The sequence below is a fragment of the Roseospirillum parvum genome, from assembly GCF_900100455.1.
GTDB lineage: Bacteria > Pseudomonadota > Alphaproteobacteria > Rhodospirillales > Rhodospirillaceae > Roseospirillum > Roseospirillum parvum.
This window is the reverse complement of record NZ_FNCV01000004.1, coordinates 1-113107: the sequence shown is the minus strand read 5'-3', so window position 1 is coordinate 113107 and position 113107 is coordinate 1. Positions and strand designations below refer to the sequence as shown.

101 protein-coding genes, 2 tRNA genes and 1 other RNA gene are annotated in these 113107 nt (G+C 70.7%); 45 read left to right on the top strand and 59 right to left on the bottom strand.

All coding sequences use genetic code 11. The features are described from left to right. Positions 1-137: 137 nt before the first annotated feature. The 3 genes from BLR95_RS07465 to tsaE are packed head-to-tail and all read right to left on the bottom strand — an operon-like array spanning position 138 to position 2521. Entirely contained in the window at positions 138-932 is a 795-nt protein-coding gene (locus tag BLR95_RS07465; protein WP_092617763.1) for a nucleotidyltransferase family protein, read from the bottom strand. Next, positions 919-1971 carry an aminoglycoside phosphotransferase family protein gene (locus BLR95_RS07460; RefSeq protein ID WP_092617760.1) on the bottom strand — a complete coding sequence of 351 codons (1053 nt, stop codon included), beginning with the start codon at positions 1969-1971 and terminating at the stop codon, positions 919-921. The genes BLR95_RS07465 and BLR95_RS07460 overlap by 14 nt, the downstream gene beginning before the upstream one ends. After that, complete coding sequence (gene tsaE / locus BLR95_RS07455) at positions 1958-2521, bottom strand: tRNA (adenosine(37)-N6)-threonylcarbamoyltransferase complex ATPase subunit type 1 TsaE (RefSeq protein ID WP_092617757.1); 564 nt, start codon at positions 2519-2521, stop codon at positions 1958-1960. The genes BLR95_RS07460 and tsaE overlap by 14 nt, the downstream gene beginning before the upstream one ends. Positions 2522-2637: 116 nt before the next feature. Between tsaE and BLR95_RS07450 the strand changes: the two genes are divergently transcribed. The 4 genes from BLR95_RS07450 to folE all read left to right on the top strand — a co-directional run bounded on the left by BLR95_RS07450 (position 2638) and on the right by folE (position 5897). Beyond that, entirely contained in the window at positions 2638-3681 is a 1044-nt protein-coding gene (locus BLR95_RS07450) for an NAD(P)/FAD-dependent oxidoreductase (RefSeq protein WP_092617754.1), read from the top strand. A gap of 489 nt (positions 3682-4170) precedes the next feature. Further along, positions 4171-4590, top strand: a complete 420-nt coding sequence (locus tag BLR95_RS07445) for a hypothetical protein (RefSeq protein WP_092617751.1) — start codon at positions 4171-4173, stop codon at positions 4588-4590. 65 nt (positions 4591-4655) lie between these two features. Continuing rightward, positions 4656-5048, top strand: coding sequence for a Co2+/Mg2+ efflux protein ApaG (gene apaG / locus BLR95_RS07440; protein ID WP_092617748.1), 393 nt, complete (start codon positions 4656-4658; stop codon positions 5046-5048). Between the two features lie 267 nt (positions 5049-5315). Then, the gene (gene folE / locus BLR95_RS07435) at positions 5316-5897 is read left to right on the top strand and encodes a GTP cyclohydrolase I FolE (RefSeq protein WP_092618321.1); all 582 of its coding nucleotides are present in this window, start codon (positions 5316-5318) and stop codon (positions 5895-5897) included. Positions 5898-5962: 65 nt separating this feature from the next. Here the strand turns inward: folE and ychF are convergent, their stop codons facing one another. The 5 genes from ychF to BLR95_RS07410 form a co-directional block, all read right to left on the bottom strand. Beyond that, positions 5963-7066, bottom strand: a complete 1104-nt coding sequence (ychF, locus tag BLR95_RS07430) for a redox-regulated ATPase YchF (RefSeq protein WP_092617745.1) — start codon at positions 7064-7066, stop codon at positions 5963-5965. Positions 7067-7109: 43 nt separating this feature from the next. Then, the gene (pth, locus tag BLR95_RS07425) at positions 7110-7835 is read right to left on the bottom strand and encodes an aminoacyl-tRNA hydrolase (protein WP_092617742.1); all 726 of its coding nucleotides are present in this window, start codon (positions 7833-7835) and stop codon (positions 7110-7112) included. Positions 7836-7888: 53 nt separating this feature from the next. Next, positions 7889-8506 carry a 50S ribosomal protein L25/general stress protein Ctc gene (locus BLR95_RS07420; protein ID WP_092617739.1) on the bottom strand — a complete coding sequence of 206 codons (618 nt, stop codon included), beginning with the start codon at positions 8504-8506 and terminating at the stop codon, positions 7889-7891. A 389-nt stretch (positions 8507-8895) separates the two neighbouring features. Further along, on the bottom strand, positions 8896-10068 hold the full coding sequence (locus BLR95_RS07415; RefSeq protein WP_425438436.1) for a nicotinate phosphoribosyltransferase: 1173 nt from the start codon (positions 10066-10068) through the stop codon (positions 8896-8898). A gap of 29 nt (positions 10069-10097) precedes the next feature. Further along, positions 10098-11495, bottom strand: coding sequence for a class II 3-deoxy-7-phosphoheptulonate synthase (locus tag BLR95_RS07410; protein WP_092617736.1), 1398 nt, complete (start codon positions 11493-11495; stop codon positions 10098-10100). A 233-nt stretch (positions 11496-11728) separates the two neighbouring features. Here BLR95_RS07410 and BLR95_RS07405 point away from each other — a divergent pair, with 233 nt between their 5' ends. The 3 genes from BLR95_RS07405 to BLR95_RS07395 all read left to right on the top strand — a co-directional run bounded on the left by BLR95_RS07405 (position 11729) and on the right by BLR95_RS07395 (position 13736). Then, positions 11729-12589, top strand: coding sequence for a metal-dependent phosphohydrolase (locus tag BLR95_RS07405; RefSeq protein ID WP_092617733.1), 861 nt, complete (start codon positions 11729-11731; stop codon positions 12587-12589). Between the two features lie 72 nt (positions 12590-12661). Further along, positions 12662-13123 (top strand): FecR family protein, encoded by a 462-nt coding sequence (locus BLR95_RS07400; RefSeq protein WP_092617730.1) that lies wholly within the window; start codon positions 12662-12664, stop codon positions 13121-13123. Positions 13124-13127: 4 nt separating this feature from the next. Next, positions 13128-13736, top strand: a complete 609-nt coding sequence (locus BLR95_RS07395; protein ID WP_092617727.1) for an OmpA family protein — start codon at positions 13128-13130, stop codon at positions 13734-13736. Between the two features lie 109 nt (positions 13737-13845). On the opposite strand, the gene BLR95_RS07390 is transcribed toward BLR95_RS07395, so the two are convergent. Both BLR95_RS07390 and truA read right to left on the bottom strand, forming a co-directional pair. Further along, positions 13846-16158, bottom strand: coding sequence for a methyl-accepting chemotaxis protein (locus BLR95_RS07390; protein WP_092617724.1), 2313 nt, complete (start codon positions 16156-16158; stop codon positions 13846-13848). A 55-nt stretch (positions 16159-16213) separates the two neighbouring features. Further along, positions 16214-17047, bottom strand: coding sequence for a tRNA pseudouridine(38-40) synthase TruA (gene truA, locus BLR95_RS07385; RefSeq protein ID WP_092617721.1), 834 nt, complete (start codon positions 17045-17047; stop codon positions 16214-16216). 115 nt (positions 17048-17162) lie between these two features. Here truA and BLR95_RS07380 point away from each other — a divergent pair, with 115 nt between their 5' ends. Further along, entirely contained in the window at positions 17163-18257 is a 1095-nt protein-coding gene (locus tag BLR95_RS07380; RefSeq protein ID WP_245689345.1) for a hypothetical protein, read from the top strand. Positions 18258-18578: 321 nt separating this feature from the next. On the opposite strand, the gene thyX is transcribed toward BLR95_RS07380, so the two are convergent. Beyond that, positions 18579-19523 carry an FAD-dependent thymidylate synthase gene (gene thyX, locus BLR95_RS07375; protein WP_092617719.1) on the bottom strand — a complete coding sequence of 315 codons (945 nt, stop codon included), beginning with the start codon at positions 19521-19523 and terminating at the stop codon, positions 18579-18581. Positions 19524-19572: 49 nt separating this feature from the next. Between thyX and ssrA the strand changes: the two genes are divergently transcribed. From ssrA to BLR95_RS07330, 9 genes are all read left to right on the top strand, one after another. Further along, positions 19573-19903, top strand: a transfer-messenger RNA (tmRNA) gene (gene ssrA / locus BLR95_RS07370). Positions 19904-20108: 205 nt separating this feature from the next. Then, positions 20109-20747: an SspB family protein gene (locus tag BLR95_RS07365; protein ID WP_245689343.1), complete on the top strand. Its 639-nt coding sequence runs from the start codon at positions 20109-20111 to the stop codon at positions 20745-20747. Between the two features lie 151 nt (positions 20748-20898). Continuing rightward, the gene (locus BLR95_RS07360; protein ID WP_092617716.1) at positions 20899-21795 is read left to right on the top strand and encodes an ABC transporter ATP-binding protein; all 897 of its coding nucleotides are present in this window, start codon (positions 20899-20901) and stop codon (positions 21793-21795) included. Continuing rightward, on the top strand, positions 21796-22455 hold the full coding sequence (locus BLR95_RS07355) for a hypothetical protein (protein WP_092617711.1): 660 nt from the start codon (positions 21796-21798) through the stop codon (positions 22453-22455). Position 22456: 1 nt separating this feature from the next. Then, positions 22457-23746, top strand: a complete 1290-nt coding sequence (locus BLR95_RS07350; protein WP_092617708.1) for a DUF4857 domain-containing protein — start codon at positions 22457-22459, stop codon at positions 23744-23746. 343 nt (positions 23747-24089) lie between these two features. Further along, positions 24090-24347 (top strand): YjhX family toxin, encoded by a 258-nt coding sequence (locus BLR95_RS07345; RefSeq protein ID WP_092617706.1) that lies wholly within the window; start codon positions 24090-24092, stop codon positions 24345-24347. Positions 24348-24361: 14 nt separating this feature from the next. Further along, the gene (locus BLR95_RS07340; RefSeq protein WP_218119511.1) at positions 24362-24898 is read left to right on the top strand and encodes a GNAT family N-acetyltransferase; all 537 of its coding nucleotides are present in this window, start codon (positions 24362-24364) and stop codon (positions 24896-24898) included. 277 nt (positions 24899-25175) lie between these two features. Continuing rightward, positions 25176-25370, top strand: a complete 195-nt coding sequence (locus BLR95_RS07335; RefSeq protein WP_092618306.1) for a type II toxin-antitoxin system HicA family toxin — start codon at positions 25176-25178, stop codon at positions 25368-25370. Between the two features lie 89 nt (positions 25371-25459). Next, a complete protein-coding gene (locus BLR95_RS07330) occupies positions 25460-25939 on the top strand; it encodes a type II toxin-antitoxin system HicB family antitoxin (RefSeq protein WP_092617704.1) in 480 nt (159 codons plus the stop codon). A 192-nt stretch (positions 25940-26131) separates the two neighbouring features. On the opposite strand, the gene BLR95_RS07325 is transcribed toward BLR95_RS07330, so the two are convergent. Both BLR95_RS07325 and BLR95_RS07320 read right to left on the bottom strand, forming a co-directional pair. Further along, positions 26132-26206, bottom strand: a tRNA-Val gene (locus BLR95_RS07325). 118 nt (positions 26207-26324) lie between these two features. Further along, positions 26325-26933: a biotin transporter BioY gene (locus BLR95_RS07320; protein WP_092617701.1), complete on the bottom strand. Its 609-nt coding sequence runs from the start codon at positions 26931-26933 to the stop codon at positions 26325-26327. A gap of 228 nt (positions 26934-27161) precedes the next feature. Here BLR95_RS07320 and BLR95_RS07315 point away from each other — a divergent pair, with 228 nt between their 5' ends. The 4 genes from BLR95_RS07315 (at position 27162) to BLR95_RS07300 (ending at position 32116) form a co-directional block, all read left to right on the top strand. Next, positions 27162-27959: a FecR family protein gene (locus tag BLR95_RS07315; protein WP_092617698.1), complete on the top strand. Its 798-nt coding sequence runs from the start codon at positions 27162-27164 to the stop codon at positions 27957-27959. 17 nt (positions 27960-27976) lie between these two features. Further along, on the top strand, positions 27977-28732 hold the full coding sequence (locus tag BLR95_RS07310; protein WP_092617695.1) for a hypothetical protein: 756 nt from the start codon (positions 27977-27979) through the stop codon (positions 28730-28732). Positions 28733-29134: 402 nt separating this feature from the next. Further along, on the top strand, positions 29135-29770 hold the full coding sequence (locus BLR95_RS07305; protein WP_218119510.1) for a hypothetical protein: 636 nt from the start codon (positions 29135-29137) through the stop codon (positions 29768-29770). A gap of 237 nt (positions 29771-30007) precedes the next feature. Further along, complete coding sequence (locus tag BLR95_RS07300) at positions 30008-32116, top strand: bacteriohemerythrin (RefSeq protein WP_092617692.1); 2109 nt, start codon at positions 30008-30010, stop codon at positions 32114-32116. Between the two features lie 106 nt (positions 32117-32222). On the opposite strand, the gene gabD is transcribed toward BLR95_RS07300, so the two are convergent. Then, on the bottom strand, positions 32223-33686 hold the full coding sequence (gene gabD, locus BLR95_RS07295) for an NADP-dependent succinate-semialdehyde dehydrogenase (RefSeq protein ID WP_092617690.1): 1464 nt from the start codon (positions 33684-33686) through the stop codon (positions 32223-32225). A gap of 114 nt (positions 33687-33800) precedes the next feature. Here gabD and BLR95_RS07290 point away from each other — a divergent pair, with 114 nt between their 5' ends. The 3 genes from BLR95_RS07290 (at position 33801) to BLR95_RS07280 (ending at position 36227) form a co-directional block, all read left to right on the top strand. Further along, positions 33801-34130 carry a DUF1491 family protein gene (locus BLR95_RS07290; RefSeq protein WP_176787703.1) on the top strand — a complete coding sequence of 110 codons (330 nt, stop codon included), beginning with the start codon at positions 33801-33803 and terminating at the stop codon, positions 34128-34130. 115 nt (positions 34131-34245) lie between these two features. After that, positions 34246-35694 carry an HD domain-containing protein gene (locus BLR95_RS07285; protein WP_092617684.1) on the top strand — a complete coding sequence of 483 codons (1449 nt, stop codon included), beginning with the start codon at positions 34246-34248 and terminating at the stop codon, positions 35692-35694. Beyond that, positions 35691-36227 carry a hypothetical protein gene (locus BLR95_RS07280; RefSeq protein ID WP_092617681.1) on the top strand — a complete coding sequence of 179 codons (537 nt, stop codon included), beginning with the start codon at positions 35691-35693 and terminating at the stop codon, positions 36225-36227. The genes BLR95_RS07285 and BLR95_RS07280 overlap by 4 nt, the downstream gene beginning before the upstream one ends. Positions 36228-36361: 134 nt before the next feature. Here the strand turns inward: BLR95_RS07280 and BLR95_RS07275 are convergent, their stop codons facing one another. Continuing rightward, positions 36362-36754, bottom strand: a complete 393-nt coding sequence (locus BLR95_RS07275) for a DUF6858 family protein (RefSeq protein WP_092617679.1) — start codon at positions 36752-36754, stop codon at positions 36362-36364. Positions 36755-36885: 131 nt separating this feature from the next. Continuing rightward, a complete protein-coding gene (locus BLR95_RS07270; protein WP_092617676.1) occupies positions 36886-37575 on the bottom strand; it encodes a cytochrome b/b6 domain-containing protein in 690 nt (229 codons plus the stop codon). Positions 37576-37923: 348 nt separating this feature from the next. On the opposite strand from BLR95_RS07270, the gene BLR95_RS07265 reads away from it, so the two are divergent. Continuing rightward, on the top strand, positions 37924-38802 hold the full coding sequence (locus BLR95_RS07265; RefSeq protein WP_092617673.1) for a hypothetical protein: 879 nt from the start codon (positions 37924-37926) through the stop codon (positions 38800-38802). Between the two features lie 258 nt (positions 38803-39060). Here the strand turns inward: BLR95_RS07265 and BLR95_RS07260 are convergent, their stop codons facing one another. The 7 genes from BLR95_RS07260 to BLR95_RS15910 all read right to left on the bottom strand — a co-directional run bounded on the left by BLR95_RS07260 (position 39061) and on the right by BLR95_RS15910 (position 46197). Then, on the bottom strand, positions 39061-39870 hold the full coding sequence (locus BLR95_RS07260) for an ABC transporter permease (protein WP_092617670.1): 810 nt from the start codon (positions 39868-39870) through the stop codon (positions 39061-39063). Then, positions 39867-40733, bottom strand: a complete 867-nt coding sequence (locus BLR95_RS07255) for an ABC transporter ATP-binding protein (protein ID WP_092617667.1) — start codon at positions 40731-40733, stop codon at positions 39867-39869. Before BLR95_RS07255 ends, BLR95_RS07260 begins: the two co-directional genes overlap by 4 nt. 61 nt (positions 40734-40794) lie before the next feature. After that, a complete protein-coding gene (locus tag BLR95_RS07250) occupies positions 40795-42084 on the bottom strand; it encodes a TRAP transporter large permease (protein ID WP_092617664.1) in 1290 nt (429 codons plus the stop codon). Next, a complete protein-coding gene (locus BLR95_RS07245) occupies positions 42081-42623 on the bottom strand; it encodes a TRAP transporter small permease subunit (RefSeq protein ID WP_092617661.1) in 543 nt (180 codons plus the stop codon). Before BLR95_RS07245 ends, BLR95_RS07250 begins: the two co-directional genes overlap by 4 nt. Next, positions 42620-43663, bottom strand: coding sequence for a TRAP transporter substrate-binding protein (locus BLR95_RS07240; RefSeq protein WP_092617658.1), 1044 nt, complete (start codon positions 43661-43663; stop codon positions 42620-42622). Before BLR95_RS07240 ends, BLR95_RS07245 begins: the two co-directional genes overlap by 4 nt. Before the next feature lie 464 nt (positions 43664-44127). Beyond that, the gene (rimO, locus tag BLR95_RS07235; protein WP_092617655.1) at positions 44128-45459 is read right to left on the bottom strand and encodes a 30S ribosomal protein S12 methylthiotransferase RimO; all 1332 of its coding nucleotides are present in this window, start codon (positions 45457-45459) and stop codon (positions 44128-44130) included. A 258-nt stretch (positions 45460-45717) separates the two neighbouring features. Next, the gene (locus BLR95_RS15910) at positions 45718-46197 is read right to left on the bottom strand and encodes a hypothetical protein (protein ID WP_143130954.1); all 480 of its coding nucleotides are present in this window, start codon (positions 46195-46197) and stop codon (positions 45718-45720) included. 1190 nt (positions 46198-47387) lie between these two features. Between BLR95_RS15910 and crcB the strand changes: the two genes are divergently transcribed. The 5 genes from crcB to BLR95_RS07205 all read left to right on the top strand — a co-directional run bounded on the left by crcB (position 47388) and on the right by BLR95_RS07205 (position 51009). Further along, positions 47388-47795, top strand: coding sequence for a fluoride efflux transporter CrcB (crcB, locus tag BLR95_RS07225; protein ID WP_092617650.1), 408 nt, complete (start codon positions 47388-47390; stop codon positions 47793-47795). Between the two features lie 12 nt (positions 47796-47807). Then, positions 47808-48815, top strand: a complete 1008-nt coding sequence (locus BLR95_RS07220) for an RluA family pseudouridine synthase (RefSeq protein ID WP_092617647.1) — start codon at positions 47808-47810, stop codon at positions 48813-48815. A 142-nt stretch (positions 48816-48957) separates the two neighbouring features. After that, positions 48958-49533: a BON domain-containing protein gene (locus BLR95_RS07215; protein WP_245689341.1), complete on the top strand. Its 576-nt coding sequence runs from the start codon at positions 48958-48960 to the stop codon at positions 49531-49533. Between the two features lie 35 nt (positions 49534-49568). Beyond that, positions 49569-50531: a glutathione synthase gene (gshB, locus tag BLR95_RS07210; protein WP_092617641.1), complete on the top strand. Its 963-nt coding sequence runs from the start codon at positions 49569-49571 to the stop codon at positions 50529-50531. Positions 50532-50661: 130 nt separating this feature from the next. Beyond that, a complete protein-coding gene (locus tag BLR95_RS07205; protein ID WP_092617638.1) occupies positions 50662-51009 on the top strand; it encodes a MarR family transcriptional regulator in 348 nt (115 codons plus the stop codon). Here the strand turns inward: BLR95_RS07205 and BLR95_RS07200 are convergent, their stop codons facing one another. From BLR95_RS07200 to rsmI, 9 genes are all read right to left on the bottom strand, one after another. Next, the gene (locus BLR95_RS07200; protein WP_092617635.1) at positions 51010-51387 is read right to left on the bottom strand and encodes a FliM/FliN family flagellar motor switch protein; all 378 of its coding nucleotides are present in this window, start codon (positions 51385-51387) and stop codon (positions 51010-51012) included. A gap of 62 nt (positions 51388-51449) precedes the next feature. Continuing rightward, positions 51450-53579, bottom strand: a complete 2130-nt coding sequence (locus tag BLR95_RS07195; RefSeq protein WP_143130953.1) for a diguanylate cyclase — start codon at positions 53577-53579, stop codon at positions 51450-51452. 22 nt (positions 53580-53601) lie between these two features. Then, positions 53602-54684 carry an ABC transporter substrate-binding protein gene (locus BLR95_RS07190; RefSeq protein ID WP_176787701.1) on the bottom strand — a complete coding sequence of 361 codons (1083 nt, stop codon included), beginning with the start codon at positions 54682-54684 and terminating at the stop codon, positions 53602-53604. 133 nt (positions 54685-54817) lie between these two features. Beyond that, positions 54818-55105 carry an acylphosphatase gene (locus BLR95_RS07185; protein WP_092617627.1) on the bottom strand — a complete coding sequence of 96 codons (288 nt, stop codon included), beginning with the start codon at positions 55103-55105 and terminating at the stop codon, positions 54818-54820. Next, entirely contained in the window at positions 55102-55875 is a 774-nt protein-coding gene (locus tag BLR95_RS07180; protein WP_092617624.1) for an ATP12 family protein, read from the bottom strand. The genes BLR95_RS07185 and BLR95_RS07180 overlap by 4 nt, the downstream gene beginning before the upstream one ends. Continuing rightward, on the bottom strand, positions 55875-58220 hold the full coding sequence (locus BLR95_RS07175) for an AsmA family protein (protein ID WP_092617621.1): 2346 nt from the start codon (positions 58218-58220) through the stop codon (positions 55875-55877). Before BLR95_RS07175 ends, BLR95_RS07180 begins: the two co-directional genes overlap by 1 nt. A 135-nt stretch (positions 58221-58355) precedes the next feature. Further along, positions 58356-59060, bottom strand: coding sequence for an HAD-IA family hydrolase (locus tag BLR95_RS07170; protein ID WP_092617618.1), 705 nt, complete (start codon positions 59058-59060; stop codon positions 58356-58358). 69 nt (positions 59061-59129) lie between these two features. After that, entirely contained in the window at positions 59130-59516 is a 387-nt protein-coding gene (locus tag BLR95_RS07165; protein ID WP_425438435.1) for a YraN family protein, read from the bottom strand. Continuing rightward, on the bottom strand, positions 59513-60343 hold the full coding sequence (gene rsmI, locus BLR95_RS07160; RefSeq protein WP_342719732.1) for a 16S rRNA (cytidine(1402)-2'-O)-methyltransferase: 831 nt from the start codon (positions 60341-60343) through the stop codon (positions 59513-59515). The genes BLR95_RS07165 and rsmI overlap by 4 nt, the downstream gene beginning before the upstream one ends. Positions 60344-60438: 95 nt before the next feature. On the opposite strand from rsmI, the gene BLR95_RS07155 reads away from it, so the two are divergent. The 4 genes from BLR95_RS07155 to dnaQ all read left to right on the top strand — a co-directional run bounded on the left by BLR95_RS07155 (position 60439) and on the right by dnaQ (position 64275). Further along, entirely contained in the window at positions 60439-61860 is a 1422-nt protein-coding gene (locus tag BLR95_RS07155) for a penicillin-binding protein activator (protein WP_092617610.1), read from the top strand. A 6-nt stretch (positions 61861-61866) separates the two neighbouring features. Then, positions 61867-62781 (top strand): shikimate dehydrogenase, encoded by a 915-nt coding sequence (locus BLR95_RS07150; RefSeq protein ID WP_092617607.1) that lies wholly within the window; start codon positions 61867-61869, stop codon positions 62779-62781. Beyond that, the gene (gene coaE, locus BLR95_RS07145; RefSeq protein ID WP_092617604.1) at positions 62778-63368 is read left to right on the top strand and encodes a dephospho-CoA kinase; all 591 of its coding nucleotides are present in this window, start codon (positions 62778-62780) and stop codon (positions 63366-63368) included. The genes BLR95_RS07150 and coaE overlap by 4 nt, the downstream gene beginning before the upstream one ends. Positions 63369-63585: 217 nt before the next feature. Continuing rightward, positions 63586-64275 (top strand): DNA polymerase III subunit epsilon, encoded by a 690-nt coding sequence (gene dnaQ / locus BLR95_RS07140; RefSeq protein WP_092617601.1) that lies wholly within the window; start codon positions 63586-63588, stop codon positions 64273-64275. A gap of 413 nt (positions 64276-64688) precedes the next feature. Here dnaQ and asnB read toward each other — a convergent pair whose 3' ends face one another. The 3 genes from asnB to BLR95_RS07125 are packed head-to-tail and all read right to left on the bottom strand — an operon-like array spanning position 64689 to position 70269. Further along, positions 64689-66581 carry an asparagine synthase (glutamine-hydrolyzing) gene (gene asnB, locus BLR95_RS07135; protein ID WP_092617598.1) on the bottom strand — a complete coding sequence of 631 codons (1893 nt, stop codon included), beginning with the start codon at positions 66579-66581 and terminating at the stop codon, positions 64689-64691. Between the two features lie 5 nt (positions 66582-66586). Continuing rightward, the gene (locus tag BLR95_RS07130) at positions 66587-69052 is read right to left on the bottom strand and encodes an FtsK/SpoIIIE family DNA translocase (RefSeq protein WP_092617595.1); all 2466 of its coding nucleotides are present in this window, start codon (positions 69050-69052) and stop codon (positions 66587-66589) included. Next, the gene (locus tag BLR95_RS07125; RefSeq protein WP_092617592.1) at positions 69049-70269 is read right to left on the bottom strand and encodes an aminotransferase class I/II-fold pyridoxal phosphate-dependent enzyme; all 1221 of its coding nucleotides are present in this window, start codon (positions 70267-70269) and stop codon (positions 69049-69051) included. Before BLR95_RS07125 ends, BLR95_RS07130 begins: the two co-directional genes overlap by 4 nt. 161 nt (positions 70270-70430) lie before the next feature. On the opposite strand from BLR95_RS07125, the gene BLR95_RS07120 reads away from it, so the two are divergent. Further along, the gene (locus BLR95_RS07120) at positions 70431-71096 is read left to right on the top strand and encodes a pyridoxamine 5'-phosphate oxidase family protein (RefSeq protein WP_092617589.1); all 666 of its coding nucleotides are present in this window, start codon (positions 70431-70433) and stop codon (positions 71094-71096) included. Between the two features lie 331 nt (positions 71097-71427). On the opposite strand, the gene BLR95_RS07115 is transcribed toward BLR95_RS07120, so the two are convergent. The 3 genes from BLR95_RS07115 to BLR95_RS07105 form a co-directional block, all read right to left on the bottom strand. Beyond that, a complete protein-coding gene (locus BLR95_RS07115; protein ID WP_245689338.1) occupies positions 71428-72219 on the bottom strand; it encodes a J domain-containing protein in 792 nt (263 codons plus the stop codon). Between the two features lie 8 nt (positions 72220-72227). Further along, on the bottom strand, positions 72228-75170 hold the full coding sequence (locus tag BLR95_RS07110; protein WP_092617586.1) for an EAL domain-containing protein: 2943 nt from the start codon (positions 75168-75170) through the stop codon (positions 72228-72230). A 294-nt stretch (positions 75171-75464) separates the two neighbouring features. Further along, positions 75465-75794 (bottom strand): hypothetical protein, encoded by a 330-nt coding sequence (locus tag BLR95_RS07105; protein ID WP_092617583.1) that lies wholly within the window; start codon positions 75792-75794, stop codon positions 75465-75467. A gap of 124 nt (positions 75795-75918) precedes the next feature. Here BLR95_RS07105 and BLR95_RS07100 point away from each other — a divergent pair, with 124 nt between their 5' ends. Next, complete coding sequence (locus BLR95_RS07100) at positions 75919-77196, top strand: argininosuccinate synthase (RefSeq protein ID WP_092617580.1); 1278 nt, start codon at positions 75919-75921, stop codon at positions 77194-77196. 378 nt (positions 77197-77574) lie between these two features. On the opposite strand, the gene BLR95_RS07095 is transcribed toward BLR95_RS07100, so the two are convergent. The 12 genes from BLR95_RS07095 to BLR95_RS07040 form a co-directional block, all read right to left on the bottom strand. Continuing rightward, positions 77575-79050: a cobyric acid synthase gene (locus BLR95_RS07095; protein ID WP_092617578.1), complete on the bottom strand. Its 1476-nt coding sequence runs from the start codon at positions 79048-79050 to the stop codon at positions 77575-77577. A 437-nt stretch (positions 79051-79487) separates the two neighbouring features. Further along, positions 79488-80306 (bottom strand): lipid-binding SYLF domain-containing protein, encoded by an 819-nt coding sequence (locus BLR95_RS07090; RefSeq protein ID WP_092617575.1) that lies wholly within the window; start codon positions 80304-80306, stop codon positions 79488-79490. Positions 80307-80406: 100 nt separating this feature from the next. Further along, the gene (gene cobO, locus BLR95_RS07085; protein ID WP_092617572.1) at positions 80407-81030 is read right to left on the bottom strand and encodes a cob(I)yrinic acid a,c-diamide adenosyltransferase; all 624 of its coding nucleotides are present in this window, start codon (positions 81028-81030) and stop codon (positions 80407-80409) included. Between the two features lie 26 nt (positions 81031-81056). Continuing rightward, positions 81057-81833, bottom strand: a complete 777-nt coding sequence (gene panB, locus BLR95_RS07080; RefSeq protein ID WP_092617569.1) for a 3-methyl-2-oxobutanoate hydroxymethyltransferase — start codon at positions 81831-81833, stop codon at positions 81057-81059. A 38-nt stretch (positions 81834-81871) separates the two neighbouring features. Further along, a complete protein-coding gene (gene cobN / locus BLR95_RS07075) occupies positions 81872-85573 on the bottom strand; it encodes a cobaltochelatase subunit CobN (protein WP_092617566.1) in 3702 nt (1233 codons plus the stop codon). Between the two features lie 16 nt (positions 85574-85589). Beyond that, positions 85590-86600, bottom strand: coding sequence for a tryptophan--tRNA ligase (gene trpS / locus BLR95_RS07070; RefSeq protein ID WP_092617563.1), 1011 nt, complete (start codon positions 86598-86600; stop codon positions 85590-85592). 64 nt (positions 86601-86664) lie between these two features. Further along, the gene (murJ, locus tag BLR95_RS07065) at positions 86665-88257 is read right to left on the bottom strand and encodes a murein biosynthesis integral membrane protein MurJ (RefSeq protein WP_092617560.1); all 1593 of its coding nucleotides are present in this window, start codon (positions 88255-88257) and stop codon (positions 86665-86667) included. Between the two features lie 112 nt (positions 88258-88369). After that, positions 88370-89086: a gamma-glutamyl-gamma-aminobutyrate hydrolase family protein gene (locus tag BLR95_RS07060; protein WP_218119507.1), complete on the bottom strand. Its 717-nt coding sequence runs from the start codon at positions 89084-89086 to the stop codon at positions 88370-88372. Further along, positions 89068-90081, bottom strand: coding sequence for an amidoligase family protein (locus BLR95_RS07055; protein ID WP_092617557.1), 1014 nt, complete (start codon positions 90079-90081; stop codon positions 89068-89070). Before BLR95_RS07055 ends, BLR95_RS07060 begins: the two co-directional genes overlap by 19 nt. A 9-nt stretch (positions 90082-90090) precedes the next feature. Next, positions 90091-93255 carry an efflux RND transporter permease subunit gene (locus tag BLR95_RS07050; RefSeq protein ID WP_092617554.1) on the bottom strand — a complete coding sequence of 1055 codons (3165 nt, stop codon included), beginning with the start codon at positions 93253-93255 and terminating at the stop codon, positions 90091-90093. Further along, positions 93252-94493 carry an efflux RND transporter periplasmic adaptor subunit gene (locus BLR95_RS07045; protein WP_092617551.1) on the bottom strand — a complete coding sequence of 414 codons (1242 nt, stop codon included), beginning with the start codon at positions 94491-94493 and terminating at the stop codon, positions 93252-93254. Before BLR95_RS07045 ends, BLR95_RS07050 begins: the two co-directional genes overlap by 4 nt. Next, positions 94493-95080 carry a PadR family transcriptional regulator gene (locus BLR95_RS07040; RefSeq protein WP_092617548.1) on the bottom strand — a complete coding sequence of 196 codons (588 nt, stop codon included), beginning with the start codon at positions 95078-95080 and terminating at the stop codon, positions 94493-94495. Before BLR95_RS07040 ends, BLR95_RS07045 begins: the two co-directional genes overlap by 1 nt. 258 nt (positions 95081-95338) lie before the next feature. On the opposite strand from BLR95_RS07040, the gene BLR95_RS07035 reads away from it, so the two are divergent. The 3 genes from BLR95_RS07035 to htpX all read left to right on the top strand — a co-directional run bounded on the left by BLR95_RS07035 (position 95339) and on the right by htpX (position 100247). Continuing rightward, the gene (locus BLR95_RS07035) at positions 95339-96187 is read left to right on the top strand and encodes an alpha/beta hydrolase (RefSeq protein WP_176787697.1); all 849 of its coding nucleotides are present in this window, start codon (positions 95339-95341) and stop codon (positions 96185-96187) included. A 252-nt stretch (positions 96188-96439) separates the two neighbouring features. Beyond that, a complete protein-coding gene (locus BLR95_RS07030; RefSeq protein WP_176787695.1) occupies positions 96440-99298 on the top strand; it encodes a PAS domain S-box protein in 2859 nt (952 codons plus the stop codon). 79 nt (positions 99299-99377) lie between these two features. Next, a complete protein-coding gene (gene htpX / locus BLR95_RS07025) occupies positions 99378-100247 on the top strand; it encodes a zinc metalloprotease HtpX (RefSeq protein ID WP_092617539.1) in 870 nt (289 codons plus the stop codon). Between the two features lie 66 nt (positions 100248-100313). Here htpX and BLR95_RS07020 read toward each other — a convergent pair whose 3' ends face one another. After that, the gene (locus BLR95_RS07020) at positions 100314-100889 is read right to left on the bottom strand and encodes an SH3 domain-containing protein (protein ID WP_092617536.1); all 576 of its coding nucleotides are present in this window, start codon (positions 100887-100889) and stop codon (positions 100314-100316) included. A 210-nt stretch (positions 100890-101099) separates the two neighbouring features. Here BLR95_RS07020 and BLR95_RS07015 point away from each other — a divergent pair, with 210 nt between their 5' ends. Next, positions 101100-102086 carry a 2-hydroxyacid dehydrogenase gene (locus BLR95_RS07015; protein WP_092617533.1) on the top strand — a complete coding sequence of 329 codons (987 nt, stop codon included), beginning with the start codon at positions 101100-101102 and terminating at the stop codon, positions 102084-102086. 102 nt (positions 102087-102188) lie between these two features. On the opposite strand, the gene BLR95_RS07010 is transcribed toward BLR95_RS07015, so the two are convergent. Continuing rightward, a tRNA-Leu gene (locus BLR95_RS07010) sits at positions 102189-102273 on the bottom strand. A 226-nt stretch (positions 102274-102499) separates the two neighbouring features. Between BLR95_RS07010 and BLR95_RS07005 the strand changes: the two genes are divergently transcribed. The 4 genes from BLR95_RS07005 to BLR95_RS06990 are packed head-to-tail and all read left to right on the top strand — an operon-like array spanning position 102500 to position 104461. Beyond that, on the top strand, positions 102500-103093 hold the full coding sequence (locus BLR95_RS07005) for a YqaA family protein (protein ID WP_092617530.1): 594 nt from the start codon (positions 102500-102502) through the stop codon (positions 103091-103093). Next, positions 103090-103599 (top strand): disulfide bond formation protein B, encoded by a 510-nt coding sequence (locus BLR95_RS07000; protein WP_092617527.1) that lies wholly within the window; start codon positions 103090-103092, stop codon positions 103597-103599. The genes BLR95_RS07005 and BLR95_RS07000 overlap by 4 nt, the downstream gene beginning before the upstream one ends. A 28-nt stretch (positions 103600-103627) precedes the next feature. Beyond that, positions 103628-104206 (top strand): demethoxyubiquinone hydroxylase family protein, encoded by a 579-nt coding sequence (locus BLR95_RS06995; protein ID WP_092617524.1) that lies wholly within the window; start codon positions 103628-103630, stop codon positions 104204-104206. Then, a complete protein-coding gene (locus BLR95_RS06990; protein WP_092617521.1) occupies positions 104207-104461 on the top strand; it encodes a hypothetical protein in 255 nt (84 codons plus the stop codon). A 377-nt stretch (positions 104462-104838) separates the two neighbouring features. Here the strand turns inward: BLR95_RS06990 and BLR95_RS06985 are convergent, their stop codons facing one another. From BLR95_RS06985 to BLR95_RS06970, 4 genes are all read right to left on the bottom strand, one after another. Beyond that, the gene (locus tag BLR95_RS06985) at positions 104839-105558 is read right to left on the bottom strand and encodes a ZIP family metal transporter (RefSeq protein ID WP_092617518.1); all 720 of its coding nucleotides are present in this window, start codon (positions 105556-105558) and stop codon (positions 104839-104841) included. Between the two features lie 57 nt (positions 105559-105615). Then, a complete protein-coding gene (locus tag BLR95_RS06980; RefSeq protein ID WP_092617515.1) occupies positions 105616-106470 on the bottom strand; it encodes a universal stress protein in 855 nt (284 codons plus the stop codon). A 16-nt stretch (positions 106471-106486) separates the two neighbouring features. Then, positions 106487-107971, bottom strand: coding sequence for a SulP family inorganic anion transporter (locus BLR95_RS06975; RefSeq protein ID WP_092617512.1), 1485 nt, complete (start codon positions 107969-107971; stop codon positions 106487-106489). Between the two features lie 209 nt (positions 107972-108180). After that, a complete protein-coding gene (locus BLR95_RS06970) occupies positions 108181-109782 on the bottom strand; it encodes a CYTH and CHAD domain-containing protein (RefSeq protein ID WP_176787694.1) in 1602 nt (533 codons plus the stop codon). A gap of 257 nt (positions 109783-110039) precedes the next feature. On the opposite strand from BLR95_RS06970, the gene BLR95_RS06965 reads away from it, so the two are divergent. Further along, positions 110040-111437 (top strand): SPOR domain-containing protein, encoded by a 1398-nt coding sequence (locus tag BLR95_RS06965; protein ID WP_143130952.1) that lies wholly within the window; start codon positions 110040-110042, stop codon positions 111435-111437. Between the two features lie 79 nt (positions 111438-111516). Here the strand turns inward: BLR95_RS06965 and BLR95_RS06960 are convergent, their stop codons facing one another. The 3 genes from BLR95_RS06960 to BLR95_RS15905 all read right to left on the bottom strand — a co-directional run. Then, a complete protein-coding gene (locus BLR95_RS06960; RefSeq protein WP_092617504.1) occupies positions 111517-112311 on the bottom strand; it encodes a ParA family protein in 795 nt (264 codons plus the stop codon). Position 112312: 1 nt separating this feature from the next. Beyond that, positions 112313-112588 (bottom strand): Lrp/AsnC ligand binding domain-containing protein, encoded by a 276-nt coding sequence (locus BLR95_RS06955; RefSeq protein ID WP_092617501.1) that lies wholly within the window; start codon positions 112586-112588, stop codon positions 112313-112315. 146 nt (positions 112589-112734) lie between these two features. After that, on the bottom strand, positions 112735-113107 hold a 373-nt coding region (locus tag BLR95_RS15905; RefSeq protein WP_218119506.1), incomplete at its 5' end, for a hypothetical protein.

The window sequence follows — 113107 nt, the reverse complement described above, 5'->3', positions numbered from 1 at the left end:
CGAGATGGCGGGGGTCCGGGGGACACCCGGTGTCCCCCGGTGGGGGTTCGGGGGCAACGCCCCCGTTTTTTCTGGCGTGGGGTTCGGGGGCAAAGCCTCCGAGTACGCGTATCCGAGGCGCCCGCTGCCCTCGCCCCCTACCGGTGCGCCACGTCGGGGAAGGGGCTGTCGTCGCGGATCAGGCGTTCGACCCGGTCGATGTCGGCGGGGGTGCCGACGTGGTACCACTCGCCGTCGTGCGACAGGCCGCGCAGGCGGCCCGCTTCCAGCGCCCGGTTCCACAGCCGGTTGACGGAGAACGGCTCCTCCGGCGCGTCATCGAGCAGCCGGGGATGGATGATCTGCACCCCGGCGAAGACGTAGGGCGCCACTTCTTTCTCGCGCCGTCGCCGGGGGGTTCCCCAGGGGTCGAGGAAGAAGTCGCCCAGGCCGTCGTAGCCGTGGGCCCGGGGGGTGGAGTGCAGCATCAACAGGGCGTCGATCTCGGCGCCGCGCCGGGTGGTTTGCTCCCAGGCGTGGGCGAGGCGGGCCAGGGCCGGGCTGCCGCCGTCGAACCACAGCACGTCGCCGTTGATGACGTACAGCGGATCGTCGCCGAGCAGCGGGCGGGCCTGGACCAGTCCGCCGCCGGTTTCCATCAGTCGGGCGCGCTCGTCGGAGAACACCACGCGGGGCGCCACCTTGCCCTCGGCGTATTCGGACAGGTGGTCTTCCAGGCGCCCGGCCAGATGGTGCAGGTTGACCACCGCCTGTTCGACCTGGGCCGCCTTCAGGTGGTCGAGGATGCGCTGGATCAGGCTGATGCCCTCGATCTCGACCATCGGCTTGGGGGTATGCTCGGTGATCGGCCGCATGCGGGTGCCAAGGCCGGCGGCCAGCACCATGGCCCGCCGGGGGGCGGTGTCGGGGAAGCGGGATTCATTGACCGGCATGGGGCAGGGTTCTCCGCGCGGCGGGCAGGTGGCGGTCGAGCCAGGCGGCGAGCCCGGCGAGCGCCGGATCGGCCTCGGCGCCCCGGGCCAGGGCGGCCGAGAGCAGGCGCCAGACCCGGGGGATGTGGGCGAGGTAGCCCGGCTTGCCGTCGCGCCGGGCGAGCCGGGTGAAAATGCCGATCACCTTGGCGTGGCGCTGGGCGGCGAGCACGGTGAAGGCGCGGCGGAAGGCGGCGGCGTCGGCCTCCGGGCGGGCCTTGAGGTAGCGCTCCAGCAGCGCCCCGGGCAGGCCGGGGGCCAGGTCGCGGCGGGCGTCCTCGAGCAGCGACATCACGTCGTAGGCCGGGTGGCCGGCCAGGGCGTCCTGGAAGTCGAGCAGGCCGCAGGCGGCGATGCCCTGGCGTCCCGCCACCACCATCAGGTTGTCCACATGGAAGTCGCGCAGGACCAGGGTCGGCGGGTGGTCGGCCAGCACCGGGGCCAGCGCCTCGGCCCACAGGGCGTGCCACGCGGCGCGGGCCGCCGGGGTGGGCCGCGCCCCCATCACCGCCGGCAGGTACCAGTCGATGAGCAGGTCGGCCTCGGCCTGATGGCGGGCCAGATCGTAGGCCGGCAGGCCGTCGGCCGGCACGGCGTCCAGGCGGTGCAGGTGGGCCAGCAGGTCGATGGCGCTTTCATAGAGCGCCGCCTCGTCGGCGCCGGCGGCCAGTTGGCGAGTGAAGGTGGCGTCGCCCAGGTCGTCGAGCAGCAGCAGGCCGGCCGTTTCGTCGGCGGCGCGGACCCGGGGCACGGTGAAGCCCAGGCTGTCGAGATGGGCCGCCAGACGGGCGAAGGGGCGCACGTCCTCCATCGGCGGCGGGGCGTCCATCAACACGGCGCGGGCGCCATCGGCCCCGACCAGCCGGAAGTAGCGGCGGAACGAGGCATCGTCGGCCAGCAGGCGGGGCGCCACCCCGGCCCAGCCGGCGCTTTCCAGAAAGCGGGCGATCAGCGTCTGCCTGGGCGGCGTCTCAGTGGCCGAGATTTCAATGGCAGACATGGCGGGCGATCTCGTCCAGCCGGTCGCCCCACTCGCCGAAGGCGCCGATCTCGGCCCGGCGGCTGTCATCGGGGTTGACCGACAGGCTGACCTCCAGGCGCTGCCAGGGCAGGTAGGGGCCCAGGCGCTCCGCCCACTCGACCACCGAGACACCGGCCGCGAAGGCGTCCTCGATGTCCAGCTCCAGCACCTCCTCCGGGTTTTCCAGGCGGTAGAGGTCGAAGTGCCAGAGGGTCGGCGGCGGCTCGCCGGGATCAGCGTGGGTGCCGTCGTCGTCGTAGGTCTGGACCAGGGTGAAGGTGGGGCTGGGCACCTCCTCCTCGTCGTCGCCGGTGCGCTCGCGGATGAAGGCGCGGGCCAGCACGCTCTTGCCGGCGCCCAGCGGACCGCTCAGGCAGACCGCCTCGCCGGGGCGCATCAGGCGGGCCAGGGCGCGGCCCAGACGCTCGGTGGCCGCCTCGTCGGGCAGCTCCAGCGCCAGGTCGACATAGGCGTCGTCGGCATAGTGGTTGGGGTCGCTGGGGAACAGCGGATCGTCCTCGTCGGTCATGGGCCGAGTTGTAGCCCGAGCCGGGCGGGTTGAAAAGACCAGCCCGGCTTGATCGGGCCCGCGGGCGGCGCTACACCTTGCCCACCCCGCAGACGAGCCCCAGGAAAGGACCCGCCATGAGCCAGCCCCAGACAACCGACGTGGTGGTGGTGGGGGCCGGCCCGGTCGGCCTGTTCACCGTTTTCCAGTGCGGCATGGTCGGCCTGTCCTGCCATGTGGTCGACGCCCTGGACACGGTGGGCGGCCAGTGCGCCGCCCTCTATCCCGAAAAGCCGATCTTCGACGTGCCCGGCCATCCGCGCATCCTGGCCGGCGAACTGGTCGACAAACTGGTCGAGCAGGCCGCCCCCTTCACGCCCACCCTCCACCTGGGCCAGACCGCCAGCGGCCTGACCCGGCTCGACGACGCCTTCGACGGGGCCGGCGGCTGGCGCCTGGAAACCTCGGCCGGCACGGTGATCGAGGCGCCGGTGGTCGTCCTCGCCGCCGGGGCCGGCGCCTTCGGCCCCAACCGCCCGCCGCTGGACGGCATCGAGAGCTTCGAGCGCCAGGGCCCCGGAGTCGGCGTGCACTACTACGTGACCCGCCAGGAAGACTTCCGAGGCCGCAAGGTGGTCATCGCCGGGGGCGGCGATTCGGCGGTCGACTGGGCCCTGGCCCTGGCCGAGGTGGCCGCCTCGGTGGCCGTGGTCCACCGCCGCGACCGCTTCCGCGCCGCCCCGGACAGCGCCCGGCGCCTGAAGGAAAAGGCCGCCGAAGGGGCCATCGACCTGGTCATCCCCTACCAACTGGCCGGCCTGGAAGGCACCAACGGCCACCTGGACGCGGTGGTGGTGGCCGACCTCGACGGCAACCAACGCACCCTGCCCGCCGATACCCTGCTGCCCTTCTTCGGACTGGCGGGCGATCTGGGCCCGATCACCCAGTGGGGGGTCGACTTGCATCTGCACCACATTCCGGTCACTCCCGGCACCTCGGCGACCAACCTGCCCGGCGTGTTCGCCGTCGGCGACGTCTGCACCTACCCCGGCAAGCTGAAACTGATCCTCACCGGCTTCGCCGAAGCCGCCCACGCCGCCCACGCCGCCTTCCCCCTGGCCCGCCCGGGTCAGGCACTGCACATGGAACACTCCACAACCTCCGGCGTGCCCGGGCGGTAACCGAGGGGCGCTGCCCTCAAGGTCCACGCCACACCGGATCGGGGGCGTTGCCCCCGAACCCCCACCGGGGGATCGAAGGCGATCCCCCGGACCCCCTCCATTTCGTTGGTGCGCAACGCGCAGACCAAGCCACGCGCAATCGGTGTTTGGGTGCAGGCCAGCTTTGCTGGCCTGCGAAACAACCGAAAACGGGGGGTGCCGCCGGCGCAACGCGCACCGGCGCCCCTTTTTAGTTTCGCGGGCCAGCGAAGCTGGCCCGCAACCAACCTCACCCGCTTCCAGCTCAGTTGCCAGCCTTCGGCTCCAACGACATGGCGGGGTCCGGGGAGGCCCAGCCTCCCCGGCGGGGTTCAAAGGGGCAGCGCCCCTTTGCGGTCGCCGAGGCACCACCCCGGCTGCCATGGAATAGGCATGGTTTCGGCCGTTTTTGGTCGTTTCGGCCGGTCATTCTGTCGCTGTCTGGCAATCGGCGGAATGGAGGACCCGATCATGATGACCCGTCCCTTGATGTTGGCCTGTGGCCTGGCGGTGCTGATGCTGCTGGCCTGGGGCTGGGCCCTGGTGCCGACCGATCCGTTGCCGTCTCGGGTGGCGGCTCGGGTGGCACTGGCGCCGCTGCCGGGGCCCGAGGTGGTGCTGGTTGGCGGCCCCGGCCGGCAGGCGCCGTTGTACGAGGAGACGTTGGGCGAGGTGGCCGATCTGCGCCATCGCCTGGACGCCCTGCTCGACAGCCCGCTGGCCGAGACGCACCCTGGCCTGCTGCTCTATGCGCGGGACCGTTTCCAGTGCTGGGCGGCGGGTGACGCGGGGCGCTTCGCCACCTGCCGGGCGCAGACCCTGGCCGCGCTGGCCCGCCTGGAACGTCTGGAGGACGCGGCAACGCCCCTGGTGCTGGCCGGCGGCCTTTGACGGCGCCGGCGGGCGGCCTATGTTGGGGGACGTTGTTGCACCTCCCCTGACGAGCCCCGGCGAGCATGTACCAGGCGACCACCCGCGAGATCACCGTCACCGTCCAGCCGTTCTATCTGGAGGATCAGAGCGCCCCGGACGAGTCCCACTTCGTCTGGGCCTACCGGGTGACCATCGCCAACGACGGCCAGGACACGGTGCAACTGATGGCCCGCCACTGGCGCATCACCGATGCCCTGGGCCGCCTGCAGGAGGTGGACGGCCCGGGCGTGGTCGGCGAGCAGCCGGTGCTCGGGCCGGGCGATACCTTCGAGTACACCAGCGGCTGTCCGCTCTCCACGCCCTCGGGAATCATGGTCGGCAGCTACACCATGAGCCTTGCGGGCGGAGACGACTTCGAGGTGGACATTCCCGCCTTTTCGCTCGACAGCCCGCACGACGCCTCGGCGGTCAACTGACCCGGCGGTGGAGAAACGCCCCCCGGTGATCCAGCCCGGGCCGGCCGGCGTAGGAACTCCCGTGCCCCTGGACGCGCCACCGGCGCGACCCCAAGTGAGCCGTCAGGCCCGACCCATCGGGCTCAACCATAAGTTCGGGGCCCGCCGCCCCGCCGCCGCGAAGGAGACGCCGCCGTGTTCGACCCCGCCCGCCCCGCCCGGCTCGACCCCGCCCACATCGCCCCGGCCCGCGATTACCGCGACCCCGCCGCGGCCCAGCCGGCCACCATCACCGGCGAGCCGCGCCCCAGCCGGGCCGAGGCCGAGGCGGCGGTGCGCACCCTGCTGCGCTGGGCCGGCGACGACCCGGACCGCGAGGGGCTGGTCGGCACACCGGACCGCGTGGTGCGGGCCTACGAGGAGTTCTTCGCCGGCTACCAGGAAGACCCGGCCGACATCCTGCGCCGCACCTTCGAGGAGACCGACGGCTACGACGAGATGGTCCTGCTGAAGGACATCCGCCTGGAAAGCCACTGCGAGCACCACATGGTGCCGATCATCGGGGTGGCCCACATCGCCTATCTGCCGGACCATCGGGTGGTCGGCATCTCGAAGCTGGCGCGGATTGTCGAGGTGTTCGCCAAGCGCCTGCAGATCCAGGAAAAGATGACCGCCCAGATCGCCAACACCATCAACGAGGTGCTGGAGCCCAAGGGGGTGGCCGTGGTCATCGAGGCGGCCCACCAGTGCATGACCACGCGCGGCGTCAAGAAGCCCGGGGTCAACATGGTGACCAGCCGCATGCTGGGCGCCTTCCGCGACGACCCGACGACGCGCAAGGAGTTCCTGCACATGATCGGCCCGCGCTGACCCCCTTCGGGGCGGCCGGACGACAGCAAGTCCCGGGCGATCCGTTGCGGGTCGCCCGGGTTTTTTTACACGTTGAACAGGAAGTGGAAGACGTCGCCGTCGACCACCACGTACTCCTTGCCCTCGGCGCGCAGCTTGCCGGCGTCGCGGGCCCCGGTCTCGCCGCCAAGGGACACGTAGTCGTCATAGGCCACCGTCTCGGCGCGGATGAAGCCGCGCTCGAAATCGGTGTGGATGACCCCCGCCGCCTCCGGGGCGCGGGCGCCGTGGCGCACCGTCCAGGCGCGGGCCTCCTTGGGGCCCACGGTGAAGAAGGTGATCAGGTCGAGCAGCGCGTAGCCCTCGCGGATGACCCGGGCCAGACCGGTCTCGGCCAGCCCCAGGCTGTCCAGGAACTCGGCCTTCTCCTCGGCCTCTTCAAGCTGCGCCACCTCGGCCTCGATGGCCGCCGAGATGACCACCGCCCGCGCCCCTTCCTCGGCCGCCCGGGCGAACACCTTCTCGGACAGTGCGTTGCCCTCGGCCGCCGCGCCTTCCTCCACGTTGGCCACGTAGAGCACCGGCTTGGCGGTGAGCAGTTGCAGGGCGTTGAAGCGGCGCCGATCGTCCGGGTCGGCGGGCCTCAGGGCACGGGCCGGGCGGCCCTCGCGCAGGGCCTCGACGATGGGCTCCATCAGGGCGGCCTGCTCCTTGGCCTCCTTCTCGCCGCTGCGCGCCTTCTTGAGGATGGGAGCCAGGCGCCGCTCCAGGCTCTCCAGGTCGGCCAGCATCAGCTCGGTGTCCACCGTCTCGGCGTCGCGGATGGGGTCGACCCCGCCCTCGACGTGGGTCACGTTGTCGTCCTCGAAACAGCGCAGCACGTGGACCACCGCGTCGACCTCGCGGATGTTGGCCAGGAACTGGTTGCCCAACCCCTCGCCCTTCGACGCCCCGCGGACCAGCCCGGCGATGTCGGTGAAGCCGAGCTGGGTCGGGATCACCGCCTTCGAGCCGGCGATCCGGGCCAGCTTCTCCAGCCGATCATCGGGCACCGCCACCCGGCCGCTGTTGGGCTCGATGGTGCAGAAGGGAAAGTTGGCCGCCTGGGCCGCGATGGTCGCGGTCAGCGCGTTGAACAGGGTCGACTTGCCGACGTTGGGCAGGCCGACGATGCCGCAGGTGAAACCCATCGGGGACGCTCTCCTCGGGGGATGATCGGGACGAAAACAGGGGCTACTTGAACAGTCGCTTCAGGGCTTCGGCCATGGGGCCTTCGGAGGACTTTTCCGCCGGCCCGGAAGCAGCCGGAGGGGGCGTTGGCGCGCCAGGGGTCAGAGCGCCGGCGGTGGGAGCAGCGGTGGGTTTGTCGGGCCGGGGCGGCTTTTCGGGCCTGGCCGGGCCGAGGCCGGCCAGGGCATTGAGAAACTGGGCCTCGTCGCCATCCAGCAGGCGCCCCATGTGATCGGCCACCGCGTCGAGCAGGGGGTCGAGCCAGTCCCGCTCGGCCTTGGCGAAATCCGACAACACCCAGTTGGTCACCTGGCTTTTGTCGGCCGGGCGGCCGACCCCCAGGCGCAGCCGCCGATAGTCGCGGCCCAGGTGGCCGTCGATGTCCTTCAGGCCGTTGTGGCCGGCGTTGCCGCCGCCCACCTTCACCCGCACCTTGCCCGGGGCCAGTTCGATCTCGTCGTGGCAGACCAGGACCTGCGCCGGCTCCAGCTTGAAGAAGCGCACCGCGGCGCCGACCGAGCGCCCCGAGAGGTTCATGAAGGTCTTGGGCTTCAGGGCCAGCACCTTGTGCGACCCGATGCGCCCCTCGGCGCACTCGCCCTCGAAACGGGCCCGCCAGGGGCCAAAGCCATGGCGCTGGGCCAGACGGTCCAGCGCCATGAAGCCGATGTTGTGGCGGTTGCCGGCGTAGCGGCCCCCGGGATTGCCCAGGCCGACCAACAGATGCATGGCGCATGCCTCCATGGATCGCCCGGGCTCCCGGGCAAGCAGGCCTTGACGGCCTACTCCTCGTCCTCCGCCTCCACGTCGTCGGCGGCTTCCGACTTCATGCCGCTGGGCGCGGCGATGGTGGCGATGGTGAAGTCGCGGTCGGTGATTTCCGGACGCACCCCGTCGGGCACCGTGATGGCGCTGAAGTGGATGGTCTCGTTCACGTCCAGGCCAGTCAGGTCGACCTCGAGCTGTTCCGGCAGGTTGGCCGGCTTGCCGATCATCACCACCTCGTGGCGGACCACGTTCAGCACGCCCCCGCGCTTGATGCCCGGCGACTGGTCCTCGTTGAGGAAGTGGACCGGCACGTGCACGGTCACCTCGGTGTCGGCCCCGATGCGCAGGAAGTCGATGTGGATGGGCTGATCGGTCACCGGGTGCATCTGCACGTCCTGGGCCATCACGCGGTGCTTCTTGCCGGCCAGATCGAGCTCGAAGACCTGGGTGTTGAAGCCCGGCCGGTGCATGGCGGCGATCAGGTACTTGGGCTCCATGCTGATCAACTGAGGCGGCTTCTTGTCACCATAGATGACACCGGGCACCAGGCCTTCACGGCGCGTCGCCCGGGCTGCCCCCTTACCGGCCCGGTCCCGTTCCTGAACGGGAAGCTTGGATACGTCCTTCGACATGTTCGGTCATTCTCTCGTTTGGAGATATGGGAATAGCCACCCGACCCGCCGCCGGAGCGAAGCCAAGAGCCTCCAGGGGTGCCCTTCGCAACCACGCCCCAACGCCAGCCAACCACGCCTCACATGGAATTCGCGGAAGACCTCGCCGAGTAGACCGCGCGTGCTACCACACCCACCCGGCGTTGACAAGCCAAGCGGCCGGGCACCAAGGGGGCGCCGCCCCCTTGGAACCCCCGCCGGGGAAGCCAGGGGCTCCCCCGGACCCCCGCCGTGACTTAAAACCCCACAAGGGGGGGCACCCCCCCTTGTGGGGTTTTGACTCAATGGTGGGGTCTGGGGAGGCCCCCGGCCTCCCCAGCGGGGTCCCAAGGGGCGGCGCCCCTTGGCGGTCAGCCGGTTGGCGTGTCGTCGCGGGTGAACAGGAACTCGCGGCCCACCTTGACGCGGCGTTCGCCGTTGTAGGCGATGACGTCGGCGGTGGCGTAGGTTTCGCTCCAGCTGTCGGGCAGGTAGGAGCCGGTGCCGATGACGTCGATCGGCGTCCGGGCATAGGCCATCACCTTGCACTTGGCCGGCGAGAAGCCGGAGGAGGCGATGATCCTGGCCTTCGGATAGCCGGCCCGGTCCAGCGCCTCGCGCAGGTGCCAGATGGCGGCGGCCGAGACGCCGGTGCCGATCAGGTAGCGCAGTTCCGTTTCGGTGCGGTAGCCGCGCAGTGCCCTGGGGGCGTGGCGCTCCAGTTTCTCGTAGGACTTGGGGGTGTCCAGTCCCTCGATGAAGCGACCGCCGTGGGTGTCCAGGCGCAGACCCAGGCGCCCCTCGGCGGCCAGTTCGGGGAAGCGGGCGCAGACGGCCAGACTGTCGGTGATCTCCTGCCCGAAGTAGTCGACCAGCACGATCAGGTCGGTGTCGGGGAAGGTCTCGTGGAACATCTCGGCGGCGCGCACGGTCGAGCCGGCGTAGCCGATCAGGGCATGGGGCATGGTGCCCCGGCCCTCGGTCTGGCCGAAGAAGTGGGCGGTGGCGTCGGTGGCGTTGCCGATGAAGCCCTTGGCGTTGTTCGACTTCTGCGCGGCGTGCGAGCCCACGGCGGCGGCGTAGGCCATCAGCTCGGCCATTTCGGTGCCGGCGCAGTGGCGGGCATCCATGGCCAGGAAGGCGACCCGGGGCAGGTCCTCGCACATGGTGAAGGCGTTGTAGGCGGCGACGCAGGTGGCGCCCAGCTTCTGCAGGAAGACGGTTTCCAGGTCGACCAGCCGGGCGAACCGGCCGGTGATGTACATCAAGGGTTCGCCGGCCCCAACCCAGTCGCCTTCCTGGTAGCGCTGGCGGATGTCGAAGCGGTCGCCGCGTTCCCGGCTGACCGTGTCGAGCCAGTCCAGCGCCAGACGGGCGGCGTAGAGCACCGGGCGGCGCATGAACACGGCGTAGGTGACCTGACAGTCGCCGAACTTCTCGACCACCTGGCGGGTGCGGGCGAAGTACTTGTCGGCCCAGGCGTCCACCGCCCCGGCGTCGGGCCACACGGCGGCCCGGGTTGGCATGTCGGCAGACTGGCTCATCGCAAGCGGCTTCGCGGGTTGGAGGACGATCAGGCGCCGCCGGCGACCCGACGCTGCTCGGCCCGTTCGGCTTTCAGCGCCTCGGCGATCAGGAAGGCCATTTCCAGCGACTGGTCGGCGTTCAGGCGCGGATCGCACAGGGTGTCGTAGTGGTCGCCCAGGCGGGCCTCGGAAATCGCCTGGGCGCCGCCCAGGCATTCGGTGACCTGCTGGCCGGTCAGCTCCAGGTGAACGCCGCCGGCGTGGGTGCCCTCGGCCCGGTGCACGGCAAAGAAGCCCTTCAGCTCATCGAGGATGGCGTCGAAGCTGCGCGTCTTGTAGCCGTTGGCCGTCTTGTGGGTGTTGGCGTGCATGGGATCGCAGGCCCAGACCACCGAAAGGCCCTCGCGCTCGATGGCGCGGATCAGGCGGGGCAGTTTGCTTTCGATCTTCTCCGCCCCGATGCGGGTGATCAGGGTCATCCGCCCCGGCTCGTTGGCCGGGTTGAGGGTGGCGCACAGGCGGAGCAGGTCGTCGGTATCCATCTCCGGGCCGCACTTGACGCCGATCGGATTCTCGACGCCGCGCAGGAACTCCACATGGGCGTGATCGGGCTGGCGGGTGCGCTCGCCGATCCACAGCATGTGGGCCGAGCAGCAGTACCACTTGCCGGTTGTCGAATCGATCCGGGTCAGGGCTTCCTCGTAGTTCAGCAACAACGCCTCGTGCGAGGTGTAGAAGTCGGTTTCGCGCAGCTGCGGCACGTTGGCCGGGGTCAGCCCGCAGGCCGCCATGAAGGACAGCGACTCGCTCATCCGCTCGGCCAGATCGCGGTACTTCTCGGCCTGCTTCGAGCCCTGCACGAAGCCCAGGTTCCAGCGGTGCATCTTGTGCAGGTCGGCGTAGCCACCCTGGGACAGGGCACGCAGCAGGTTGTGGGTGGCGGCGGCCTGGTTGTAGGCGCGGATCATGCGCTCGGGATCGGGGGTCCGGGCGGCCTCGGTGAACTCCGGGGCGTTGATGATGTCGCCCCGGTAGCTGGGCAGGCTGACCCCGTCGATGGTTTCCATGTCGGCGCTGCGCGGCTTGGCGAACTGGCCGGCCATGCGGGCCACCTTGAGCACCGGCAGGGCGGCGCCGAAGGTCAGCACCACGGCCATCTGGAGCAGCACCCGGAAGGTGTCGCGGATGTAGTCGGCGTGGAAGTCGGCGAAGCTTTCGGCGCAGTCGCCGCCCTGGAGCAGGAAACCCTCGCCCTGGGCGACCCGGCCCAGCGACGCCTTCAGGCTGCGCGCCTCGCCGGCGAAGACCAGCGGTGGCAACCGGGCCAGCTCGGCCTCGACCCGGCCCAGGGCCTGGGGATCGGGATAGGCCGGGATCTGACACACCGGCTTGTGGCGCCAGCCGGCGGGGTTCCAGTCGGTCAGGGTCGGTTTGTTGGTGGCCATGGCGATCTTCGGCACGCTGCTTGGGCTGCTGGTTAGGTCAGGCACGGAGCCCGTCCAGGTGTCAAGCCAGGAGATATACGGTCTTGGCGGCGTCGAAACCAGCCCCGATTGCCGCCGTCTTGCGCCCCGGCGGGAAAAAGACGGCGCGGCGGCGGGCTTGCCGGTCGGCCTGTCGATGCTATCATGCCTGCCAGCACAGGGGCTGGGGGGCTCCGGCAGGGAGAGCGACAATCGTGTCTTTCCATCCCAACAACGTCGTGATCGACACCTACGTCGAGCGCCTGCGCGACTCCTACACCGCCGTCTACGGCCGGCTCGAACCGGACTATCCCGGGATTCTCTCCTTTTGCGGGCGCATCGCGTTGGAGAACATCGCGACCAGCGACGCCGCCTATCACGACGTCAACCACACCATCATGGTGACCGAGGTCGGCCAGGTGATCCTGAAGGGCCGCCAGTTGAAGGAGGGCGGCGTCGGCCCGCGCGACTGGGTGCACTTCGTGATCGCCCTGTTGTGCCACGACATCGGCTATGTGCGCGGCGTCTGCCGGGGCGACACGGTGGGCCACTACGTGATCGATTCGGACGGCACCACCACCCGGTTGCCGGTCGGCAGCACCGATGCCGCGCTGACCCCGCACCACGTCACCCGCTCGAAGATCTTCGTGCGCGAGCGCTTCGGCAGCGTGCCGGCGCTCGACCCCGACCGCATCGAGGCCAACATCGAGCACACCCGCTTTCCGGTCCCCGCCGGCGACGACCACGCCCGCACCGACGACTACCCGGGCCTGCTCCGGGCGGCCGACCTGATCGGCCAGATGGCCGACATCGACTATCTGCGCAAGACCGCCTTCCTGTTCCACGAGTTCCAGGAGACCGGCGCCGCCCAGGCCATGGGCTACGCCTCGCCGGCCGACCTTCGGGCCGGCTACCCGCGCTTCTTCTGGAACATGGTGCGCCCCTACCTGGGGCCGGCGCTGGAGTACCTGGGGGTGACCCAGGAAGGCAAACAGTGGATCAACAACCTGTACGCCAACGTGTTCATCCAGGAGCACCAGGACCAGATGGTCGGCGCCCGCCCCGGCGGCCGCTGACGCCAACCGACCGCCCCGGCTGACACCAACCGGCCGCCCCGGCGCCCCGTGACCCCGCCAAGGAGACCCGCCATGCGCCCGCGTTCCCTGCCCTTCCCGTTGGCCGTGCTGGCCGCCCTGCTGCTCGCCGCCGGGCCGGCCCCGGCCGCCGAGCCGGCGGCCCCGGTGGGCTACGTCAAGACCGTCGAGGGCGCGGCCAGCGTGCTGTCGGCCGGCACCGAGACGGCCGCCCAGCCGGGTCAGCCGGTGTTCACCGGCGACACCCTGAAGACCGCCCCCGAGGGCAGCCTGGGGGTGACCTTCAAGGACGACAGCGTGATCACCCTGGGCGGCGACACCGAGCTGGTCGTCGACCGCTTCCTGTACGACCCGCGGGCCGGCGAGCTGGGCTTCAAGGCCTCGATGAGCAAGGGGCGGGCGCAGTTCCTGTCCGGCGTCATCGCCAAGCTGGCGCCCGAGCAGGTGGCGGTGGCCACCCCGGACGCGCTGATCGGGGTGCGCGGCACCCGCTTCCTGGTCAAGGTGGGGAACTGACGCCATGACTCGCGTGATGCACGGTATGATGACCCGTTTCGCCGCCCTCGCCGTGGCCGCCCTGCTGGCCGGCTGCGCCAGCGAGAGTTACGTCGTGCTGCTCGACAATCCCGACGGCAGCACCGGGCAGGTCACGGTCAGCGGCCGCGAGGGCGGCACCGCCACCCTGACCAAGACCGGCCAGGGGGCCGACCTGACCCCCACCGCCGGCGAACCCTATCTGGTCGATGACGACCGGATCGAGCAGGATTTCGGCACCGCCCTGGCCGCCACGCCCGAGTTGCCGACCCGCTTCCTGCTCTATTTCGAGACCGGCACCACCACCCTCCAGCCCCCCTCGGAGGCCCAGTTCCCCGAGGTGCTGGCCGCCATCCGGGCGCGCCCGGCGGTGGACATCGGGATCATCGGCCACTCCGACACCCAGGGCGACGCCGAGCTCAACGCGCGGCTGGCCCTGGAGCGGGCCGAGGTGATCGCCGAGCGCATCCGGGCCGCCAACCTGGACGTGGTGGAGATCACCGTCACCTCGCACGGCGAGCGCAACCTGCTGGTCCCCACCCCGGACGACACCGCCGAGCCGCGCAACCGCCGGGTCGAGGTGTCGATCCGCTGAGCGGATCGGCCGCCGGGAGAGCCTGTCGCGTGGTCCCTGGATCTCGCGACAGGCTTCAGATCATTGATCGTATCGCCAATCGCCGTCACGAGCCGCCTTGCGGATCGGCTCAGTCCAGCCCCCGGGCCAGTTCGGTCAGGCGGGCGACCACCTTGAGCGAGGCGGTGTGCATGGCCTCGGCCGCCGCCATGGCCCCGTCGAGGTCGCCCTGGGCGGCCAGACGCACCGCCTCCTTGCCCTTGTCATGCACGGCGCGGTGCGGCTCGACCAGTTGGGTGAAGGCCGGGTTGCCCTTGATGCGCGGGTCGTCGACGGCGGCGTACCACTTGCCGAAGCGGCAGGTCAGGTGGCTTGGCATGTCGGCCTCGCGCCAGCTCTGACGGCCGATCACCGTCTCCACCACATGGCGGGCGAAGACCATGTGGTCGTTCTTGGCCACCTCGACGATGGCCCGCGCCGTGCCCACCTTGGCGAACTCGGCGACCCGCGCCTCGAGCACCGCGTTGGCCTTGTCCATGGCGGCCAGCACCTCGTCCACCTCGTCGCTGTTGCGGCGCACCATCTGGGCGATGCTGCCGGTGCCGGCCGAGACCTCGTTGGCCGCCGCCGTCTGCTGGCCGAGGATGGCGGCGATTTCCTGCATCCGCCCGGTGACGTCGTTGATCGCCCCGGAGATGCCGGTCAACTGGTCGCCCAGGCCGTTGACCACCTCGCGCCCCTGATCGACCGCCGTGGCGCCCTGGTTCATGGCCCCGACGATGGTTTCCATCTCGCGGCGCAGGTGGTCGATGCGGCCGCGGATGTCGTCGGTCGCCTTGGCGGTCTGCCCGGCGAGCGCCTTGACCTCGCCGGCGACCACCGCGAAGCCCTTGCCGGCATCGCCGGCGCGCGCCGCCTCGATGGTGGCGTTCAAGGCCAGAAGGTTGGTCTGGCTGGCGATGTCCTCGATCTCCTGGATGATCACCCCGATCTCGGCGCTGGCCCGCGACAGGGCATCCACGGTGGCGGCGGCCTGGCTGACCGCCCGGTGGATGGCGGCCATGCTGTCGACCGCCCGGCGCGCCCCGGCCAGCCCCTCGCCGGCCTGACCACCGGCCTCCTGGGCGGCCCCGGCGGCGGTGTCCGAATTGCCGGCGATCTCCTTGACGCTGGCCACCAGTTCCTCGACCGCCGAGGCCATCGACTGGCTGCGGGCGTTGGTGGCGCGCAACTCGCGGGTCATGCGGGCCAGCACGGTGATCGCCTGGTTGGCTTCCACGGCGGCCGCCACCACGCCTTCCAGGTGGGCCTGGGTTTCCGCCTTGACCTGGGCCTCGCGGGTTTCCAGTTCGGCCACCCGCTGGCCCATCCGGCGCTCGCTGGCGTCCATCTCGATGGCGGCGTCCTTGAACACGGACAGGGCGCGGGCCATCAGGCCGATCTCGTCGCGCCGCTGCTGGCCGGCGATGTCGACCGCGAAGTCGCGCCGGGTCAGGCGTTCCATGCCCTGGGTCATGGCCCGGATGGGACGGCTGATGCCGCGCGCGATGAGCAGCCCGAGCAGCGAGGCGACCAGCACCGCCACCGCCCCGAACAGCAGGGCGTTGCGGTTGCCGGCGGCGGCCTGGGCGGCGTAGGCGGAACTGTCGAGCACCAGCTCGACGACCCCGATGGGCTGGCCGGCGAAATCGCGGATCGACCGGGCCAACACCGCCTGCCGCCCGTGCTCGACGAGGCTCGGCGTGCCGGCCAGGGCGGCGGCCAGGGCCTCGCCACTCAGTTGGCTGGGGCCATCAAGGGTCGAGGCGAAGACCGAGAAGCCCTCCTCGCCGGCCAGATGCAGCGCCACGTCGACCCCGAAATCGGCCTTGAAGCTGTCGAGGAAGGGCTGCCCGAAAGACATCCCGAACTCGACCGTGCCGACATGCGCCCCGTCGTGGGCCACCGGGACCATGCCGCGCACGCCCAGCCCGGCCACCCCCTTCTCGATGCCCGAGCGCGGGGCCTGCTCACGGTTGGCCTCGAGCACGGTGAGCCGGAAGCCGGACAGGTCGTCGCCGAACTTCTCCGGCTTGTGGACGCGCAGGAACGAGGTCGCCGGGGGCACGTGGAACTGGAACTGGACCACCGCGTGATCGGCCTTGAGCGCGGCGAAACCGGGGACGAACAACGCGCCCAGCCGGTCGCGGTCGCCGGCGGCGAAGGCGGCCCGCACCTCGGGGATGCCGGCGACCAGGGCCGACAGCGTGCGCGCCTTGTCGGCCTCGGCCCGGATGGCGGCGATCAGGTTCTCGTAGTGGCCGTTCAGCTCGCGGCTGAGGGCGCCGCGAATGATCTCGCCGCGCACCCAGGCCCCGGGAACCGCCTGCACCACGGCGGTCAACGCCGACAGGACCACCATGGCCAGACCGATGCGCCACAGGATGGGAAGGTTGCGCAGCATGTCGATTCTCCCGCCATCCTCTATATGGCGAACAGAATACCACGCCCCGGCAATCTTAACGAGATGAATCGGCGCGACTTTTCCCGTCCGCCCACCCCGGCGGCGGGGCCCCGAAGTCGGCCCCGACCAGGGCCGCGTCGGGGTACAGGGCGCCGGCGAAGTAGAGCCCCTCGGGCGGCGCCGTGGGGCCGGCGCGGGCCCGGTCGCGGGCCGCCAGGATGATCGCCACCTCGCCCGGGGCCAGCTTGCCCTGACCGACCAGCTTCAGGGTGCCGACCATGTTGCGCACCTGATGGTGCAGGAACGAGCGCGCCCAGGCGCGGATTTCCAGCCCACCTTCCACGGCCCTCACGCTCAGCCCGTCGAGGGTCCTCAGCGGGCTGTCGGCCTGGCACTGGCTGGCCCGGAAGCTGGTGAAGTCGTGCCGGCCGAGCAGATGGGTGGCGGCCTCGGCCATGGCCTCGGCATCCAGCCGGCCGCCCCGCCCCGGCGGCACCCACCAGGCCCGGCCGCGCGCCAGCACCAGCGGCGCCGGGCGTTCCAGGATGCGGTACAGGTAGCACCGCCCGAGGCAGGAGAAGCGGGCGTGGAAGTCGTCGGCCACCGGCTGGCAGTCGAGCACCGCCACCGGGGCCGGCTTCAAGTGCGCGTTGAGGGCGTTGCGGACGGTTTGCGGCGGATCGTCGCGGGGCAGGTCCAGGTGGGCCACCTGGGCCAGGGCATGAACCCCGGAATCGGTGCGCCCCGAGGCCAGCACCTGGACCGCGCCGCCGCTGTAGGCCAGGGCCGCCGCCTCCAGCGCCGCCTGCACGCTGTCGCCATTGTCCTGGCGCTGCCAGCCCACGAAGGCGGCGCCATCGTATTCCAGAATCAGACGAAAACGCGGCATTCGGGTATCACTTCCGCTCGGGTGTCTCTGCTCAGGGGTCTGTGATAGGCTGCGCCCGTCGGCGCCAAACGGCGCCACCATACACCACCAAAGGATCAGGGAAACGCCGCCGACCATGGCTTCCTCCCCGTCGCCCGACATCGTCGCCCCGCCGGCTGATGGCCCCACCGGTGGCCCCACCGCCGGCCCCAAGGTCGCGGTGCGCGATTCCGACATGGACGCGCTGCACATCCTGCCGCTGGCCATCATGCCGATCCAAACCCCGGCCCTGCGCCCGGCCCGGCTGATCAAGAACGTGCGCCTGGAATCGGTGATCGAGCTGTTCTCGGAAGAGCGCACCGGCTCGGGCCAGTTGGCGGTGGAGGACCTGCCCAAGGCGTTCGACTGGCCGGAGGGCAAGCCCCACCCGGACCTGATCATGCTGCGCCGGCTGGCCCTGCTGCCGACCTACGACGTCTACTCGCTGCGCATCTTCCTGCGCGAGCTGGAGCTGCCGACGAGCGCCGAGTTGAAGCTCTCCCAGGCCAAGAACCGCGAGCTGACCGAGTACATGAAGGCCTTCACCGGGCCGCTGATCATGCAGATCTACGGCGACGACGACATCAGCGTGCAGAACTTCGACGACATCGTCGGCCTGTTCCGCGACCCCGATGTGAAAAAGGCCCGTGAGAAGCTGCAACGCATGGCCGACCGCCTGGAAATCAACCTGAGCGACGTGCCCAAGTTCCTCGAGGACTACGGCGACATCTTCCTGTCGCTGAGCTACTTCCGCCAGTGCCTGGACAAGGTGGAGCCGCTGATCGACGAGTTCCTGGACGGCCTGAGCATCCTGCGCACCAACTACCAGATGAAGAACGACGCCGGCCTGATGGCCACCTGCGACCGCATCCAGAGCACCATCAACGAGGTGGCGGCCGACATCACCGGCCGCTTCGAGAACTTCGACCGCTCGACCACCGCCATGTGGGACAGCATCTCGGCCGAGCGCTTCCGCAAGGTGCAGGACCTGATCGCCAGCTATCACACCCACATCGGCAGCGTGCTGTGCAGCCTGACCGTGAAGATGGACACCTACCGCCGCATGTTCCCGACCAAGGACGCCGGCGGCCCGGTGCGCCGGGCCGAGTTCCTGATGAGCGAAATGCGCCAGGGCATCGAGAAGATCAAGGCCATGGAGGACCGGGGCCCCATGCTGGCCGCCCTGCAATAGGCGCGCGACAGGGACGCGCGGAAAAAACCACGCCCACATAAATAAAGAGACGGCCGGCGCGGGGAAGCGGATCGCGCCGACCGTCTCGGTCACCAAACTAGGCGGCAGCCGCCTGGGGTACACGGATGGGGGAGCGGCTGCCTGGCCGGCACCTCGGGGACGTGGACCGCGCCAGGAGAGGGGATGGGCGGCCCGGTGCCGGACCCTCTCCTTGTCGCCGCCAATTGTGGCGCCCAGCGGCGCCACATTGTGGCAATCTCGTGGTGGCGCCGGTTCTCGGCGACCCAGTTTGCGGCGAACTGGTTCTCAGCGACCCAGTTCTCAGCGATCCAGCGCGGCCATCAGTTCGCGCCATTCGCGGGCCGACAGGCCGCTGTCGGGCTGCTCGACCGCCTCGCCGGCCAGCAGGCGGCGGACCACCTGCATGTCCTTGGCCGACAGGCTGGTGCCGCCCAGGCGATAGTCGCGGAAGGCCTCCACGGTCAGCGGCACCCACTTTTCCACCAGATCGAGGATCGTCTCGGCGTAGAGGCGGATTTCCAACTGGGCGTGGTGGTCGGCGCGCAGGGCCAGGAAGTGCAGCAGGTTGTGCAGGTCCACCTTCCAGTACCACTGGGTATAGGTGTTGAGGGTCAGGTTCATGCGGGCCAGCTCGCGCGCCAGCCCCTGGCGGTCGGGATCAAGGGGGGCGCCGTCCGAATCGACGTTCAGCATGTCCTCGTAGTTGGCGTAGGTGCGCGCCGCGTCGTCCTTCAGGATGGCCAGCACGCGCTCGGCCTCGGCGCCGGCCAGGGCCTCGCCGCGCCCCTGGTGGTTGGCGCTCGACTGGGCCGCCAGGTGATCCGGGTGGGGGATGTAGACCTCGCGGTCGAGCACCGAATAGCGGGCCGAGATTTCGTTCAGGCTGGCCGTGCGGTGGCGCACCCACTGGCGGGCGATGAAAATGGGCAGCTTCACGTGCAGCTTGATCTCGCACATCTCGAACGGCGAGGTGTGGCGGTGGCGCATCAGGTAGCGGATCAGCCCGCGGTCCTGGCTGACCTGCCGCGTGCCCTTGCCGTAGGAGACCCGGGCCGCCTGCACGATGGCGGCGTCGTCGCCCATGTAGTCGATGACCCGCACGAAGCCGTGGTCGAGCACCGGATGGGCCTCGTAGAGCACCTCTTCAAGGGCCGGCACGGTGGCCCGGCGGGTCGGCGTGCTGGCGGCTTTCAGGCGGGCGATCTCGTCCTGCTGCTCGGGCGTCAGGGAAGGGTGCGGGGGCATCGGCGGGCGGGTCCGGCTGGCTCTGGGAAACGGGGCCCGACACCATAAGCCCTTTGCGCCGGACCGGGAAGGCTCCTATATTGTTGGGGTCGGCTTGCCGACTATGGCGCTAAACCCCTTGCGGAATAAGCGTAGTGGACCCGGGGGCAGTGCCCGGCGCCTCCACCAATTCCCGCCCCGGCCCGGCAGTGCCGGCGGGGCGGGCTCATGGGGGCGAAACAGGATCGACACGCGTGGTAAAGGCTTGGGCTGTTCCCGGCATGGTTCCGCCGTTATCGGGCCGTTACTACAAGTGCCAACGACAATGACATGGCGCTCGCTGCCGCCTAAACATCGGTAAGCGCGGTTCGGAGGGCACCGGGCAACAGAAGCCCTCCACTTATCCCATCCGCGTTCGGGGCCGGTTGATCGCAGATAAGGCGGTTGCCCAGAGCAAGGCGGTCGCCCATAGCAAGACGGTTGCCCATTGCCGCCGCTTGCGCCATCATCGGGACGGCCGCGACGGGGCGACCGGCATAAGATTGCGGGCACCCGCGACACCCCTGTTTCGCCCTCTGATCCATCCCACGGCGGGGACTTTTCAGCGTGTTGAGCGACCACATCGACGGTTTCTCCTACGAACGCATGGTCGAGGACGCCTTGCGTGGTGTGCTGCGCGAGGCCCTGATGGTCACCGCGCGCCAGGGGCTGCCCGGCCAGCATCACTTCTACATCACCTTCCTGACCGGCCATTCGGACGTGGACATCCCGCCCGAGCTCAAGGCCGGCCATCCGGAAGAGATGACCATCGTGCTCCAGAACAAGTTCTGGGACCTTGATGTGAACGAGCTGGGCTTCGCCGTCACCTTGAGCTTCAACCAGCTCAACAAGCGTCTGGTGGTGCCCTTCGCGGCGGTCACCGCGTTCGCCGACCCGCACGCCAAGTTCGGCCTGCAGTTCCACGCCGAGGGCGCCGAGGGCTGGGACGACGAGGACGACGACGCCACCGCCGACGCCACCGCCGGCGCCACCGCCGACCTGGGCGACGACGAGGCGATGCGCGCCATCTCGCAGGAAGACATCAACCAGCTTTTGGCCTTCGACCGCCCGGCCGCCCCGCGCCGCGAGCGCGCCGCCGCCACCCCGGGCGCGGGAGAGGCGGACGCCGACTCCGCCGACTCCGAGGGCAGCAACGTGGTCACCCTGGACGCCTTCCGCCACCACGGCAACTCCGGCAAGAAGTAGCGCCAGAGCGGGCGCCGACCCCGCCCGAGGGCAGACCAATCCTTGAACCCGGGACGCGGTTGCGCAGGGAACGGCTTGACGGCCGGCCGGGCGGCGGCGATGCTTGTATCGCTTCTGATACTCACTCGCAAGATCGCGCCGCCCCCTCCCCATGACCGATGACATCGCCATCCGCGTCGATGGCCTGACCCACCGCTACGGCCGCCGGGTCATCCACCACAACCTCAGCTTCGACGTCCACCGGGGCGGCATTTTCGGGCTGCTCGGCAAGAACGGCGTCGGCAAGACCACGCTGATCAAGCTGCTGATGGGCTTCCTGCGCCCCAGCGCCGGGCGCTGTTCGGTGCTGGGGGCGCCCTCGCACGCCCTGCCGCCCGACACCCGGCGGCGCATCGGCCTGGTCTTCGAGGGCCATCTGGCCTACGAGTTCATGACCATCCGCCAGACCGAGCGGTTCTTCAGCGGCTTCTACCCGGCCTGGCGGGGCGACGTCTTCCACGACCTGATCGAGCGCCTGGGCCTGTCGCCCGATCACCGCATCGGCCGCATGTCGGAGGGCCAGCGCTCGCAGGTGGTGCTGGCCGTGGTCATGGCCCAGGACCCCGAGCTGCTCATCCTGGACGACTACACCATGGGTCTGGACGCCGGCTATCGCCGCCTGTTCCTGGACTATCTGGTCCACTACGCGCGCCAGGGCGGCAAGACCGTGCTGGTCACCTCGCACGTGGTCCAGGACATGGAACGGCTGGTCGACGAGGTGATCTTCCTGCGGCGCGGCGGCGAGGTACTGGCCACCTCGCTGTCGGCCTTCATGGGCGACTTCCGGCACTACCGCCTGCCGCCCACCCCCGGCGCCCCGCCGCCGGCCGCCGACGGGGTGCTGCACAACGTCGAGGCGGCGCCCGATGGCACCCTCATGGTCTACGCCTTCCACGGGCCCGAGCGGGTGGCCCAGGCGCTGGGCGCCCAGGGCCAGCGGGTGGCCGGCCTGACCGCCTGCCCGATGAGCCTGGAAGACGCCTTCGTCGGCTACACGGGAACCTACTGAATGGTGCTGTTCAAGGAATGGATCAAGCTCAGGGGTTGGCTGCTTCTGCTGCTGCTCGGCCATGCGGTGTTTGCCGCCTATCTGTTCCTGTCGCTCAGGCACCAGTTCCGGGTTGAGCATCCGGAAATGCTGTTCTATCAGGCCGGGCGCATCGGCCGCCTGTTCTACGACGATCTGCGCTACCTGCCGCTGGCCAGCGGGCTGCTGCTGGGGCTGGCCCAGTTCCTGCCGGAGATGACCAAGGGCCGGCTGCGCCTGGCCCTGCACCTGCCGGTCGGGCTGGGCCGCATGATCCTGAGCCATCTGGCGGTCGGGCTGGGGGCGCTGGGGCTGCTGTTGGGGCTCGACCTGGTGGCCCTGGGGCTGAGTGTGGGCACCTTCTTCCCCGCCCCCTTCGTGAGCAGCGCCCTGACCACCGCCCTGCCCTGGATGCTGGCCGGGGTGGCCGGCTATCTGGGCATGGCCCTGATCCTGCTGGAGCCGGAGCGGCGCTTCCAGGTGGTCAACGCGCTGGTCGCCGGCGGGGTGGTCTGGCTGTGCCATCTGTCGCCGCGCTTCGGGGCCTATGACCACGCCCTGCCCGGGCTCGCCCTGCTGGTCGCCCTGATGGTGCCGGCCGCCCTGCTGCCGGCCCGCCGCTTCCGCGACGGCGGGGTGTGAGATGACGACCGCGTTCGCCCGCCTGTCCCTGGCCCTGCTGGTCACCGTCCTGGCCGCCATCGCCCTGCCCCGCCTGACCGAGATGGTGGTGGGCGTCGAGACGGCCCGCACCCACCTGCTGTACAGCCCGGTGCGGCGCGACTTCATCCACCGCGAGCATCGCGGCGAGCACAACTTCACCTACGGCCTGGAGAGCGGCGAAACCTTCGACCGCCAGACCTACGAAACCCTGCTGCCCTTCATCTACTACCGCAACATGGAGATCCGGGGCCGCCTGCCGGTGGAGCTGGAGGGCCAGAGCTTCGACAAGGCGGCCATCCGGGCGGCCTTGCAGGTGTTCGAGCTGAAGCCCCGCGAGCTGCCCGGGCAGGCGCCCCAAATCCCGGTCTATCCGCTGATCGAGGCCAACCCCGGCGAGGCCCGGCTGACCTTCCCCGAGGATGTCTTCGTGCCCACGGAAAGCGGGCTGCGCTTCCTAAACGTGGACACCAACCGCCCGCTGCCCGCCCTGGGCGCCGCCGTCACCCGGGCGCTGACCGATGCCGGGCTGCGCTTTCCCCTGAAGCTGATCGAGGGCAAGCCGACCATCCTCAAGCCGCGCGACGAGGGCTATTTCCTGGTCGGCGCCGAGGGCACGGTGGTCCACCTGAAGCGGCTCGACGGGGCGCCGGTGGCGGTGCGCACCGGCATCGGCGCGGCGCTGAAGGCCCGGGGCACGGCGGTGCGCGCCCTCAAGCTCTCCGAGACCACCGATCCCGATTACTACGGCCTGCTGCTGGCCGAGGACGGCGGCATGTTCCTGGTCGGCTACCCGGACTACCGGCTGACCGCCCTGCCCCACCAGGGTTATGAGCCGGCGCGCATGGACTACAAGGTGGTCCTGCGGCCGCTCTACCCGACCGTGGTGTGGAGCGACGACGCCACGGTGACCGCCGTGGCGCTCGACAGCGCTTGGCGCGAGGTGGCGCGCACCACCCGGACCATGCCCGATGCCGCCGAGATCGGGCTGGCCGGGCTGGCGGCGTGGCTGTTCCCCTTGCGCCTGGAGCTGGGCATGGCCGACAGCGGCTATCTCTCCTGGCGGCTGGCGACCCCGGACCGCCGCGCCCTGGCCGGCAGCGCCGGATCACTGGTCGGGCTGCTCGCCCTGTGGGCCTGGCGCTGGCGCCGCCGGGGCGAGCCGGTACACCCGAGGCGCGACGGCCTCGACCTCGCCCTGACCCTGCTCGCCGGCCCCCCCGGCCTGCTCGCCGCCGCCACCGTGCCCAAGCCGGCGGCGCGGGAAGGGTGACGAACGCCCCCCATTGACTCCCCGCCCCCCCAGGCGCACAGTGCCCCCGTTCGCACCCCGGGAATGGTCCCCGGGGGCGACCGAGCCTGGGTGTTTTATGTCAGAGCTTGCGGGCTAGCCGCCGAGGGCCTCGTGTCCCCATGAGGCCGCGCTTTCGCACCGGAATGAGAGAATGATCGCCCCCAGGGGCGTGACCGTTCCCGTGCGCGTCGGGCCGGATCGCGGCGCGATCCGACCGCCCCCTGGTTGCCGAGCAGAGCCCCGCCATCAAGCTGAAGCGCCGCGCGCGCCGGTCTGATCGCGCCCTGCCCTGGCAACCTGTGACGCAGGTTCCGATCCTCCGATGAACATCTCCAAGCCGGAGCAGCGCGTCCTGCACGTGCTGGCTCAGGGCGGGTGCATCCGCCATCTGCGCGGCCCCGGCGGCCGCGTCTTCCACGTCCAATGCATCACCCGCGACGGCCTCACCCTGGCCGATTGCGACCTCACCGTTTTCAAACGGCTGAAAGCCAAGCGGCTGATCGGCTCGCAGGAGGGCCGGCCCTACCGCATTTCGCGGCAGGGGCGGCTGGCCGTGCGCGCCCAGCCCGACAATCGCTGAAAAGGACTTTTCCCATGATCATCCGCGAGATGACCGATTCCGACCTTGGGGCCGTGCTCGAGGTGGAACGCCGCGCCTTCGAGTCCAAGACCGAAGCCGACCTGACCCGCGACCTGCTGGCCGATCCCTCGGCGGCGCCCCGCCTGTCGCTGGTCGCCCTCGAAGGCGGCCGGATCGTCGGCCACGCCCTGTTCACCCAGGCCTCGGTGAGCGGCAGCCCGCCGCGCCCGCGGGCCTCGGTGCTGGCCCCGCTGGCCGTGGTGCCGGAGGCCCAGCGCCAGGGCATCGGCGCGGCCCTGATGCACAGCGGCCTGCGCCGGCTGGCCGAGCAGGGGATCGAGCTGGTCTTCCTGGTCGGCCATGTGGCCTACTATCCGCGCTTCGGCTTCCGCCCGGCGGCGCCGCTGGGCTTCGTCGCCCCGCTGGCGATCCCGCCCGAGCACGCCGACGCCTGGATGGTCTGCCCCCTGCGCCCCGGAGCGGCCGACGCCGCCTCGGGCCCGGTCGCCTGGGCCGACACCTTCCACCGCCCCGAATACGCCGCCGGCTGAGGCCGCCGGGCATTCCGTGGTGTAGTCCGTGGCATGGCACGAAAATGGGGTTGGCCAAAATTGGCCAACCCCTTGATTTCACTGGTGGGCGCGGCTGGATTGAACCGGCGCCCCCTACGATGTCAACGTCGTGCTCTCCGGCCGACCATCGGCCAGATCGTCGCGCCCCCGACCACTGCCCCCTTCCCCCGCCGAGGCAGGACACTCATGTCCTTCTTCCTTGCGAAAAGGACAGATGTGTCCTACGCTCTCCTTGTCGACAACCCGGGAGAAGGAGATGAACACAAGCCAGTTTCTGCGATGGCTCCGCAGCCAGGGGATCATCGTCCACCCCAGCCACGGCAAAGGCGGACACAGGACCCTGGAGAACCCCGCCAATGGACGGACCTCGATGATCCCCACCCACGGCGGTCGCAAGCAACTCGGCACCGGGTTGATGGCGAAGATAAAGAAGGACCTGGGGCTCGATTGAGCCCCGGGTTCACCCGGAGCCCCACGGAAACCCGACCTGATGTTGATCCCGACTCCCGCAGACAAATCGCCAAGGAGAGAGAATGGATCATGACCGAATTTCCAGCGTGGCCGGTCCGCCCCACGGCGGACGATAACGGCACCTGGCTCATCACCAGCCGGGACCTGCCCGAGGTGACCAGCTTCGTGGAAACCCCCACCCCCCTCGATGGAGCCGAGGGAACCGAGGCCCTGGTGGCGGTGGCGCGCGACGCCATCGCCACCGCCCTGGCCTTCCGCCTGGATCGGGGCGAGGACATTCCCGTCCCGTCGCCGATCCAGGACGGGGAAGTGGCCGTCCGGATGCCCCTGTTGGCCGACATGAAACTGGCGATCCGCCGGGAGATGAAGGCACAGGGGTTGACCCAGACGGCCCTGGCCGAGCGCATGAAGGCCGACCCGCGTCAGGTGCGCCGACTGCTTGATCTCCACCACGCCACCCCGGTGGCCGGGCTGGAGGCGGCGGCCGACGCCCTGGACATGGCCCGACGCTCACCCTTCGTGCCCAGGCGCGAAGCCGAGGCGGCCTGAGTCACCACCGACACCACCCTCGAAGGAGAGGCCGGGGCCAACACCCCGGCCTCTTTGCTGTCGGCGCGTCATCCCGCCGCTCTTCCGACCCGCGCCGCCTGGACACGACCAGGAGCCGACCAAACAAAACGGCGACCAACGCCATCGCGTTGATCGCCGCTCGTAAAATCCGAGCCTTGGCAGGCTCTTGAATGGTGGGCGCGGCTGGGATTGAACCAGCGACCCCTACGATGTCAACGTAGTGCTCTCCCGCTGAGCTACGCGCCCTTTTGGAAGGGTTCCCGGCGGCCGTTTCCGGGAAGGTGTCGGCCGCCGAGGGGTGACCTTTTATCGCCGGCGCCGGGCTTTGGCAAGAGCCGATCGCACCCGGTTGGCCGGCTGATGTTCAGCGCTTCAGCAGCTTCCAGGCCAGCGGCAGGCAGGCGGCGGCCAGCGCGATCTTCAGCGCCGCGCCGGGCAGGAAGGGCACCACGCCGGCGGTGAAGGCGCTCTCGGCGCCGATCAGGGCGCTCAGCCACAGGAAGCCGCAGCCGAAGATCACCGCCGTGCCCAGGGCGTTGGCGGCCAGCGTGGTCAGCACGCCGCGATCCCAGCCGGCCTCACCCAGGCGGCCGACCAGCCCGGCGGCCAGCACGAAGCCGACCAGATAACCGCCGGTCGGCCCGGCCATGTAGGCCAGACCCAGGCCGCGCTCCGGGGTGCCGGCGAAGATCGGCAGGCCCAGCGCGCCCTCGGCCAGATAAAGCAGCACGGTGGCCATGCCCAGGCGCCAGCCCAGGCTCATGCCCAGCACCAGCACGGCGAAGGTCTGCATGGTCATCGGCACCGGCCAGAAGGGCACCTGCACCTTGGCCGACAGGGTCAAGAGCAGCGAGCCGGCGAAGGCCAGCAGCAGGGCCCGGCCCAGACGGGCGGCACGGGTTTCGGCGACCGGCCACAGGGTGCCGGCCAGGGTGGGGGCCAGGGTGGGCGCCAGGGCGGAAGCGGAGGTCATCGGGCGGTCTCTCCAGGATTCTTGGTCAAACGAGGACTGGCGGCCCGGCAGGCCGCTCTCGGCGGCAGAATACCGAGCCACCCGACCGCTGGCGAGGGAAAATCGCCGGTCCCGCCAGGAGGATGGCGCACCCCCCTTTGAACCGTCGCCCCGCCCTTCCCACGTTGAGGGAAGAGCATCCGCTGCCCGTCACCCGACCGCCACCACCCGATCCGGGGAGGGTTTCCCATGCGCCTGCGCCCTGTTTCGCTTGCCTCGGCCGTGGTCGCCGGGCTGATCGCCGCTCCCCCGTCCGCCACCGCCCAGAATCCCGGCGAGAATCCCGGCGAGAATCCCGGCCAGCCGGTCGGCACCGCCACCCTGTCGGTCAACCGGGTCGAGCAAGACAGCGCCGGCCAAAGCGCCCCGCTGCCCGAGGGTGCCCCGGTGTTGTTCCAGGCCCGGCTGCGCACCGGCCCGGCCAGCGCCAACCAGGACGCCCTGGCCGACGGCACCACCCTGACCCTGGGGCCCGAGGCCGAGGTGCGGCTCGACAGCTTCGTCTTCGATCCCGACACCAACGCCGGCGGCGCCACCCTGACCCTGGTCTCCGGCGCCCTGCGCTGGGCCTCCGGCAGCATGGCGGCGGGCAGCTACCATCTGGGCACGGCCAACGCCGCGATCGGCATTCGCGGCACCAGTCTGGTCCTTGCCCGCACCCCGGCCGGGCAGACGGTGGCCTTTGTCGAGGACGGCGCCATCGCGCTGGCCGGCACCGAGGGGCCGCCGGTCGAGGTGCCGGCCGGTCAGGCGGGGCTGGTCGAGACCGACGGGCGGGCGCGGCTGGTCGGGGCCTTGTCCGGTCCGGCGGCGGCGACGGTCAGCGGTCTGTATGGCGCCCTGGCCACCCTGACCCCGACCGCCGCCACCCTGCCGGCGCCGCTGGCCAGCGCCCTGGCCGCCCGGGCGGAAACGGTGCGGGCCCGCGCCAGGACCACGCCGGCGGCCAGCGATCCGGCCGACTTCGGCGGCGACGGCCGCTACTGATCGAAAGAGCCACCACCATGATGCCCACCCCCACCCTGCTGCGCCACGCCCTGGCCGGCCTTGTCGTCCTCGCCCTCGCCGCCTGCCAGACCACCCCGGCCAGCCAGGACCCGGCGCCGGCCACCCCCCTCACCGGCCCCTCGGTCAGCCTGCTGGGCGAGTCCTTCCCCCTGCCCCCGGGGAGTTGGGAAGACGTGGCGCGCGGCGAGATCCGGGTTCCCGGCAGGCACACCGCGCCCCAGCACTATCGGGTGCTGGTCAGCCGGGTGGGCGGGGTGATCGACCGCGCCGTGGTGGTCTGGGGGCAGGTCAAGACCGGCCGGTGGGCCCGCCACTGGTCCGGCTTCCAGGGCTGCCTGACCACCGACGATCCGGCGGTCCATCGGGCCGAGGTGGGCGAGAACTACACCGGCGGCGCCTACATCACCGGGGTGCGGCTGGACTGCTGGCACCTGCGCACGCTCAGCCTGGGACTGGCCGGCGATCCCCACCCCATGATCGCCGATCTGGCCGCCTGGGCCGAGGCCGAGGGGGCCTACCTGCCGCTGGCCATGCTCGGGGCGCGCTACGCCGTGAAGCGCCACGAGGACCGCCGGGCCTACGTGGAATACCTGTTCAACCCGGACCTGCTGTACCCCCACGCCACCGCCTGGACGGCCGCCGACTGGACTCGGGCCGAGGTCGCCGACGACCCCGGCAAACAGGCCCTGGTCGAGACCCTGGGCGCGTGGGCCGCAGCCTGGCACGCCCGCATCCACGCCCCGGGGGCCTGAAGCCGCGCGGCGAATCGCATAGGTTGAAAGCGCCCGCCGACTGCCCCACCTCGAGAATCGATGGCAGGCAGCCCGGCTTGCGCCCGCTGGAGCGCCCTTCCCGGCCGAGACACCGGGCGGGCCGTGAGTCCGGGGCTGGCCTGCCCGACAGGCTGACGCTGAACGGCGTGCAGATGCGCGTGGCGAGCGCTCGCCTTGCGCGCAAAAGGCTTCGCGCCCCGCAGAAATCCCGAGAAGCGCGCACTTCTGGGCAGGCAGGCAATTTTCTGCAATAATCGACCGCACCATAAGGCCGTTGAGCATAATGAACACCAACAAGCCCCAGCGCCGGGAGGACCCATGCCAGAAACGAGCAAATCGGGCAGAAGAGCAGAATCCGCCGCCTGGGCACGACTGTCCCGAGTGATCTTTCTCCGCGGCATGGTTCTCTGCGCCATGGTCTTCGCCCTGGGGGGCATGCTGCCCCCAACAGCGGCGGCCCAGGCCCCAGAGTCCAGCCCCTCCGGCGCCCCCGACCCGCAGCGCCTTATCAACCAGGAACTGATCGCCGAAGTCCGCGACTGGCTGAGCGCCGAAACCGTGTTCCTGGTGCTGGAGGCGCGGAACGCCGAACACGCCAACATCGGACAGGCGGAAATCGACGCCCTCGACCAGCAATGGCGGGCCGAGCGGGAAAGCGACGACCAGCCGCTGATCGCCGCCGTGCTCAACGGCCCGCTATCCACCTACCTGACCCAGATCCAGGCCGCCTCGCTGGGCCTGTTCTCGGAAATCTTCGTGGTCGACACGAAGGGCCTGAACGCCGGGCAAAGCGCCATCACCTCGGACTACTGGCAGGGTGACGAGGCCAAGTTCCAGAACACCTTCCCGGTCGGCCCGGACGCCGTGTTCATCGACGAGGCCGAACTTCACGAAGGCTCGCGGACCTGGCGGGCCCAGCTCAACCTGACCATCGCGCGCGACCAGCAGGCGGTCGGCGCGGCCACCGTCGAGATCAACCTGACCGAGCTGGCGCGGCGGCGCGCGCTGGGCCTGTAGGGCGGGGTGGGTCAGTCGCGTGACCCACGCAAAGCGCCTCGGATTCTGGATGTTGCCGCAAATCGTCGTCGCGATCCGGTCCGGATCGCTCGGGATTTGAGACTTTGATAGTGCCGCAAATCGTCGTCGCGATCCGGTCCGGATCGCTCGGGATTTGCTCTTGATGTTGCCGCAAATCGTCGTCGCGATCCGTTCCGGATCGCTCGGGATTTGCTCCAGCGGCAAAGGGAAGTCAGCATGTCGTTTCTCAACAACCTTCAGATCTCCCGCAAGATCGCGCTGGCCTTTGCCGCCGTTCTGCTGACCATCGCCCTGGCCGGCGCCGCCATCCTGTCGGCCGTCACCATGATGCGCGACGCCGACCGCCGATTCGCCCGCATCGAGGCCTTCGACGCCGCAAGCAGCGAATATCACGCACGGCTGAGCGACGCCCAGGAGTCGCTGCAACTTTTCATCTCCACCGCCGATCGACAGAACCTCGCCGACTACGAACAGGCGATCGCCGGGTTGGACGGCATGGGCCCCGACCTGCAAACCCTGACCACCGGAGAGCCCGAACTGAAGAGCGGCGTCGAGGCCGTGCTGCAGGCCCAGGCGGCGTGGCGCGGCGATGTGGCGGCGGTCGAGATCGAGCTGATGCGCCACTACCTGACGGTCAACCAGGCGCGGGCCTTCAGCGTTTCCCCGCTGCCCCAGCAGCGCAAGACCGCCCTCAAGGACGCCTTCGCGGGTCTGGCCGAGGTCCGCGACCGGCTGGTCAAGCAGGTCTCCGCCCGGCGCGGCGAGGCCATGGACACCCTGTTCATCGCCGTCATCTCCAGCAGCGCCGTGGCGCTGGCGCTGGCCCTGGTCTTCGGCTTCCTGTTGACGCGCGCCATCGCCGGACCGATCCGGCTGATGAACAGCCGCATGCTGAGCCTGGCCGACGGCGACTTGACCGTCGACATCCCCGGCGGCGAGCGGCGCGACGAGATCGGCGCCATGGCCAAGGCGGTCGAGGTCTTCAAGCAGGGCATGATCCAGGCCCGCCAACTGTCCGAGGCCCAGGAGTTGGCGCAGGCCGAGAAGGAGCGCGAGCAGGCCGCCCTGCGCGGCTACATCCAGAGCTTCGAGGGCACCGTGCTCGGCGTGCTCGATGGCCTGACCCACGCCGAACAGATGCTGGGCGACATCGCCGAGCAGGTCGACCACTCGGCCGGCGACGTCAAGGGCAAGGCGCGCGCCGCCGCCGGGTCGGCCGAGGGCGCCTCGCAGAACGTGGAAACCATGGCCGCCACGTCCGAGGAATTGTCCTCCTCGATCCAGGAAATCAGCCGCCGGGTGGCCGAAGCCAATTCGGTGGCCAGTCAGGCGGTGACCGAGACCAACCAGACCACCGGCGACATCCGCACCCTGGAGCAGGCGGTGATCAAGATCGGCGAGATCGTCAGCCTGATCACCGGCATCGCCGACCAGACCAACCTTCTGGCCCTGAACGCCACCATCGAGGCGGCGCGGGCCGGCGACGCCGGCAAGGGCTTCGCCGTGGTCGCCGGCGAGGTGAAGAACCTGGCCAACCAGACGGCCAAGGCAACCGGCGAGATCGCCGCCCAGATCGGTCAGGTGCAGGATGCCACCACCGGCGCCGTCGAGGCCATGGAGCGCATCGCCAAGGTGATCGAGAACGTCAACGAGATCAGCTCCAGCATCGCCGCCGCGGTGGAGGAACAAAGCGCCGCCACCGGCGAGATCGCCCGCAGCGCCGACGAAGCCGCCCGCAGCACCCAGGAGGTGACCAGCGTCATGTCCGACCTGACCGCGGCGGCCGACGCCTCCGGCGCCTCGGCCACCGACATCGCCAACTCCTCGGCTGAGTTGTCACGCCAGTCGGCGTTGCTGAAGGACGAGGTGCGCACCTTCCTGCAACGGGTGCGGGCCGACCAGCAGGGTCAGGGCAGCGACACCCTGGTGGCCTGGGACAAGAAGCTGGCCTCCGGCATCTCCAGCATCGACCGGGAGCACAAGAACATCCTGAAGCTGACCAACGAGGTCTATCGTCAGGTGAGATCGGGCAAGGAGCGCGGCAAGCTGGAAGCCGCGTTCACGGAACTGCGGCGCTACACCGCCGAGCACTTCGACGACGAGCAGATGTACATGGAACGCTATGGCTATCCTGGCCTCAAGGAGCACAAGCGCCAGCACCAGGCCTTCATCCAGCGCCTGGACAGCCTCTATCAGACCTATCAGGAAGGCGGCGAGAGCGCCGGCGTGGATCTGATGGCGCTGCTCGGTTCCTGGTGGCGCCGCCACATCGCCGGCGAGGACGCCAAGATGGCCGAGTTCCTGAAGAAGCAGGGGGTCGACTGACCCCCCGCCGCCCGGCTCTCCCCGCCGGAAAAACCAGGGCCCGGCCGCGCCAACGACGCGACCGGGCCCTGCGTGTCTCATGCCGGGTCGGGGCCGGAAGCCGACCTCAGATGCCGCCCATGCACAGGTACTTGATCTCGACGAAGTCCTCGATGCCGTACTTCGAGCCCTCGCGGCCGATGCCGCTTTCCTTGACCCCGCCGAAGGGCGCCACCTCGGTCGAGATGATGCCCTCGTTGATGCCGACGATGCCGTACTCCAGCCCCTCCGAGACCCGCCACACGCGGCCCACGTCGCGGGCGTAGAAGTAGGCGGCCAGCCCGAACTCGGTGTCGTTGGCCAGACGGATCGCCTCGGCCTCGTCGGTGAAGCGGTAGAGCGGCGCCACCGGGCCGAAAATCTCCTCGCGCGAGACCCGCATCTCGGGCGTCACCCCGGTCAGGATGGTCGGCTCGTAGAAGGTGCCGCCCAGGGCGTGGCGCTGGCCGCCGCAGGCCACCTTGGCGCCCTTGCCAACGGCGTCGCCGACCAGCTCCTCGACCTTGGCCAGGGCGCTTTCATCGATCAGCGGACCCTGCTGGGTGTCGCCGCCCAGGCCGGGGCCGACCTTGAGCTGGCCCACCGCCTGGGCCAGCTTGGCGGCGAAGGCGTCGTAGACCCCGTCCTGGATCAGCAGACGGTTGGCGCAGACGCAGGTCTGCCCGGTGTTGCGGTACTTGCTGGCGATGGCGCCGGCCACCGCGGCATCCAGGTCGGCGTCGTCGAAGACGATGAACGGCGCGTTGCCGCCCAACTCCATGCTGGTCTTCTTCACCGTGCCGGCGCACTGCTCCAGCAGCACCTTGCCGATCTCGGTGGAGCCGGTGAAGGTCAGCTTGCGCACCGTGGGGTTCGAGGTCATCTCGCCGCCGATGGCGCTGGCCGAGCCGGTCAGCACGTTGATCACCCCCTTGGGCACGCCGGCCCGCTCGGCCAGCACGGCGAGCGCCAGGGCCGACAGCGGGGTCTGGCTGGCCGGCTTGATGACCACCGGGCAGCCGGCGGCCAGGGCCGGGGCGCACTTTCTGGTGATCATGGCGTTGGGGAAGTTCCACGGGGTGATCGCCGCGACCACGCCGATCGGCTGCTTGATGACCACGATCCGCTTGTCCGGGGCGTGGCCGGGGATGGTGTCGCCGTAAAGGCGCTTGGCCTCCTCGGCGAACCATTCGATGAAGTTGGCGCCGTAGGCCACCTCGCCGCGGGCCTCGGCCAGCGGCTTGCCCTGCTCGGCGGTCATGATGGTGGCCAGATCTTCCTGTGCCGCCATCACCAGATCGAACCAGCGGCGCAGGATGTTGGCCCGCTCCTTGGCCGTCTTGGCGCGCCAGGCCGGCCAGGCGGCATCGGCGGCGGCGATGGCCCGCGCGGTCTCGGCGGCGCCCATCTTGGGCACCTGGGCCAGTACCGAGCCATCGGCCGGGTTGGTCACCTCGATGGTGGCCCCGCTGTCGGCCCCCACCCAGGCGCCATCGATCAGGCAGCGGGTTTCGAGCAGCGCGGGATCGTTCAGCGGCAGCGCGGCGGTCATGGTGGGCCTCCTTGAATTCCAGGGTCGATGGCTGGGACTATAGGGCCCCGCCCCCGGCCCTGCCAACCCGCGCCCCGGCCTCCATACCCACATTCATCGCCCGGACATACCGCCATGCCCCGCCTGACCACTTCCCTGCGCGTCGCCGCCGCCGTCCGTCAGGCCACCGCCTGGGGCGCCTGGGCCGGCGTGGTGCGCAAGGGCGACGCCGACGCCGGGGCGATCCTGCTCTGCCTCAACCGCCTGGACGGCAGCCACGCCCTGCTCGCCGAAAGCCGCGACGCCGAGGGCACCCTGGGCTGGCACCCGCTGGGCGCCGGAACGCCGCTGGACGCCCAGGGCCTGGCCGCCGCCATCGAGCGCCAACTGTCCTACGACCCCGACCTGTGGGTGGTCGAGATGGAGGACAAACAGGGCCGGAACCCGTTTTGTGGGGAGGGGTGAGGTTGGGCCAACGATGAATAGATGCTTGCTGATAGAACCACGCTTTTATCGCGATTCGAAAAATGCTACAAACTGAGCACTACATATTGTACCCTTAGCCGATGGGGAACTGAATATGCCGCAGGTGGCCAAGCCGCAACGCATCCGCGACCCCCTGCATGACCTTATCACGTTCGGCAGCGACCAATTCCAGCAGACGCTTTGGTCAGTGATCCAGACGGAGCCATTCCAAAGGCTGCGCAGGGTCCGACAACTGGGATTCTCGGAGTTCACATTTCCCGGCGCCACTCACACCCGGTTCGCGCACAGCCTGGGTGCCTTCCACACGGCCCGCAGGTTGATGGAAATCATTAAGGCGCACCTTGAGAGCACCCATCGACAAGTCAAGAACCACCAAGCCGATGTCGCCGTGGCGGCGGCCCTGGTCCACGATGTGGGACATGGCATGATGAGCCACGCGTTCGAGAAAATCGGAAAGCGCTTCGACCTCGCCCTGGCGGATCACGAGGAGGTGGGGCGTCGTGTCATCCAGGAAACCGAAATCGCCAAAGCCTTTGAGGAAATGGGCAGCGGATTTGCCAATGATGTTGCGGAATTGATCGGGCGAAAGGGGCCTGGAAATCTCTACGACGCGGTTGTCTCAAGCCAGTTCGACGCGGATCGGTTGGACTACATGCGCCGCGACAGCCTGATGACCGGGGTGCGCAACAGCCTGATCGATTTTGAGTGGCTGATGGCCAACCTCGAGGTCAACGAGGTGAAAGCGGTCGAGGATGAGGTGCCCGTTGGGGAGATCGAAACCTTCGTGCTGGGTCCGAAAGCCACGCAAGCAGCAGAGAATTACGTTCTCTCTTTGTTTCACCTTTACACCAGTGTATACTTCCACAAGGCGACACGCGGGGCCGAAGCGGTGTTCACCGAGTTAATGGCCCGTCTGATGACGTTGATCCAGGCCGATCACACGACAAAAACCGGTCTGCATGAGGCGCACCCGTTTGTCCGCTTCGCCCAGGAACCAACCTGCCTGGACCGGGCCCTGAAGCTTGACGACACGGTGTTCTGGGGTGCCCTGCCGATGCTGCGCAGTGCAACTGACGAGGAGGTAGCCCGGCTCGCTGAAATGCTGCTACACCGCCGCTTGCCGTGTTGCCGCGACGTGCGGCTGGAATTGGAGCGCAAAAAGCCACCGCACATGGCCATGACCAAACAGGAGCGGGATGACCAGCGGCGTTGGCTGACCGCCAGACAGGCACACATCAGTGAACGGATCGAAGAGTGGAATGCCGAGGATGGGGCAAAGGTTCCCCGCTTGATGGTCGATAAGGACAAGCGCGATTGCTATACCCTCTTCAAACAATCGAAAGGCCCTCTCAATCAGATTCACATGCGCTCACCAGATGGCAGTGTCGTTGACATGGCCCACTACTCACCCATTGTGGCAGCTGCGGAAACATTTGAGTTTTTCCGGGTGTACGTGGACAGGGACGACCAGGAAGCCCGGGATGCCCTTGAGGCGATCATCAAGGAAGCAGTGGAAGACAGGTTTGGGGAGAAGGAGTCATGAGCGGGTCCACCAAGAAGGCTCTTAAGAACAGGACAAAGGCCGTAGCCATTGTCCGCTGCGCGGGGGGCCGTCTGGTCGGCCGCACCCGGCTGCAGAAAACCGCCTATCTGATGGAGTTGGCCGGTTACGGAGAAGGCTTCGACTTCGAATACCGCCACTACGGTCCCTACAGCGAGGACCTTTCCCAGGCCATGGAGCTGGCCGAGGCGTTCGAAATGGTTAAGGAAGAGGAAAAGCCCACCGAGTGGGGCGGCTGGTATTCCATCTATACCGTCGAGGGCGAAACGGAAACGGAAACCGAAACGGGCAAAACAAAATTCGTTCGGACTGTGTCCCAATACAACGCCATCGAGTTGGAACTGGCCGCCACCGCCGCCTACCTCAAGAAGGAAGAGGGCATCGCCGACCCGTGGGAGGAAACCCGGCGCCGAAAGCCGGAGAAGGCCACCCCCGAGCGACTGCAAGGGGCCAAGCGCATCTACCAGGAAATCCGTAGGCTGCCCGCCCCCGTGCCTTTGCCTGAAATCGCCTAATACCGACATGCGATGAGTGGACCTCATCGCATGTCGGTTTCGCTCGGGCGCCGCCAAGGACTGGCCACCGCGCCTTGCCCGCCAAGCGTTCTCTGCCAGTCAATTCATTAGCGCCCCCCCGGAATCGCCGCTCCTCAGCCCCGGCGGAAGAGGTTCTTGCACCAGCTTTCCATGGCGGTGTTGGCCACTTCCATGGGGGCTTCGAGGAAGGCGATGTGGAAGTGGTCGCCCATGTCGCAGACCCCGATGGAGCGCGGCCGCACGGCCAGCACGTGCGGGTTGGGCAGCATGCGACCGAAGCAGAACACCACATTGCGGGCGGCCTTGATCTTGGAGTCGATCTGGCCGCCGGTGTCGCGGGTGTGGGCGTAGTGGTCGAAGTCGGCGATGAAGACGACGCCCTCGGTTTCCTCGATGCGCGCCTTCAGCTCGGCGACAATGGCTTCGACGCTGTCGAAGTCGGTTTCGGCCTTCGGCAGTTCCATGTCGAAGACCGGGTACTTTTCCATCAGCAGGCTTTGCTTCACGGGCGACTCTCCGCAAGAAGGTTGGAAGGAAATCCCCCCAACCTTCCACGGCCTGCCCGAGGGCCGGCGATGAGAATGCGCAATCGCCGGCCCACATGCCTTTGGGTTGCCCTTGTGTCGCCTTTGTATCGTCAGAGGAACGAGATGACGATGATCACGGCGGCCACCCCGGCCAGGATCTTGCCGGCCAGCGGCAGCGGGGCGAAGTGGAGCTTGGCGGCCTCTTCCTTGAGGTCGAGGCGGCTCACCTTCTTCATGCCGGTCATCATCGGGTGCACCAGATCGTCCTTCTTGACCAGCAGGTAGAAGAAGGTCGAGGCGACGTGCAGGGCGATGATGAGCAGCAGCAGGTTGAACGACGTCTTGTGCCAGCTGGTCAGGCTCTCGCTGGTGCCGGTGGAGACCCAGTCGGCCAGCGGCCCCTCGAAGAACAGGAAGGTGTTCTCGCTGGCGAACAGGCCAGTGATGCCCTGGAACAGGACCAGCAGGATCATCGCCGTGGCCGACAGGGCGCCGATCGGGTTGTGGCCAATGTGGCCCACCTTGCCGGCCTTGGTTTCCTCCAGGTAGCGTTTGATGGCGGCCGGCCCGGTCAGGAAGGTGGCGAAGCGGGCAGTGGTCGAGCCGACGAAGCCCCACACCACGCGGAACACGACCAGGGTCAGGGCGCCGTAGCCGGCCCACTGGTGGATGCCCATCTCACCGTTCTCGCCGGACCACCAGAGGACGGCGATGAGGACGACCAGGGTCCAGTGAAAGAGGCGGGTGGGCAGGTCCCAGACGCGGACCTTCTCCACCACGGAACTTGCGGTATCGGACATGGCGAACGGTCACTCCTTCGGCTTCGGTCGGGGGGGGCACCGGGCGGCGGTTGCACCCGGCGACTCTTCGGGGGTAAGAAAACGGGGTGAAACGTCAAGCTGGGGGATGCCAAGCTGGGGGATGCAACGTCACCGTGGCTGGGTCACCGTGGCTGGGTCACCGTGGCTGGCGCCGGCGCTCCCTGGTGGCCCGGGGCGGCGCGGCCTGTCATTGCGAATTCGCCAGCCCGCCGTCGGGGACGGCCGGCCGGCACACCGGCATCACTTTAGCCCACGGACCGCACCCGTCTCAACCAGCCCCGCGCGGCTTACCCGCATCTCTCCAACGCCCTCACTGATCGCGCTTCGATGAGCCTTCCCGGCACCTCCCCTGGCGACCTTGTGGCCCTGCTGCCGGCGGCGGTGGTCCTGCCGCTGGGCGCCGCCATGACCGGCACCGCGCTGGCCGGGCTGGGCCTGGCCCGACTCGGCGAGCGCCTGAGCCCCGCCCGCCGCGACTGCCTGGCCGCCGGGATCGGGGTGGCGGTGGGCCTGATCGTCGGCTGGCTGGTGGCCAGCGGCGGCACTTGGCCGGCCGATCCGGCGGCGCCGCCCAAACCGCTCGACCTGACCCTGCCGCTGGGCCTGCTGGCCTGCCTCGCCGGGCTGGGTGGAGGCGTTTTCGGCCCGACGCCCTGGGGCGGGCGGCTGGCGGTCGGCGTGGTCGCCCTGGCCGGCGGCGGCGCGGCCCTGCTGGGGGGCGCCGGGGCACTGGTCGGGGGACTCCTGGTGGCCGTCTGGGCCCTGATGCTGGGCGGCGTGAGTGGCACCGCCCGCCCCCAGACACCGCCGCGCACCGGCCGCCTGACCGGTCTGCTGATCGGCCTCGGCCTGATCGCCCTGGTGCTTGCCCCGGCCGGCATCGGGGCCCACGCCGCGCTGCCCCTGGCGGCCAGCCTGCCCGCCATCCTGGGTGGTGCCCTGGGCGGCCTGCTGCCGGCCCTGGGCCGCAAGACCCCACGCCACGGCGGCGGCCTCGCCGTCCCGCTGGCCCTGGGCGCGGCGGGTCTGGCCCTGGCCCAGGCCCTGGCCCTGGAAATGCCCGCCCTGACCCCGGCCCTGGCGGTGCTCGCCTTCAGCGCCCTCGGCCCCCCGACAGCCGCCCCCAACCACCGCCTGTCCCGCCTGCTGCCCGCCCTGCCCCCCACCCTGGCCCTGCTGCTCGCCCTGATCGCCCTGGGCGGATGAGCCCGAAACGGCAAAAGCCCGGCGTGCCGTGATCGACAGCAAAGGGGCGCTGCCCCTTTGAACCCCGCTGGGGAGGCCGGGAGGCCTCCCCAGACCCCACCATGAGTCAAAACCCCACCCAGGGGGGCTTGCCCCCCTGGGTGGGGTTTTAAGTCACGGCGGGGGTCCGGGGGGGCCCCTGGTCCCCCCGGCGGGGGTCAAGGGGGCAGCGCCCCCTTGGGGCCGATCACGGCACGCCGGGCCCCTGCCGCTCCGGGCTCATTCGCCCAGGTCGAGCAGTTGGCCGCGGCGGCGGGCCGAGGTGACCATGGCCAGGAAGAAGGCGGCCGCCGCGCCCAGGTAGAGCAGGTTGAGGCCGAAGGCGGCGGCCATGTGGTGGGTGTCCACGCGGCCCTCGAACAGCACCGCGCGCATGCCTTCGAAGACGTGGGCCGGGGGGGCGGCCAGGGCGATGGCTTGCAGCCATTCGGGCAGCACCGAGATGGGGTAGTAGATGCCGCTGATCGGTCCGAAGGCGAAGACGAAGGCCCAGGCCAGGCTTTCCGCCCCCAGGCCGAAGCGCAGCAGGATGCCGGAGATGAACACGCCGATGGCCCAGCCGAACATCATCAGGCTGGCAAAGAAGGTGGCCAGCGGCCAGCCCAGGCCGAAGACGTTGAAATCATAGAAGGGGATGGCCAGCAGGGCGGCCGGCAGCACGCCGACGGTGGTGCGGACCAGGCTCATGGTCATGGTGCCGACCAGGAACTCGTAGGGCCGCAAGGGGCTGACGAACAGGTGCCCCAGGTTGCGGGACCACATTTCCTCCATGAAGCCGACCGCCTGCCCGATGTTGGCGCGGAACAGCACGTCCCACAGCAGCACCCCGGCGATCAGCACCCCGGCGGCCTGGGCCACCCACTCGGAATGGCCGACGAAGAACTTGCTGATGAAGCCCCACAGGATCATCTGCACGGTCGGCCAGTAGGCCATTTCCAGGATGCGCGGCGGCGAGCCGCGCAGCACGTAGATGTGGCGCAGGACGATGGCCAGCACGCGGCGCACCGGCAGCGGGAAGCGCTCGTTCATCGGGCGTCCTCCGGGCGGGCGGGCGGGTGCGGGTGGGCGTCTTCCTGGTCGGCCGAGCTTTCGTCGATGGCCCCGCCGGTGGCCCGGGCGATGTCGAGGAAGACCTGCTCCAGGTCGGGGCGGCGGTAGCGGGTTTTCAGCTCGGCCGGGCTGCCCCGGTCGTGGACCCGGCCACGGCGCATGATCAGCACGTCGTCGCACAGCCGCTCGACCTCGGCCATGTTGTGCGAGGCCAGGAAAATGGCCGCCCCGGTGCGCGCCCGGTAGGCCTCCAGGTGGCCCCGGATGCGATCCCCGGTATCCGGGTCGAGCGAGGCGGTGGGCTCGTCCAGCATCAGCACCTCGGGGTCGTTGATCAGCGCCTTGGCCAGGGCGACGCGGGTCTTCTGGCCAGCCGACAGGCGCCCGGTGGGACGCTTCAGCAGGTGGGCGAAGTCGAGGTCCTCGGCCAGCCGGGCGATCCGCCCGGGGATGTCCCGAAGGCCGTAGAGGTGGGCGTAGACGGTCAGGTTCTCGCGCACCGTCAGGCGGTGCGGCAGGTCGACGTAGGGCGAGGAGAAGTTCATCCGCGGCAGGGCGGCGAAACGGTCGCTCAGCATGTCGTGGCCCAGCACCTCGATGCCGCCGCTGGTCGGCAGCAAAAGGCCGAGGATGAGCGAGATGGTGGTCGTCTTGCCGGCCCCGTTGCCGCCCAGCAGGCCGACCACCGCCCCCCGGGGGACGGTGAACGAGACCCCGTCGACCGCCGTCACCGGGCCGTAGCGCTTGACCAGATCGCGCACGGCGATGGCGGCCGGGCCGGGCGGGGCCGAGGCGTCCGGGTGTGTGGGAGGGGCGCTCGGGGGAGTGTGGGGGGCGCTCATGGTTGGTCTTGGTACGCCCGCCGGGCGGGGCTTGGCAAGAGCGCCGAAGGCTCCCGGTCCCCTACCCGACCAGCCACAACGCCACGCCGGGGAAGGCGATCAGCACCAGCAGGCGGACCACGTCGGCCAGCACGAAGGGCAGCACCCCCAGGTACAGGGTGCCCATGCGGGCCTGCGGCAGCAAGGTCTTGATGACGAACACGTTCATGCCCACCGGCGGGGTGATCAGCCCCATTTCCACCGCCACCACGGTCAGGATGCCGAACCACACCGGATCGAAGCCGGCGCTTTCGATCAGCGGAAAGACCACCGGCACGGTGAGCAGCATCATGGCCATGCTGTCCATCACACAGCCGAGCACGATGAACAGCAGCAGGACCCCGGCCAGCACCGCGTAGGGACCCAGGCCAAGCTCGGCGACCAGTTGCACCAGCTCGTTGGAAATCCGGCTGACCGACAGGAAGCGGCCCAGGATCTGGGCCCCGACGATCATGAAGAAGACCATCGCCGACAGGCTCAGGGCCTCGCGCAGGGCATCCTTGAAGCCGGCCCAGCCGAGGCCCCGCAGCAGGGCCACGCACAGCGTCCCGAAGGCCCCCACGGCGGCCGCCTCGGTGGGCGTGAAAAGGCCGCCGTAGATGCCCCCCAGGACCACCGCGAAGATCACCACCAGCGGCAGCAGGCCCTTCAGGCCGGCCAGCTTCTCGGCCCAGCCGGTGGCCGTGCCGGGGCGGGCCAGGGTCGGATTGCGGCCGACCATCAGGACAATCGCCGCGCCGTACAGGGCCAGCCCGAGCAGCCCCGGGCCGATGCCGGCGATGAACATGTCGCCCACCGACTGCTCGGTGATCAGGGCGTACAACAGCAGGGCGATGGAGGGCGGGATCATGATGCCCAGGGTGCCCCCGGCGGCCACCGTGCCGGCAGCCAGCCCCGGGGCGTAGCCGTGGCGGGCCATCTCTGGCAGGGCGACCCGGCCCATCCCGGCGGCGGTGGCCAGCGAGGAGCCGGAGATGGCCGAAAAGGCCCCGCACGAGGCGACGGCGGCCAGCGCCACGCCGCCCGGCCAGGCGCCGAACAGCCGCCGGGCGCCCTCGAACAGCTCGCCGGAGAGGCGCGCCTTGGCGGCGAAGACGCCCATCAGGATGAACATGGGGATGGGGCTGAAGCCGTACTCGGCGAGGCTTTCGAAGGGGGTGGCGCCGAGCATGGCGACCGCCGGCCCGGCCGCCACCACCAGCCCGAAGCCGACCACGCCGGTCAGCGCCATGGCCAGGGCGACCGGGCAGCCCAGGGCGATCAGGACCAGCATGGCGGCCAGACACAGCCCACCGATCAGCGGCGAACTCACCGTGGGCTCTCCTCAGCCTCGGGCCGCCCGGCCAGGGCGCGCACGGCGACCCGCAGGGCGGCCAGGGTCAGCACGCCGGCCGCCACCGCCTCGGCGGCGTGGATCGGGGCCAGCGGGATGAGCAGGTCCTGGGTGGTTTCCTGGGCCCGCGCGGCGGCCGACACATCGAGCCCGGCGTGGCGCGCCATCACCGCGCCCAGACCGGCATAGCCCAGGGCGAAGAATCCCTGCAGCCGGCGACGGCCGAGCGGCGACAGGCGATGGGTGGTCAGATCGACCACCACCTGACCGCTTTCCACGGCCCGTGGCATGGCGCACAGCAGGGTGAACAGCAGGCCCAGGCTGACCAACTCGACGCCGCCCGGAAAGGTCAGGTCAAGGCCGCCGCCGGTCAGCTTGAACAGGGTGCGGCTCATGATGTCGGCCAGCACCACCCCGACCATGGCCATCAAGAGCACCGCGGCGAGCCGGCCGAGCCATCCCGACAGGCCGGCGATGGCCCGGTCGAGCAGAGCCGACAGGCGCCCCGCGACGCTCACTGGCAGCGGCCGGCGGCCAACTCGAGGGCCCGGGCATGGACCGCGCGGGCCGGCTTGCCGTCGGCCTCGAGGTGGGCCAGGTAGCCCTCGGTGGTGCCCTCGAGCACCGGCTTCCAGGCCGGGTCGTTGGCCGCGCCGTCGATGGTGACGATGGTGTGCCCGGCCTTTTCGGCGGTCGCCCGGCCGGCGATGTCGCGGCGGTCGAACACGGCGGCGGCGCGGGCCGACCAGTCGGCGCCCGAGTGGGCGTCGATGACCGCCTTCAGGTCGTCGGGCAGGGCGGCGTAGACGTCCTTGTTCATGGTCACCATGAAGGCCAGCGAGTAGAGCCCGCCGACCTCGGTGTGGCTGCCCGCCAGCTCGTTCAGGCGGAACGACTCCATGGCCTCCCAGGGCAGCGCCACCCCGTCGATGACGCCACGTTCCATGGCCTGGAAGGACTGCGGCGCCGGCATCGCCACCGGCTGGGCGCCCAGGCCCTCGAGCAGGCTGGCCACGACCAGGGTCGGGCGGCGGATGCGCAGGCCGGCGAAGTCCTCCGGCGCGCGGATCACCGTGTCGCGGGTGTGGATGTGCCCGGGGCCGTGGGTGAACAGGAACAGGGGGTGGGTCTCGGCGTATTCGTCGGCCACCAGACCCTCGTCGTACAGGGCCTGGAGGATGCACGAGCCCTGCGCCGCCGTGTGCACCAGACCGGGCAGCTCGACCACCTGGCTCAAGGGAAAGCGGCCGGCGGTGTAGCCCTGCACGGTGGCCGTCATGTCGGCGATGCGGTCGATCACCGCGTCGTACTGGGCCGGCGCCTTGGCCAGGGTCGAGGAGGGGTAGATCTCGACCTCGATGCGCCCCTGGCTGGCCGTCTGCACACTGTCGGCCCAGACCTGGAACATCTCCTTGTGCATGCCCGTCACGGCCGGCCAGAAGTGGCTGAAGCGCAGGGTCACCTCGGCGGCGCGGGCGGGGCCGGCGGCGAGCGGACCCAGGAGCAGCGTGACGGCAAACAGAAGACCGGCCAGCAACCGGACAGGCGGATGGACCATGGGACGCTCCCCTCCGACGGTTTGTTGGTTATGGGTTGGCCGCACCATGCCCCATCAAGGGGGGCATTTCCAGTCCCCTGACCCGGGGCTTCGCGCGGTGCAGTTTGGCGCAAAACCAGCCTGGCTATCGATATGCGTGTCATTCTGCATCGCCTGGGGGCGGGAAGCGCCGGGCCGCCGACCCGGCCCCGGCACACGAAGGACGCGAAATCAGACCCTTGGCGCCCGTCATCCTCGGCTGGCCCGGTTTGGCACGATGGTTGCGGGGATGTGGGCGGCAACGGTCGGATCAACGGCTCTCTCCCTCCCCCTCGCGGCCGCCGGCCTTGCCATCCTCCCTCGGGCGCTCCTCCCCGCCCCCCCCTCGCGGAGCGTCCGACACCCGGCGGTGGCGATCCAGAATCGCCGCCGCCGGGTTTATTTTCGTCTCCCCCCAACCATCGCCGTGGCCCCGGCGCCCCCGGTCAATCGACCGGATGGGCCCACAGGTCGTAGGCGTCGGCCGCCTCGACGGTGGCCCGGATCAACTGCCCGGGCTGAAGGCCGGTGGCGTCCTCCAGGATCACCGCGCCGTCGATCTCCGGGGCGTCGGCGGTGGTGCGGCCGCGGGCCCCGTCGGCGTCCACCTCGTCGATCAGCACGCTCAGGGTGCGGCCGATGCGCCGCTGGTTGAGCTCGGCGCCGATCGCCTGCTGATGGGCCATCAGGCGGTGGAAGCGCTCTTCCTTGACCTCTTCCGGCACCGCGCCGGGCAGCTCGTTGGCGGCGGCGCCGGCGACGTTCTCGTACTTGAAGCAGGCGACGCGCTCCAGCCGGGCCTCGGTGAGCCAGTCGAGCAGGACCTGGAAATCGGCCTCGGTTTCGCCCGGGAAGCCGACGATGAAGGTGGCGCGGATGGCCAGATCGGGGCACTGGCGGCGCCACTCGGCGAGGCGCGCCAGGGCCTGCCCCTCGGCGGCCGGACGCCCCATGGCCTTGAGCACCGCCGGGCTGGCGTGCTGGAAGGGGATGTCGAGATAGGGCACCAGCCGGCCGTCCGCCATCAGCGGCACCAGTTGGTCGAGCTGCGGGTAGGGGTAGAGGTAGTGCAGCCGCACCCAGATGCCGTGTTCGGCGGCCAACTCGCCCAGCGCCTGGGCCAGATCGACCACGTGGGCGCGCCGCGAGCGGCCGCGCCACGGGCTGGCGGCGTGGTCGAGATCGCGGCCATAGGCCGCCGTGTCCTGGCTGACCACCAGGATTTCCCGCACCCCGGCCCGGGCCAGGGCCTCGGCCTCGCGCATCACCTCGTCGAGGGGCCGGCTGACCAGCCGCCCGCGCAGCCTGGGGATGATGCAGAAGCGGCAGTGATGGTCGCAGCCCTCGGAGATTTTCAGATAGGCGTAGTGGCGCGGCGTCAGGCGCAGGCCCTGGGGCGGGATCAGGGCGACGCGGGGATCGTCGGGCGGCGGCAGCGCGGCGTGCACGGCGGCCATCACCTTCTCGTACTGGTGCGGCCCGGTGACGGCCAGCACGCCGGGCACCCGCTCGGCGATCAGCCCGGCCTCCACCCCCAGGCAGCCGGTGACGATGACCCGGCCGTTGGCGGCCATGGCCTCCTCGATGGCGGCCAGGGACTCCGCCTTGGCCGAGTCGAGGAAGCCGCAGGTGTTGACGATCACCACATCGGCCCCGGCGTAGTCGCCGACGATGGCATAGCCCTCGGCCCGAAGGCGGGTCAGGATGCGTTCGCTGTCGACCAGGGCCTTGGGGCAGCCCAGGCTGACCAGACCGATGGCGGGGGCGGAAGCGGACATGCGGGGGGACTTTCGGGGTTGGCCGGGCGGGAAACCGGCGGACGACAAAGGGGGGTCAGCCGGCCTGCGGCTCACCCCCCCTGATTGATCTGGCGGCGCCGCCCTGGTGGCGGGGCCGGTGGTGTCGGCGCTCAGGACCGTTGGCCGGAACCGCTGGTCAGAACCGTATGCCGAAGCTTTGTCGAAACTTGGCGCCGAAACTCTGCGCCAAAACTTGGCGCCGAAACTTGGCGCCGAAACTTGCGCCGAAACTTGCGCTCAGCCCTGGCGCAGCAGGACCAGTTGGCCGACCGGCCGGGGCGCCCCCTTCTTGAGCAGGGTGCCGATGATCCGCTCGGGCAGGAAGTGGCCGATCATGCGCACGCTGACGCTGTCGCCCGCCTCCAGGCCGAGCCAGTCCACCTCGCCCTTGATCTTGGCATCGATGGTGGCGACCCACTGCTGGGCGGCGATGTCATAGGCGCCATCGATGCTCATCAGCGCACCGTCGCCCTTCAGGCTGCCGCCCAGGGTGGTCACACTGCCCACCCTGAGGCCGGTGCAGCCGCGCACCAGGAAGACCACCCAGGTGCCTTCCTCGGGTCCGCCGGTGGCCTTGGGGGCCGCCGGCTCGGCCGGGGCGGCGCTGGCCGCCGGCTCGGCGGGCGCCGGGCTCGGAGCGGCCGGCGCCGGGCTCGGGGCGGCGGGAGCGGCAGGCGCCGGCGCCGGGCTGGCCGGGGCCGCCGGCTTGGGAGCCACGGGCGCGGCAGCGGGCGACGCCGGCGGCTGGCTGCCCGACGTGGCCGGGCTCGGGGAGGAGGGGGGCTTGGGCGTTTCGGGAGTATCCGCCATGGAGTTGGCCTCGCGCTTGGATTTGATCGGGGATTTTGCCTGGGAACGGGTCCGTGCGGTGGACCGGGAGGCGGCCGGCGCGGAGGTGGACGCGGGGGAACTCCGCGTCGTCTTGCCGCTCGTGGATTTGCCGGCCGTGGACTTGGTGGCCGTGGACTTGGTGGCAGTCGACGGGGCGGCGGTCGATTTGCTGGCCTTGCTCCCCGCTGCCTTTTTCGGAGCCGTCTTGGCAGGCTCTGCCTTGGTGGACGTGGCCTTCGGCGCCGCCGTCTTGGTGGATGGCGTCTTGGTGGATGGCGCCTTGGTGGACGGCGCCTTGGCCGGGTCAGCACCCTTGGCCGGCTCCACCTTGGCCGGCTCCACCTTGGCCGGCTCCACCTTGGCCGGCTCGGACTTGGCCGGCTCGGACTTGGCCGGCTCGGGCTTGGTGGCCGGGGACGGCGCGGAAGCCTTTACCGGATCCGTCTTGCCCGACCCAGTTTTGCCCGACCCAGCTTTGGTCGGCCCAGTTTTGGCCGACTCCACCTTGGCGGGCACCTTCGGCGGCACCGACTTGACCGGCAGTGACCTGTCCGGGGCCTTGGCGGCGGTGGGCCCCGGGGACGGCGGGCTCGCCGCGCTTGCCTTGGCCGGGGTGGACTTGCTATCAGCCGAGGCGGTCGCCGACCCGGATGCCGGCTTGTCGGGGGCCTTGGCCGGCGCTGCCGGACCGGGCGTGGCGGGCGGCGCCTTCCCGGCCTCAGGTTTGTCCAGCGCCTTGTCCGGTGCCTTGTCCGCCGGTTTGTTTTCCGCCTTGGTCGCTGGCTGGCTCGCCGTTTTGCTCGCTGGCTGGCTGGCCGGCTTGTCGGCCGGCTTGTCGGCCGGCTTGTCGGCCGCTTTGGCCCCGGCCTTTTTGGCCCCGGCCTTTTTGGCCCCGGCCTTTTTGGCCACGGGCCGCTTTCCGGTGTTCCCGGATGTCATCGCGCCTCGCCCCCCAAACTCTCAGATCACCGAGGGTTTTTCTCCAGGGCCGATTGTATCGCCCCGCGACGGTCAGGAAAAGGTATTCTCTGGCCCGCTGCCCCCCTCTCTTTCCAAACCACCGGACACCCCGTCGAATGAGCCCTTCCCCGTCCCAATTCGCCCCCCAGGTCCTGGCCGCCGTGGCGGTCGGCGGGGCCGGCGGCGCGGTCTGCCGCTATGTGCTGTCGGTGCTGGTCACCCGGCTGTTCGGCCACGGTTTTCCCTGGGGCACGCTGGCCGTCAACCTGCTCGGCGCCCTGCTCATGGGGATGCTGATCGAGGCCGCCGCCCTGCGCTGGTCGCTGGGCCCGCTGCCCCGGGCCCTGCTGGTGGTCGGCTTCCTGGGCGGCTTCACCACCTTCTCCACCCTGAGCCTCGACATGGTCACCCTGATCGAGCGCCAGCAGGTGGTGCTGGCCGTGGTCTATGCCACCGTCTCGGTCGGTTTGGGGGTGGCCGCCCTGTTCGGCGGCCTGTCCCTGGTCCGCTGGCTGCTCGGCTGAAGGAGGCGCGTCATGGCCGTGAAGAACGTCACCGTTGCCGCCGAGGAGGCCGAGATCCGGCTGGATCGCTGGTTCCGTCGCCACTACCCGGAGCTGCCCCACGGGCGGCTGGAAAAGATGCTGCGCAAGGGCGAGGTGCGGGTCGACGGCGGCCGCGCCAAGGCCGGCCAGCGGCTGCTTGCCGGACAGGTGGTCCGCGTGCCGCCGCTGCCCGCCGCCACCCCGGCCGAGGCCCGGCCGGCCCCGCCTCCCCGCGTCTCCAGCGCCGACCTCGACGCCCTGGAGGGCGCCGTGCTGCTGAAGGATCGCCGGCTGGTGGCGCTCAACAAGCCGGCCGGGCTGGCCGTGCAGGGGGGCACCAACACCCACCGCCACCTGGATGGCCTGCTCGGCCCGCTGGCCGAGCGCCTGTTCGGCCCCGGCGCCCCGCCCCTGTCGCTGGTCCACCGCCTGGACCGCGACACCTCCGGGGTGCTGGTGCTGGCCCGCGATGCCAATTCGGCCGCCGCCCTGGCCCGCGCCTTCAAGAGCCGCGAGGCGGAAAAGGTCTACTGGGCCCTGGTGGTCGGCCGGCCGCGCCCGGCCCAGGGCACCATCAAGGGCCGACTCGACAAGACCCCCGGCGGGCGCGGCGAGCGGGTCAGCGTCACCGAGGAGGGCGGCAAGAGCGCCCTCACCGACTACACCACCCTGGCCACCACCGGGCAGAAGCTGGCCTGGCTGGCCCTGCGGCCGCGCACCGGGCGCACCCACCAGTTGCGCGCCCACACCGCCCAGGTGCTGGGCACCCCGATCCTCGGCGACGGCAAGTACGGCGGCGCCGACGCCCACCCCGGCGGCATCGTGCCCGGCAAGCGGCTGCACCTGCACGCCCGCGCCCTGAGGCTGCCCCACCCGGACGGCGGCACCCTGACCCTGACCGCTCCCCTGCCCGGGCACATGGCCGAAACCTTCGCCCTGCTCGGCCTGGAAGCCCCGGGCGACGATCCCTTCGAACCCTTCGCGGCGGCCGATGGTTGAAGAGTCGCCCCAGCCCTTTGACATCGGTCGCCCAGGGGGGAGTATGACCCCCGGTTGGCGCGGCACGGGGCATCGGTCCATGAGATGGCTTTTCGGAGGAGGGCGTTTCGGGGGGTGGCTTTCCGGGGTTGGCTTCGCGCTGGTGGCGAGCCTGCTGCTGGCCGGCTGCACGCCGACCGGGATCGCCATCGGGGCCGGCGCGCGGGTGGCCACGGCGGCGGCCGAGGAGCGCGGTCTTCGGGGCTCGGCCGAGGACACCTGGGTGACCACGGAGATCAACCGCCGCTGGTTCGAGTTCGACCACCGCCTGCCGCTCCAGGCGACGGTGACGGTGCGCGACGGCGTCGCCCTGCTGACCGGGGTGGTGGACACCGCCGACCTCCGGCTGGCGGCGGTCCGTCTGGCCTGGAGCGAGGAAGCCATCCACCGGGTCATCAACGAGCTTCGGGTGGCCGGCCAGGACAGCCGCACCCAGGGCGACACCGCCGACGCCGGACGCGACCTGTGGATCGCCAAGACCCTGGAAGCCCGCCTCCTGTTCGACGGCGAGATTTTATCCATCAACTATGCCGTCGACGTGGCCGACCGCGTGGTCTATCTGATGGGCACCGCCCAGTCGGCGGCCGAGCGGGACCGGGTGATCGCCCACGCCCGCGACATCGCCCACGTGCGCCGGGTGGTCTCCTACGTCGGGATCAAGGGCGCCCCCGGCGACTGATTGCCCCCCCGTAACGACTTACCGGACCCGCCGCCATGCCGCTCACCGTCGCCTTCCAGATGGACCCCGTCGAGGGCATCGACATCAACGCCGACTCCACCTTCGTGCTGGCGCTCGAGGCCCAGCGGCGCGGCCACCGCCTGTTCCACTACCCGCCGGCGGCCTTGAGCGCCCGCGCGCGGACCGATGGCCGGCTGCGCGTCAGCGCCCGGGCGCGGCCCCTTTCGGTGCGCCGCGAGGCCGGCAACCATGCCACCCTGGGAGCCGAGGAAACGCTGGACCTGGCAGCCGACGTGGACGTGGTGATGATGCGCCAGGACCCGCCGTTCGACATGGCCTACATCACCGCCACCCACCTGCTGGAGGCGATCGAGCCCGAAACCCTGGTGGTCAACCGCCCGGGCTCGGTGCGCAACGCGCCGGAAAAGCTGTTCGCCCTGGCCTTTCCCGAGTTCGTGCCGCCCACCCTGATCAGCGCCGATGCCAAGGCCATCGCCGACTTCCGGGCCGAGCACGGCGACATCATCGTCAAGCCGCTGTACGGCAACGGCGGGGCCGGGGTGTTCCACCTCAGGCCCGAGGACACCAACCTCAACAGCCTGCTTGAGATGTTCGCCGCGGCCAGCCGCGAGCCGGTGATGGTGCAGCGCTACCTGCCCGAGGTGCGCCAGGGCGACAAGCGCATCATCCTGATCGACGGCGCGGTGGCGGGGGCGGTCAACCGCATCCCGCGCGATGGCGAGACGCGCTCCAATCTGCACGTCGGCGGGCGCGCCGCCAAATCCACCCTGACGCCGCGCGAGCGCGACATCTGCGCCGCCCTGGGCCCGGTGCTGAAGGAACAGGGGCTGCTGTTCGTCGGCATCGACGTGATCGGCGACTGCCTGACCGAGATCAACGTCACCTCGCCCACCGGCCTGCAGGAGATCGACCGTTTCGATGGCTCCAACCTGCCCGGGATGATCTGGGACGCCATCGAAACATATCTGCCGCGCTGAGCGCCCCGCGACCGCCCCACGACCGCCCCATTGCCCCCCCATTGCCCCCCTGGAGGGCCCGCCGATTTGACCTTCCCCGCCGCCTGGGGTAAATCGGTACGGGTGTGGAACGTTTAGCGGGAGGCGGGTCGTGGCAGACACCCTGGAGCCGGCCCAGGCGTTGGCCTTGTGGCATCGGGCGGTGGTCGACAGCGTGCGCCGCGAGGGGCCCGACCTGTCGGCCCGCCAGATGGCCCTGCTGCTGTGCGTCTACCTGGAGGAGCCGCCGCACACCGTGCGCGGTCTGGCCGAGCGGCTGAACGTTTCCAAGCCGGCCATCACGCGGGCGGTGGACCGCCTTTCGGCGCTCGGCCTGGCCAAACGCAAGCCCGACGAGGCGGACCGCCGCAACGTGTTCATCCAGCGCACGGTGAAGGGCTCGGTGTTCCTGCGTGAGTTCGCCGATCTGGTGGTGGCGGCGTCGCGGACGGAAGGCTGATCAGCCCCGCTGGTCGTAGATCGAGCGGACCAGTTCGGTCAGGGTGACGCCGATGCGGTCGCCCTCGACGATGACCACCTCGCCGCGCGCGATGAGGATGTCGTTGGCGTAGATTTCCACCGGCTGGTTGGTCTTCTGGTCCAGCTCGACCACCGCCCCACGGCCCAGCTTCAGAAGCTGGTTGACCCTCAGCGTGGATTTGCCGAGGACCACGATGACCTCGACGGTGACGTTGTAGACCGCCGTGTCGGTGCGCCGCCCGGCGCTGCCGGGCAGGGCGGCGGCGGCCACCTGGGCGAGCACCGTGTCGGCCGGCGGGCCGTTGCCGTTGCCGCCACCGTTGCTGGTTTGGGTGTGGCTGCCGTCTTCCTCGGCCATTGGGGTCCCCGAAGCGCCATGGATCGAGGCTCAAGGCTACCCCTCTCCGGTTACCGAAGGCTTTACGAAGCGAGGCCGCGATCCGACTCGAGAGCGACACCGGACGCGGACGGATCGACGACCAGCCGATCACGGCCGCCGGCCTTGGCCTTGTAGAGGGCCGCGTCGGCGCGGCGCAGGCACTCCTCGACGGTGTCCTCGGCCCCGACCCGGCAGGCCAGCCCCAGACTGACCGTGAAGCGCAGCGGTCCGTTGTCGGTGGCCACGCTCAACTCGGCCAGCGCCTGACGCAGGCGTTCGGCGGTCTGCGCGGCGGCGGCGGCCGGGGTCTGCGGCAACAGGACGGCGAACTCCTCGCCCCCCAGGCGGCCCAGCAGGTCGGTGCCGCGCAGCCGGGCGATACACTCCATGACCATCGCCTTCAGCACCTTGTCGCCGATGGCATGGCCGTGGGTGTCGTTGATCGACTTGAAGTGGTCGATGTCGATCATCAGCAGGCTCAGCGGGCTGTCGTAGCGTTGGCTGCGCTCCCACTCCACCTGGGCCTGTTTCATGAACCGGCGGCGGTTGCTGGCCCCGGTCAGCGGATCGGTGCTGGCCAGTTGCTCGAGCTGGCGTTCCATGGCCCGGCGGACGGTGATGTCGCGGCTGAACACCGAGGCGCCGATCACCTCGCCCTCGCGCATCATCGGGGCGAAGGCAAACGTCTGGTGGCGGCCGTCGGACAACTCAAGCTCGATGATCGGCCGCTCGCCGGACAGGGTGCGCCGGTACAACTCCTCCCACTCGGCGGCCTTGTCGGCCGGCAGCATGTCGGCGGCGGTGATGCCGCGCCGCACCGGCCCCTTGCCGCGCTGGGCCCGATAGTCGCTGACCGCCGAGTTCCACAGCACCAGCCTGCCCTCGCGATCAACGAACCAGATGAAGTCGTCGGTGCTTTCGATCAGGGTGTTGAGCTCGATCTCGCTTTCCAGGGCGCGGTGGGCCTGGGCGGCCATGTCGGCCTCGGCCTTCTGGCGCACCGCGATCTCGGCGGTGAGGGCGTGGTAGCTGTCCCGCAGACGGTCGCTCATCAGGTTGAAGGCGGCGGCCAGATCGCCGATCTCGTCGTCGCGTTTCAAGTCGACCCGCTGTTCCAGGTCGCCCTCGGCGATCTTGCTGGCGGCATCGCGGATCCTGAGCACCGGCCGGGCCAGCGAGCGGGCGAGCAGCCCGGCGGCGAACAGCCCGGCCAGCAGCACCACCGCGTAGGCAACGCTGATCCGCAGTTCCAGGGCTTCCGCCGGAGCCAGCACCTGCCGGGCGTCGCGGCCGACGAACAGGGTCCAGCCGAGATGGCCGAGGGCCGGTGCCGAGCGGCTGCTGGCAAAGGCGTAGACGCGCGCCCGGCCGCCCTCGGTGACCTGCACGAAATCGTCGCCCCCGGCGCCGTTGCCGGTCGCCGCCCGACTGGCCCTGACGTAGCGGCGGTCGTCGACGTGCTCGAGAAAGCGGAAGGGCCGGGTGGAGAAGATCTGACGGGTGTCGGCGGTGACCAGATGGATGTCGGTGTTGCCGGCCAGTTGGGCCGCCTGGGCCGCCTCGCGGATGATCCAGCCGGCCGACAGCAGCGCCTTGGCCACCCCCAGCGGCTGGCCGCGGGCATCGTCCAGGCGCACCGCCACCACCAGCCCATGGGCATCGAGCAGGGGATCGTAGGCCAGGCCACCGACATGGCGGCCCCGGGCCATGGCGCCGCGCCACCAGGTGCGGTCGGCGAGCAACGGACGGGCCGGCGGATCGGTGGCCGCGACGACCAGCCCGCGGCGGTCGATCAGCACCACCTGGGCGAACACGCTGCGCCCGAAGCGGCGCCGCTCGGCATCGATGAAGGCATCGCGCAGCAGTTCCGAGAGCACCGTGTCGGGGCCGGCGTCAAGCGGCCGGCGGTTGGCGGCCCGCATCCGTGCGGTGACCTCGGCGCGATCACTCAGCCGCTCCAACTGGTCGAGCCGGGCGACCACGCTGCCGCCGATCTGGCCCAGCATGGCCTGGGCGGTTTCCGCCATGCTTTGCCCGTAGGCCACCTCCAGCGCCCGGTAGGCGCCACGCACCGTGAAAAGCCCCAGTCCGCCGAGCACCACCAGCCCGGCCAGGGTGATGATGGCCAGCCGGGCGCGGATGGTCAGGCGGGGCTGAAAGCGGGCAGGCATCGTGGCGGCGGCCCTCCCGTTCTCAGCGGTAGACCAGCCGGCCGCCCTCGACGCGGGCCGCCAGCAGGGGGAATTCGATGTCGTGGCCGCCGGCCGACAGGCTGACGTTGCCGAACAGCCCGGCATAGGCAAAGCCGTCGGCCAGCCGGGCCTTCAGCGACACGGCGGAGACCTCGCGATCAACCAGCAGGCCATCCAGCAGACGGATGAAATCGACCCCGTTGGCGGCGTACTGGTCGAAGGGCTTGCCGGTGCGCGCCTCGTAGGTCTGCCGGGTCTGCTCGGACACCAGGAAACTGGGATTGTAGATGGCCGGGGCCGCCACATACAGCCCCTCGGCGGCGGGATGATCGAACATCGCGGGCAGGGCGCCGGAGCTGCTGGCCAGCCGCCGGCCCCGGTAGTTGGCGGCCTCCAGCGCCTCGAGCACCGCCCGGATGTGGGCGTCGAAGGCCACGATGGCCACCGCGTCGGTGTCGCCCAGGGTTTGGGCCAGGTCGGAATAGTCGGTGGTGGTCAGGGCGAAGGGGATCATCAGACCGCGCCCGCCGCGCCGGCGGACATGCTCGGCCAGCCCCTCGGCCACCGAGCGTCCATAGGCGTCGTCGAGGAAGGCCACCCCCAGGCTCAGGTTCTCGTCCGGCGGCAGGCCGGCCAGCATGGCCGGCACCTCGGCCGCCGCCAGCGGCCAGTAGCGATAGCTCCAGGTGGCGTTCTCGGTCAGCGCCGGGGCGGTGGCGACCAGCCCGAACAGCAGCCGACGGTCGGCCTCGGCCAGCGGCTTCAGGGCCACCGCCACATTGCTGGTGCCGGCGATGATCAGCAGCGGGTCGGTCGCGACCACCTCGTGGTAGGCCGCCTCCAGGCCGCCGGGGGCGGCGGTGCTGTCGACCACCGTCAGTTCGATCGGCCGGGCGTTCAGACCACCCCGCTGGTTGATCTCGTCGACCGCCAGTTCCAGCCCCTCGCGCAGGCTTTGGCCGACCGAGGCCGCCGGCCCGCCGAGCGGCATCAGGGCGGCCAGTCGCACCGGCTCGACGCGCTCACAGCCGGCCAGGGCAAGGCCGAGGCAGAGAAGCATCAACAGGCGCGCGAAAGGCACCATCAGCAACATCGCCCTCCTCCCCGACGGCCGGGGAAACAACCCGCAATGGCGAAGAGTTGATCGAAATCCCGTGCCAGGACAGTGAACCACGCCCCCGCCATGCCGTAAAGCACGGCGCCGCGCCCGGGCCCGGTCAGACCGAAGATCGCTGCACGAAGGCGGGCTCGGCGGGGGACGTTCCGGGGCTGGTCAGCACCTCGCGCACCCGCGCGGCGGGGGGGCCCTGGTGGCAGGCGGCGACCATCTCCGAGACGGCGTCGGCCGGGCCGTGGAACAGGGCCTCCACCGAGCCGTCGGCGCGGTTGCGCACCCAGCCCGAAAGGCCCCGGCGGGTCGCCTCCTCGACCGTCCAGCCACGATACCAGACGCCCTGAACGCGGCCGGTGATGCGCACCGACAGGCTGATCGGGGGGTCGCTCATGGCTCCTCCAGCAGATCGAGAAAGCGGCCGGCGGCGGCGATGTCGGCCTCGGCCCGGGCGAGGCGGTCCAGGGCCTCGGCGTCCTCGCCCCAGTCGGCCATCTGGTGGCGCTCGTCGAGGTGGGCGGCGGCGCAGACGCCGGCCACATCGAGGTGGCGGTGGGCCAGGGCCAGGGCGAGGACCAGCGAGCCGGTGATCCCGGCGACCTCCTGCACGGCGGTCAGCCGCCAGCCGTCGAGGCGCTTGAGGGCGGCCCCGAAGGCCTGCCCCACGGCCGGCGGCTGGGCCACCGGCATCACCCCGCCGGCCACCGCGAGCGGCGCGTCCAGGGCCTGCATGGCCCAGTCGCGCAGGGGCTGCCAGTGGGCCGTCTGGGCGGCGGCCAGGGCGGCCGGGCGTTCGGCCGGGTAGCAGATCTGATCGCCGTCCACATGGGACAGCAGGCTGGCCTCCACCTGATCGCGCCCCGGGCCCACCCGGTCGACGGCGGTGAAGGCCAGCCGGGTCAGGGGCATGGTGGCCGGGGCCGGGCGCGGCCCCTGGGCCTGCCACTCCTCGGCCAGCGCCCCGGCCAGGGCGGCCGAGGGCAGAACCAGCGCCGCGCGGGCCGGCGTGGACAGCGGGCGGCGGTCCAGCATCACCGCGTGGCCACCCTCGGTCGGGCCGGCGCTGGCGGTGGTGTAGGCCCGCTTGGCGGAGGGTTTCAGGGTGGGCTCGGCGGCCCGGGCGCCATCGCCCGGGCCGGTGGTGGTGGTGGAAGTGTTGCTCATCAGTTGCCGAACAGTCCGCCAAGGCCTTCCTCGACGCCCTTCAGGGCGTCCTCGGCCGCCTTGCCGGCCCCGCTGGCCGCGTCGCCGACCGCGTCGGTGGGCGAGCCCGAGGCACTGTTGTCCGACTCGGCGGCGGGCCGGGTCGAGGCCACCCCCTTGGCGGTGGCGCAGGGGTCGGGATCGGCGCTCGAGCGCTCCATCAGCCCCTGGGCGAGCAGCGAGATGCCACCGGTGGCCACCGCGGCGCCGACCGAGGCGGCGGTCTTGGCCGCCCCGGCCACGTCCAGGCCGACCCCGGGGTTGGCCAGGGTGCCGTTGAGGCGCACCATCTCGGCCAGCTTGCCGGCCCCGATGCCGGTGCCCGACTTGGCCTTGGGCCGCACCGCCATGTCCAACTGCTCGGTCCCCAGGTTGATCTTGCCCGAGCTGACCACGGTCATCTTGTCGGTCTCGAAGGCGATGCCCTGGTCGGTCACCGCCACCCCGTCGGTCACCTTGAAGTTGACCACGGTGCACATCATCGGGGTGTACTCGCGCTTCTCGGTGAAGGGGTTGAGCTCCTCGGCCAACTGGTTGAAGACGTCCGCCCCGGCCCAGTTGAGCAGCCGGTTGTGGACCCTGCCCTCGCCGGTGTCGATGAGCAGGTTGCCGTTCAGGCTGCCCATCAGCGCCGCCACCGAGGCCCCGCCGCCCTTCAGCTTGACGGTGACGTCGGTCAGCCCCTCGGTGAGCAGCTTCTCGCCCGACATCGCCTGGACCAGCTTGCCGGCGTTGATCTGCTTACCGATCACATCCACCGCCAGCCCGGCGTTGCTGCCCGAGGAGGCATCGAGCACCACGTTGCTGGTCAGCCGGCCGTCGCCCAGGGTGGCCTCGGCCGGCGCGATGGCCAGCCGCCCGTTGTCCAGGGCAAGATCGACCGACAGGTCATGGATCGGCATCTTGTTGGGCAGGATCAACTGCCCGGCCGCCAGCTTGACCTTGGCGTCGGCCATTTTCAGCAGGTCGAAAGGCAGCGGGTCGGAGGGGAACACCTTGTCCTTCCTGGCCGCCGGCTCGGCCGCCGCGCCGTCCTCGGCCGGCGGCATCAGGGTGGCCAGATCGAGCACCTCCGAGGTCAGGTCCACCTCGGCCTTGGGCCGGGCGCCGCTGACATCGACCAGGGCGGTGCCGGCCAGATCGCTGCCCGCCCCCTTGAAGACGATGTCCGACAGGGCCCAGGCCGGCCCCTGATCCTTGACCGTGGCCGCCATCTCGAACGGCGGCACCGCCGACAGGTCGCCGCCCATCTGCTCCAGCGCCGAGAGGTCCTCGGCCTTCACGGCGAGCGCCACGTTGATGCCGGACGGGCCCATCGGGTTCTTCACGTCGCCCTTGGCGGTGATGAACAGCGCCCCGTCCTCGCCCAGTTCCACGTCCAGGCCCATGATCGACAGGTTGGGCAGGTCGCCCTTGGCGGCCAGCTTGATGTCGTAGGGGCCGAGCGCCGGCACCGGCACCGCCATGCCGGCCGCCTGGGGCAGCTCGGCGAGGCGGGCGATCTGCTCGCCGGACAGGGCGATGGCCAGATCGATGCCCTTCTGCTGCAAGGCGTCGGCGATGCTGCCGCTGACCTTGAGGGTGGCCCCGGCCGTCTCGATGGTCACGTCCATCGGCAGCGGGCCGCCCGAGCGCAGCGCCTGAACCGAGGGCAGATCGCCGACCACGGTCACCGGAAGCTGGTTGAACACCGCCTTGAGGTCGACCGCCAGCGGCCCGGACAGGCCATCGGCCTCGGCGTCCAGGCTTTCGATCAGAAGCTCGGTGCCCGGCCCGCCGGTACCGTCGATGTAGGTCAGCCTGGCGTTCTTGATGGTCACGGCGCGGATCGCCGGCAGGCCGGACATGCCGCCCTCGCCGCTGTCCGCCGGCGCCGCCTCGGTTTCGGCGGGCGCCGCCTCGGCCGGGCCCATGGCCCAGTTGCCGCTGCCGTCGGCCTTGGTCTCAAGCAGGATGTCGGCGTCTTCCAGCACCAGCCGGTTGACCGTGATGCCGCCGCCGAGCAGCGAGAACAGGTCCACCTCGGCGGCGAAGTGGCCGACCTTGACCATTTCCGGGCGGCTGCCCCAGTCGGCGTTGGCGAAGGTCACGCCATCGACGCCGATGGCCGGGCTGAGGCCGATGGACAGGCCGAGGTCGCCGTCGATGGTCAACTGGCGGCCGGTGGCCTTCTCCACCTCGGCGACGATCTCGGGCTTGTACTGGTTGACGTCGATGGTCATCAGCACGACGACCACGGCGATCACGGCGACGACCACAAGGGCCCCCAGGCCGGCCGCGATCTTGATCGGGGTTCCCAGACGCATGACAGGCTCTCTCCTTTGGCATTCTGGCTAGAGCAAATCCCGGGCGATCCGAACCGGACCGCGACGACGATCTGCGTCAAGACTTAAAGAAACTGGATCGTTTCGCGCGACTCGAAACAGAGCCCGCGAAACGATCTAGGCGGGATGCGTTTCCCCCAGCATCCGCCGCCCGGCGGGCAGGTCGTCGAATGACAATTCCTCGAAACGGTCGATCACCCGGCCGGCCCCGGCCGCCGCCAGCGCCTGCGGGGCATGGTAGCCCCACGACACGCCAACGGCGGGCACGCCAGCCCGAACGGCCATCTCCATATCGTATGTGGTGTCGCCGACCATCAGGGTGAAGGCCGGATCGACACCCACGTCGGCCATCGCCTTTCTGAGCAGGAAGGGATCGGGCTTGCCGGGGCCATCGTCGGCGGTGGCGATGGCGTCGATGGACACCCCCAGGGCCTGCACGTCCGGGCGCTCCAGCAGGGCCGTCACGCCGCGCCGCGACTTGCCGGTGACCAGGGCCAGCAGATGCCCGGCCCGGGCCGCCCGGACCAGGGCCTGGGCGGCGCCGGGGAACAGGGGGTCGGGCGCCCCGGCCTGGCGCAGCTCGAAAAACGCCGCCCGGTAGTCGGCCGACAGCGCCTCGGCCAGGGCCGGCGGCGCGTCCTCGGGCAACAGGCGCCCGATGGCCTCGGGCAGCGACAGGCCGATCACCCCGCGCACCGCCGCCGGGGGCGGCACCGCAAGGCCGTGCCCCTCGAAGGCCCGTTCCATGGCCAGGACGATGGTCCCCTGGCTGTCGATCAGGGTTCCGTCCACGTCGAAGGCGACCAGGGTCAAGCTGCCCATGTTGTTTCCTGTTTGCGGTTGGCGCGCCGGTCCGGCGGCGGAATGGCTTGAGGACCGACACACGGCATGTCAGTCGCCGACCCGCCACGCGTCGGCCAGATGGTGCGGCGGCGCGGCGGGGGCCAGGGTGATCAGATCGAAGCGGATGTCGAGGCCGGCCAGCTCGGGATGCCCGGCCAGGAACGCCTCGGCCGCCGTTTCGATGCGGCGCCGCTGGCGCGCCGTCAGGCTGAGCAGGGCCTGCTCGGGGGAGGGCCGGCGCTTGACCTCGACAAAGGCCAGGGTGCTGTCGGTGCGGGCGATCAGATCGAGCTCGCCGGCCCCGCTGCCGCGCTGGCCGCGATGGCGCCGGGCGAGGATGATCCAGCCCTGATCTTCCAGGTGGGCGGCGGCGCTGTCCTCGGCGGCGCGGCCCTGGGCCTCGGCCTGTTGGCGCCGGTTCATGGATCCTCTCATGGCGCGTCTTCTTCGCCATTCTTAAGGGCCAGGGCGCGGGCGTAGACGGTGTGGCGCGCGGTGTCGGTCCGCTCGCTGACCCGGCGCGCCGCGTCGCGCACCGACAGCCCCTCGTCCAGGGCCTGGCGCAGGGCCGCGTCGATGTCGCCCTGGCTGGCCGCCGCCGGAGCCTCGGGCGGGGCGATGACCAGCACCACCTCGCCCTTGGGCGGCCCCTCGGCCGCGTAGTGCCCGGCCAGCTCGGCCAGGGAGCCGTGGCGCACCTCTTCGTACAACTTGGTCAGCTCGCGGCAGACGCTGGCCAGACGCCCGCCGTCCAACCCCTCGGCCAGATCGGCCAGGGTCTCGGGCAGACGGCGCGGCGACTCGAACAGCACCAGGGTTGCCGGCACCGGGGCCAGCTCGGCGATGGCGCGCCGGCGCGGCCCACCCTTGGGGGGCAGGAAGCCGGCGAACAGGAAACGGTCGGTGGGCAAGCCGGCGACGGTCAACGCGGCCATCACCGCCGAGGCCCCGGGCACCGTGCGCACCGCGTGGCCGGCGGCGCGGGCCTCGGCGACCAGCCGGTAGCCGGGGTCGGAGATCAGCGGCGTGCCGGCGTCGCTGACCAGGGCGATGCGCTCGCCGGCGGCCAGCCGGGCCAACAGGCGCGGCCGTTCGCGCGCCGCGTTGTGCTCGTGGTAGGCTTGGCGCGGGGTGGTGATGCCGAAGTGGCCGCACAGGCGGCCGGTCACCCGGGTATCCTCGCAGGCGATCAGATCGACCCCGGCGAGCACCGCGCGGGCCCGCTCGGTGAAGTCGCCGAGGTTGCCGATGGGGGTGGCCACGACATATAACCCTGCCAGGGAAGCGTCGCCCAAAGCTCGTGTTCTCCGTCGGTCCCGGGGCGGCCGGCGGGGCGCCGGTCGACCCGGGAGGTACCATGCCTGAGCCACGCCACGCCACGCCGAAGCCACTGCGGCGGGTCCTCATCGGGGCCCTGATGCTGGGGCTGGCCGGTTGCCAGACCATCCAACAGGTAGCACCTGAAGCGCCGCCGGCGGAAGAGCCGCCGCCCCCGGTGGCGGCGGCGCCGGCCCCGGCCGTGGTGGCGCCCGAGCCCGAACCCGCCCCCCTGCCGCCGCCCGAGCCGCAACCCGAGTTGCCCTGGCAGACCGGGGTGGTGCCGCCCGACCGCCAGGACGGGCTGGTCCGCGTCGGCCTGCTGCTGCCGCTCTCCGGGCGCGCCGCGCCGGTCGGCCAGGCCATCCTCAACGCCGCCCAGATGGCCCTGTTCGACGTCGCCCAGCCGGCCTTCGTGCTGCAACCCTACGACACCGCCGGCACCCCCCAGGGCGCCGCCGCGGCCAGCCATCAGGCCCTGGAGGAAGGGGCGCAACTGCTGCTCGGACCGCTGTTCGCCCAATCGGTGACGGCGGCCAGCCCGCCGGCCCAGGCGGCGGGGGTCGAGATGGTCGCCTTCTCCTCGGTCCCCGGGGTGGCGGCGCCGGGCGTTCACCTGATGGGCTTCCTGATGAAGGACCAGGTGCGCCGGGTGATGGAGGAAGCCTACGCCCAGCAGCATGACACCGTCGCCGTGCTCGCCCCGGCCGGCGCCGAGGGGGATCTGGTGGTCGACGCGGCGCGCCGGGTGGCGGCCGACCACCGTCGCCCGCTGGGCCGCATCGCCCGCTTCGACCCGGCGACCGAGGACATGGCCGGCGTGGTCAAGAGCCTGGCCGACTACGCCAGCCGCCAGGGAGCGCTGCAGGCCCAGGTCTCGGCGCTCAAGGCGCGCGGCGATGCGGTCGGCACCGCCGCCGCCGCCCGGCTGGCCGAGATGGACACCCTGGGCGCGCCCAACTTCGACGCCCTGCTGGTGGTGGCCAGCGGCGACCGGCTGATCGAGATCGCCGCCCTTCTGCCCTATTACGACGTCGATCCGGCGGCGGTGAAACTGCTCGGCACCATGCGCTGGGCCGAGGAAAGCAACCTGGGCCGCGAACCGGGCATGGTCGGGGCGTGGTTCCCGGCCCCGGCGGCGGGGCCCAAGGACGCCTTCACCGAGCGCTACCGCCGGGCCTTCGGCAGCGCCCCGCCGACCATCGCCAGCCTGGGCTACGACGCCACCGCCCTGGCCGCCGTGCTGGCCCGCCAGGGCGGCGCCGCCGCCTTCTCGGCCCGCGCCCTGACCCAGCCGACCGGCTTCGCCGGGGTCAACGGCATCTTCCGCCTGACCCCGGACGGCCTGAACGAGCGCGGTCTGGCGGTGATGGCGGTCACCCCGCAGGGCCGCGAGCTGGTCAGCCCGGCGCCGACCAGCTTCCCCGAGCCAGCCGGCATCGGCACCGTGCCCCAGGGGTAGGCTGCGATGGCGACTCCCCTTTCCGGCGCCGCCCGGGTGGCGACTCCCCTTTCCGGCGCCGCCCGGGTGGCGACTCCCCTTTCCGGCGCCGCCCGGGTGGCGGCGGTGCTCGGCTGGCCGGTCAAGCACAGCCTGTCGCCCCGGCTGCACGGGTTCTGGCTGGCCCGCCATGGCATCGACGGGGCCTACGTCCCGCTGCCGGTGCGCCCCGAGGACCTGGGGGCAACGCTCGACCTGCTGCCCCGCCTGGGGCTGGCCGGGGTCAACCTGACGGTGCCCCACAAGGAAGCCGCGCTGCCCCTGTGCCACCGGCTGAGCCCGGCCGCCTCGCGCATCGGCGCCGTCAACACCCTGGTCTTTTCGGCCGACGGCACCATCTCCGGCGACAATTCCGACGGCCAGGGTTTCCTGGCCGGCCTCGCCGAGGCCGCCCCCGCCTTCACCCCCAGCGCCGGCCCGGCGGTGCTGCTGGGGGCCGGCGGCGCGGCGCGATCCATCGCCGTCGCCCTGCTCGATGCCGGGGCGCCGCGCCTGTGGCTGGTCAACCGCACCCGGGCCAAGGCGGAACTGCTGGCCGAGCATCTGGACGACGACCGGGTCCGGGTTGCCGACTGGGCCGACCGGGCCGGCACCCTCAAGGGCGCCAACCTGCTGGTCAACACCACCGTGCTCGGGATGACCGGCCAGCCGCCGCTTGACCTCGATCTCTCTGCCCTGCCAACCGCCGCCGTGGTCGCCGACATCGTCTACAGCCCGCTGGAAACGCCCCTGCTGGCCGCCGCCCGGGAGCGCGGCAACCCGACCTCGGACGGACTGGGGATGCTGCTCCATCAGGCCGCCGTGGGCTTTGCCGCGTGGTTCGGGGTGGCCCCCACGGTCGATGCCGCGCTCAGGGCCCACGTCCTCGAAGGACTGGCATGATCGTCCTGGGCCTGACCGGCTCCATCGCCATGGGCAAGTCCACCGCCGCCCACATGCTGGCCGAGATGGGCCTGCCGGTGCACGACGCCGACGCCACCGTGCACGCCCTGCTCGGCCCCGGCGGAGCCGCCGTGCCGGCGATCGCCCGGGCCTTCCCCGGGGTGGTCGAGAACGGCGCCGTCGACCGTCCCAGGCTGGGCGGGCAGGTGTTCGGCCGGCCGGCCGCCCTGAAGCGCCTGGAGGCCATCGTGCATCCGCTGGTGCGGGCCGAGGAGCGCCGCTTCCTTACGCACCACCGCCGCCGCCGCACGCCGCTGGTGGTGCTCAACGTGCCGCTGCTTCTGGAAAGCCCCAGGGCCCGGCGGCGCTGCGACCACATCGCCGTGGTCAGCGCGCCGGTCTTCCTGCAACGCCGCCGCGCCCTGGCCCGCCCCGGCATGACACCGCAACGCCTGAACGGCATCCTGAGACGCCAGATGCCCGACGCCGCCAAACGCCGGCTGGCCGACAGCGTCATCCCCGCCACTTCCCGGGTTGCCACCCGGCGGGCGCTGCGGCGGCTGCTCGGAGAGATCGGGGGGCGGTGAGAGCAAGGGGGCGCTGCCCCCTTGACCCCCGCCGGGGGGACCAGGGGCCCCCCCGGACCCCCGCCGTGACTTAAAACCCCACCAAGGGGGGCAAGCCCCCCTTGGTGGGGTTTTGATTCATGGTGGGGTCTGGGGAGGCCTCCCGGCCTCCCCAGCGGGGTTCAAAGGGGCAGCGCCCCTTTGCTATCATCCCCACCCCGACCCCACGAGGCGACCAATGCGCGAAATCGTCCTGGACACCGAAACCACCGGCCTCGACCCCCTGAGCGGCGATCGGGTGGTCGAGATCGGCTGCCTGGAGCTGGTCAACCACGTCCCCACCGGCGGCAAGTATCACGTCTACCTCAATCCCGAACGCGACATGCCGGCCGAGGCCGAACGGGTGCACGGCCTGAGCGCCGCCTTCCTGGCCGACAAGCCGACCTTCGCCCAGGAAGTGGACGCCTTCCTCGCCTTCCTCGGCGAGGACTCCAAACTGGTCATCCACAACGCCGCCTTCGACATGGGGTTCCTCAACGCCGAGCTGGCCCGCCTCGGCCGGCCCGCCCTGTCCGGCGAGCGGGCCATCGACACCGTGGGCATGGCGCGGCGCCGCTTTCCCGGCGCCCCGGCCAGCCTGGACGCCCTGTGCCGCCGCTTCGGCATCGACAACACGGCGCGCACCCTGCACGGCGCCCTGCTCGACGCCGAACTGCTGGCCGAGGTCTACCTGGAGCTGATCGGCGGCCGCCAGCCAGGCCTCGCCCTGGGCCGCGTCGGCGGCGGCGCCGAGGCCGGCGACGCCCCGCCCCCGCCCCCCGAACGCCCCTACCGCGAGCCCCGGCCGCACACCCCGACGGACGAGGAACTGGCCGCCCACGCCGCCTTCCTGGCACGCCTCAAAGACCCCCTGTGGACCCGCGCCTGACCCTTATACCAGACGGCGATGAGAGTAACTCACCGCCGGTTGGTATGAATGAAAGGGGCTTTGCCCCTTTAAAACCCCACCGGGGGAGCCAGGGGCTCCCCCGGACCCCCTCCATTCATTCATTGATCGCCGAGCGAGCCCGGATTTCCGCACGCAGGCCAAGGCCGGCCTGCAAGCGAACCATTGGGAGGGCGATCTGAGGCCGCGCGCCCATTCCCACGTTGTTTTCGCAGGCCAGCAAAGCTGGCCTGCAACCAAAAAACCACGACGCGTTCCGCTCGGAGGGAACAATTGTTCACCAACGACTGGAGGGGTCCGGGGAAGCCCTGCTTCCCCGGTGGGGGTTTGGGGGCAAAGCCCCCAACTCAAAGCTTGACCAAGCCGCGATGAGTCCTGCTCATCGCCGGCTGGTATTACAGACCGAACACGGGACCATGGCGGGCCAGCCACTGGTCGAGGCAGATCAGGCTCCACAGATGCCAGCTCGGATCATGGCCGGGGCGGCCCAGGCGGTCCCGCCAGAGGGCCGGCAGGGTGGGGTCGATCAGGCCCCGGGCTGTCAGGCGCGCGGCGTCGGTGGCCTCGGCCAGCGGCCCGGCCAGCGGGCCCTGAAGCCACTGGGCCAAGGGAATCTCGAAGCCTTTCTTGGGGCGCGCGAAGACCTCCGCCGGCAGGCGGTCGGCGAAGGCGTGGCGCAGGATCCACTTGCCCGCCCCGGGCCGGATCTTGAGCTCGCCGGGCAGGGCGGCGGCAAGGTCGACCACCGCCGGGTCGAGGAAGGGTGAGCGCACCTCCAGCGCATGGGCCATGGAAAAGCGGTCCACCTTGACCAGCATGTCGCCGGCCAGGACCAGGGCCATGTCGGCCGCCAGCAGGGCGTTCAGGGGGTCGGCGATGTCTCCCCGGGCGGCCGCGACGGCGCTTTCGATGTCGGCCTCGGGCAGGCCCAGGGCGGCCAGCTCGGCCGCCGACAGGCGGCGCATCCAGCCGGCCTGGCGGGCCACCGGGTCGGCCCCGGCGTGGGCCAGGAAGCGCCGCGCCTTGCGCGAGGCATCCATCAGCGCCGAGTCCTTGCCCTCCGGCAGGCGGCGGGCCAGGGGCTCGATCAGGCGTCGGCGCAGGGCGGCGGGCAGGCGCTGGTAGCGCGCCGCGTGCAACTCGCCCTGATACTTGCGGTAGCCGCCGAACACCTCGTCGGCCCCGTCGCCGGACAGGGCGACGGTCAAGTGGCGGCGCATTTCGCGGGCCAGCAGGAAGGTGGGAATGGCCGAGCTGTCGGCGAAGGGAGCGTCCATGGCCTCGAAGAAGGGCTCGACCCAGGCGGTGTCGCCGGCCGGGTCGATCTCGATCTCGGTATGGGCCAGCCCCAGGTGCGCGGCGATCCGGCGGGCGGCGGGGCGTTCCTCGTAGTAGTCGGCGGCCCCGGCGCTGCCGATGGTGTAGCTGTTGACCGTGTGCCCGCCGGCGACCAGGGCCGCGCAGACGACGGCCGAATCGATGCCGCCGGACAGGAAGGCGCCGACCGGCACGTCGGCGACCAGACGGGCGGCGGCGGCCCCGTCGACGGCGGCGCGCAGGCGCCCGGCGGCCTCCCCGGGGTCAGTGACGGAGTCGGTGATGGGCGCCGGGGGGACGGGGTGGTGCCAGCGCCGCACCTCAAGCCCCCGGGCCGAGAAACGGGCCATGTGGCCGGCCGGCAGGGTCTTGGCCTCGCTGAGCACGGTTTGGGGATCGAGGCTGTAGCCAAGGGCGAAATAGGTGGCCAACCCGGCCCGATCCAGCGACCAGCCACCGGGCCACACATGCCCCAGGGCAACCAGGTCGGAGGCCACCGCCAGCCGCCCCCCCTCGGTGCGCAGATAGAGCGGCTTCTTGCCCATGCGGTCGCGGGCCAGGATCAACTCGCGGGCCCGCCCGTCCCACAGGGCGAAGGCGAACATGCCGTTCAGCCGGGGCAGCAACCCCGCGCCCCAGTGGGCCCAGCCGGCCAGCAGCACGGCGCTGTCGCTGTCGCCGGCCACCGCCACCCCGGCCTGCTCAAGCTCGGCCCGAAGCTGCCGGTAGTTGTAGATTTCGCCGTTGTAGGTGAGGACCAGCCCGTGGCCGGCCATCGGCTGGGCGCCGCCCGGCGACAGGTCGATCACCGCCAGCCGCCGGTGGCCCAGCCGGCAGTGGGCATCGGCCCACACCCCGCCGCCGTCGGGGCCGCGCGGGGTGAGCCGCTCAAGGGCCCGCGCCATCCCCCCGGCGGCCTCGGCGGGCAGGCCGGCGGCGGCGAGGTCGACCACTGCGGCCAGCCCACACATGGCGATTACTCGTCGCTCGGGGGCAGCAACACCTCGCGCTTGCCCACGTGGTTGGGCTTGCCGACCATGCCCTCGGCCTCCATGCGCTCGATGATGCGGGCCGCCCGGTTGTAGCCGATCTGAAGATGGCGCTGCACGAAGCTGGTCGAGGCCTTGCGCTCGCGCGCCACCAGGGCCACCGCCTGATCGAACAGGGCATCGCCGCTGTCGCCGTTGCCGCCCGACCCCTGGGTGGCGCCATCAAGGCCCAGGATGGGCGGCGCGTCGTCGCCTTCCTCGGTCACCGCCGAGAGGTAGTCGGGCTCGCCCTGGCTGGCCAGGAAGGCGGTCACCTCCTCCACCTCCTGGTCGCTGGCGAAGGGTCCGTGGACGCGCTGGATGCGCCCCCCGGCGGCCATGTACAGCATGTCGCCCTGGCCCAGAAGCTGCTCGGCCCCCTGCTCGCCGAGGATGGTCCGGCTGTCGATCTTGCTGGTCACCTGGAAGCTGATGCGGGTCGGGAAGTTGGCCTTGATGGTGCCGGTGATGACGTCCACCGAGGGCCGCTGGGTGGCCATGATGAGGTGGATGCCAGCCGCCCGCGCCATCTGGGCGAGGCGCTGGATGCAGGCCTCCACGTCCTTGCCGGCGACCAGCATCAGGTCCGCCATTTCATCGACGATGACCACGATGAAGGGCAGCGGAGTCATGTCCAGCGGCTGCTCTTCGTGGATCGGCTGGCCGGTCTCGGGGTCGAAGCCGGTCTGCACGGTGCGTTTCAGGTTCTCGCCCCGGGCCCGGGCGTCGGTGAGTTTCTGGTTGTAGCCGGCGATGTTGCGCACCCCGAGCTGGCTCATGGCGCGGTAGCGGTCTTCCATCTCGCGCACCGCCCATTTGAGGGCCACCACCGCCTTGCCGGGGTCAGTGACCACCGGGGCCAGCAGGTGCGGGATGCCGTCGTAGGCCGACAGCTCCAGCATCTTGGGGTCGATCATGATGAAGCGGCACTGCTCCGGGCTCAGCCGGTAGAGCAGCGAGAGGATCATGGTGTTGACCGCCACCGATTTGCCCGAGCCGGTGGTGCCGGCGATCAAGAGGTGGGGCATGCGGGCCAGATCGACCAGCACCGGGGTGCCGCCGATGTCCTTGCCCAGGGCCAGGGTCAGCCCGCCCTTGGCCGATTCGAAAGCCTCGGCGGCCAGCAGTTCGCGCAGGTAGACCGTCTGGCGTTTGAGGTTGGGCAGCTCGATGCCGATCACCGAGCGCCCCGGCACCACCGCGATGCGCACCGACACCGCACTCATCGAACGGGCGATGTCGTCGGCCAGACCGATCACCCGGCTGGTCTTGGTGCCCGGGGCGGGCTCCAGTTCGTACAGCGTCACCACCGGCCCGGGGCGCACCTTGACGATCTCGCCCTTGACCCCGTACTCGGCCAGCACGCTTTCGAGAAGGCGCGCGTTCTCGGCCAGGGCGTCCTGGCTGATCCGGGTCTGGCCGGCTGTCTTGGGCAGGGCCAACAGGTCGAGCGGCGGCAGGGTGGGGCCGTCGCCGTCCGGCTCGGGCAGCAGCGAGCCCTGGCGGGCCGCCATCTCGCGGCGCGACGGCGGGGCCTGTTTGGGCGGCGGATCGACCACCGCCCGCGGGCGCGGCTTGCGCCGCCGGGGCGGGGGTTCGCCGATCGCCGGCGCCTCGGTCTCCGCCGTGTCCTCGTCCTCGTCCAGGTGCGGCTCGCGGCGCGGCGGCGGCGGCGGGCGGCCGCCGGCCAGACGGGCGGTGAGGCCGGCCCACATGGCGCGCCCGGTGCCCGGCAGGTCGGCCAGCGCCGCCCGGGCGGCGCCCAGGCCGGCCCGGCCGCGCTGCCACAGGTCGCGGGCTCCGTCCACCTCGCGCCGGCCGACCGCCAGCACCGGCGCCACCAGGGCCAGGGCGAGCACGGCGGCCAGGGGCACGGTCAGCCAGCGCAGACCACTGGCCAGCCCCAGCGCCTCGGCCAGCTGGCCGCTTTGCTCGAACAGCACCCGGCCGGCCACCCCGCCCGGCCCGGCATCGACCGGCCAGCCGGTGTCGCCCAGCAGCGGGGCGACCGCCAGGGCGGCGGCCAGACACAGCCCGACCAGCCCGAGCAGGCGCAGCCACCAGCCGCCGACCGTGTCCCCGACCGTGCCGCCGGCGGCCAGCCGGCTGCCCCAGGTCAGCGCCGCCAGGGCCGGCAGGGCGCCGGCCACGCCCAGGCCCTGGAGCAACAGGTCGGCCACGTAGGCCCCGGGGCGGCCGATCAGGTTGACCACCCCGTCGCCCGGCTGGGTCGCCGGATCGGGAGCGGCGGGCACGGTGTTCAGCGAGGGGTCGGCCGGATGGTAGCTGAGCAGCGCCAGCAGCCCGGCCACCCCCAGGCCGACCAGGGCGAGGCCACCCAGGCGACAGCCCAGGGCGGCCAGCCGGGGCCAACTGCCGGGGGGCAGGAAGGGGGCGCGGCGGGCGGCACTCATCGGGCGTCCGCCCCCTCGTCGAGGGTGGCGATCAGGCGCTCGATGGCCTGCTCGGTGGCCGCCGGCTCAGCGACCAGGGCAAGGCGGATATACGGCGCCCCGGGGTTGCTGCCATCGGCCTCCGGGCGGGTGATGTAGGCCCCGGGCAGCACCTTCACCGCCGCCTCGCGCCACAGTTTGCGGGCCGCCGCCTCGCCGTCGCCCACCTTGAGCCACAGGAAGATGCCGCCCTCCGGCCGCCGGTAGCCGAAACGGCCGGCCAGCAGGGCCTCGGCGCGGTCCAGCTTGGTCCGGTAGAGGGCGCGGCTTTCCGCGACGTGGTCCTCGTCATCCCACAGATCGGCGCTCAGGGCCTGGATGGGCAGCGGCACCCCGGCCATGGCGTAGTTGCGGATGGCGGTCAGGGCGCCGACCAAGCGCGAATCGCCGGCCACGAAGCCCGAGCGCAACCCCGGCAGGCTGGAGCGCTTGGACAGGCTGTTGAACAGCAGCACGTTGTCCAGCCCCTGGCCCAGGGCGTGGCAGGCGGTGAGCGCCCCGGCGGGCGGCGCCTCGGTGTAGTGGATTTCCGAGTAGCACTCGTCGGCGATCACCGCGAAGCCGTGGCGGCGGGCCAGGGTGATCAGGTCGATCCAGGTCGGCTGGTCGGCCACCGAGCCTTCCGGGTTGGATGGCGAGCACAGGTAGACCAGCGCCGTTTCGGCCAGCAGGCTGTCGGACAGGGCGCTGAAATCGGGGATGCCGGGGCGGCCCGGCGCCCCGGGCAGGGGCACCGCACGGCCCCCGTTGAGCACCGCCGCCCCGTGGTAGACCTGATAGAACGGGTTGGGCATGAGCACCGCGCGGCGCCGCTCGGCGGCCGGGTCGAGCACCGCCTGGGCGACCATGAACAGGGCCTCGCGGGTGCCCGAGACGGGGACGATGCCGGTCTCGGCATCGACCAGGGTCGCCGCCGCGCCATGGCGGCGCAGCAGCCAGCGGTGGATGGCCTGGCGCAGCGAGGGCTCGCCGGGGGCCGGCGGATAGCGCCCCCAGCCCGGGGCCTCGGCCAGCCGGGCGGCGGCCCACGGCGGCGGGGCGTGGCGCGGCTCGCCGATGGACAGCACGATGGGCTCGAGGTCGGGCGGCGGCTGAAGGTCGGCCAACAGGGCGTTGAGGCGCGGAAACGGATAGCCGCCAAGCGCCGAAAGCCGGGGATTGAGGGGAACCGGGGTCATCCGGGGCAGGGTCCTGGGCTGGGTCGTGAGGGATGGGCGGCGGGCCGCCCGCCTGCCCGACAAGAGCCGCTTTTCGCCCTCGCCGTCAAGGGTGGGGGGCTGGTCCTGCCGGGCGCGATCGGCCAGACTTGCCGCTCCCTTCCCCTGCCCAAGGACCCGGCATGCCCCACGACAGCCCCGCCCCGCCCCCCTCGGACCGCGTCCGCCTGCGCCGCAAGCCGGGGCGCGGCCACTACGACCGGGCGACCATCGATGCCATCCTCGACGCCGTGCCGATCTGCCATGTGGGGGTGGTGATCGACGGCCAGCCCTACGTCACCCCCACCTTCCACTGGCGCGAGGGCGACCACCTGTACATCCACGGGGCCCGCACCAACCGCACCCTGATGGCCGCCGCCGGGGCCGAGGTCTGCGTCACCGTCTCGCGGCTCGACGGGCTGGTGCTGGCCCGCTCGGCGATGCACCACTCGGCCAACTTCCGCTCGGTGATGGTGCTCGGGCGGGCCCGGCTGGTCGACGATCCCGAGGCCAAGCGGGCCCGCCTCAAGGGCTTCATCGAGGCGCTCTATCCCGGACGCTGGGAGACCCTGCGCCCGATCACCGACAACGAGTTGAAGGCGACGGCGGTGCTGTCCCTGCCCCTTGACGAGGCATCGGCCAAGATCCGGGCCGACGGGCCGTCCGACGACGCGGCCGACTACGCCCTGCCCATCTGGGCCGGCACCCTGCCCCTGGCCCTCAAGGCGGCCGGGCCGCCCCAGCCCGACCCGCGCAACCTCGACGGGGTCGAAGTGCCCGCGTGCCTGAAGGCCTGGGAGGTGGCGTGATACCAACCGGCGATGAGATGAACTCATCCAAAGGTCCGCATGAAAGGGGCTTTGCCCCTTTAGAACCCCACCGGGGGAGCCAGGGGCTCCCCCGGACCCCCTCCATTCATTGATCTCCGACCGCGCGGCCACTCCCTGGTTGTTTTCGCAGGCCAGCGAAGCTGGCCTGCAACCAAAAAACCCCGGGCGTTCCGCTCGGAGGTAGCGTTTGTTCACCAACGAATGGAGGGGTCCGGGGAAGCCCTGCTTCCCCGGTGGGGGTTTGGGGGCAAAGCCCCCAACTAATACCAAACCGCGATGAGTCCTACTCATCGCCGGTTGGTATCGCCCCTCAGGGCAGGCCGGCGCGCAGCACCTGCATGGCCTGATTGAGCTGGCTCATCCGGCGGTGGCTGCCATAGGGGCCATCCGGGTGGTGGATGGTGGCCAGCATGCGGAAGCGGGCCCGCATGGTCCGCTCGTCGGGGATGGCGCCGGGCGGGAAGCCCATCACGTGCAGGGCGTCGGCCCGGCACAGGATGCCGCCCGGCAGGGGCTCGAAGGCGAGTACGGCGACGATGGCGTGCAGGCGCTCCAACTCGTCCTTGAGGGCGCTCAGGGCGGCCGCCGGGGCGTTATCGTCGCTCCCCTGCGGGGGGGTGTTGTCGTCGCTCCCCTGCGGGGCATTGTCGTCGCCTCCCTGGTCCCCCCCCTGGTCGCCCCCGTTGGTGTCACCGTTGATGTCACCGTTGATGTCGCCGCTGGAAGTCGCCGCCGCCGGCCCGGGCGCGCCGCCCGCCGGCTCGGCCAGCGCCAGCGTCCGCCGGCCACCGTCCAGATCGAGGGCCAGGGCCAGGGCGCGGCGGATGGTGGCGGCCGACAGCCCGGGCGCCAGACGCACCTGCAGGCGCGGCCGGCGATGCCAGCTTTGCCCGGCCGCCGGACCGCTGCGCAGGATCACGGTTTCCATGTCGTCGGCCGCCGGCGGCCCAGGGTCGGGCAGGCGGGCCAGGGTTGCGGGCGGCAGGGTGAGCAGCGCGGCACGGGCCAGATCGGCCACCGCCACGCCGCGCCGACGGGCCACCTCGCGCACCTCCAGCGCAAAGGCCGTGGCGCAGGGAACGGTGTAGCGCTGCGTCAGCACCCGGCCGCTCAGCCCCCGAGCCCCGACCCGCCGGCCGCGACCTTGCTGGCGGTGGTCGGCTGGGCCCGCGCCTTGGAGAAGAAGAGCTCCATCTCCTCCGGCGGCAGCGGGCGCGAGATCAGGAAGCCCTGGATGTTGTTGCAGCCCACGCCGTGCATGAAGTCCAGGTGTTCCTGGGTTTCCACCCCCTCGGCCACCACGTTCAGGTTGAGCGCGTTGGCCATGGCGATGATGGCGCAGACGATGGCCGCGTCGTTGGGGTCGGTGGTCACCTCCATGACGAAGCTTCGGTCGATCTTCAGCTTCGACAGCGGAAAGCGCTTGAGCACCGACAGCGACGAATAGCCGGTGCCGAAATCGTCGATGGCGCAGGACACCCCCAGATCGGCCAGCATGCGGACCACGTTGATGGCGTTTTCCGGGTCCGACATGGCCGAGCTTTCGGTCAGCTCGAGTTCGAGGAAGCCCGGAGCCAGACCGCTCTGGCCCAGGGCATCGCGCACCGAGGCCATCAGGGCGGCGGCGTTGTGGAACTGGCGGCCGGAGATGTTCACCGCCACCGGCACGTGGGCCAGCCCCAGGTCCTGCCAGCGCTTGTTCCAGTGGCAGGCGTCGAACAGCACCTGCTCGCAGATGGCGTCGATCAGGCCGTATTCCTCGGCCACCGGGATGAACTCGGACGGGTTGACCAGCCCCTCGTCGGGGCTCTGCCAGCGGACCAGTGCCTCCATGCCGACCACCCGGCCGTCGCGCAGGTCGATCTGCGGCTGGTAGAAGGCCAGGAACTCGCGGTTGTCGAGGCCCCGGCGCAGGCGGTTCTGCATGGTCAGGGTGCGCGCCGCGCGGGCCCCCATTTCCTCGGTGAACAGCTGGAAGGTGCCGGGACCGCCGCTCTTGGCCCGTTGCAGGGCGGCGTCGGCGTGCTGGATCAGGACCTCGGCGGTGGCCCCGTCGCGCGGATAGACGGCCGCCCCCAGGCTGGCGGTGAGGTCGAATTCGTGGCGCTCGACGGTGATCGGGGCGAGGAAGCCGTGCTGGATCACCTCCACCGTGTCGTAGATGTCGTCCAGCGCCGAGATGCCGGTCAGCATGACCAGGAAGCGGTCGCCGCCGGCCCGACACAACAGGTCCTCGGCGCCCAGGCAGCCCTGGATGCGCCGCGCCGCGGCGGCCAGCACCTGATCGCCGGTGGAATGGCCCATCGAGGCATTGACGATGCCGAAACGGTCGAGCCCCAGCGACAGCACGGCGATCCAGGTGCGGGTCTGCTCGGCGTTGTGGCGCGCCGTCTCGAAGCGTTCAAGGAAGCGGGCCCGGTTGCCGAGCCCGGTGACGGTGTCGAAAAAGGCCAGGAAGCGGATGTGTTCCTCGGCCTTCTTGCGGTCGGTGACGTCGAGCGCCACGCCGTCCCAGATCACCGTCTCGTCGTCCAGCCGGCGCGGCACGGCGAGCACGCGCAGCCAACTGATCTGGCCGTTGTCACGGTGGACCACCCGGAAGTCCTCCTCCAGCGACTCCAGGCTGGCCATGGAGGCCTTGGCCGAGCCAATGAAGGTCGCCCGATCCTCCGGGTGCAGGGCCTCGAGGAACAGCTTGCCGTCGGCCAGATGCTCCTCGGCGGTGCCGCCGAGCACCGCCCCGCAGCCGTCGGAGAGGTAGTTGAAGCCGGCCCGGCCGTCGCGCCGCTGGTAGCGCTGGAAGACCACGCCGGGAATGTTGTTGGCGATGTTGCCCAGGCGCTGCTGGGATTCGTGCAGCGCCTGCTCGGTCGCCTTGCGCCCGGTGATGTCGCGCAGGATGCCGATGAACAGCCGCTTGCCCTCGGTCAGCACCTCCGAGAGCGCCATTTCCAGGGCGAAGGTGCGGCCGTCGCGCCGCTGGCCCCTCAGCTCCAGGGCATCGTGGTGCGGAACCCCCTGGTCGGGGGCCAGCCCGGGGGCGGCCAGGAAACGGCGCAGGGCCTGGTCGGGCGGGCCGTCCATCTCCTCGGGCAGCAGCATGGCGATGTTGGCCCCGATCAGCTCCTCGGCCGGGTAGCCGAAGGCCTCGACCAGCGCCGCGTTGACCGATTCGATGGTGCCGTCCTCGCCGATGGTGATGATGCAGTCGGCGGCATGGTCCATGACCATTTCCAGCCACTGCTCGGCCCGCACCTTGTCGGTCACGTCGATCAGCACGCCATCCCACAGGATGTCGCCGTTGGCCATGCGGGCCGGGCGCGAGGTGCCGCGCAGCCAGAGCACCTCGCCATGGCGGGTGATGACGCGGAATTCCTCCTGCATCGGCACCATGTGCCGGGCCGAGCGGCGGATGGCGGCCAGATAGTCCTGGCGGTCGGCCCAGTGGATGGCGTCCGGATAGCCTTCCTGGTTGATCGGCATCTCGTCGGGGTCGTAGCCGATCAGGTCGCGCACGGCGGCCGAGAAGAAGGGGTAGTAGATGGTGCCGTCCACCTGCATGACCCGCTGGAAGACGATGCCCGGCATGGTCGCGGTCAGCGAGCTCAGCCGCTCCTCGGCGTCGTCGCACATGTCGCGGGCGCTCGAGAAGACCACCGCGTCGCGCACCGCCGCGATCAGCAGGCGCTGGTTGCCCATCGGCGCCGTGGACAGGTGCAGCTCGGCGGTGAAGGTCGAGCCGTCGCGCCGCAGGCAGGGCACGAAACGCCGCCCCGCCTTGATCGGCCCGGCCGCCGGATCGCCGCCGGCGAACAGGTGGATGCCACCGGTGTGATCGGGCAGGATGAGGTCCACGCTCTGGCCGATCACGCTGGGCCCGCGATGGCCGAACAGGCTTTCCGCCCCCGGGTTGAAGACAACGAAGTTGCCCTCCGGGTCGAGCACGACAACCCCCTCCGCCACCGCCGCGAAGGCGGTGCGCAGAATCTCCCCGATGGCTTCGGGAGTGGGGGCCTCAGCCCCCGATGGGCGGGGAGGTACCGCCGTCGTCATGCCGCGTCCACACGTCAACCCATTCGCTCGGGGGGCACGCCGCCATCCACGGCGCAACCGCGCAACCCACGCACCGGCTCTCCGGCCTTCAAGGGACGCCCCGACGGCGCACGCCCTGCGCCGGATCGCCCTGCGCCGCCTTCCGACCCCCACCTTCCGACCTCCGGACAGCGGACCCGGGTCGGACCCGATGCCGGCGGACTGGCAAGGGAAAGCGGCGGTCATGGTACTGTGCCGCCGGGGGAACTGGCAAGGCCGGCCCTGATCACCGGTTGCGCGGGGCCGGCCCGCCGCTCAGAACAGGCGCCACAGGATCAGCCCGATCAGCCCGACAACCCCGGCCGCCACCACCTTCAGCATGGAGCCCCGGCGCCGGGCGAACTGCCCGGTTTCGGCGTTCCAGGCCCAGTTGGAGTCGTCCAGGGTGCCCATCAGGGCGTTGTTGGCCCGCGCCCGGGCCTCGCGCCTGAGTTCGGCATAGGCCGCCTCGTCCAGGGTGGCGGGGTCGCGGCCGGCCATCAGCTGGTCGAACTGCCGGTCGGCCGCCTCCTCGATGCGGCCGCCCAACCGCTTCTGTGCCTGGTCCGTCGGATCGCGGGTATCGAACCGTCGCCCGAACGCCATCTTCAAGCCTCCCTCGCAGCCCGCCGACAGAGTGGCCAGTCTACACCGCAGCCCCTTGCTCCGTAACCGGCTTGGCCTATACTCCCGCCCCTTCTTCCCACTGCATGAAACGCAAGGCCCCGACATGACCAGAAGCACCCGGACAAGCGACGTGAAAAAGGTGGTGCTCGCCTACTCCGGCGGGCTCGACACCTCGATCATCCTGAAATGGCTGGGCGACGCCTATGGCGCCGAGGTGGTCACCTTCACCGCCGACATCGGCCAGGGCGAGGAGGTCGAGCCGGCCCGCGCCAAGGCCGAGCTTCTGGGCATCAAGGAAATCTACATCGAGGACCTGCGCGAGGACTTCGTGCGCGACTACGTCTTCCCGATGTTCCGGGCCAACACCGTGTACGAGGGCACCTACCTGCTCGGCACCTCGATCGCCCGCCCGCTGATCGCCAAGCGGCTGGTCGAGATCGCCGCCGAGACCGGGGCCGACGCCATCGCCCACGGAGCCACCGGCAAGGGCAACGACCAGGTGCGCTTCGAGCTGACCGCCTATGCCCTCAACCCGGCCATCAAGGTGATCGCCCCGTGGCGCGAATGGGACCTGAACAGCCGGGCCCGCCTGATCAGCTACGCCGAACAGCACCAGATCCCGGTGCCCAAGGACAAGCGCGGCGAAAGCCCCTACTCGATGGACGCCAACCTGCTGCACGTCTCCTATGAGGGCAAGGCCCTGGAAGACCCCTGGGTGGCCCCGGACGACGACATGTTCCGCATGACCGTCAGCCCCGAGGCCGCCCCCGACGCGCCGCAGTGGATCGAGATCGACTTCAGGAAGGGCGACCCGGTGGCGGTGGACGGCGAAAAGCTCTCCCCCGCCGCCCTGCTGGCCCGCCTCAACGAACTGGGCGGCAAGCACGGCATCGGGCGCATCGATCTGGTGGAAAACCGCTTCGTCGGCATGAAGAGCCGCGGCGTCTACGAAACCCCCGGCGGCACCATCCTGCTGGCCGCCCACCGGGCCATCGAAAGCATCACGCTGGACCGCGAGGCGATGCACCTGAAGGACGAGCTGATGCCGCGCTACGCCGAGTTGATCTACAACGGCTTCTGGTTCAGCCCGGAGCGCGAGATGCTCCAGGCCGCCATCGACAAGACCCAGGACAACGTCACCGGCACCGTGCGCCTGAAGCTGTACAAGGGCAACTGCGTGGTCGAGGGCAGGAAGGCGCCGCGCTCGCTGTACTCGGTGGACCACGTCACCTTCGAGGAGGACGACGTCTACGACCAGCACGACGCCGAAGGCTTCATCCGCCTGCAGGCCCTGCGCCTGCGCCTGGGCAACACGGCCCTGGGGCGCAGCGTCTCCGACCTCGACGGCCAGGCGAAGATCGGCCCGCTGGGGCTGGAGTAATACCAGCCGGCGATGAGCAGGACTCATCGCGGCTTGGTCAAGCCCTTGGGGGTCCGGGCGCCTTTGAGTTGGGGGCTTTGCCCCCAAACCCCCACCGGGGAAGCAGGGCTTCCCCGGACCCCTCCATTCGTTGGTGAACAAACGCTACCTCCGAGCGGAACGCGCGGGGTTTTTGGTTGCAGGCCAGCTTCGCTGGCCTGCGAAAACAACCAGGGAGTGGCCGCTCGCTCGGCGATCAATGAATGAATGGAGGGGGTCCGGGGGAGCCCCTGGCTCCCCCGGTGGGGTTTCAAAGGGGCAAAGCCCCTTTCATTCATACCACCGGCGGTGAGTTTCTCTCATCGCCGTCTGGTGTAACCCCCGCGGCCCGGTCTGCCTTCAGGGGGGCGGCGCCCCCCTGGCCGGGCAGGCCCGGGCCAGCAGGGCATCGAGATCGACGTGGCTTTCCAGGTGCCCGGCCAACTGGTCGAGCGCCTGCTCCACCCGGGCGTGGTGGTTGGTGGTCTCGGCCACTCCGAGCAGATGGGCCCGCAGGGCATCGCTGTCGAGCAGGCCGTGCAGGTAGCTGCCGCGCACCCGGCCATCCGCCGACACCGCCCCCTCCAACCGCTCGGGATCGCTCAGGCGCAGCCAGGGCCGCGTGAGGGCGGGGCCTTCCGAAACCCCCATGTGCATTTCGTAACCGGCCACCGGCAGGTCGCCGTCGATGGTTGTTCCGCTGGCGGAACGAAGCGTCTTGGCGGGCGAGATGGTGGTCACCATGTCGAGCAGACCCAGCCCCGGGGCCCGGCCCGGCCGACCCTCCAGACCATCGGGGTCGCGCACCTCGCGGCCCAGCATCTGAAAGCCGGCGCACAGCCCGATGACCCGCCCGCCCCGGGCATGATGGGCCCGGATGTCATGATCCCAGCCCTGCTCGGCAAGCAACGCCAACTCGCCCAGGGTGGCCTTGGAGCCGGGCAGCACGATCAGGTCGGCCGGCGGCAGCGCCCGGCCCGGCGGGACGATCTCAAGAGCCACCCCGGGCTCGGCCTTCAGGGGGTCGAGATCGTCGAAGTTGGCGATCCTTGAAAGCCTCGGCACGACCACCCGCAACGGCGCCTCGGCGGGACTGTCGAGCCCCCTCTCCAGGGCCATGGAATCCTCGGCCGGCAGGCGGGCCGCCGCCGCATGCCAGGGAACCACCCCCAGGCACGGCCAGCCCACATGGCGGCCGATGATGTCGATGGCCGGGGTGAACAGCCCCGGGTCGCCGCGCAGCCGGTTAATCAGGTAGCCGACAATGAGTTCCCGCTCCTCGGGCGGCAGCAGGGCATGGGTGCCGACAATCTGGGCCAGCACGCCGCCCCGGTCGATGTCGCCGACCAGCACCACCGGACAGCCGACCCGGGTGGCAAAGCCCATGTTGGCAATGTCGCCCTGGCGCAGGTTCATCTCGCTCGGGCTGCCCGCCCCCTCGACCAGGACCAGATCGGCCTCGGTGGCCAGCACCTCCAGGCTCTCCAGCACGGCACCCATCAGGGTTGGCTTCAGGGCCTGATAATCCCCGGCGGCGGCCCGACCCTGCACCCGCCCCTGAACCACCACCTGCGCCCCGCGATCCGAATCCGGCTTCAACAACACCGGATTCATGTGACGACTGGGCACCACTCCGGCCGCCCGGGCCTGCACCGCCTGGGCCCGGCCGATCTCGCCCCCATCCCCGGTGACCGCCGCGTTGTTGGACATGTTCTGCGGCTTGAACGGCCGTACCCTCAACCCCCGCCGCACATAGGCCCGACACAACGCCGCAACGATCAACGACTTGCCAACATCGGACCCGGTGCCCTGAACCATCAACAGCCGCGCTGTCATGGCGACCCTCCGAGCAGGAAAGCCGCCTTGCGGCGGCTGGTTTTTCGCGGGGACCCATGGCGGATCGCGCCGCGATCCGCCCTTGGCTTTTGTTTCATACCAACCGGCGATGAGTAGGACTCATCGCGGTTTGGTCAAGCCCTTAGGGTCCGGGCGCCCCCCAGGCGACTGATTGGGGGCTTTGCCCCCAAACCCCCATCGGGGGACCGAGGCGGTCCCCCGAACCCCCTCCATTCGTTGGTGAACAATCGTTGCCTCTGAGCGGAACACGTCGTGGTTTTTGTTTAAGCAGGCCAGCGAAGCTGGCCTGCAACCAAATAACCTGGAGCGTTCCACTCCGTGTGCGCGTTTGCGCTCCAACGACTTGGCGGGGTCCGGGGGGACCCAGTCCCCCCGGCGGGGATTTAAAGGGGCGGCGCCCCTTTCCTTTCCCGCACCTAGTTCCCGCTCGGCGCGGACAGTTCCTGTTCGCTGACCGGGGCGGGACCGGGGGCGCCTTGGCTGGTTTCGGGTTCGGCTTCGACCGCAGGGGGGGTGCCGTTGGGGGGGCTGGCGGCGGGGGCGAGTTGGTTGGTTCCCAGGGCGGTCTGGAGTTCGGCCGCGTCGGGTTGGGAGACCCGGCCTTCGAAGAGGATGGTTTCGGGGCTGACCGGCTGGCCGTAGAAGGCGGTGTTGTAGTCGGTGCGCGGCTGGATGACGGCGCCTTCCAGGGCGCCGCCGGCGAACAGGCCGGTGGCCAGGCTGAAGAAGTAGATGTCCTGGTCGATTTCGGTGGTCGATCCGGTGCCCACGTTGCCGCCCAGCACGCCGACGGTGATGCCGACTCCGGCCGAGGCCTTGAACTGGTCCTTCATGACGGCGCGGATGGCCTTGTCGGTCATCAGCAGCATGATGATTTCGGCCCGCTGGCCGCCGATCTGCAGGCCGACGCTGCCTTCCATGACCTTGTAGAAGGCGGGTGGGGAGAAGCTGCCGTCGGCTTGGCGGACCATCATCAGGCCGGTGCCGTAGGCGCCGCCGACGATGAAGCTGCCCTTGTAGAACTCGGGGATGATCATGACGCCCCGGGCGCGGGCCAGCATGGGCTCGATCTCGGGCTTGAAGTTGGCTTCGGCGCGGACCCGTTTGGTCACCGCCATGGCCTTGCCGAGCTGGCCCAGGGCCTCGCCCTTGGTTTCCATGTCGGCGGCCCGGGCGTCGGGCGCGGCGAGCGCCCCGAGCAGCAGGCCGAGGGCGATGAGCAGGACGCGGGGCATGGGCGGACTCCTGGTCTGGCGGGGCGGATCATGGGTGATCCGGGCGAAGCTATAGACGTCGGTGATGCCCCGACAATGGGGCAGGGAGATGGCGAAGACCTCAGAACTCGACGCCGGGCTGGCCCTTGACGCCGCCGCGGAAGGGGTGCTTGAGGAGTTTCATCTCGGTCACCAGGTCGGCCGCCTCGATCAGGCGTTCGGAGGCGCCGCGCCCGGTCATCACCACATGCTGACGGTGCGGGCGGTGGGCAATGGCGTCGATCACAACCTGCTCATCCAGTTGGCCGTTGCGGATGGCGACGTTGATCTCGTCGAGCACGATCATGGCGAAAGCGGGGTCGGCCAGCATCTCCTTGGCGGCGGTCCAGGCCCGCTCGGCGGCCGCCGTGTCGCGGGCCTGATCCTGGGTCTCCCACGAGAACCCCTCGCCCAGGGCGTGGAAGGTGATCAGATCGCCGGGCAGCGCTTCGAAGAAGCGGCGCTCGGCGGTGTCCCAGGCGCCCTTGATGAACTGCACCACGCCCACCTTCATGCCGTGGCCCAGGCAGCGCACGATCATGCCCAGCGCGGCGGTGGTCTTGCCCTTGCCGGTGCCGGTGGTGACGATGAGCAGGGGCTTGTCGCCCTCCTTGCTCGCCATCAGACGGTCGCGCGCCGCCTTCTTGCGGGCCATCTTTTCCTGGTGGCGGTCGGAGTCCGGCGGGTTGTGGTCTTCCTGTGTCATGGACACAAGATAGTGTACTTCCCGCCTCAGGGAAAGCGCCCGGCGCGGACTTCCTCGGCGTAGGCGGTGACGGCGTCGCGGATGGCGTCGCCGGCCTCGGCGTAGCGCTTGACGAAGGGCGGCGTCTTGGCCGACAGCCCGGTCATGTCCTCGGTGACCAGGATCTGGCCGTCGCAGTGGGGCCCGGCGCCGATGCCGATGGTCGGCACGTCGACGGCGGCGGTGACCTCGCGGGCGATTTCCGGGGTGGTGTGCTCGACCACCATGGCGAAGGCCCCGGCCTCGGCGATGGCCTTGGCGTCCTCCAGGATGCGCTCGCCGTCGTTGCGCTTGCGGAAGCCGCCCACCGCGTTGACCATCTGCGGCATCAGCCCGACATGGCCGAACACCGGCACCCCGCGCTCGGTCAGGAAGCGCACGGTCTCGGCCATCTCCTTGCCGCCCTCCAGCTTGACCGCCTGACAGCCGGTTTCCTTCATGATGCGGGCGGCGGTGTGGAAGGCCTGGATGGGGCCTTCCTGGTAGCTGCCGAAGGGCAGGTCGACGCAGACCAGGGTGCGGCGCGAACTGCGGACCACGGCGGCGCCGTGGTTGATCATCATCTCCACGGTCACCCCGACGGTGGTTTCCAGGCCGTAGAGGACCATGCCCAGGCTGTCGCCGACCAGAATCAGGTCGACCACCTCGTCGACCCGCCAGGCCACCGAGGCGGTGTAGGCGGTCAGGCAGACCACGCGCTCCTGGCCCTTCTTCTTGCGGATGTCGGTGACGGTCAGGCGGCGGCTGGTCGGCTTGGCGCTCATGGTGGAGGGTCCTGATGGGAAGATGGAGGAGAGGCGGACTATAGCCGGTCGGGCAACAGTCCGTCCAACAGCCCGGGGGTGGCGTTGCGGCGGGGCTGCCACAGGCCGCGCGCAATGGCCTCGCGGAAACGGGCGGCCATCTCGGCCAGGGCGGCCGGGTTGGCCTCGGCGAGGAAGGCGCGGGTTTCGGGGTCGCCCAGGTAGGCGTCGAAAAGCTGCTCGAAGTGGTGGTCGTCCACGGTGCCGCTGGCGGCGGCGGCGAAGGCGGTCAGGTAGTCCACGGTGGCGGCCATTTCCGCCGCCCCCCGATAGCCGTGGCGGCGCGCCCCGGCGATCCACTTGGGGTTGGCGGCGCGGCCCCGGACGACGCGGGCGATCTCCTCCTTCAGGGTGCGGATGCGCGGGCTGTCGGGGCGGCTGTGGTCGGCGTGGTAGGTGGTCGGTGCGGAGCCGGAATAATGCTCCACGGCGGCCGCCGCGCCGCCCGAGAAGGGGGCGTATTCGGCTGAATCCAGAAGGTCGTGTTCGGCGTTGTCCTGGCTTTTCAGCACCGTGTCGGCGCTGGCCAAACGGCGGGCGAACAGGCCCTCGGCGGCCACCCCGTCGAGGCCGGCGCCATAGGCATGGCCCCCCCAGGCGACGTAGGCCCGGGCCAGCTCGGCCGGGTCCGCCCAGCCGCCGCCGTCGAGCAGCGCCTCGAGGCCGGCCCCGTAGGTCCCGGGGCGGGCCCCGAAGACCCGGCAGGCGGCGCGCCGGGTGGCGGCCTCGGGGTCGGCCCCGGCGGCTTGTTCGGCGGCGGCGTCCGCGACCACCCGGGCGCGGATGGGGTTGACCTCGGGCGGTTCGTCGAGCGCCGCGACGGCGCGCACGGCGCTGTCCATCAGATCGACCAGCCCCGGAAAGGCGTCGCGGAAGAAGCCGGAGATGCGCAGGATGACATCGATGCGCGGCCGGCCCAGCACGCCATGGGGCAACACCTCGAAGCCGCTGACCCGGCGCGACAGGGTGTCCCAGGTGGGCTGCACGCCGAGCAGGGCCAGGGCCTGGGCGATGTCGTCGCCGCCGCTGCGCATGTTGGCCGTGCCCCAGGCGGTGAGCACCACCGCCCGGGGCCAGTCGCCGTGGTCCTGAAGGTGGCGCTCGAGCAGCCGGGTGGCCGACTTGAAGCCCAGCCGCCAGGCCGCCGGGGTGGGCACCACCCGGCTGTCGACGCTGTAGAAGTTGCGCCCGGTGGGCAGCACGTCGGGGCGCCCCCGGGTCGGCGCGCCGCTCGGGCCGGGGGGGACGAAGCGGCCGTCCAGCCCGCTCAGCAGACCAGCCATTTCCGCCGCCCCGCAGGCCTCCACCGCCGGGGCCAGGGTGCCCGAGAGCCAGCCCAGGGCGCGGGTGGTGTTGGTCCAGGCCGGATCGGGGGCGAGGTCGCCGGCGACCAGGGCCCGGGCCAGCGCCTCCAGACGCTCCACGGTGTCGCCGGTGCTGCGCCAGGGGGCGGCGACCAGGCTTTCCAGCACGGCCGGGCGGGGGCCGGTCCACGGCTCGCCCAGGGGGCAGTCCAGCGGGTCGAAGGCCAGCCCCAGGTCGTCGGCCAGGGCGCGGTGCAGCGACAGGCCATCGGCCGGCGGCACCCGGGCCAGGGCGACCAGCAGGTCGGTGCGCCGGTCGCCCTCGGGGGCCTGCCCGAAGACGTGCAGACCGTCGCGGATCTGCATCTCCTTCAGCTCGCAGAGGTGATTATCCAGTTTTCCCAATGCGCTGAGGGCATCTTCCTCAGGCTCGATACCAAGATCGCGATCCAAGCCGATGGTCCGCGAGAGGGAGAGGATTTCCTCGGTCAGCACGGCCAGACGCCGGGGGTCGCTTCCGGCGGCTTCATAGTATTCATCAACCAGGGCCTCCAAGTCCTTGAGAGGCCCGTAACTTTCCGCCCGGGTCAGGGGTGGGGTCAGGTGGTCGATGATGACCGCCCCGGTGCGCCGCTTGGCCTGGGTGCCCTCGCCCGGATCGTTGACGATGAACGGGTAGAGGTGGGGCGTGGGGCCGAGCAGGGCTTCCGGGAAGCAGTCCTCGGACAGGGCCAGGGCCTTGCCGGGCAGCCATTCCAGGGTGCCGTGCTTGCCCATGTGGACCACCGCATGGACCCCGAAGCCCTGCCGCAGCCAGGCATAGAAGGCCATGTAGCCGTGGGTCGGGGGGATTTCCGGGTCGTGGTAGGCGGCCACCGGGTCGCCCCCCCGGCTGCGCGGCGGCTGGATGCCCACCGCCACCTGACCAAACTCGACCACTCTCAGAACAAAGCCATCCAACGCCTTGTCAAAGCTGGGATCATCTTCCGGCCTGCCCCACCGCGCGCCGACCCGGGCGGGCACACTCTCCGGCAGCCGGGCGAGCCAGGCCCGGTAGGCGGCGCGGGGCAGCAGCACCGTCCGCGCCCCCTCGGTCAGGAGGGCAATCAGGTCCGCCCCGTCGGCCGGCGGCTGGCCCACCGCATAGCCGGCGCCGCCCAGGGCGCGCAGCACCCCGACCGCCGAGGCCGGGGTGTCGAGCCCCACCCCGTTGGCGATCCGCCCTTCCCGGTCCGGGTAGTTGGCCAGCACCAGGGCGAGGCGCCTTTGCGCCGCCGGGGTGCGCCGCAGGCGCGCCCAGGCGGCGGCCAGATCGGTCGTGTAGGCGATGCGGTCGGCGACCGGGCCGAGGCCGGCCAACTCCACCTGACAGGCGTCGTCGCGCCCGGCCGGCCCCTTGAAGGCCACCGCCCGGGCCAGGATGCGGCCGTCGACCTCGGGCAGGGCCACCTTCATGGCGATGTCGCGCGCCGGCAGGCCGTGGGCGCCCGCGCGCCACGCCGCCTCGCCGCCGCCGGAGAACAGCACCTGAAGCACCGGGCAGTCGGCCTCGCCCAACGCCCCCACCCCGGGCCGCCCGGGCGGCCGGCTGGCAAAGCCGGTGGCGTTGAGGATGACGTCGGGCGGCCGGCGGGCCAGCCGGGCTTCCAGGGTGGCCAGCACCAGGGGGTCCTTGAGGCTGGTCACGAACAGCCCCTCGGCGGCCAGCCCGCGCGCCTCCAGGGCGGCCAGCAGGGCGTCCACCGGGGCCAGATCGGCCGCCTGATAAAGCGCCCGGTAGAACACCACCAGGGCCCGGGGCCGCCCCTCGGCCGCCTCTGTTTCGGAATCGGAACAAATCCCCGGCGGGCGGTACGGCCCGGCCGGCACCATCGGCGCCGGGGCGGTCCAGTCGTCCGCCCCGCCCAGCAGGCTGGCCGCGTAGCGCAGGAAGCCGGCGCCGTTGGCCGGGCCGCCGAACATCAGGTAGAGCCACAGCCGGTGCTGCACATCGGCCGGCACGCTGGACAGCCGGGTCAACTCGGCGTCCGGGTTGGCGTCGCCGGGCAGCCAGACCACCTGAGCGCCACTTCTGGCCACCGCCGCCAGCACCTGCTCGACGCCATAGCTCCAGTAGCCGCGCCCGCCGAGCAGCCGCACCACCACCAGCCGGGCGTGGGCGATCACCGACTCCACATAAAGGTCGACCGACATCGGGTGCTGAAGGTCGAGCAGGTTGGCCAGCCTCAGCGAGGGCAGGGCGACCCCCTGCCCGGCCAACACGCGCCGCGCCGTGGAGAGCAGCCGAAGGTCGGTGTCGGCGGCCGACAGCACCACCACCTCGGCGGGGTCCTGGCCCAGGTCCACGGCTTCGCTGCCGTCGGAAATGCGTCCCGGGGTGGCCGCCAGAAGGTGCATCGTTACGCCGCCGAAATCAGCCCGTGGGGTTGAGGAACCCGAGCGCCGACTTGACCTCGGCCATGGTCGGGGCGGCCAGCGCGCGGGCCCGCTCGGCGCCCTTGGCCAGGGTGGCGTCGATCTCCGCCGGGTCGGCCATCAGCTCGGCCATGCGGGCGTTGATCGGCCCCAGCACCGACACCGACAGGTCGGTCAGCGCCTGCTTGAAGCTGGCGAAGGTCTGCCCGCCGTGCTCGGCCAGCACCGCCGCCCGGGTGGTGTCCGACAAGGCGGCGTAGATGCCGACCAGATTGGCCGCCTCGGGCCGCCCTTCCAGGCCGTCCACGGAGTCGGGCAGCGGCTCGGGATCGGTCTTCGCCTTGCGGATCTTCTGGGCGATGGTGTCGGCGTCGTCGGTCATGTTGATGCGCGAGAAGTCCGAGGGCTCGGACTTGCTCATCTTCCTGGCCCCGTCGCGCAGCGACATGACCCGCGTCGCCTCGCCCAGGATCAACGGTTCGGGCAGCGGGAAGACCTCGCGCCCGGTGTCGTTGTTGAACTTGGTGGCGACGTCGCGGGCCAACTCCAGGTGCTGCTTCTGGTCCTCGCCGACCGGCACGTGGGTGGCCTTGTAGAGCAGGATGTCGGCCGCCATCAGGGTGGGATAGGCGTACAGCCCGACCGAGGCGTTCTCGCGGTTCTTGCCGGCCTTTTCCTTGAACTGGGTCATCCGGTTCATCCAGCCGATGCGGGCCACGCAGTTGAAGACCCAGGCCAGCTCGGCATGCTCGGCGACCTGCGACTGGATGAACAGCACGTTGGCCTTGGGGTCGATGCCGGCGGCGATCAGCCCGGCCGCCACCTCGCGCGTGTTGCGCAGAAGCTCGGCCGGGTCCTGCCACACGGTGATGGCGTGCAGGTCGACCAGACAGAAGATGCACTCGTAGTCGTTCTGCAGGCGCTCCCAGTTGCGGATCGCCCCCAGATAGTTGCCAAGGTGCAGGTTGCCGGTGGGCTGGACGCCCGAGAAAATGCGGTTCTGGCTCATCGTTTTGGGGGTCTCGCGGAAGGGTAAGGGATGGGCGCGGAGTATGGCCGCTGCCCCTGGGGCGTCAAGAGGCTGGAAGATCGGACGGCGGGCGGCGCAGCAGAAGAAGGTCGGCCGGGCGCAGCGCCCGCAAGGCCCAGGCCAGCAGGCCGAACAGCGCCCCGCCGCCGAGCACCAGCGCGCTCAGGGCCAGCGCCTGGGCCGAGGCCCCGGCATCCGCCGCCAGCCACGGCGCCAGCCCATGCACGCCCAGCCCCAGGCCGCCGCCCATGAAGCCGGCGGCGGCGATGATCCGGGGCAGGCGGAAAGCCAGCCGGTCGTCGATCACCAGGCTGTCCCGCCGGCGCAGCAGCAGCGCCAGACTGAGCGCGTTGACCCAGGCGCTGAGCGCCGTGGCCAGGGCGATGCCCAGATGGCCCAGCCACCACATGAAGGAGAGGTTCAGCACCACGTTGATGAGCAACGCCACCGCCGCCACCTTGACCGGGGTGCGGGTGTCCTCGCGGGCGAAGAAGCCGGGTGCCAGCACCTTGATCAGCACATAGGCCGGCAGCCCCACGGCGAACGCCGCCAGCGCCCCGGCGGTGGCCTGACGGGCCTCGGCGTCGAAGGCGCCGCGCTCGAACAACACGCCGATCAGCGGCCCGGCCAGCACCATCAGCGCCACCGCCGCCGGCACGGTGAACAGCAGGGCCACCTCCAGCGCCCGGTTCATGCTGCCCATGGCCGCCGCGTCGCGCCCCGCCTTCAGTTGGCGCGACAGCAGGGGCAACAGCGCCGTGCCCACCGCCACCCCGACCACGCCGAGCGGCAACTGGGTCACCCGGTCGGCGTAATAGAGGTACGACACCGCCCCCGGCGCCACCAGCGAGGCCAGGATGGTGTCGACCAAAAGGTTGATCTGATAGACCCCGGCCCCGATCGCCCCGGGCACGATGCGCCGGGCCAGGGTCTTCACCTCCGGGGTCAGCCGGGGCAGGCGCGGGCGCAGGGTCATGCCGGCCCGCGCGCAGTTGACCCACAGCCAGACGAACTGGATCACCCCGGCCGCCGACACCGCCCAGGCCAGGGCGTGGCCGCTGCCCGAAAACGGCGGCTCGGGCAGGGTGTTGTGGGCGACCAGGAAGGCGATCAGGGTGAGGTTGAGCAGGATCGGCGCCGCCGCCGCGGCGGCGAAGCGGCCCAGCCCGTTCAGCACCCCGGACTGCAACGAGACCAGGGAGATGAACAAAAGATAGGGAAAGGTGATGCGGCTCAGCTCGGCGGCCAGCTCCAGCTTGCCCGGCACGGCGGAAAAGCCCGGCGCGAACAGGTGGATGGCCCACGGCATGATCGCTTCCATCAGGGCGACCAGGGCCAGCAGGACCACCCCCAGCAGGCTCATCGCCCGCTCGGCGAAGGCCCGCGCCTCGGCCCGCGCCCGGGCCCGCTCCTCGCCCTCCAGGTGGCGCGAGAACAGGGGCACGAAGGCGGCCGTGAAGGCCCCCTCGGCAAACAGGCGGCGGAACAGGTTGGGGAACTTGAAGGCGACGAAGAACGCATCCGCCACCCCGCCCGCCCCGAGCAGGCCGGCGATCAGAATGTCCCGGGCGAACCCGGTGACCCGGCTGAGCAGGGTCAAGCCGCCGACGGTGGCTATGGCGCGGACGAGATTCATGGGCGCCTTGTACCCCAACCGCCCCCCCGCCGACCAGCGCCACGAACCAGGGCCGCCAAGCCAACCGGAGGCGCGGCGGGACTCCGCCCCACTCAGTTGACCTGGCACGGTGTCACGCGGCCGATCCGGTTTGGCGGACGGCGCGCACGAAGGCGGCGAACAGGCGGCGCTGGGCCTTCTGGAAGATCAGGAATTCCGGGTGCCACTGCACCCCCACATGGAACGGCCGGCTTCTGTCCTCGATCGCCTGGACGACGCCGAAGCTGTCGTGGGCGCTGACCGTCAGGTTGTCGCCGGGCGTCTTGATGGCCTGATGGTGCAGGCTGTTGACGGTCATCGCGGCGCGCCCGGTGATGGCGGCCAGCCGGCTGTCGGGGTCGGCGCTCACCCGCTTGCGGGGCAGCGGGCTCCACATCGGGGGCACCGCGCGGTGGCCGGCCTCGGACAGGTCCTGGTGCAGGGTGCCGCCGCGGAAGACGTTCATCATCTGCGCCCCCCGGCACACCCCGAGCACCGGCAGGCGGCGCTTCTCGGCCTGTTCCAGCAGGGCCAGTTCCAGGGCGTCGCGGGCCGGGTCGATGCGCACGTCGAGGCCCGGCTCGCCGTCATAGAGGCCGGCCCCGATGTCGTCGCCGCCGCCGACCACCAGCCCGTCCAGCTCGGGCAGATGGGCCGCCTCGCCGGCCGGCGGGGCGAGCAGGCGGATCGGGCGCACCCCGGCCAGGGTCAGGGCCAGCCAGTAGAAGCCCCACATCACCACCGCCCGGCCGCGCGACGAGGTGACGCCGATGGTCGGCCGCCGCCCCCCCATCATGCCAGGACCAGCCATTCGCTGGCCTTGAGCGCCCAGTCGTTGGCCAGCCCGCCGGGCAGGCGGCGGTTGCGGTGCTCGAGCCAGGCCTGGCCCATGGCCTCGAGCACTGATCGGCGGGCGGCCAGCCGCTCGACCACCGCCCAGCGGCTCCATTCCAGGGTCAGGCTCCAGCCGGGCTGGCCCAGGTTGGCGTCGGGCAGGCGATAGTGCAGGGCCGGGCGGGCCTTGACGCGCGGATCGTCGATGCGGGCCCGCACCCGCCCTTCATCCAGCCAGGTGAACAGGGGCAGCATGTCCAGCTCGCGGTCGCGGGTCGGGTTGGCGGCCAGATAGTCGTCGATCAGGGTGGACAGGTCGGGCCGGTAGGCGGGATCGACCACCCGGGCCACGTAGTCGCGCGGGAAGGGATCGGCGAAGGCGACCAGCCGGCGCGTCAGGTCGACGTCGATGATGGCGCGCAGCCAGTCGGAGAGCAGCAGGTAGGCCTTCAGCACGTCGACGATCCACGGCGTGCCGCCCTCGGCGATCTCCAGGTTGAGCTGCGCCCCGAAGGCGTGGAAGGGGTGGGCCCGGGTGCCCTCGGCGCCGGCCTTGACCAGGGCGCCGACCAGTTCCTCCAGATCGGGCAGGCTGGCCAGCGGGACCGGCGGGCAGACCACCTCGCAGGGGATGACGGCCGAGCCGAGATCGCCGAAAAAGGCGCGCAGGCGGTCTTGGAAGCCGTCGAGCAGGGCCTCCAGCGGGTCGTCCGGGGCGGTTTCGGCGTCGCCCTCGGCGCGGTGGACGTACTGGCTGTCGAGCTCGGCCGTGAAGTCGCCCAGCCGGCTGTCGATGATGCGGAAGCGGTGCGGGTCTTCCTCGACCACCCGGCCGCCGAACAGCCCGGCGACCAGCCGCGCCCCCTCGCCGGCCGAGACGGCGGCGAACTCCAGCTCGACCCCGATGCGGCGCGGCGCGCCCTCGGGGTTGAGGGTGCGCGGCGGCGGGGTTGGGCGCGGGGTGGGGATCATTGCTGCCTCCTATTCGGCGGCCTCGGCGGGGGAGCGCCCCAGGCGGGCCTTCAGGCGCCCCAGCCCAACCGCCATGTCGGCGCGCAGTTTCAGGGCGCACGGGGTGAAGACCAGGGTGAGCACGGTGGCGAAGGCCAGCCCGCAGACCACGGCGATCGACAACTGCGACCACCACTGCATGGACGGCGCCCCGAAGGTGATCGCCCGATTGACGAAGTCGACGTTCATCTTGAACATCATCGGCATCAGGCCAAGCATTGTGGTGATGGTGGTCAGAAGCACCGGGCGCAGGCGCTGCACGCCGGTCAGCAGCACCGCCTGGGTGATGTCGCCGGTCTGCGTCTTCAGGCGGTCGAAGGTGTCGATCAGCACGATGTTGTTGTTGACCACGATGCCGGCCAGCGAGATCACCCCGACCCCGGTCATCACCACCCCGAAGGGCTGGTTGAAGACCAAAAGGCCGAGCATGACGCCCAGCGTCGACATGATCACCGCCGACAGGATGAGGAAGGCGGAATAGAAGCTGTTGAACTGGGTGAGCAGGATGATGGCCATCAGGAACAGGGCGACGATGAACGCCTTGCCCAGGAACTCCATGCTCTTCTTCTGTTCCTCGTCCTCGCCCCGGAAGCGGTAGTTGACCCCGTCGGGCAGACTGTCCGGCTGGTTGAGCCAGCTTTCCAGGCCGGGCAGCTTGTCGGCCGGCAACACCCCCGGCGCCACGTCGGCCTTGATGGTCATCACCCGCTTGCCGTCGACCCGGCTCAGGGTGCCGGTGCTGGCCTTGGGGGTCAGGCTGACGAAGCTTGAAATGGGCACCGGCCCGGCGCTGGTGTTGACGGTGATGCGGTCAAGCCGGGTCAGGGTCTGCTCGGCCCGGGGATAGCGGGCGACGATGTCGATCTCGTCCTCGGCATCGTCCGGGCGGTAGCTGGAGAACTTGAGGCCGGTGGTGACCATCTGCACCATGTCGCCGACCGCCGCCACGTCGACCCCGAACTTGGCGGCCTGGGCGCGGTCCACCGCAAGCTCCCACTGGATGCCGGGCAGGGGCCGCGAATCCTCCACGTCCACGTAGTCGGAATCGGCCTCCAGGCGCTGGCGCACCGCCTCGACGGCGGCCGGCAGCAGGGTGAAATCGCGGGCCGACAGCTCGACCTGGATCGGCTTGCCGGTGGGCGGGCCTTCCTCCTGCTTCCTCACCTCGACGCTGATCCCGGCCAGATCGGCGGTGGCGGCGCGCATGCGGGCCAGGATCTCGGTCGCCGGCGGGCGCTGCTGCCAGTCGATGAACTCGATGCCGATCTTGCCGATGGCGTCGGCCGCCACGTCCTCGCCGCCGCCGCGCACCTGACTGGATTCGCCGGCGATGGTGTAGACCGAGGCGATCTCCGGAAAGTCGAGGATGCGCGCCTCGACCTCCTGGACCAGGGCGTTCTTCTCGGCCACCGACAGGTTGCCCCGGGCGTGGACATAGACGTTGGCCTGGCGCGGCTCGACCTCGGGGAAGAATTCGACCCCGTGGCCGAAGGTCCAGTACAGCCCCTGGGCGGCGACCAGCAACAGCCCCGAGGCGAGGATGACCAGCGCCGGATGTTTCAGGGCCCGGCTCAGCGAGCGGGCATAAAGCCCGGTCAGCCCCTTGAGGCGGGTCACGTCGGTGTCGCTGTCGCCGGCGATGGCCTTGGCCGTCTCCGACTTGCCCTGGCTCGGCCGGCCGACCACGCTGCCCAGGGTGGGCACGAAGATCAGCGCCATGACGAGCGAGGCGGTCAGCGTGGCGAGCAGGGTGTAGGGCAGGTACTTCATCCACTCGCCGACCACCCCGGTCCAGAAGACCAGGGGCAGGAAGGCGGCCAGGGTGGTGGCGGTGGAGGCGATCACCGGCCAGGCCATGCGCTTGGCGGCCAGGGCATAGGCGGCCTTGCGGTCCAGGCCCTCGCTCATCTTGCGGTCGGCGTACTCGGTGACCACGATGGCCCCGTCGACCAGCATGCCGACGGCCAGGATGAGGCCGAACAGGACCACGATGTTGATGGTCAGCCCGGTGGCGTGCAGGACCAGGATGGCGGTCAGGAAGGAGCCCGGAATGGCCACCCCGACCAGCAGCCCGGCGCGCAGGCCAAGGGCCGCCACCACCACCACCATGACCAGCAGGATGGCGGTGACGACGCTGTTCTGAAGGTCGAACAGGCTGTCGCGGATGTCCTTGGACTGGTCCTGGGTGATGTGCACCTCGATGCCCGGCGGCCAGTCGGCGGTTTCCTCGGCCAGGGTCTGGCGCACCTTGGCCACGGTGTCGATGATGTTCTCGCCGATGCGCTTGGAGACCGCGATGGTCAGCCCCGGCTTGCCGTTGACCCGGGCGAAGCCCAGCGGGTCCTCGAACGACCGCCGGCCCGAGGCGATGTCGCGCAGGCGCACCACCGCGTCGCCGTTGGTCTTGACCGGCAGGTTGAGCACGTCCTCGACGCTCTGCAACAGGCCCGGCACCTTGATCGAGAAGCGGCCCTGCCCGGTGTCCAGGGCGCCAGCGGCGATCAGCCGGTTGGAGCGCGACAGGAAGGCCGAGAAGTCCGAGGCCGAGACGTCATAGCTTTCCAGCAGCACCGGATCGATGATGATCTCCACCTGCTCGTCGCGGTCGCCGCCGATGGGGGCTTCCAGCACCTCGGGGATGCCTTCCAGCTCGTCCTGAAGCTCGCGGGCCAGGGTCAGAAGGGTGCGTTCGGGCACGTCGCCGCCCAGCGTCACGACGAGGATCGGGAACAGGCTGAAGTTGACCTCGCTGACCTCCGGCTCGTCGGTTTCCTCGGGCAGCTCGGTCTGCGCGATGTCGACCTGGCGGCGCACGTCGTCCATCGCCGTGTCGGCGTCGAAGCCGGCCTCGAACTCCAGCACCACGCTGGCCCCGCCCTCGCGGGCGTCGGAGCGCATCTCCTTCAGCCCCTCGACGGTGCGCAGCTCCTGCTCCATGGGTTTCAAAAGCAGGCGCTCGGCGTCCTCGGGCGAGATGCCCTGGTGGTTGAGCGACACCACGATGATCGGGATGTTGATGTCCGGCGCCGATTCCTTGGGGATCTCCACGAACGACACGGTGCCGGCGATGAGGATCAGCAGCAGGGTGGAGAGCACCGTGCGGGTGCGGTTGATGGCGGCGTCGATCAGGCTCATGCCGGGTCTCCGGCGGCGCGGGCGCCGATCATGGGGGCCGGGCCGGCGGTCGCCGGGGGCGGTGTCTCAAGGCCGTTGCCGGCCTTTGGCGCGGCGTCGGCCGGGGTTTCGGTGGGGCTGCTGGCGCTGACCGGCACCGGGCGCACGGTCTGGCCTTCCAGCACGAATTCCTGGCCGACGCTGATCACCCGCGCCGGGTCGGGCAGGCCGGCCAGCCAGATGCCGTCCGGGCTGTCGTCGACGATGCGCGCCTTGAGGAAGCGCACCGTGTTGTCGTCATCGACCAGCTTGACCCCCACCTCGCCGGCGTCGTTCAGGGTCAGAAGGGCCGGGCTGACGCGGTGCGCCATGACCTGCCTCAGGGGCAGGCGGACCTCGGCGGTCATGCCCTCGGGGATGTCGTGGTCGGGATTGCGGACGGTGATCTCCACCGCGAAGGTGCGGGTCTGCGGGTCGGCCTCGGCGGAGACGAAGGTGATGCGCCCCTCAAGCCGCCGCCCGTCGATCAGCCGGATGTCGACCCGGGGCGTGGTGGGGTCGGCCGCGCCGCCGGGATCGGGGCGCAGCGCGGCGACGTGCATCTCCGGCACCTCGGCCAGCACCTTCAAGGGGTCCAGTTCGAGCAGCGTGGCCACCGTCTCGCCGACCCCGACCCAGTCGCCCTGCTCGACCGGGCGCTGGTTGAGCAGGCCGGCGAAAGGCGCCTCGATGCGGGTCCGCGAAAGGTCCAGGCGGATCGCCGCCAGCCCGGCCTGGGCCTGGGCCAGCGCCGCCTCGGCCTGGGCCAGCTTGGTGCGCGAGGTGTAGTTGCTGGCCGCCAGCTCGCGCGCCGCGTCGACCTCGATGCGGCGCTGTTCCAGCAGCGCCTTGGCCTCGTCCAGGCGGGCGGCGCGGTCGTCCAGGGCCAACTCGACCAGCACCTGGCCGGCCGCCACCGTCTCGCCCTTGTCGGCCCCCAGGGCGCTCACCCGGCCGCTGGTCTCGGTGCGAATGGAGACCTTGCGCGCCGCCTCGGTGCGCCCGTTGACGGTCAGCGTGGACACATGCGGGATGGCCCGCACGGTGGCCACGCGCACCGCCAGCGGCGCCTCGGCTGCCTCGTCGGCGGCCGGGGCGGCCTCCGGGCCTTTCGCGCTCTCCGCCGGCGGCGGCTCGGCGGGGCCGCTCAGCACCCCGGAGGCGATCCAGCCGGCGGCGGCCAGGGCGATGGCCCCGGCGATCAGGTAGGAGGCACGCATCAGGAGGCTCCGTTGTGGGGGGCGGGGCGGTGTTCGGCGGGGTCGTCCGCTGGCCCGTCGGGAGGGGCGGCGCCGTCGATCAGATGGCGGTGGGAGTGGATGAAATCGAGGGTGCTTCGGAAGTAGTGGCGGCCCCACTCGACCACGAAGCGGCGCCCCGGGTTGTCGGGCGGGACGCACTCGGGGGGCAGGTTTTCCACATGGTCGAGGTCGGCCTGGACCTGCGCGGCCATGGTGTCGAGCATGGCCGACAGCCGGGCCGGCGGCACCAGATTGCCGAAAAACAGCACGTACAGCACATCCGAGCGGTAGCGGTCGGGGGCCGGGGGTCCGGTCAGCAACTCGGCGAAGCGGCGCCGCCCGGCCTCGGTGATGGCATACACCTTCTTGTCGGCCCGCGCGTCCGGCGCCCCGGCGGTGAGGCGGATCAGCCCCTCCCTCAGCAGGGCGGCCAGGGCCGGATAGATCGACCCGAAACTGGTGTAGTGGACGTGGCTCAAGGGCCCGTCCTCGTACAGCTTGCGGATTTCATAGCCGGACGCGTCGCCGAGCACCAGGGCACCCAGGCAGAGGGTCTTGGCATCCATGGCGGGGAAACCTTGTCGGAACCGGTATCGGGGTCGGGGTCGGGGTCGGGGTCGGGGCGGGCGCGTTATATCGAGACGATAGTATCGGCTCGTTATAAATATGATGGGCCGATAGGTCTGTCAAGCCACCGGGGATGTCCATATGGGTCGAAACGGTGCCTGATGCCACGCGACAATCTCGGACCTCGCCAGTCGACGGGCTGGGCGGGTAAGGTGGCGATTCCGTGTCTGTGTGGAAAAAAAGCCTTGGAATCCGAGATGTCCCAGTCCGGCCCGTCCCCGTCGGTGCGCCTCGAGGTGCTGAAGGCCGATCCGCCGCCCGGGGTCGAGCGCCGGCCCAACCCGCTGTTGTTCGTCCATGGGGCCTTTGCCGGGGCGTGGTGCTATCGGCCCTACTTCCTGCCCTGGTTCGCCGCCCGCGGCTGGGCGGCGCGGGCGTTCAGCCTGCGCGGCCACGGCAACAGCTCGGGCGCCGAGTCGCTGGCCTCGGCCTCGGTCGAGGACTATCTGGCCGATCTGGCGGTGATGGTCGAGCGGGTGAGCGAGGACTGCGGCGCGCCGCCGGTCCTGGTCGGCCATTCCATGGGCGGCTTCCTGGTCCAGCATCACCTGACCCGGCCGGCCACCCAGGGCACCGGGGCCGGCATGATCCTGCTCGCCGCGGTGCCGCCCAGCGGCCTGTGGGGGCCCAGCCTGCACATGATGATGTCCGACCCGTGGCTGCTCGCCAACCTGGGCATGGTGCAACTGGCCGGGCCCGGGGCGGCGGTTGCCTCGGTGGTCGCCCGGGCGCTGTTTCCGCCGGGCACCGATCCCCGGGTCAGCGATCCGTGGCTGGCCCTTCTCGGCGCCGAAAGCCGGCGCGCCCCGCTCGAGATGCTGGCCTGGCCGGCGCCCGACCCGACCCCGGTGGCCAATCTGCCGCGCCTCAGCCTGGGCGGCGGCGCGGACTCTTTCGTGTCATCAAGGATGGTTGCCGCCACAGGGTTGTACTATAACTGCGCCCATCATGTGTTTCCGGACATGGGCCACGGCCTGATGTTCACCCCGGGCTGGCAGGCGGTGGCGACGACCATGGCCGACTGGCTGCGCGACCACGATCTTTGAGGTACCCGGTTGGGATATCCGGTTTTGGATACCCGGTTTGGGTGGCGGACCCTGGACAAAGGTCCGGGGTGACCCAGGAAAGACGCGGCGCCCCGGGAGAGGCACGGGCCCAAAGGATAAGGTATCCACAGGGTTTTTGTGGCCGGAAGGCCTATATACGCGCGCCGGGCGGCATCCGTAGAATAACCCCCGGGACGGGACGTCGGCGCCCCGACGGCAAACACCGCGTGGCGCCCGAGAGGCATGAGGGACATGCAGGGAGAGAAACGCCGGGGCGGCGTGGGTCCGCCCGATCCGACGCGCGATGCATGGGCCGAGCTGGCCGAGGTGTTCGCCTCGGCGCCGGTGGCCCAGGGGCTGGTCGGTCCGGCCGGCACCTGGCTCAAGGTGAACCGCGCCCTGTGCCGGCTGCTCGGCCGCGAGGAGCAGGAGTTGCTGGGCGAGGATGTCGCCCCGGCCATGGCGCCGGAAGACCGCGCCCGGCTGGTCGAGCGACTCGACCACCTGCTGGCCGGGCGGCGCGGCTCGCTGCTCTTCGACGGCCGGGTGCTGACCGGTGACGGCTTCGGGGTGTGGTGCACCCTGGCCCTGGCGCCGCTGGAAACGGCGCGCGGCCGGCGCGTCGTCTTCCAGGCGCTGGACATCTCCAACCGCCGCTCGGTCGAGCTTCTGCTGCGCAACAGCGAGCAGCGCTACCGCAACATCTTCAACGCCCTGGCCGAAGGCTACTGGGAGGTCGACGCGGACGGCATCACGGTCGACGTGAACGATACCCTGTGCGCCATGACCGGGCTGAAGCGCGAACAGATCGTCAACCGCCCGGCCCGCGAAACCATCGCCGCCGACGGCCTGGCCAGCTTCGACCACAACCTGGATCTGCGCCGGCGCACCGCCACCCGCAGCTACGAGACGGTGCTGAAGCGCCGCGACGGCAGCGGCCTGGCGGTGCAGATGCTGTCCACCACCCTGACCGACGGCGAGGGCGGCTTCGACGGCTCGTTCGCCATCGTCGTCGACATCTCCACCCGCAAGGCGGCCGAGATCAGCCTGAGGGCCAGCGAGCAGCGCTACCTGACCCTGGTGCAAAGCCTGCAGGACGCCCTGGTGCTGATCCGCAAGGGGCGCTTCGAGTTCGCCAACGAAGCCTTCGCCCGCCTGATCGGCCGCCCGGCGGAAGAAATCCCCGGCATGTCGGCCTTCGACATGTTCACCCCGACCGACGCCCGCCTGCAACGCGAACGCCACCGCCGCCGGCTGGCCGGACAGCCGATGGAGCCCGAGTACGAGATCCAGCTCCGCCGCTGGGACCGCTCGCTGGACCGTTTCGAGGACAAGCCCAGTCGCTGGGTGCGCGTCCACATCGCCGACCGGCTGGACGGCGACACGGTGATCGGCACCCTGCGCGACGTCACCGAGGCCAAGCGCATCGAGGCCGATCTGCGCAAGCTGTCGCGGGCCATCGAGCAGTCGCCGGTGGGGGTCATCATCACCAACGCCCAGGGCGTGATCGAATACGCCAACCCCAAGTTCCTGGCCGATTCGGGGTATGAGCACACCGAGGTGATCGGGGCCACGCCACGCATCCTGCGCTCCGGCCTGACCCCGCCCGACGTCATCCGCCAGATGTGGCTGACCATCCAGGCCGGCCAGCCGTGGCGCTGCGAGTTCCAGAACCGGCGCAAGACCGGCGAGCTGTACTGGGACATGACCCTGGTCCAGCCGATCCGCGATCCGGAAGGCCGCATCACCCATTTCGTCGCCATCAAGGAAGACATCACCGCCCGCAAGCAGGCCGACCGGCAGGTCTGGGAGCAGGCCAACTTCGACGCCATCACCCGGCTGCCCAACCGCATCCTGTTCACCGACCGCCTGGGCCAGGCCCTGATGCGGGCCCGGCGCACCAACGAAGAGGTGGCCGTGGTGTTCATCGACCTGGACCGCTTCAAGGCGGTCAACGACACCCTGGGCCACGAGGCCGGCGACGAGTTGCTGGTCGCCGTCGCCCAGCGGTTGACCGAGTCGGTGCGCGAAAGCGACACCGTGGCCCGGCTGGCCGGCGACGAATTCACCCTGATCCTGCCCAGCCCCGGGTCGCACGCCGATCTGGTGGCGGTGGTCCGCCGGGTGCTGGAAAGCCTGCGCGCCCCGTTCCACGTCGCCCACGGGCGCGAGGTGCTGATCGGTGGCTCGCTCGGCGTGGCGCTCTACCCGCGCGACGGCGACAGCACCGGCGAGCTGATCCGCAACGCCGACACCGCCATGTACCGGGCCAAGGAAAGCGGCCGCAACGCCTACCGCTTCTTCGAGCCGACCATGAACGCCGAAATGGTCGCCCGCACCAACATGGAAACCGATCTCAGGCGGGCCGTCGCCGCCCGCCAGATCGAGGTCCACTTCCAGCCCATGGTCGATGCCTCGGGCAAGGCGGTGATCGGCGCCGAGGCCCTGGTCCGCTGGGTCCACCCCACCGCCGGTCCGGTGCCGCCGGCCGAGTTCCTGCCCATCGCCGAGGAAATCGGCCTGGGCCCCGACATCGGGCACATCGTGCTCGATTGCGCCTGCCGTCAGGCCGCCGCCTGGCGCGCCCTGCCGGGGCGGGAGCACCTGTTCGTCTCGGTCAACGTGGCCACCCGTCAGTTGATGGAGGACGATCTGGCGACCATGGTCGCCACCGCCCTGGACGAGCACGGCCTGCCCCCCGACGCCCTGGTGCTGGAGTTCGGCGAAAAGGTGCTGCTGCACGACGGCCCGGCCATCGAGGGCACCCTTTTGCGCCTGGCCGCCCAGGGGGTGCGCCTGGCCATCGACGACTTCGGCACCGCCGCCGCCTCGCTCAGACGCCTCAAGCGCTTCCCCTTCGCCCTGCTCAAGGTGGACCGCTCGTTCATCCGCGACATCCTGGAGGAGGGCGACGGCGCCCTTTTGGTCGAGGCGATGGTCGCCATGGCCCGCAAGCTGAAGCTGGGCGTGGTCGCCGAAGGGGTGGAAACCGAGGCCCAGTTAAAGCGCCTGAGCGGCCAGTCGTGCGACATGTTCCAGGGCTTCCTGTTCGGCCCGCCGCTGCCGCCCGCCGCCTTCGGCGACCTGCTGGCCAAACCGCCCCGGGACTGACTCCCTCCCCCGCTTGCCAGCCCGTCCCGACCGCCTATATGTGAGAGCGCTCTTCAACCGTCCGAAAGGATCGACGGCGATGAACACGCTTCGGGTAACCATGCTGCTGGCCGGGATGACCGCCCTGTTCATGGGCGTCGGCTATCTGCTGGCCGGGCAGACCGGCATGGTGATCGCCCTGCTGGTGGCCGGCGGCATGAACGCCTTCGCCTACTGGAATTCGGCCGACATGGTGCTGAAGATGTACAAGGCCCGCCAGGTCGACCAGACCTCGGCCCCGGCCTTCTACAATCTGGTCGCCGATCTGGCCCGGCGGGCCGAGCTGCCGATGCCCAAGGTCTATGTGATCGAGTCCGACCAGCCCAACGCCTTTGCCACCGGGCGCAGCCCCGATCACGCCGCGGTGGCCGCCACCACCGGCCTGATGCGCATCCTCAACGAGGACGAGCTGCGCGGCGTCATGGCCCACGAGCTGGCCCACGTCAAACACCGCGACACCCTGACCATGACCGTCACCGCCACCCTGGCCGGGGCCATCTCCATGCTGGCCAACTTCGCCCTCTTCTTCGGCGGCAACCGCGACAACGAGAACCAGATGGGCATCGTCGGCACCCTCGCCCTGATGATCCTCGCCCCGATGGCCGCCATGCTGGTCCAGATGTTCATCAGCCGCAGCAACGAATACGCCGCCGACAAGGGCGGCGCGGAAATCTCCGGCAAGCCCGAGGCCCTCGCCTCGGCCCTGAAAAAGCTGGAGGAAACGGCGCGCAGGACCCTCAACCCGGTGGCCGAAAGCAACCCCGCCACCGCCCACCTGTTCATCATCAATCCGCTCAACGGACAGAAGATGGACAACCTCTTCTCGACCCACCCCAACACCACCAACCGCATCAACGCCCTGATGCAAATGGCCGGCCCCACCGCCAAACCCGCCGGCCCCTGGGGCTGAGCCTGCTTCAGGCGCCGCCAAGGGGGCGCGGCGCCCCTTGGCGCCAAGGCTCCCCGGGCCGGCGGCTCAGTCCACCTGTTCGCCGCGGTGGATGCCCCACAGGCGGTCGCGGGGCAGGAAGCCGGTGAGGTCGTTGATTTCGGCGCGGCAGGTTCGGGCGTTGGCCTGGCAGGTCAAAAGGTGGCCGAGCACGCCGGGTTCGACGTGGGCCCGGGGCGGGCTGTCGGGGTCGGCCTCGGCGGTCAGGTCGACCGGCTCGCCGCCGGTGACGATCAGGGTCCGCCGTCCGGACAGCATGCTCTGGTGGACCCAGCCTTCGGTGCCTTCCGGGTCGCGGATCTTGCGCCAGGTGTCGAACTCGCCGATCACCTCCACCGGCAGGTCGCGCTTCAGGTAGACCCAGTCGACCGGATAGCGCACCCCGGGACCCCGCCGCAGGTTGACCTTGTCGGAGCGCAGCGAGGCGAAGCGCGGCAGCGGCAGGCCGGTGCTGACGCCGCTTTCCCGGGGCGCCTCCGAGGCCGCCTCGGCCCCGTTTTCCTGAGCCTGAACCTGCTCCTGGGCTTGCGTCTGGGGGGCCAGCAGCAGGAGCGCGGCGATCAGGGAGAAAGACGTTCCGGCAAGCGAACGGTGTCGGGGCATGGGGATCCGGATGACTTGGGGAGGGGACGGGCCATCGGCAGTGTGGGCAGGCCCACAGGCCGGGTCAAGGGGCGCTGGTGGTGGCCGGCGCGGACACCTGCTCTGGACAATGGGGGTCGCCTCTTGCTATTCGCGGAGGCACGTATAGCCGTACATCCTTGAAAAGCGTCCCGGTCGCCTGTGGCCGGCCGGGCCGGGCGGAGAAGCGACATGGGTTTGAAGAAGCCGTTGGTGGTTGTCACCCGCAAGCTCCCCGAGGCGATCGAGACCCGAATGATGGAGCTCTACGACGCCCGCCTCAATGACGACGATCACCCTTTCTCGAAAGAGGAGCTGATCGCCGCCATCAAGGACGCCGACGTCCTGGTGCCCACGGTGACCGACCGCATCGACGCCGGGGTGATCTCGCAGGCCGGGCCCAACCTCAAGCTGATCGCCAACTTCGGCACCGGCATGGACCACATCGACGTGGCCAGCGCCCACGAGCGCGGCATCACCGTGACCAACACCCCGGACGTTTTGACCGAGGACACCGCCGACATGACCATGGCCCTGATCCTGGCCGTGCCGCGTCGGCTGGCCGAGGGCGAGCGCATGGTCCGCACCGGCACCTGGAACGGCTGGAGCCCGACCCACATGCTGGGCCACCGGATCACCGGCAAGCGCCTCGGCATCGTCGGCATGGGGCGCATCGGGCAGGCGGTGGCGCGCCGGGCGCGCGGCTTCGGCATGGCGGTGCACTATCACAACCGGCGCCGCGTGCACGCCGACATCGAAACCGAGCTGGAGGCCACCTACTGGGAAAGCCTGGACCAGATGCTGGCCCGCATGGACGTCATCTCGGTGCATTGCCCGCACACCCCGGCCACCTTCCATCTGCTCAGCGCCCGGCGCCTCCGGCTGTTGCAGTCCCATGCCTATGTGGTCAACACGGCGCGCGGCGAGGTGATCGACGAGACCGCCCTGGTCCGCATGCTGTCGCGCGGCGAGCTGGCCGGGGCCGGGCTCGACGTGTTCGAGCACGAGCCGGCGGTGAACCCCAAGATGGTGGCCATGGACAACGTGGTGCTGCTGCCGCACATGGGCTCGGCGACCATCGAGGGGCGGATGGCCATGGGCGACAAGGTGATCGTCAACATCCGCACCTTCGCCGACGGCCACCAGCCGCCGGACCGCGTCCTGCCGGGGATGCTGTAGGGGGAAAAGTAACCGGCCCCGGCGCCCTCCCCGGCGCCACTGCGGGGGCCAGGGGGCCGGGGTGCCGCTCCGCCGCGCCGCCAAAGGGCCGGCCGGAGGGGATGGTAGGGGCGGGGAGACTCGAACTCCCAAGGCCGAAGCCACTCGATTTTGAGTCGAGCGCGTCTACCAGTTCCGCCACGCCCCCTTAAGGCCCCAACACCTACACCGGCGCCGGGGAATGGGCAAGAGAGGGCTTGCTGTTCCCGCCCCGGCAAAGCTGTTATACAGCAAATCCCGAGCGATCCGGAACGGATCACGACGACGATTTGCGGCAATATCAACAGCCTGGGGCATGCTGCGCGAGCACCAATCACGCAGCATGCCCTTGGCGGCCGCCGACGCCCTTCCCCCTGCCCCGGCGGAGTCCCCCCTTGCTGCGCGCCACCTACGACTGGACCCTGCGCCAGGCCGAACACCCCAAGGCATTGTGGGTGCTGGCCGTGGTCGCCTTCGTGGAAAGCTCGGTCTTTCCCATTCCGCCCGATGTCCTTCTGATCCCCATGGTGCTGGCCGCCCCGACGCGCGCCTTCCGCATCGCCCTGGTGTGCACGCTGGGCAGCGTGGCCGGAGGCTTCGCCGGCTATCTGATCGGACTTGGCCTGTTCGACACCGTGGGCCGCTGGATCCTCGACACCTACCACGCCAGCGAGACCTTCGCCGAGTTGCAGGCGCAGTACCAGGAGCACGGTCTTCTGATCGTCTTCGCGGCCGGCTTCAGCCCCATCCCCTACAAGGTGTTCACCCTGACCAGCGGGGTGATGGAGATGAACCCGTGGGCGTTCGGGGCGGCCTCGCTGCTGTCGCGGGGGGCGCGCTTCTTCCTGGTCGCCGCCCTGCTGTGGCGCTTCGGCACCCCCATGCGCGGCTTCATCGAGGCCCACCTGGGCAAGCTGACCCTGGCCTTCGTGGGGCTGCTGGTGGCCGGGGTGGTGGCGGCCCGCCTGCTGGGGGGAGGCAACCCATGAGTCATCTCCTGAACCGCCTCACCCCCCGGCGAGGCCTGCTGCTGATCGGCCTGGTCTCCGCCCTGGCCCTGGGCGGGGCCCTGGTCGCCCAGCACTTCTTCGGCCTGAGGCCCTGCACCCTGTGCCATTACCAGCGCATCCCCCACGCCACGCTGGTCGTTCTCGGCGGGCTCGGCGGGCTGCTGCCGCTCGGCCTGTCGACCCGGCGCTGGCTGCTCGCGGTGGGCTGTCTGGTCGCCCTGGTCGGCCTGGGGCTGGCCGGCTGGCACGTGGGGGTGGAGCAGCACTGGTGGGCCGGCACCGCCTCCTGTCAGGCCGGCGGCGCCCAGGCCACCTCGCTGGCCGACCTTCGGGCCCAACTGGCCGCCGGCCCCGCCCAGCCGGCCTGCGACGAGATCACCTGGTCGCTGTTCGGGCTGACCATGGCCGGCTACAATGTGCTGGTGTTTTCCGCCCTGGCGCTGTTGGCCGGGGCTCTTGCCGGCGGCGCCCCACGCCCCAAATAGGCAGCGACCGCCCGTCAACGGAGCCGCCATGACCACCGACCCCGCCGCCCCCCACCGCCCACGCACCGCCGAGCCGCGCCGCCCCGGCGATCCCGACAAGCGCCAGCTTCTGGAGCGATTCATCCGGGTCGATCAGGCCGGGGAGTACGGCGCCGTGCGCATCTACCAGGGGCAGATGGCGGTGCTCGGCGGCGGGCGGCGCAACCCCCGCCTGCAGCACATGCACGACCAGGAGGTGGCGCACCGCAGCACCTTCGACCGCCTGCTGGTCGAGCGCCGGGTGCGGCCCACCGTGCTCCAGCCGTTGTGGCATGTAGCCGGCTTCGCGCTGGGCGCCGGCACCGCCCTGCTCGGCGAGAAGGCGGCCCACGCCTGCACCGAGGCGGTGGAGGAGGTCATCGACCGCCACTACGCGGCCCAGCGCGACCAGCTCGGCGAGGACGAGGCCGAGCTGCGCGACACCATCGAGCGTTTCCGCCAGGAAGAAGTGGAACACCGCGACCTGGCGCGCCAGGAGGGGGCCGCCGAGGCGCCCGCCTATCCCCTGTTGTCGGGCGCCATCAAGCGCGGCACCCGGCTGGCCGTCTGGCTCTCCGAGAGGTTCTAGATGATCTACCTTGTCGCCCTGTTCGTGCCGCCCCTGGGCCTGCTGTTCGCCGGCAAGTTCATCCAGGCCATCCTCAACCTGAGCCTGTTGGTGATCGCCTTCCTGATCCTGGTCGGCACGCTGGGCTTCGCCTCACCGATCAGCTTCGGGCTGTGGCTGGCGGCGGTCATCCACGCCGTGCTGGTGGTCCACAACAGCCGCGCCGAGGCCCGCAACCGCGAGCTGATCGACGCCATGCGCCAGAACCGGGGCTGAGCCCCCGCCCGGGCCGGCCTCATACCAGACGGCGATGAGAAAAACTCACCGCCGGTTGGTATGAATGAAAGGGGCTTTGCCCCTTTAAAACCCCACCGGGGGAGCCAGGGGCTCCCCCGGACCCCCGCCATTCATTCATTGATCGCCGAGCGAGCGGCCACTCCCTGGTTGTTTTCGCAGGCCAGCGAAGCTGGCCTGCAACCAAAAACCCCGGGCGTTCCGCTCGGAGGTAGCGTTTGTTCACCAACGAATGGAGGGGTCCGGGGAAGCCCTGCTTCCCCGGTGGGGGTTTGGGGGCAAAGCCCCCAACTCAAAGGCGCCCGGACCCCCAAGGGCTTGACCAAGCCGCGATGAGTCCTGCTCATCGCCGGCTGGTATCAGCCGACCAGCATGTGGCCGAGGACGCCGATCAGGAAGCCCCCCACGGCGCCCAGCGGCGGCGCCCAGGCCGAGCGCAGGGGCACCTGGGGCGCGATGTCCTGGAAGGTCAGGTAGAGGATGCCGCCGGCCGCGGTCAGCATCACCCCGCCCAGCACCTGGGGCTGATCAGCCAGCAGCGCATGACCGCCCAGGGCGGCCAGCGGACCGAGCAGGGCGCAGCCGGTCATCAGGAGCAGCGCCTTGCCGAAGGGCAGACCGTGGCGGCCGCCGCACATCTCGCGCAGGGCGTTGAAGCCCTCGGGCAGGTTCTGCAGGCCGATCAGAAGGGCCAGCAGCAGGGCCGCCGGGGCGCCGCTGGCCAGCATGGCGCCCAGGGCGATGGCCTCCGGCAGGTAGTCGAGCAGCATGGCCAGAAGCTGCGACACCTTGGCCCCGCTCTCCGACAGGGCCTTGTCGATCCACAGGAAGAGCACCCCACCCCCGGCCAGACACAGCGAGACGGCCAGCGGGCTCAGCACCTCGATGCCGCGCGGCACCAGGACCAGGGCCACCGCGGCCAGCAGGATGCCGCCGACCAGGGCGTTCACCGTGTGCCGCAGTTCCATGTCCAGCCAGCCCGGCAGCAGCCCCTCCAACCGGGCCAGTCCGCCGCCGATGATGATCGGCAGGCCGGCCAGGGCGGCGTAGAGGGCGGCGGTCAGCGGGCCATCGGGCATGGCGTCCTCGGCGGGCGGGAAACTCGGCAGGGCCTGGAACTCGGGGCGGGGAACCGATCAGCGCATCAGCACCACGGGCACCTTGCAGGAGCGGATCATCTCGGTGGTGGTCGAGCCGATGACCAGGGTGCGGATGCGCGAGTGACCATAGGCCCCCATCACCAGCAGGTCGATGCCGCCGCCTTCCACCAGCTCGGCCAGGGCCTTTTCCGGCGCCCCCTTGAGCACCCTGGTCTCGGCCTCGTGGCCACCGGCGGTCAGGGTGGCGCGGGCGTTTTCCAGGCTCCTGGTCACTTCCGCCGTTTCCTGGCCGGCGGTGGCGACGATCACCTTGAGGCCGGCGAACAGCGGGTCGCGGGCCACATAGTCGACCGCCTTCATGGACGAGGCGCCGCCGTCATAGGCGATCAGCACCCGCTCGATGGGCGAGAAGGCCCGGTTGGCGACGAACACCGGCTTGTGGCTGGCCCGCACGATGCGCTCGAAATTGGAGCCCAGGTGGGGCTTGTCGAGCCCCGCCGCCTCGCCGCGCTTGCCGATCAGGATCATGTCGGCCACGCCTTCCTTCCGCTCGACGGTGGCCACGATGTCGTCGTGGCGCAGGCGGGTGATGACGTCTTTCACCCCCTCGGCCTCGAGCAGGGCCTGGGCGTCCTCGAGGATGGCGCGGCCCTGGGCCTGGGCCAGCTTGGCGTGCTGCTCGTCAAGCGCGCTCAGCTTTTCCAGAAGGTTTGTGCGCGCCCCCAGGCGGATGGAGCCGGACAGGTCGGGCGGGGCCGGGGCGCGGCGCGGATCGAGCACATGGTAGAGCTTCACCTGGGCGCCGGTGCGCCGCCAGATCCAGGCGGCGTGGCGGCAGACGCTTTCCGAGTAGGCCGAGCCATCGACCAGGGCCATCAGGATGCCGGACATCTGTGCGTCTCCCAATCTAGTGATCCATCAACTTGTCCATGGCGCCCGGCTTGTCGTGCACGGCCAGCCGGTCGACGATGGTTTCGGAGGCCTCGTTCATGCCGACGATCTCCACCTCGGCGCCCTCGCGGCGGAACTTGAGCACCGCCATGTCGAGCGCCGCCACCGAGGACACATCCCAGATGTGGGCCCGGCTGACATCGAGGGTGACGCGCTCCAGCGCCTCCTTGAAATCGAACGCCTTCATGAAGTCCTCGGTCGAGGCGAAGAAAAGCTGCCCCTCGACCACGTAGGTGCGCTGCCGCCCGTCACGCGAAATCTCCGAGCTGACCCGGAACAGCTGGGCGATCTTGCCGGCGAAGAAGATCCCCGACAGCAACACCCCGACCAGCACCCCGATGGCCAGGTTGTGGGTGTAGACGACGAAGAACACGGTGGCCAGCATGACCGCCGACGACGAACGCGGATGGTCGCGCAGGTTGCGGATCGACGACCACGAGAAGGTGCCGATGGAGACCATGATCATGATGGCGACCAGCGCCGGCATGGGAATCCGCCCGACCAGATCGCCCAGCACGACGATCAGGAAGAGCAGCATCACCCCGGCGGTGAAGGTCGACAATCGCCCCCGGCCGCCCGACTTCACGTTGATCATCGACTGGCCGATCATGGCGCAGCCGGCCATGCCGCCGATGAAGCCGGTGCAGGTGTTGGCGATGCCCTGCCCGATGCACTCCTGATTGCGGTCGCTGGGGGTGTCGGTCAGATCGTCGACGATGGTCTGGGTCATCAGGCTTTCCAGCAGCCCGACCGCCGCCACGCCGATCGAATAGGGCAGGATGATCTGAAGGGTCTCCAGGGTCAGCGGGATGTCGGGCAGCAGGAACACCGGCAGGGTGTCGGGCAGGGCCCCCATGTCGCTGACCGTGCGCACGTCCAGGCCCAGGGCCATGGTCAGCGCGGTCAGCACGACGATGGTCACCAGCGGCGAGGGCACCGCCTTGGTCAGCCGCGGGAACAGGTAGATGATGCCCAGGCCGGCGGCGACCATGGCGTAGGTCACCCAGGTGACGCCGACCAGCTCCGGCACCTGGGCCAGGAAGATCAGGATGGCCAGCGCGTTGACGAAACCGGTGATGACCGAGCGCGAGACGAAGCGCATCAGCCGGCCCAGCCCGGCCAGCCCGGCGGCGATCTGGATCAGCCCGGCCAGCACCGTGGCGGCCAGCAGGTACTGCAGGCCATGATCCTTGACCAGGGTCACCATCAGCACCGCCGTGGCCGCCGTGGCGGCCGAGATCATGCCCGGCCGGCCGCCGGTGATGGCGACGATGACGGCGATGGAAAACGAGGCATACAGCCCCACCTTGGGGTCCACCCCGGCGATGATCGAAAAGGCGATGGCCTCGGGGATCAGGGCCAGGGCGACGACCAGACCGGCCAGGATGTCGTCGCGGACATTGCCGATCCATTGGTCGCGGTAGGCATAAAGAGCTTTCATGGTCTCCCCAATGGCGGGACGTCAGCGCGCCCGCCGGCGGCGCGCGGCGCTGATGGGTGCGGGATTTTCGGAAGGGCGGGGGCGCCCCTGCCAGGGCGGCCAGCGCAAGGCGTCCTGGATACAGGACTTTGCCGCAAAAACAAACCCGGCCGCAAAAACAAACCCGGCAATGGGGAAGCGGCCTTGGCGGTGATCGTGCCCGGCCCCGGCTATCCCTGGTCGCGCCAGAACGGCGGGGTCTGCTGGAAGGTGGCCCATTCGGCGCCCAGACCGCTTTGCAGGCCGGGCAGGCGGGCGGCGTGCCAGCCGGCCACCATGCCGGCGGCCCAGGCTTCCTCGGCCGAGCTTTTGCCGGCCAGATCGTGCAGCAGGTCGCGGGCCACGGCGATGTCGTTCAACTCGCCCAGGCGTTGTTGCAGGGCCTTCAGGGCCGCGAGATAGTCGCGCCCCGCCTGACGCGGCCCCAGGCCGACGAAGAAATCCACCGCGTAGCGCAGCTTCTTGATGGTCAGGCGCAATTCGTGGCGCCCCGTCTCGTCGAGTTGGTCGAGGCCGCGCCCGCCCTTCAGCACCTTGCGGGCCCGCTTGTCGAGCAGGCGGCCGGCGTAGGGGCCCAGCGGCTCGGCGAGGTGGGCCCCGCCCTGCCACGCCCCGGCGTCGATCCAGCGGGCCAGACGGACCACCAGGCGGGTGAAGCGCGCCCCCGACAGGGCCGCCGAGAGGTCCTCGTAGGCGGCCAGCCGGCGTTGCGCGAAGTGGCGGCGCAGGCGCTCCAGGCCGTCGGCCAGGGTCGCCCGGTCGGCGCTGTCGGCCAGCGCGGCGCCCACCGGGTCGAGGATCTCGGCGATGAACACGTCGAGGTCGCGGGCCGGGCCGAGCAAGCCGTTCAGCCAGCGCAGCTCGTCCTTCAGGGGGGCCAGTTCGCGGCCCTCCAGGGCCGGGCCAAACAGGCCCATCACCGAGCGCAGGCGGCGCACCGCGACGCGCATCTGGTGGACCCCTTCCGGATCGCCGTGGCCACGCTCGAGGATCGGCCGCTGGTTGGCGATCAACTGGCCGAGGCACCCGCGCGCCGCCACCTGGAAGGCCTCGCCCAGCGGCTCGTCGAGGCGCAGCGGCACCGCCTTGGCCCGGGCCGGGGCCGGCGGCGGATCGCCGGCGGCCAGCCGCCAGGCGCGCCCCGCCTTGGTCTCCGGGTCGAGGCTCAGGGGCAGGTCGGCGGCCAACTCCAGGGCCAGGGCGTAGAGGCGGTCGACGCTGCCCCGTTTCAGTTCCAGTTCCACCTCGGCGATCGGGGCGCGGCGACCGCCGGCCCGCACCTCGCCGTGGTCGATGGCCAGCTCCACCGCCCAGTCCTCGCCCCCCAACTGGTGCTGGGTGCGCGCCATCTCCATGACGAAGACCGGCTTCAGCTCGGCCAGCCCGGTCTCGTCGGCCAGCCGCGCCACCACCGCCGGGTCCAGCCCCTCGGCGCCCTCCAGGCGCACCGGACGCGGGGTGTCGCGGTCGGTGGGGGTTTCCCACTCCAGGCGGTCGAAGGCGGTGCCGGCCGGGTTCATGGCCTTCACCGTCTGCACCCGGCCGCGACCGTCGGTGCGCACCCGCACCGTCGCCCCGGCGGCGCGCAGCAGGCCGTCCGGGGTGTCGAAGTAGGTGGTGGTCAACTGGCGGGTCTCCGGCGCGCCCAGGGCATGGCGGGCGAGCACCGGATGGGCCTTGAGGTCGGCCAGACGGGCCGGCGGCAGGCGCAGCTTGATTTCGCGTTCGGGGGTGCCGGCGGCGCTGTCGGGTGGGGGAGTCTTGGCGTCCATGCCCTCTATGTGCCATCCCGCCGGCGGCCTGCCAAGAGGGTGGTCAGGAGGGTGGTCAGGAGGGTGGTCAGGAGGGTGGTCAGGAGGGCCGGCGCGCATCGCCCGTGTTGCCTTGGGCGACTCGGCGGGCTATGCTGCCATCGGCTATAAAAGGTCCCGTGTGTCCAGAGGTTTGGCGGACGGGGTTGGGATCGCGCCTGAGAAGCGGGGCCGGCATTGGTCGGCGGGCCGGCGCCGGGCCAGGGAGAGACACCGACATGAAGCCGATGCGGGGACGCCAGCGGCGCATCCAGCGGCGCACCCAGAAGCTGGGACCGGGCGGCGCCCGCAGCCTCGGCCGGCTGCTCGCCGTGCTGTTGCTGGCGCCGTGGCTGGCCGGCTGTGCCGCCATGCTGGACCAGGAAGGCTTCCTGAACGAGACCGATTTCTTCGGCGACAGCCGGCCCAACGCCGACCTCGCCCTGGGCGCCCTGGCCCGGGCCGACTACGCCACCGCCGAACGGCACGTGGCGGCGGCCCTGAAGCAGAACCCCAAGGACCCCTACGCCCTGCTCGCCGCCGGCATCCTGTACCAGAACACCGGCCGCCCGGCCCGCGCCCGCACCGCCTACGAGGACCTTTTGGCCCTGCGTCCGGCGGTCCAGGTCAACGTGCAGGGCTGGGCCCGCATGCAGCCGGCCGGGGTGATGGACATCGCCCTGGCCAACCTGCAGGCGCTGGAGGTCAACGCCTCAGCCAATCCGTGGGGGACCGGCGCGGCGCCGCAGCCCCTGGGTCCCGGCGGCATGCCCTCCTACAGCGCCGCGCCGCCGGTCGAGCAGGGCACCCTGACCGCCGGCCGGCCGATGGCCGAACCGGTCACCGCCGAGGGCAACGCCAACGTCGCCCGGCGCTTCGAGATCCTCAAGCGGCTGGTCGCCGAGGACCTGATCACCGACCAGGAATACCGGGCCCGCCGGCAGACCAACCGGGGCGCCCTTCTGCCCCTGACCGCGCCGCCGCCGGCCGTCGGCCTGACCCGCCCGGTGCCCACCGCCGATCAGGTGGTGGCCCGCCTCAGGGCGTTGCGGCGCTCCTTCGAGCTGCGCGCCATCTCGGCCCGCGAGCACGCCAGCGAACGCCTGATGATCCTCGACGCCCTGCTGCCCGCCGAGCCGATGGTCACCGAGCCGCCGGCCGCCCCGCCGCAAGGGCTGATGGAGGCCGCCGCCGCGGTCGGCCGGCTGGAGCGTCTGCGCGCCGACGGCCTGATCACCTCCGACGAGTTCGCCCGCGAGCGGGCGGCCATCGAACGCGCCGCCCAGGGCGCGCAAAGCGCCGCGCGGAGCAGCGGGTCATCGTCGGTGGCCGCCTCCAGCTCTGCCAGCAGCCCGACCAGCCTGTCCGGCGCCACCCAGCCGAGCAGCGGTCAGGCCGGGGTCCACCTCGCCTCCTACAAAAGCGAGCAGGCGGCCATGCAGGGTTGGGAGACGCTGAGGAACAAGCTGGGCGATGCCTCGGTGGGCCTGAGCCCCACCGTGCGGCCCATCCAGTTGGGCACCAAGGGCACCTACTACCGCCTGATCGCCGGCCCCCTGCCCTCGAAACAGGCCGCCGACCAGATGTGCGAACGCCTGAAAGCCCAGGGCATGTACTGCGCCAGCACCTTCATGTAAGGCGTGGCATGTAAGGCGCGGCATGTAAGGCGCGGCATGTAAGGCTTAAGGCACGGCAGGCAGGCCGCGCCGGCGGCGCTCAGACCGTGGCGCGCTTGGCGACCGGGGCCAGACGCGGCCCGAACAGGCGCCCGTCGACATCCCGCCACAGGTTGCGGAAGGCCTGGGTGGCCGGACTTCTCGGCGCGAACAGGGGCAGCGGCTGGCGCTCCAACCCCATCTGCTCGACGGCGCTGGCATAGGGGATGGCGTCGCCCATCAGGTCCGGCTCGGCCGCCGCCACCTGCTCGGCGATCTCGCGGTGCAGGCGCTTGCGGCGGTCGATCATCGACAGATAGGGCCAGATCGGGGTCGGCGGGCGGCCCACCTCGGCCGCCACCTCGCGGCCCAGTTCGCGCAACTGGGCCAGCGTGCGCAGCGACAGGGTGGTGGGGATGAGCGGCGTCAGGATGGCGTCGGCGGCGGTGAACACGTTCTCGCTGACCAGCGAAACGCTAGGCGGGCAGTCGAGGATCACCAGATCGGCGTGTTTGCGCAGGCCGGCCAACAGCTTGCCCAGCCGCTGCTCGGGCTTCTTGTGGTCGTCGAGCTGGCGGTCCATGTGGCGGTAGCGGAAGTCGGCCGGCAGCAGGTCGAGGTTGGCGTGCGCGCTGGGGCGCAGCCGCTCGGCCAGACCGTCCTTGTCCTTCAGCAGCTTGCCGGCGGCGCCCTTGACCTTGGCCTTGACCCCCAGATAGAAGCTGGCCGCCCCTTGCGGGTCGAGGTCCCAGAGGATCACCCGGTAGCCCTGCTCGGCGGCCAGCCAAGCCAGATTGACCGCGCCGGCGGTCTTGCCGACGCCGCCCTTGATGGCGTAGCAGGCCAGGGTCCGCATGTCAGGCGAGGCGGGTGCCGGCCGGCGAGGAATCGCGGGTGAAGGCGTTGAAGGTGATCAGGGTGAAGGTGTCGGCGACGCCGGGCAGGGTCTGCACCCGCTCGGTGACGAAGCGGCCGATGTCGGTCTCGTCATCCAGGTAGAACTTGGCCAGCAGGTCGTACTGGCCGGAGGTGGAATGCACCTCCGAAACCTCGGGCACGGTTTCCACCGCCTGCTCGGCGACCTCGTAGGCCTTGCCCAGATCGCACTTGATCATCACGAAAACCGCCCGCATGAGCCTGTTGTCCCTGACTGCCGTTGTTGACCAGGATCGAGCCTAAATCCTCGCTCCTCAAGGCGCAAGTGTGGCTCGATCACGAATAAAAAACGACAACGATAATCTGTGGATGCCCGCGCCAATCCAAGCGATCATCAATTGAATTATGGAACAATGAAACCTGCCCTATCAATCGCCTCTCGGTACTGATTGATAGATTTAAACGCTTCATGTACATATATTGCTGGCAAACCTTCCGAGAGGGTTAGCTGGACAAATAAAATAAGAAGCATTTCAAGCTGCTCTTTTTCATTTGCTTTTACCCAATCCACTGTGCACGCCCCAGCAGATTTCATCAATGATCCGTCATCTGCTGCCGGTCCCGCGCTTTGGGAAACAACGCGTACTGTCCCAGCAGGGTCCCATAATATTTTTGCGTCTGAGAGTCTGATTCGAAACTCCGTGAAGGATATCAGGGCCTTGCGAGAAGGCGGGTGACCCGCCGAATGTGGGCGAGAAGGAGCCATGTTTCGGCGC

Bases quoted from the DNA above. Each gene is read 5' to 3' on its own strand.
- ychF (WP_092617745.1), bottom strand. From the start codon at position 7,066: ATGGGTTTCACCTGCGGCATCGTCGGCCTGCCCAACGTCGGCAAGTCG.
- BLR95_RS07340 (WP_218119511.1), top strand. From the start codon at position 24,362: ATGATCATCCGCGAGATGACCGATTCCGACCTTGGGGCCGTGCTCGAG.
- BLR95_RS07035 (WP_176787697.1), top strand. From the start codon at position 95,339: ATGTCCCAGTCCGGCCCGTCCCCGTCGGTGCGCCTCGAGGTGCTGAAG.
- asnB (WP_092617598.1), bottom strand. From the start codon at position 66,581: ATGTGTGGGCTGGCCGCAGTGGTCGACCTCGCCGCCGCCGGCCTGCCC.
- BLR95_RS07300 (WP_092617692.1), top strand. From the start codon at position 30,008: ATGTCGTTTCTCAACAACCTTCAGATCTCCCGCAAGATCGCGCTGGCC.
- BLR95_RS07380 (WP_245689345.1), top strand. From the start codon at position 17,163: ATGGCTTCCTCCCCGTCGCCCGACATCGTCGCCCCGCCGGCTGATGGC.
- trpS (WP_092617563.1), bottom strand. From the start codon at position 86,600: ATGAGCCAGAACCGCATTTTCTCGGGCGTCCAGCCCACCGGCAACCTG.
- BLR95_RS07310 (WP_092617695.1), top strand. From the start codon at position 27,977: ATGATGCCCACCCCCACCCTGCTGCGCCACGCCCTGGCCGGCCTTGTC.
- BLR95_RS07180 (WP_092617624.1), bottom strand. From the start codon at position 55,875: ATGAGCAACACTTCCACCACCACCACCGGCCCGGGCGATGGCGCCCGG.
- gabD (WP_092617690.1), bottom strand. From the start codon at position 33,686: ATGACCGCCGCGCTGCCGCTGAACGATCCCGCGCTGCTCGAAACCCGC.
- BLR95_RS07445 (WP_092617751.1), top strand. From the start codon at position 4,171: ATGATGACCCGTCCCTTGATGTTGGCCTGTGGCCTGGCGGTGCTGATG.
- BLR95_RS07105 (WP_092617583.1), bottom strand. From the start codon at position 75,794: ATGGCGTTCGGGCGACGGTTCGATACCCGCGATCCGACGGACCAGGCA.
- BLR95_RS07395 (WP_092617727.1), top strand. From the start codon at position 13,128: ATGACTCGCGTGATGCACGGTATGATGACCCGTTTCGCCGCCCTCGCC.
- truA (WP_092617721.1), bottom strand. From the start codon at position 17,047: ATGCCGCGTTTTCGTCTGATTCTGGAATACGATGGCGCCGCCTTCGTG.
- tsaE (WP_092617757.1), bottom strand. From the start codon at position 2,521: ATGACCGACGAGGACGATCCGCTGTTCCCCAGCGACCCCAACCACTAT.
- BLR95_RS07280 (WP_092617681.1), top strand. From the start codon at position 35,691: ATGAGCGGGTCCACCAAGAAGGCTCTTAAGAACAGGACAAAGGCCGTA.
- BLR95_RS07000 (WP_092617527.1), top strand. From the start codon at position 103,090: ATGAGTCATCTCCTGAACCGCCTCACCCCCCGGCGAGGCCTGCTGCTG.
- BLR95_RS07060 (WP_218119507.1), bottom strand. From the start codon at position 89,086: ATGGCTGGTCCTGGCATGATGGGGGGGCGGCGGCCGACCATCGGCGTC.
- BLR95_RS07090 (WP_092617575.1), bottom strand. From the start codon at position 80,306: ATGCCCCGCGTCCTGCTCATCGCCCTCGGCCTGCTGCTCGGGGCGCTC.
- BLR95_RS07170 (WP_092617618.1), bottom strand. From the start codon at position 59,060: ATGGGCAGCTTGACCCTGGTCGCCTTCGACGTGGACGGAACCCTGATC.
- BLR95_RS07095 (WP_092617578.1), bottom strand. From the start codon at position 79,050: ATGACAGCGCGGCTGTTGATGGTTCAGGGCACCGGGTCCGATGTTGGC.
- BLR95_RS07130 (WP_092617595.1), bottom strand. From the start codon at position 69,052: ATGAGTGCCGCCCGCCGCGCCCCCTTCCTGCCCCCCGGCAGTTGGCCC.
- BLR95_RS06980 (WP_092617515.1), bottom strand. From the start codon at position 106,470: ATGTCCGGCATCCTGATGGCCCTGGTCGATGGCTCGGCCTACTCGGAA.
- panB (WP_092617569.1), bottom strand. From the start codon at position 81,833: ATGAGCGCCAAGCCGACCAGCCGCCGCCTGACCGTCACCGACATCCGC.
- BLR95_RS07200 (WP_092617635.1), bottom strand. From the start codon at position 51,387: ATGGCCGAGGAAGACGGCAGCCACACCCAAACCAGCAACGGTGGCGGC.
- BLR95_RS07355 (WP_092617711.1), top strand. From the start codon at position 21,796: ATGGTGCTGTTCAAGGAATGGATCAAGCTCAGGGGTTGGCTGCTTCTG.
- BLR95_RS06970 (WP_176787694.1), bottom strand. From the start codon at position 109,782: ATGGACGCCAAGACTCCCCCACCCGACAGCGCCGCCGGCACCCCCGAA.
- apaG (WP_092617748.1), top strand. From the start codon at position 4,656: ATGTACCAGGCGACCACCCGCGAGATCACCGTCACCGTCCAGCCGTTC.
- dnaQ (WP_092617601.1), top strand. From the start codon at position 63,586: ATGCGCGAAATCGTCCTGGACACCGAAACCACCGGCCTCGACCCCCTG.
- BLR95_RS07360 (WP_092617716.1), top strand. From the start codon at position 20,899: ATGACCGATGACATCGCCATCCGCGTCGATGGCCTGACCCACCGCTAC.
- BLR95_RS07255 (WP_092617667.1), bottom strand. From the start codon at position 40,733: ATGAGCGCCCCCCACACTCCCCCGAGCGCCCCTCCCACACACCCGGAC.
- BLR95_RS07345 (WP_092617706.1), top strand. From the start codon at position 24,090: ATGAACATCTCCAAGCCGGAGCAGCGCGTCCTGCACGTGCTGGCTCAG.
- BLR95_RS07400 (WP_092617730.1), top strand. From the start codon at position 12,662: ATGCGCCCGCGTTCCCTGCCCTTCCCGTTGGCCGTGCTGGCCGCCCTG.
- BLR95_RS07055 (WP_092617557.1), bottom strand. From the start codon at position 90,081: ATGATCCCCACCCCGCGCCCAACCCCGCCGCCGCGCACCCTCAACCCC.
- BLR95_RS07110 (WP_092617586.1), bottom strand. From the start codon at position 75,170: ATGACGACGGCGGTACCTCCCCGCCCATCGGGGGCTGAGGCCCCCACT.
- BLR95_RS07335 (WP_092618306.1), top strand. From the start codon at position 25,176: ATGAACACAAGCCAGTTTCTGCGATGGCTCCGCAGCCAGGGGATCATC.
- coaE (WP_092617604.1), top strand. From the start codon at position 62,778: ATGATCGTCCTGGGCCTGACCGGCTCCATCGCCATGGGCAAGTCCACC.
- cobN (WP_092617566.1), bottom strand. From the start codon at position 85,573: ATGCACCTTCTGGCGGCCACCCCGGGACGCATTTCCGACGGCAGCGAA.
- pth (WP_092617742.1), bottom strand. From the start codon at position 7,835: ATGCATCTGTTGGTCGGCCTGGGCAATCCCGGGGGCCGCTACGCCGGC.
- BLR95_RS07285 (WP_092617684.1), top strand. From the start codon at position 34,246: ATGCCGCAGGTGGCCAAGCCGCAACGCATCCGCGACCCCCTGCATGAC.
- gshB (WP_092617641.1), top strand. From the start codon at position 49,569: ATGCCGCTCACCGTCGCCTTCCAGATGGACCCCGTCGAGGGCATCGAC.
- BLR95_RS07260 (WP_092617670.1), bottom strand. From the start codon at position 39,870: ATGAACGAGCGCTTCCCGCTGCCGGTGCGCCGCGTGCTGGCCATCGTC.
- BLR95_RS07290 (WP_176787703.1), top strand. From the start codon at position 33,801: ATGCCCCGCCTGACCACTTCCCTGCGCGTCGCCGCCGCCGTCCGTCAG.
- BLR95_RS07350 (WP_092617708.1), top strand. From the start codon at position 22,457: ATGACGACCGCGTTCGCCCGCCTGTCCCTGGCCCTGCTGGTCACCGTC.
- BLR95_RS07020 (WP_092617536.1), bottom strand. From the start codon at position 100,889: ATGCCCCGACACCGTTCGCTTGCCGGAACGTCTTTCTCCCTGATCGCC.
- BLR95_RS07045 (WP_092617551.1), bottom strand. From the start codon at position 94,493: ATGCGTGCCTCCTACCTGATCGCCGGGGCCATCGCCCTGGCCGCCGCC.
- thyX (WP_092617719.1), bottom strand. From the start codon at position 19,523: ATGCCCCCGCACCCTTCCCTGACGCCCGAGCAGCAGGACGAGATCGCC.
- BLR95_RS07175 (WP_092617621.1), bottom strand. From the start codon at position 58,220: ATGCGTCTGGGAACCCCGATCAAGATCGCGGCCGGCCTGGGGGCCCTT.
- BLR95_RS07165 (WP_425438435.1), bottom strand. From the start codon at position 59,516: ATGAGAGGATCCATGAACCGGCGCCAACAGGCCGAGGCCCAGGGCCGC.
- BLR95_RS07040 (WP_092617548.1), bottom strand. From the start codon at position 95,080: ATGGATGCCAAGACCCTCTGCCTGGGTGCCCTGGTGCTCGGCGACGCG.
- BLR95_RS07465 (WP_092617763.1), bottom strand. From the start codon at position 932: ATGCCGGTCAATGAATCCCGCTTCCCCGACACCGCCCCCCGGCGGGCC.
- BLR95_RS07330 (WP_092617704.1), top strand. From the start codon at position 25,460: ATGACCGAATTTCCAGCGTGGCCGGTCCGCCCCACGGCGGACGATAAC.
- BLR95_RS06995 (WP_092617524.1), top strand. From the start codon at position 103,628: ATGACCACCGACCCCGCCGCCCCCCACCGCCCACGCACCGCCGAGCCG.
- BLR95_RS07195 (WP_143130953.1), bottom strand. From the start codon at position 53,579: ATGCCTGCCCGCTTTCAGCCCCGCCTGACCATCCGCGCCCGGCTGGCC.
- BLR95_RS07450 (WP_092617754.1), top strand. From the start codon at position 2,638: ATGAGCCAGCCCCAGACAACCGACGTGGTGGTGGTGGGGGCCGGCCCG.
- crcB (WP_092617650.1), top strand. From the start codon at position 47,388: ATGAGCCCTTCCCCGTCCCAATTCGCCCCCCAGGTCCTGGCCGCCGTG.
- BLR95_RS07015 (WP_092617533.1), top strand. From the start codon at position 101,100: ATGGGTTTGAAGAAGCCGTTGGTGGTTGTCACCCGCAAGCTCCCCGAG.
- murJ (WP_092617560.1), bottom strand. From the start codon at position 88,257: ATGAATCTCGTCCGCGCCATAGCCACCGTCGGCGGCTTGACCCTGCTC.
- BLR95_RS06955 (WP_092617501.1), bottom strand. From the start codon at position 112,588: ATGCGGGCGGTTTTCGTGATGATCAAGTGCGATCTGGGCAAGGCCTAC.
- BLR95_RS07190 (WP_176787701.1), bottom strand. From the start codon at position 54,684: ATGGTGCCTTTCGCGCGCCTGTTGATGCTTCTCTGCCTCGGCCTTGCC.
- cobO (WP_092617572.1), bottom strand. From the start codon at position 81,030: ATGACACAGGAAGACCACAACCCGCCGGACTCCGACCGCCACCAGGAA.
- BLR95_RS07155 (WP_092617610.1), top strand. From the start codon at position 60,439: ATGCCTGAGCCACGCCACGCCACGCCGAAGCCACTGCGGCGGGTCCTC.
- BLR95_RS06990 (WP_092617521.1), top strand. From the start codon at position 104,207: ATGATCTACCTTGTCGCCCTGTTCGTGCCGCCCCTGGGCCTGCTGTTC.
- BLR95_RS07220 (WP_092617647.1), top strand. From the start codon at position 47,808: ATGGCCGTGAAGAACGTCACCGTTGCCGCCGAGGAGGCCGAGATCCGG.
- BLR95_RS06965 (WP_143130952.1), top strand. From the start codon at position 110,040: ATGAAGCCGATGCGGGGACGCCAGCGGCGCATCCAGCGGCGCACCCAG.
- BLR95_RS07315 (WP_092617698.1), top strand. From the start codon at position 27,162: ATGCGCCTGCGCCCTGTTTCGCTTGCCTCGGCCGTGGTCGCCGGGCTG.
- BLR95_RS07125 (WP_092617592.1), bottom strand. From the start codon at position 70,269: ATGACCCCGGTTCCCCTCAATCCCCGGCTTTCGGCGCTTGGCGGCTAT.
- BLR95_RS07460 (WP_092617760.1), bottom strand. From the start codon at position 1,971: ATGTCTGCCATTGAAATCTCGGCCACTGAGACGCCGCCCAGGCAGACG.
- BLR95_RS07050 (WP_092617554.1), bottom strand. From the start codon at position 93,255: ATGAGCCTGATCGACGCCGCCATCAACCGCACCCGCACGGTGCTCTCC.
- BLR95_RS06975 (WP_092617512.1), bottom strand. From the start codon at position 107,971: ATGAAAGCTCTTTATGCCTACCGCGACCAATGGATCGGCAATGTCCGC.
- BLR95_RS07320 (WP_092617701.1), bottom strand. From the start codon at position 26,933: ATGACCTCCGCTTCCGCCCTGGCGCCCACCCTGGCCCCCACCCTGGCC.
- BLR95_RS06985 (WP_092617518.1), bottom strand. From the start codon at position 105,558: ATGCCCGATGGCCCGCTGACCGCCGCCCTCTACGCCGCCCTGGCCGGC.
- BLR95_RS07410 (WP_092617736.1), bottom strand. From the start codon at position 11,495: ATGGCCACCAACAAACCGACCCTGACCGACTGGAACCCCGCCGGCTGG.
- BLR95_RS06960 (WP_092617504.1), bottom strand. From the start codon at position 112,311: ATGCGGACCCTGGCCTGCTACGCCATCAAGGGCGGCGTCGGCAAGACC.
- BLR95_RS07100 (WP_092617580.1), top strand. From the start codon at position 75,919: ATGACCAGAAGCACCCGGACAAGCGACGTGAAAAAGGTGGTGCTCGCC.
- BLR95_RS07240 (WP_092617658.1), bottom strand. From the start codon at position 43,663: ATGGTCCATCCGCCTGTCCGGTTGCTGGCCGGTCTTCTGTTTGCCGTC.
- BLR95_RS07270 (WP_092617676.1), bottom strand. From the start codon at position 37,575: ATGTCCGATACCGCAAGTTCCGTGGTGGAGAAGGTCCGCGTCTGGGAC.
- rimO (WP_092617655.1), bottom strand. From the start codon at position 45,459: ATGTCCGCTTCCGCCCCCGCCATCGGTCTGGTCAGCCTGGGCTGCCCC.
- htpX (WP_092617539.1), top strand. From the start codon at position 99,378: ATGAACACGCTTCGGGTAACCATGCTGCTGGCCGGGATGACCGCCCTG.
- BLR95_RS07420 (WP_092617739.1), bottom strand. From the start codon at position 8,506: ATGTCGAAGGACGTATCCAAGCTTCCCGTTCAGGAACGGGACCGGGCC.
- BLR95_RS07415 (WP_425438436.1), bottom strand. From the start codon at position 10,068: ATGAGCCAGTCTGCCGACATGCCAACCCGGGCCGCCGTGTGGCCCGAC.
- BLR95_RS07390 (WP_092617724.1), bottom strand. From the start codon at position 16,158: ATGCTGCGCAACCTTCCCATCCTGTGGCGCATCGGTCTGGCCATGGTG.
- BLR95_RS07185 (WP_092617627.1), bottom strand. From the start codon at position 55,105: ATGAGCGACCCCCCGATCAGCCTGTCGGTGCGCATCACCGGCCGCGTT.
- BLR95_RS07265 (WP_092617673.1), top strand. From the start codon at position 37,924: ATGAGCCTTCCCGGCACCTCCCCTGGCGACCTTGTGGCCCTGCTGCCG.
- BLR95_RS07120 (WP_092617589.1), top strand. From the start codon at position 70,431: ATGCCCCACGACAGCCCCGCCCCGCCCCCCTCGGACCGCGTCCGCCTG.
- BLR95_RS07030 (WP_176787695.1), top strand. From the start codon at position 96,440: ATGCAGGGAGAGAAACGCCGGGGCGGCGTGGGTCCGCCCGATCCGACG.
- BLR95_RS07150 (WP_092617607.1), top strand. From the start codon at position 61,867: ATGGCGACTCCCCTTTCCGGCGCCGCCCGGGTGGCGACTCCCCTTTCC.